Source organism: Pseudomonas ekonensis (assembly GCF_019145435.1).
Taxonomy (GTDB): domain Bacteria; phylum Pseudomonadota; class Gammaproteobacteria; order Pseudomonadales; family Pseudomonadaceae; genus Aquipseudomonas; species Aquipseudomonas ekonensis.
On sequence record NZ_JAHSTS010000001.1, the window covers coordinates 2842865 to 2933681 of the forward strand.

Sequence of the window (90817 nt, forward strand, 5' to 3'; positions counted from 1 at the left end):
TCGCTTTGGGCGAAGCGTTGTAGTAATCCAGGCGCGGGGACATGGCGCGGTCTCGGGAAACGGAAGTGACCTTCACGTTAAAGGCTGGCGCCCTGGCGAAACAGCGCCAATTGTGCGGAAAGCCAGCACACCATTGAGGCCTTGCGGTGCCTTGACTGACGCTATCGCCAGCAGGCTGGCGATGGCGGTGGCGGTGGCGGTGGGTCAGCCAACACAGGGGTCGGCGATGCCCGCGATGGCGCCAGTCAGGCCACCACCGAGAGCAGACCAATTCCGGCTATTTGCGCTGCGCAACTTCTGCCCGTCCGGCAACGGAGTTAATCTGGCGGGCACGTCTTTCGCACCACCCGCAACCGGAGCCCTGTCGGTATGGAACTTCATGTCGTGATCAACGGCCGCAAGGATCTGGCCGGTCAGTTGTACCAGCAACTGCGCGGCGCCATCGAGTCCGGGCGCCTGGCCGCCGGCACGCAGTTGCCCCCCAGCCGCCTGCTGGCCGAGCAGTTGGGGATTTCGCGCAAGACCATCTCCGACACCTATGCGCAGCTGACCTACGAAAACTTCCTCACTGGCGTGATCGGCAAAGGTACCTACGTCAACGCCCGTCCCGCCGCCGTGCAGCGCAAGCAAAGCGCTGCGGAACTGGCCGGCGCCGAGGTCGTCGAGCGTTGGCGCAGCCTGCCGGTGTTCCTGCGCCACCCGACGCTGGAAGGCTCGCTGCGCTACGACTTCATCGGCGGCGCCACCGGCAAGGGCCAGTTTCCCCAGGACGACTGGCGCCGTTGCGTCGCCCACGCCATGCGGCAGATGGCGACCTCCAAAGGCTTCTACAGCCTGCCCGAAGGCTTGCCGGCGCTGCGCAACGCGATTGCCCGGCACATTGCGTTTTCCCGCGGGGTGAACTGCCAGGACGAGGACGTGGTGGTGTGCAACGGCGCCCAGCAGGCCCTGGACCTGATCGCCCGGGTGCTGCTGCAGCCCGGCAGCGTCGTGGCGATGGAAGACCCCGGCTATCCGCCCGCCCGCCTGCTGTTCGGCACCCACGGCGCCACGGTGGTCGGCGTGCCGGTGGATGCCGAGGGCATTCAGGTCGAGCACATTCCCGACGGCACCCGGCTGATCTACGTGACGCCGTCGCACCAGTTCCCGCTGGGCATGCCGATGAGCCAGGCCCGGCGCGAGGCGCTGCTGGAGCGGGCCCACTCGCTGGGCGCCATCGTCATCGAGGACGACTACGACAGCGAATTCCGCTACGAAGGCCGGCCCACGGATTCTCTGCACAACCTCGACCGGCGCGGCCTCGTCGCCTATGTGGGCACCTTCTCCAAAACCCTGCTGCCGGAACTGCGGATCGGCTACGCGATCCTGCCGCCGGCGATCCTCGAAGCGGTGATCCGCGCCAAGCAGCTCACCGACCTGCACGCCTCCACCCTGCCGCAATGGGCCCTGGCCAAGTTCATCGCCGAGGGCTGCCTGCTCAAGCACATCCGCCGCTGCCACACCGTCTACGCCCAGCGCCGGGAGCGGATCCTGACGCGCATGGCCACCGACCTGTCGCCGTGGCTGGAGGCGGTGCCGCCCAGCGCCGGGTTCCACATGGCGGTGTTCTGCAAGGTGCCGCTGGACCTGCCGCTGATCATCGAGCTGGCGAAAAAGGTCGAGGTCGGGTTGTACGCGATCAACGGTTTCTACTATCAGCAAGCGCCCCGCGACGGCCTGTACTTCGGCTTCGGCGCCATCGAGACCCTGGACATCGACATCGCCCTGGACCGGCTGCGCGATCTCTTGCAGCAAGTGGCCTGAGGGATTGGTCTAACCGATTAACCGCCGATTGGTTATTGGTGATCCCGGGAGGCAGGCCTATCCTGCACAGGCCTTATCCCTCAATGGGCGGATGCGTCCGAACCGGTACAGGAGTGCGAGCCATGTCCAACCCCGTGATCAACACCGTCCAGGTACAGGCCGCCGCCGGCCGCTCGGAAGAGCTGGGCAGGCAGTTGCAGAAGATCGTCGAGACCCTGCGTGAAGCGCCGGGCTGCGACGCCTACATGGTCGACCGCTGCCCCGAGGACAGCCAGCGCTGGACGGTCAGCGCCCATTGGCAATCGGAAGCGGCCATGCAGGCGCACTTCAACCGCCCCGAAGCCCAGGGCTTCATCGACCTGATCGACAGCCGGCTGGCCAACAGCGTGGACTTCAACTCTTTTCCCATCGTCTAGCCCTGCAGCGCAGCCTCTGTGGCGAGGGAGCGTGCTCCCTCGCCACTGGGGCAAGTTGCGCCAACACGTTTCGGGGTCGGCGATTGGTCTCCCGATCTTCCCGAACATTGGCCGTTTGATCGGACCGCCGCGCCGACTACTGTGATCACCGACACCCACACTCCACAGGTGATGCCCATGAAAGCCCTGCACGTGTTTACCGCCCTCGCCCTGCTGGCCGCAGGTCCTGCCTTTGCCCATGGCACGGACGAACCTTCCGAGAAGGTCACCGTCCTGCAGGATCAGATGCTCAAGAACGCTCCGGGCAAGAAAGCCCTGATGATCGAGGTCGACTACAAACCCGGTCAGTCTTCCATTGCCCACCGGCACGAGGGCACCGCCATGGCCTACGTGCTGGAAGGCGAGATCGTGTCCCAGGTCAAGGGCGAACAACCGGTCACCTACAAGAAGGGCCAGTACTGGTACGAACCGGCCGGCTCCGAACACCTGGTGTCGAAAAACGCCAGCAAGTCCAAGCCGGCGAAGTTGCTGGTGTTCATGGTGTTGGCCCCGGACGAGAAAGTGCTGATCCCCCTGGAAAACTGATCGCTGTTGCGCCAGCCATAAATAAAAAGGCTCAAATCGTCGATTTGAGCCTTTTTATTTCCCGTGGCAATGACTCCGCCTTACTTAAAGCAAACAAGACTATTGGCCACCCGATAACTTCGCCGATGGGTCGTTTCAACTTTCCGATGCGGGTTTAGTCTGGTTCAACTGCCGTTCAGCGCGGCAACTTTAAACTCTTCGAACCGAAGTTGTTTCACGGGAGAACCACCATGAAACTTGCGTTTGCCGCCACTTTAACGATCTCGGTACTGGCCCTCTCCGCTTGCTCGGTGCCCACCGCACCGCCCTCGGCATCATCGCTCGACACGCTGTTCACCCACCCCGTGGGCCGCAGCGGCGCCACCCGGGTGCCCAGCGGCGCCGACGTGTCCCTCGGCATCGTCTACAGCCCGGGCACCCAGACCAACCGCCAATACCTGCGCGACTACCAGGCCAACGCCGGCACCGGCTTCGGCCAGAGCCTGCTGGTGCAGCCGATCCACGACGCCTACGTCGCCACCTCCAAACCGGACATGGCCGTGGACTGGATGACCGCTTCGCTCAAACGCCGTTTCGGCTCGGTGACGGTCTACCCGGACATGCAGAGCCTGCGGGCGGCCAGGCCGGACGTGACGGCGATCATCGAGACCCGCAGCCAACTGATCACCTCGCGCAGTTCCGACATCCGTTCCGACGCCAGTGCCGACTTCTATGATGCGAAGTTCAACTACATCGGCACGGCCAAAGGCACCGATGCCAAGGCCTTGAGTCCGTTGTGGGCCGACTACAAGCGCACCGACGATATCGTCGCGGATATCCGTGAACAGCAGGAAGTTCAAGTGCGGGCGTTGCAAAAGTTCGACCGGTCGCTCAGCAACTTGCTGGGCGGTGCGGCGGACAGTGTGTCGATGCTGGATACACGCCAGGCTCAAAAGTTGTACTGATTTCGCAGGCCTCATCGCCAGCAGGCTGGCGATGAGGCCCTATCAGGCGACACCCATCATGCAGGCATGAAAAAGCCCCGCCTCTTGCGAGAGCGGGGCTTTCTCATTCAGCTACGGCTCAGGCCGGTTCCAGCTCGGCGTTGCGGGCCGAGGCGGCCGGGGCGACCGTCTGGCCGCTCAGCGCCACGTCCAGCAGTTCGCGGTTGGCCACCGCATACATGGCGTAGTCGGTGCCGCTGGCGGCACGGATTTCCACCAGCATGGCGCGCCAGCGTTCGATCATGGCTTCGTGCTGTTCCATCCACAGCGCCAGGCGGGTTTCCACCTCCTGGGAGCCGTCGCCCTGTTGCAGGACGGAGATGGTGATCGCACGCTGCTGCCAGTCGACGTCGTCGCGGAACGCTTCGCGGGCCAGGGCCTGCCAGTTGTTCTCGACCGGCAAGGCGCTGATCTGCTGCATGTACCAGGTGATGTCCAGCGCGCTGCCCACGGCGAAGTAGGCCTTGGCCACCTCTGCCGGGTTCTGGCCGGTCACGTCGGAAGCCTCGATGATCGGCAGCAGGGTGTACAGGTGCGAGGTCCCCGCCACCATGCGCGCCAGCAGCTCCGGCACACCGGCCTGGACGTAGGCCTGGTAACGGGCCTGCCAGGTCTCGCGGATTTCGCCGCTGAGCAGTTCGTCGAGCTTGAGGCCCAGCTCCTTCAGGTGCGGACCGAAATGCGCGACGTCACGGGCAGCGTTCTGCTCGTTGCGCCGGGCACGCAGGAACCAGCGGGTGGCGCGGCGGCCCAGGCGCATCAGCTCGTCCATCAGCTCCAGCTGCACTTCGGCAGGCACCTGGTAGTCCAGCGCTTCGATCTGACGGAACCAGTGCGGGAGGTGGAAGATGTCCCGCACGATCACGTAGGCGCCGGCCACGTTCGCCGGGCTCATGCCGGTGGACTCCTTGAGCCGCTGAACGAAGGTGATGCCCATGTGGTTGACCAGGTCGTTGGCGATCTGGGTGCTGACGATCTCGCGCTTGAGGCGGTGACGGCGCATGGCTTCGGAGAACTTGCTGACCAGGGTCGGCGGGAACGCCGTTTCCATGTCGCGGGTCAGGTAGTCGTCGTCCGGCACCAGCGAGTTGAGCAGTTGCTCCTTGAGGTCGATCTTGCTGTAGGAGATCAGCACCGACAGCTCCGGACGGGTCAGGCCCTGGCCTTCGGCCACGCGCTCGGCCAGTTGCTCTTCGGTCGGCAGGAACTCGATGGCGCGGTCCAGCTTGCCGCGGCCTTCCAGGTCGCCCATCAGACGCTTGTATTCGGCGATCCGCGCGTAGGCACGGCGGGCCGCCAGGGACAGGGCCTGGGTCTGCTTGTAGTTGTTGCCCAGCACCAGGCCGCCGACTTCGTCGGTCATGCTCGCCAGCAACTGGTTGCGTTGCTTGTCGGTCATGTCGCCGGCCTGAACCACTTCGTTCAGCAGGATCTTGATGTTCACTTCGTGGTCGGAGCAGTCCACACCGCCGGCGTTGTCGATGAAGTCGGTGTTGGAGCCGCCGCCGTTGAGGCCGAACTCGACACGGCCCAGCTGGGTCATGCCCAGGTTGCCGCCCTCGCCCACCACTTTGCAGCGCAGTTCGTTGCCGTTCACGCGCAGCGCGTCGTTGGCCTTGTCGCCGACGTCGGCATGGCTTTCGGTGCTGGCCTTGACGTAGGTGCCGATGCCGCCGTTCCACAGCAGATCCACCGGCGCCTTGAGCAAGGCGTTCAGCAGTTCGGTCGGGGTCAGCTTGTCGGCCTGGATGTCGAAGCGCTCTTTCATCTGCGGCGAGATGGCGATGCTCTTCGCGCTGCGCGAGAAGATGCCGCCGCCTTCGGACATGATGCTGGTGTCGTAGTCGGACCAGGCCGAACGCGGCAGGTCGAACATGCGCTGACGCTCGACGAAGCTGGTGGCAGGGTTCGGGTTCGGATCGATGAAGATGTGCATGTGGTTGAACGCGGCAACCAGTTGCAGCTTGTCGGACATCAACAGACCGTTGCCGAACACGTCGCCGGCCATGTCGCCGATGCCGACCACGGTGACGCTGTCTTCCTGGACATTGATGCCGCGCTCACGGAAGTGGCGCTGCACGCCGACCCACGCGCCCTTGGCGGTGATGCCCATCTTCTTGTGGTCGTAGCCGGCCGAACCGCCGGAGGCGAACGCGTCGCCCAGCCAGAAGCCGTAGTCGATGGCGATGCCGTTGGCGATGTCGGAGAAGGTCGCGGTGCCTTTGTCCGCCGCCACCACCAGGTACGGGTCATCGTCGTCATGGCGCACGACGTTGGCCGGCGGCACCAGTTTGCCGTCCTTCAGGTTGTCGGTGATGTCCAACAGGCCCGAGATGAAGATGCGGTAGCAGGCGATGCCCTCGGCCGCGATCTCATCACGGCTGCCGCCCAGCGGCAGGCGACGCGGCAGGAAGCCGCCCTTGGCGCCCACCGGCACGATGACCGAGTTCTTCACTTGCTGGGCTTTCACCAAGCCCAGGACTTCGGTACGGAAGTCTTCTTCGCGGTCGGACCAGCGCAGGCCGCCGCGGGCGACGTTGCCGAAGCGCAGGTGCACGCCTTCGACGCGCGGCGAGTAGACGAAGATCTCGAACTTCGGCACCGGCTTCGGCAGTTCAGGGATCAAGTGCGGGTTGAACTTGAAGCTGAAGTACGACTTGTTCTGGCCGTTGGCGTCGGTCTGGTAGAAGTTGGTGCGCAGGGTCGCTTTGATCAGGTCCAGGTAACGACGCAGAATGCGGTCTTCGTTGAGGACTTGAACGTCGTCCAGCGCGGTCAGGATCGCTTGCTCCAGACGCAGTTGCTTGTCGTCCAGATCATCGCTGCCCAGTTTGCGCGCCAGGTAGAAGCGGGTCTTGAACAACCGGGTCAGTTCGCGGGCGATGTCGGTGTGGTTGTTCAGGGTGCTGGCGATGTAGCCCAGGTCGAAGCCCAGACGGATCTGCTTCAGGTAGCGGGCGTAGGCACGCAGCAGCGCCACATCGCGCCACGGCAGGCCGGCGGTCAGCACCAGGCGGTTGAACGCATCGTTTTCGGCGTCGCCGCGCACGATGTGGACAAACGCGTCCTGCAGGGTGTCATTGAGCTGCTGGATGTCCAGGTCCATGCCTTCGGCCGCGGTGAACGCGAAGTCGTGGATCCAGAACTCGCGGCCGTTGTTGTGGCGCAAGCGGTACGGGAACTCGCCCAGCACGCGCAGGCCGAGGTTTTCCAGGATCGGCAGCACGTCGGACAGCGCCAGCGGGGTATCGGCGTGATACAGCTTGCAGTGCAGCTCGCGCGGGCCCGAGGCCAGCGGCTGGTAGAAGCTCATGGCCAGCGGCTTCTTCTCGCTCAGGTTGAGCAGGTGCTGCATGTCGACCACGGCCGAGTGCGCCGCGAAACGCTCGCGGTAACCGGCCGGGAAGCCTTTCGGGAAGTCCGCCAGCACGTTGGTGCCGTTGGCTTCGCCGAAGGTCTCCACGGTCAGCGCGGCGTAGTCGTCCTGCCAGCTGCGGCAGGCCTGGATGACTTCGTTCTCCAGTTGCAGCGGGTCGATGTCGATGCGGTTCTTCGGGTCGACGCGCAGGATCAGCTGCACGCGGGCCAGCACGGACTCGGAGAAGAACGTCCAGAACTCGCAGTCGGTGGCCTTCAGGCGCTCCATCAGCACGTGCTGGATCTTCTGGCGCACTTCGGTGGAATAGATGTCACGCGGCACGTAGGCCAGGCAGTAGCAGAAGCGGCCGTACGGATCCTTGCGCAGGAACACGCGGATCTTGTTGCGCTCCTGGATCTGCACGATCGACATCACGGTGCTGAACAGCTCGTCGACCGGGGTCTGGAACAGGTCGTCGCGCGGCAGCACTTCCAGCACCTGCGCCAGTTCCTTGCCCAGGTGGGCCTTGGACTGGAAGCCGGAGCGGCGCTCGATCTCCTCGACCTTGCGGCGGATGTACGGGATGGTGCGCACGCTTTCGCCGTACACCGAGGAGGTGTACAGGCCCATGAAGCGGCATTCCTTGATGACCTTGCCGTCGGCGTCGATCTCGCGGATCGACACGTAGTCCGGGTAGGCCGGACGGTGCACGCGGCTCGGGTGCGCGGCCTTGGCGAAGGTCAGCAGCTTGGGTTCGCGCAGGTAGTTGACGGCGTAGTCTTCGATGCGCAGGTCGTCATAGGTCATGCCGGTGCGCAGCAGCTTGGTCAGGCCCAGGAACGAGGCCGGGTCGTACTCGATGTGGCCGCCGTCGGCCTGGTCGGTGACCACGAACTCTTCGTAGCCGAGGAAGGTGAAGTGGTTGCCCACCAGCCATTCCAGGAAACTCTTGATCTCGGTCTTCTCGTCGCCGTCGACGGCGAATGCGCTGGTATCGAGCTTGGTGAGGATCTCCTGCACCTTGGCCTTCATCGGCTCGAAATCGGCGACCGCGACGCGGACCTCACCCAGGACCTGCTCCAGTTCCTTGGTCAGCACATTCAGCTCGGCCGCGTTGGCGCAGCGGTCGATTTCCAGGTACATCAGCGACTCGTGCTGCACGCCTTCGCCGGTGGTGCCCTTGGGCAGGATTTCCAGCAGCTCGCCTTTATCACCGCGACGCACGCTCAGCACGGTGGTCTGCAGGGTGTGGATGCTGTAGCCGCGGCGGTTCAGCTCGGTGCGCACCGAGTCCACCAGGAACGGCAGGTCGTGGTGCAGCACTTCGACCGCGGTGTGGGTCGACTGCCAGCCGTGACGTTCGTAATCGGGGTTGTAGACGCGAACCTGAGGTTGCGCGTGGTCGAAGCGCTCAAGCAGGCGCCATGCGGAAAGCGTACAGCCAGCGAGGTCGGAGAGGCGACGCTGGGTCAGCTCGTCCAGGGAAATGATGCCGAAGAATTGTTCAGAGAACAGCGCCACTTGTGGCAGTGCCTGTTCACTGATGTGCTGCGCCAGTGCCGCTTGCAGTTGGTGCTGGAAGTCGGCTTTGCTGGCTGCGGTGAAGAACGCCATCTGTGGTACTCCGCTTGGGCTTGTTATTGATGGAAAGCGTCACATGCTGCATGGCCCCCTATCGGGCCGTTCCGTCGCCCTGTTCCTGATTCTCGGGCAGAGGAAACAGGGTGACAGGTGGGTGAAGCTGGACGAGACACTCAGGTCACATTCACCTTCCATGGGATGGGCATCTGCAAAAACGACTGCCCCGCGCCCTCGGGCCGTCGGCAATGCCTTTACGGGTGCCCATCCGTTGCGCAGCTTAATGGCTGCGACAATGTGCCTGCTTGCAGCGCTGCGACATATTCGGTCATCGGCACGTAAACGGCGGCCTGCGCACCGGACAACACTAGCAGGGGATGGGCGCCCCGGCCCGTTGGGCGTCGTTTTTTTGCCGCACGCCCGTGCCAAAAATGACCGCGCCGGCGCGATTCGTTCCCCTGGGCGCTTCGTCCGGTTTCGGCCCGGATTCCCAGGCCCTGCCCCGCCCTGCCGACACCTGAAATAACCGATAAGAAACAACTCGTTAGTTGCAGATTATTCAGTCGCACAAATCTCAAAGAATTGCCCTACATCATTAACAGAACACTTTCCTACAAGCCGGTTTGTTGGAAACAAAGGGCAATGTTATCAATGGAAAGCCGGCAAACCATTTGTAAACAAACACGAAGCGCGTCTTCGCGACGCACTTCGCTTGCCCGACGGATCGGGCGTTCAACGCACAAGGAACAGGCACATGCCACAACTGGAAATACCCGGAATCATCACTTACGCCGACGGAACATGGGAAATCATCAACTTGAACCCGGACAAGGTCCGTGGAGACATCCGCAAGAACTACCCGCTGGGCAATCCGATGCACGGGTTCACCCTGGCCATCCAGAACGACTATCTGGCGCGCAAGCACAACCTTGAGCCCCACCTGCAAAACGAACTGGACGCCGTCGACGGCACCCATCCGCCCTTGCGCCACCACACACCGGACGAGTGGCTGGCGCGGACCGTCAACATCGTCAACGAACTGCTCTTTCGCAAGAACACCGAATACCAACAGCAGTTGAAGGCCACGCAGACGGCCAAGCAGCTCGGCAAGCTGCAGGCCACCTACAACGCGATGATCCTCAACGACCAGATCACCAGCCTGCAGAACCGCCAGTCTTCCCTGTACGCGGAAATCGCCCGCCGCCAGGCCGAAGCCCTGGCGCAGCAACAGGCGGCAGAAGCCGCGCGCCGCGCGGAGGAAGCCCAGCGCCAGGCAGAGGAACAGGCGAGGCAGGTCGCGGCGGAGCAGGCCCGGATCGCAGCCGAAGAACAAGCCAGGCAGATCGACGACTACAAGCGCGCCGTGGCCTTCGTCGCCGAAGCGAACAAATACATCCTGGAGAAATACGGCGAGAAACTGCATCAGGTGGTGCTGGACCTGCAGAAGGACATCTCAGGCAAGAAGGTCCGCAGCTACGGCGAGGCCATGCAGACGTTCGAAAAGGTGCGCAACAACCCCCATGCCAGGCTCAGCCCGCAGGACACCCGCGCCGTTGTCGATGCGCTGAATGCGCTGGATAAAGCGACCTACGTGGACAACGTCAACCGGTTGGCCAAAGGGTTTGGCGTGACCGGCAAAATCGTGCAGGCACATTCGGTGATCGAGAAGACGGTCATTGGTTTTCGGGATGGTGATTGGAAGCCGTTGTTGCTGGAGCTGGAAAGTATTGCCGCCGGAATCGGAGCTGGCGCAATACTGGCTGGCGCTATCGCAATGCGTGCCCCCGTTTTCGCAATCAGCATCCCTGGCATATTGATAGTTGGCCTGGTGATTGCCGCCGCAGCCGCCTATCTGGATGCCAAGACGGTAGAAAAAATAAACACAATCCTCCTTGCTGAACTAAACCCCGCATCATCCACTTAATAGATACCGCAGGATTGAGTTCATTGACGAGCTCAATCCTGCAACCGAAAAACATACACATCCGGGAACTCCAAATGCCAAAAAACCATCCGGCAGTAACCCGTCTCCTTTGGGTTAACAGTGTGTTTTACATTCCGATATTCCTCATCTGTTTCATTCTCCCCGGCTATCCGCAAACCGCTCTGGACTTTGCCATCGATGACATGCTGGACAATCAGCTGTTTGGGCGGGTTGGGTTCTGGTCATCCCTATTCCCTTTCAACTCAAAAGCCGCCGCAAATTATTCAGCGGTGTTCGGCCCGCTACTCACCGCCTACTCGATTTTCACAGCATTCAAAACCGAAAAAGACCCGGAACAGATCAAAAAAATCGCACAACTCACAACAAGGCGTTATCTGGCCGTGCTTATCGGAGGGACTTTATTTTTTATTTTCCTGGCATGTACTTTTTACTTGATATCGCACGATCTTGGAACGAGCACCGGAAAATACGGAAACCTGTTTGGCAAGAATGCCTTGCTCTATTCCTTCCACCATTCACTCATGTCCTCCACGATGTTCTCCTTGGCACCCCTCTTCGTATGTTCCTTCTATTACTCCATCCCACGATTCAAAATCGAACGCTGGCTGAGCAAGAGGCAAAAAAATTGAAGATGTAGCAGCAGATTCTTCGTCGGACTGGCAGAATCACGTTTTTTCGTCGCCCCGTCGCGTCCGGCCCTTCAGGAATCCTCCCCATGCAAATGACCACCGATCTGCTCATCGTCAACCCGTGCGACGACGAAGAAGACAACATGGCCATGCTCTGCTGCCATAGCAAGAAAGGCGAAATGTTCCTGATGAGCCGCTACCCGGACGAGGACGATCTGGAGATCACCCTGAACGACGAGCCGTCGACCCTCGACGGCGTGAAGGTGACCCTGGCGCCGCCCCTGCTGAAGATCGAGATCGCGGCGGGCGATGCCGATGCGCTGAACGGTGACGACGTGCTGGAGATCACCTTCAACCCGGACATGGTGGATCTCGACGAAGTCGAGGAGACGCTGAAGAACATTCTGGACGGTACCGGCACTTACATCCGCCAGGCCTGAAGTCGCGACGGCGGGCCTCATCGCCGGATCGTCGCCCGGAGCAAGCCCGCCCCTTGATCCGACTTGCCCGCGACGGGCCGGTGACCGTCATCTCCCGTCGCCATTGTCGCCCGGTCATTTCCCGCACTTTGCGCAAAATGCCGTTAGTCGCCACCCCCCGCGATGGATTAAAGTAACGCCCCCAGCCCCGGCGTTATCCGAACGCCTGCGGCCACCCTTTCCAGGAACAGTCACCGATGGAACATCGTGAAGCGCTGCTGGCGCTGCGCACCTTTCTTTCAACGCAGATCCTCGGCCAGGAAAAACTCATCGAGCGCCTGCTCATCGCCCTGCTCGCCGACGGCCACATGCTGGTCGAGGGCGCGCCGGGCCTGGCCAAGACCAAGGCGATCAAAGAGCTGGCCGAAGGCATCGATGCCCAGTTCCATCGCATCCAGTTCACCCCCGACCTGCTGCCGGCGGACGTCACCGGCACCGAGATCTACCGTCCGGAGACGGGCAGCTTCGTGTTCCAGCAAGGCCCGATCTTCCACAACCTGGTGCTGGCGGACGAAATCAACCGCGCCCCGGCCAAGGTACAGTCGGCATTGCTCGAAGCCATGGCCGAACGCCAGGTCAGCGTCGGTCGCAGCACCTATGAACTGTCGCCGCTGTTCCTGGTGATGGCCACGCAGAACCCGATCGAGCAGGAAGGCACCTACCCGCTGCCCGAAGCCCAGCTCGACCGGTTCCTGCTGCACGTCAAGATCGGTTTCCCGGACGCCGCCGTCGAACGGCGTATCCTCCAGCAAGCCCGCGGCGAAGCCCTCAACGGCGAGACCAAGCCTGAGCGGCGGGTCAGCCAGCAGGCGATCTTCGCGGCGCGCAAGGAAATCCTCGGGCTGTACATGGCCGACGCCGTGGAGGAATACCTGGTGCAACTGGTCATGGCCACGCGCAACCCGGCCAAGTTCGACCCGGAGATGGCCGAGTGGATCGCCTACGGCGCCAGCCCCCGCGGCTCCATCGCCCTCGACCGCTGCGCCCGGGCCCACGCCTGGCTCGCCGGTCGCGATTTCGTCAGCCCGGAAGACATCCAGGCCGTGCTGTTCGACGTGCTGCGCCACCGCATCATCCTGTCGTTCGAGGCGGAAGCCGCCGGCATCGACCAGGACCGGGTGGTGCAGCGCATCCTTGACGTCGTTGCCGTCGCTTGACCGCCATGAACGCCCCCCTGCCGTCCGAACCGGGCATCCGCGTCAGCCTCGCCGAGCTGATCGAGATGCGTCACCGCGTCCGTGAAGTGCAGCTGTTCTCCACGCCGAGCCAGCGCAGCCCGCTGATCGGCCTGCACCATTCGAAGTTCCGCGGCCGCGGCGTGGACTTCGACCAGGTGCGGGTCTACCAGGCCGGCGACGACGTGCGCACCATCGACTGGCGCGTGACCGCCCGCACCCAGGAGCCGCACACCAAACTGTTCCACGAGGAGCGCGAGCGGCCGATCTTCATCATGGTCGAGCAGAGCCGGCGGCTGTTTTTCGGCTCCGGGCTGATGTTCAAATCGGTGCTCGCCGCGCAAGCGGCGGCCCTGATCGGCTGGGCGGCGCTGGGCCACAACGACCGGGTCGGCGGACTGGTGTTCGGCGACAACGAGCATTACGAGATCAAGCCGCGACGCAGCAAGCAAAGCCTGCTGCAACTGCTCAACCGGCTGGTGCGCGCCAACCAGGCGCTGCACAGCGAGCGCGAACCGGATCGCGATGCGTTCGGCGTGGCGCTGCGCCGGGCCCGTGAGGTGCTGCGGCCGGGCAGCCTGGTGATCGTGATCTGCGACGAGCGGGTGCTGTCCGACAGCGCCGAACAGCAACTGAGCCTGCTGTCGCGCCACTGCGACCTGTTGCTGCTGCCGCTGTCCGACCCGCTGGACCACGCCCTGCCCGCCGCCGGGCTGCTGCGGTTCGCCGAGCGCGGCGCGCAACTGGAGCTGGACACCCTCAACTTCGACCTGCGCCAGACCTACCGCGCCCAGGCCGAGGCGCGGATCGCCCGCTGGGAGCTGCTGGCGCAGAAGCTGCGGGTGCTGCTGATGCCCCTGAGCACCCAGAGCGAAATGGTCGAGCAGATGCGTGAGTTCCTCAACCCGCAGCGGCCGGGCAGCGCACGATGAACGGCCTCGAACAACTGCAGCCGCTGATGTCCCCGCCACCGGTCGCCTTCTGGCCGCCGGCGCCTGGCTGGTGGCTGCTGCTTCTGCTGCTGCCCCTGGCGGGTTTCGCCCTGTGGCGCCTGCGCCGGCTCATTCCGGTGAAGAAGCGCCCGATCGTGCGGGCCGAGCAACCGCTGGATCCGGTGCGCCTGGCCGCCCTCGCGGAACTGGCGCAAATGACCAAGCCCTATGACGGCGCGCCCGCCGGTGCCTGGCTGCAGCAACTCAACGGCCTGCTCAAGCGCCTGTGCCGCAACCATTACCCGAACAGCCAAAGCCACACCCTCAACGGCCGCAAATGGCTGGCGTTCCTCGACAACCGCTGCCCGGCCGCCGGCCTGACGCGCTGGATGGTGCTGGTCGAAGGCGCCTACAAGCCCGAATGCAAGCTCGACGACAAGGCCATCGCCGGCCTGACCCAAGCGGTCGACACCTGGATCCGCAAGCATGTTTGAGTTCGCCTGGCCGTGGATCTTCGCGCTGCTGCCGCTGCCGTGGCTGATGCGCCTGGTGCTGCCGGTGGCCGACAGCGGCGAGCCGGCGCTGAAGGTGAGTTTTCTCGCCGACCTCGAAGGCCTCGCCCGCCGCCGGGCCCGGGCCAACCTGCCGGCCTGGCGGCAGCAGGCGCCGTTCCTGCTGCTGTGGCTGTTTTTGCTGATCGCCGCCGCCCGCCCGCAATGGCTGGGCGAACCGTTGCCGATCGCCGCCAGCGGCCGCGACCTGCTGGTGGCGGTGGACGTGTCCGGCTCGATGGACTTCCCCGACATGCAATGGCAGGACGAGGACGTCAGCCGCCTGTCGCTGGTGCAGCACCTGCTCGGCGACTTCCTGGAAAGCCGCGACGGCGACCGGGTCGGCCTGATCCTGTTCGGCAGCCAGGCGTACCTGCAGGCGCCGTTGACCTTCGACCGCCACACGGTGCGGGTCTGGCTCGACGAGGCACGGATCGGCATCGCCGGCAAGAACACCGCCATCGGCGACGCCATCGGCCTGGCCCTCAAGCGCCTGCGCATGCGCCCGGCCCAGAGCCGCGTGCTGGTGCTGGTCACCGACGGCGCCAACAACGGCGGCGAAATCGACCCGTTGACCGCCGCCCGCCTGGCCGCCGGCGAAGGCGTGAGAATCTACCCGATCGGCATCGGCGCCGACCCCGAGTCGAGCGGCAGCACCGCCCTGCTCGGCGCGAACCCGACCCTGGACCTCGACGAGCCGGCGCTCAAGGCCATCGCCGAGACCACGGGCGGCCGCTATTTCCGCGCCCGCGACGGCCAGGAACTGCAGGCGGTCAAGGACACCCTCGACCGGCTCGAACCGGTGGCCCAGCAACCGACCCAGGCCCGCCCGGCCCAGGCGCTGTACCCATGGCCGCTGGCGCTGGCGCTGCTGCTGAGCCTGTTGCTGGTGATCCGCGAACTGTGGCCGGACAACCCGCTGCAACGCCTCTTCAGCAAGGAATTGTATTTGCAGAGTCCTTTGCCTGACTGGCGTGCCCGCCTCAAGCGTCTGCGTCTGCGGAGGCGTCGATGATCACGTTCTGGCCGCACTGGTTCCGCCCCTGGTGGCTGTTGCTGCTGCCGTTGCTGGGCTGGCTGCTCTGGCAGCTCTGGCACCGGCAGAAGCGCGCCGGGCGCTGGCAGGTGATCCTGCCGCCGGCCTTCCATTCCACCCTGCTGCGCGGGGGCCGCGGGCGCGACAGCAAACTGCCGTGGGTCGCCCTGGGCGTGGCCTGGCTGCTGACCGTCGCGGCGCTGCTCGGGCCGAGCTGGGAGCGGGTCGAGCAGACCACCCAGAAACCCGCCGACCCGCTGGTGGTGGTGCTGGAACTGACCCCGGAGATGCTGGCCACCGACTCGCCGCCGACCCGGCTGGAACAGGCCCGGCGCAAGCTGTTCGACCTGTTGCAGGCGCGCAGCGACGCGCAGACCGCCATCGTCGTGTACGCCGGCAGCGCCCACACGCTGGTGCCGCTCTCCGATGACCTGGCCACCAGCCGCAACCTGCTCGACGCGCTCAAGCCGTCGCTGATGCCGCAAAGCGGCCATCGCGCCGACCTGGCGGTGAACAAGGCCTTGACCCTGCTCGAACAGGGCGCCTTGGGCCAGGGGCGGATCCTGCTGATCGGCTCGTCGCTGTCGGAAGAGGAGCGCCTGGGCATTCGCCGGGCGCTGGGCGGGCAGTCCCCGCAGTTGCTGATGCTCGGGGTCGGCACCGCCGAGGGGGCGCCGATCGCCCAGGAGGACGGCAGTTTCCTCAAGGACGCCCAGGGCGCGATCCGCGTGCCGCAACTGGACGGCCCCGGCCTCAATGCCTTCCTCAATTCGGTGGGCGGCGAGTACCGCGGCGCCCGCCTGGACGAGTCCGACCTGCGCGCCCTCGGCCTGCTCGACGGCCCCCGCAGCCTGCGCGACGACGGCCAGACCCTGCGCCTGGACACCTGGGCCGACCAGGGCTATTGGCTGCTGCTGCCGCTGTTGCTGCTCGCCGCTTGCGCCGGGCGCCGCGGCTGGCTGTTCTGCCTGCCGCTGCTGTGGTGCCTGCCGCAGCCCGGCTACGCGTTCGATTTCGAAGACCTGTGGCTGCGTCCCGACCAACAGGGCCTGCACCTGCTCAAGCAGAAGCGTCCAGCCGAAGCGGCCAGGCACTTCGAAGATCCGCAGTGGCAAGGCGTGGCGCTGTACGAGGCCGGTGACTATAGCGGCGCCGCCCAGCGCTTCGCCGAAGGCAACGACGCCCGCGCCCACTACAATCGAGGCAATGCCCTGGCCAGGAGCGGCGAGCTGGAAGCGGCGCTGGATGCCTACGATCAGGCCCTGGAGCGTCAGCCGGACTTGCGCCCGGCGTTGACCAACAAGGCCTTGGTGGAGAACCTGCTGAAACAGAAGAACGCTCCGCCGCCCGCCGAACCGCAGAAGCCGTCGACGCCTCAGGATCTGCCGGGCGACGAGCCGCCGCCACCGTCCGCGCCCCCGCCGACGGCCAACAGCGAATCCCCAAGCGACACTGCGCCGGCGCCTGCGGCCAGCGAACCGCCACCGACCGCCCCGCCGCTGCCGGGCGCCGATGAGTTGGCCGAAAGCGAACCGCAGGACGAACAGAACGCCACACCGCCGTTGCGCCCCGCCGAAGACAACCTCGAAGGCGAGCAGCGTCAGGCGCTGGAACAATGGCTGGGCAAGATCCCGGACGATCCGGGCGAACTGCTGCGACGCAAGTTCTGGTACGAACAGCAACAACATCAGGATCAGGAAAACATTCGATGAGCCGTTTCACCGCACTCTTGCTGCCCCTGCTGATCTGCACGGCCACCGCCCAGGCGGCCGGGCTGACGGCCAGCGTGGACCGCACGCGCCTGAACTCAGGCGAGACGGTGGAACTCACCCTGGAATCCAACGATGTCACGCAGTTCGGCAAACCGGACCTGACCCCGCTGGAGCCGCTGTTCGAAGTGCGCGGCACCCGTCAGGTCAACCAGTTGAACACCCTCAACGGCGACAACCGCGCCACCACCCGCTGGATCGTCACCCTGCTGCCGAAAAACAACGGCAGCATGGTGATCCCGCCGCTGCAGCTGGGCGACGCGCAGAGCCAGCCGATCACCGTGCAGGTGGTCGAGAGCGACGACCGCGAGAGCGCCGACAACCTGGACCCGGTGTTCATCGAAGCCAGCCTCGACCAGAACAGCGTCTACGTGCAGGCCCAGGCGGTGCTGACCGTGCGCATCTACCATTCGGTGTCGCTGTATGACGACAGCAGCCTGACGCCGTTGCAGATCGCCGACGCGCGCATCGAACAGCTGGGCGACACGCGCACCTACGAGAAAGACATCAACGGCGTGCGTCACGGCGTGATCGAAATGCGTTACGCGATCTATCCCCAGCACAGCGGCCTGCTGAGCATCGCCCCGCAGACGTTCAGCGCGACGCTGGTCGATACGCGGCCGTCCGGGGACGCCGCCGCCCAAGGGCCGAAACCGGGCAAGCTGATGCGCATCAGTTCCGCCGCGACGGCGCTGACGGTCAAGCCCAAACCCATCACCTACCCGGCCGACGCGCCGTGGCTGCCGGCCCGCAGCCTGACCCTGAGCGAGAGCTGGAACCCGGAGCCGGATCACCTGCAGGTCGGCGATTCCCTGACCCGCAGCCTGACCCTCAAGGCCGACGGCCTGGCCAGTTCGCAGCTGCCCGCATTGCCGGCCACCGAGGCCAACGGCTTGCGCCGCTACCCGGACCAACCGGTGCTCAACAACCAGAGCGGCGACCGGGGCCTGACCGGCAGCCGCGAGGAACGCGAGGCGCTGGTGCCCAGCCGCAGCGGCGCCATCGAGCTGCCGACGGTGGAGGTGGTCTGGTGGAACACCTTCGAAGATCACCTGGAACACAGCAGCTTGCCGGCGCGCGCCCTGCAAGTGGCGAGCAACCCGAGCCTGCAGGTGGACACGCCGGCCGGCACGCAGGCCTCGGGCGGCGCCGACAGCGAAGCGCTGTGGTGGTGGAAGCTCAGCACGCTGGTCCTGGCGTGCACCACCGCCCTCGGCTTCGGCCTGTGGTGGCGGGCCCGCTGGCAACCGGCGATCCTGCGGGCCGCCCAGACCGGCCCGAGCCCGCGCACGCTGCTCGACGACATCAAGCGCGCCAGCCAGGCCAACGACCCCCACGCCACCCGCCAGGCCCTCGACGCCTGGGCCCGCCAGCAGCCCGAGACCCTGGCCGACATGGCCGCCCGCTTCGTGCCGCTGTCCGATGCCCTGGACGGCCTCAACGGCGCGCTCTACAGCGAAACCGGCCAGCACTGGCAAGGCGAGGACCTGTGGCGGGCCATCCGCGCCATCCCGGCGGCCGAACGGGCGAAGGATCCGGTGGGCGACAGCGGGTTGCCGCCGCTCTACCCCAAATGAGCGCGCGGCGTCGCCACCTGCGACGTCATTGCCCGTCAGGTGCCCGGTCTTCGGAGTCCTGCTGCGGCAGAAATGTCCGGGCGGCCAGCCAGCAACTGGCCATCGACGCCAGGAACGACACCGATAGCTCCAGCCAGTAATCCGAAATCTCGCCGCCGTTGATGTCGTTGTTCCGCACAACGAGCAATACGAACCAGAACATCCATCCGGCGGCGACTCCGGCGCCTGCCAGAGCGACCAGCAAACAGTTCAGCGCCGTCTTCCTGACCCTCATCAAAGCAATCGCCAGAGCAAAAAACAGAAAAGGCAGACAGAACACCAACTGCGCGAGGAAAGGCGCCAGGAAGGGCATCAGCAGCAGTTCACCCCCCCTGACTTCCCCCAGCAGTTTCGGCGTATCGATCAAGTGGGCAAACACTGTGACCGTCTTGATGACTCCGGCGATCCCCCCCACCACCATCGGGCACAGGAAAAAGGCCAGGAAGACCTTCCCGCGTGGGTATCGAGCCTTGATCATGGGGTGCAGCCCTGGGCTTTCGACAGGCCCAACAGCTTGCAGCCATAGTTCACCCTTGAGCGGTAATCCAGGATGACCACACCGCCGTCGACACCCTGCTTGTCGCCGATGAGCGGATTGAGCGACGTGTCCGTGGCGTATTTGCCGACGGTCGTGAACCATGAATGGTCACCCAGGAACTTCTCATGGATGGTCTGCAGCAGCGACTGTTCGTTCTTCAACTGTTTGATGTCCCAGGCAACCGGATCAGTGGCCGATTTGTTGTACAGGTCTTTGAAATTATCGAAGCCGCCCGTGATCAGCGCGTCCCCCGCCGCCTTGCGCCAGTCGTACACCGGGGCCAGGAACCAGCCCAGGCCAAAGCTCAGGAAGGATCCGTTCCCGTCCGCCCCCAACCCAGTCAACGGCGCTCTGGATACCGCTTCAGCGCCCCCGAACCAGTTGGCCCCGATCCCCATTTCCTGTTCATACAGGTTGCTGGCCCCGAAGAAGTTGGCCCGGTTGTCGATGGTGTTCAGGTACGTCACTAGGCGGTCTGAGGCACCTTGCGTATTGTAGAGGTAGTCGAAGGTCGTGTTCGAAGTGCGCGCCACGTCGTTGTGCATGACATTCCAGGCGTCCTGCATGGCGATGTATTTCAGCGCCGCGTTGACTGCCGTCCGGCAGCCGTCGCTCTGGGGGGCCTTGTCGCACATGCTGCGCATCTCCGAATCGAGGAACTCGCTGAGCTTCTCCGCCTTCGCGATGGCAGCGTCCTTTTCCTCTTTGGTGGAGCACGTCTTGCCGTTCAGGCAGTCTTCAACCTCCGAGAAAGCCTGGTGGGACAGATAGTTGTAGAGCGTCCCGTTGGCCGCCACCGAGGCCGCCGTGCTCGGGTCACCCCCTGACGCCGTGGCCCCCAGCACGCCTACGATCTGGGAAATGGCCAGCAGGTTGGCCTGTGCCTGAATGTATTCAGGCGTACCCGGCACATAGTTGGCCGGCAACAGTTTGTCCCCGAGCAGGCCCACCAGGAACTCGTTGGCGCCGCCGGCGATCGCCCCCGTGCGGAAATCCCCTCCCATGGCCTTGGACAGCAGCCCGCCCAGGCCAGCGTGCAGAAGAATTTTCTCGATGCTGCCTTCAGGCAGCTTCAAGTCTCCGATGGCGCCCGCCCCCATGGCCGCGCCTATGGCAGTCAGCGTTCCGGTAGCCGAGCTGACCAGGTTGTCCTTGAAGCTGCCGCCGTAGACGACCGTTTTGATCAGGGCGTCGGCCGTCACCTTGGTGGCTATGACCTTGAATCCCTCCGGGGTCAGGCTGATGTTGCCCACGTCGAACTTCAACCCCTGGGTGACCCCCGCCGTGGCCGCGGCGACAACGTAGCTTTTGATGGCATCTTCGGAGGTCATGTCTTTCAGGATTTTCCCGAGGTTGCCCCGGTTATCGATCGTGCTGACCGTCGCTTTCGTCGCGGCGGTGATGGCCACGCCCTGCAGCATCGCATTCATGCCCGCCATCATCGGCCCGATGATGGCGGCCATCGCAATGGCGATGATCAGTTGAGAGGCCGGCCCGAGCCCGGAGTTCGAGTATTTGAACGACTCGTGGATTTCCTTCACTTGCCGCCAGTCCACGTCTCCGCGGGCTTCGGCCTGCTTGAGCCACGCCATCTGCGGATCGGCCTTGACCATGGCATCGATGGATTCGCTGACCGTCTGCTGATTGATCTGCTTCACATCGATCTTGAGGCCTTCCACTGCCTTGATGGCGATTTCGCCCTTGGCGGACATCTGTGTCTGACGGAACGTCTCGTCCGTGTTGCCCTTGCCCTTGGACGATACCCAGAAAGCGCTGTCGTTGGTCTTGGTATGGCTCTCGTCGTGAAGGTCCTTGACCCCTTCGAATACGATCTTCCCGCCGCTGTCCAGGCTGATGCCGCCACCACTGTCGAGCTTCGCGACCTGGAATTTCTGGTCGCCGCCGCTGACCAGCGCCATGTTGCCTCCGGTCGTGATTTCACTGCCGACATGCGTCACCTGCGTGACTTCGTCATGGCGCAGTTTTTTCCTGCCGAAACTGCCCTTGTCCTTTTTGTCGTACAGCGAGTAGTCCGTGTCTTGCGCCGCCAATACTTCGAGCTCGTCCCTGGCCACCAGATAGGCTTCGTCGCCGGCCTTGATCCGGCTGGAGATCAACGTCAGGTCATCGCCTGCCCGAATGGCGACATCGCCGCCGGCAGTGATCGTGCTGGCGATCTGTTTGACGTGGTCTTCCTGGGCGGTCACCTTCTTGGTCTTGTAATAGGAGTGGCTTTCATCGGCCCCGGAAGCGATGGTCACATCGCCGTCCGCGATGAGCGTGAAATTGCGTTTGGCGTTCATGTCACTGGCGACCGCGGCAAAGTCACGACCCGCACTCATCGAGATATCGCGCCCTGCATCCAAGCTTGAGCCGAACTGAGTGACGGAGCTGCTCTGCCTGGCACCGCCATCGACATTGATCTGTTGAGCCGAAGCGATGGCGATGTCCCGACTGGCCTCGATCCGGACATCCCGCCCGCTGGACATCGAACCTCCCACGCTGAGCATGTCCCGGCCCGAGAAGATCGTCAGGTCATTCGCCGCCTCGATGCGCGCGGCACTGTCGACGACGTCACGCTGGAACGACTTGCCCTTGCCGTCGAAGGTATCGGCGCTCACCGAACGCTCGTTGACGATGTCCCCCGTCAAGGTCACAAGGTTGACGTCACGCCCGGCGATGATGCCGCCCGCCTTGTTGACGATGTCATGCACGGCCAGCAGGCCCAGGCGGTTCCCCGCTTCGATCAGGCCGCTGTTGGTCAGGTCCAGCCCGGCGCTCGCGGCCAGATTGTTGCTGGCGCGCAACGTGCCTGCGTTGACCAGATCCTTGCCTGCGATCAGATCGACATCGTACCCCTGGATCAACGCCCCGTTCGGCGCCAGGCGGTTGTTGGCCTGGGCCAGGTACAGCACCGGCACCAAGACCTTCTCGCCGTTCACTTCGTGCTCTTCGAGCCAGACGATGTCGTGGGTCAGCGCCGCCACTTGCTGAGCGGTCAGGGTCACGCCGACGGACAGGTTGAGCTCGTTCTTGCTCGCCACCGCGTTATTCATCAGGTACTTGAACATCGCTTCGTCGGAGGTCTGGCCGTCGATGAAGCGCTGGCCGGTGCGGGCGACCACGGCCTGCTGCACCAGGCGCTGCTCGAACAGGCCGTCGCCGAGGCGCTTGGCGCTGGTGTCGGGGTCGTAGCCGAGTTTGCCCAGCAGGTAGTCAGAACTCATGAACGACTTGAGGTCAGTCAGCGCAGGGTTGGTCTCGATCAGGTACTTGTGCGGGTTGGAACGCACGCTGGTGTCGGGCAGCCCCTGAACCCGCGGCACATCGAACGAGGCCTGACCGCGGTCGGGCGCCAGCACGCCGACCGGACCGTCGCCGGCGACCGCGTTGACGTTGATCGGCGCCGTCTGGCCATTGAGGTTCTGCGAGGGACGGGCGGCCAGGGTCAGATCGCGCTTGTTCGTCGAGACCGGATCGTTCTTGTCGAACGACAGCTCGGTGGCCGGGCGGGAAGGCATGCCGTCCGAGCGCTGGGTGGTGCCGGCGGCGACGGTGCCGATGGTCCAGTCCTTGCCGGGCGTCACCGCCTGCTCGCTGCCGCCTTTGCCGCTGTAGCGGAACAGGCCGTTTTCGCCGGTCGGCAGGGTGAAGCCCGGCAGCGCCAACGGGTTGACCTGCTGTTGGGCCAGCTCCGGCGGCAATTGTGGATTCAAGAAGATGACCGTCGGCTTGACGGCGCTCTTCACACCGGTGTCCGTCCCCTCCTTGGCCGTGCCGTCGAAGTGGGTATAGGGATTGAGGTTGCCGTTGCGGATCGTGGTTTTGGCGTTGATCTCAACCGCCTGGCCCGCCTGGACAACGGAGGAAACGCTGCCGCCGCCGTCGGTGAAGACACGGGTGTCCTTTTTCAGGTCGCCCGCCAGAATCTGGCCCGGGATGGCGACCTGGGGACCGGTGCCGAACTTCACGTTGGTCTTGCCGAGCATCTGCTTGGCGATCGCGGTGTAGTCCCAATGCGTTCCGCCCTTGTCCGGCTCATGCCAGGTTTCGATGTAGTCGTACTGGTTTTTGGAGTTGCGGTCTGCATAGGCTTGCAGGTCGGTGCTGATCCAGCTCGTCTGCTTGCTGGGCAACCCGCCGAGCTTGAAGACCCGCGAGCGGGTGAAGGTGCCCGACTGCAGGCCGAAGTTGTCGAAGGTGTCGACGTCGAGCTTGATGTTCTTGCCCGCCGATATCAGCGAGGCCGTGTTGGTGAACGCTCCGACGTTGCCGGTCAGGTTGCCCGCCACATTGAGGGACGCCTGGGGGCCTGAGATCGTCGAGGTCGACTCGAAGCTTTCGTTGACATAGAACGTGGCGGAGCCGTCGAAGGTGATGTCACCCGAGATGAACTTCTCCTCGCCGACCACGCCTTCGGTCTTGTTGTTGAAGCTGTTGGCCGACAGCGAAAAGTCGCCATCGACATTGATCGAAGCGGCCAGGTTGTTGACGGCATTGGCGCGCCCCCCGTCCTTTCCGCCGATCGTGAGATTGCCGATGCTGTAGACATCGCCGGTCTGGTTGGTGAAGTCATTGACCAGCAGGTTCATGTTGCCGCCGCTGAAGATCAGCCCACGCTCATTGAGCAGGCTGGCCGTCCTGACCGTCAGCGTCTGAGCCGCCCCCAGTGTGCCGGTGTTGGTCACGGCGCCGGCATCGATCGTCAAGTCGCCGCCGGCCGTCAAGCGTCCGCCGGCGTTGTTGAGCAACCCGCCCACGGTGACTTTGCCCTGCCCGCCTGCGCCGATGCTGGCGGCGCCGGTCAGGCCGAGTTGCGCCGCCGTCAGCGTCAGATTGCCCAGGCTGCTCAGGCGGCCATTGCCGCCGTACCCGCCGCTCAACTGGATATCCAGCTCGCCGTCGCTGGCGATCAACCCGTCGTTGTTCCAGCCCGCGCCGCGTCCGACCAGTTTGTCCGACGCCAGCAGTTGTCCGTTGGCGGTCTGAGTGAAGTGGTTGACGTTGACGGTCAGGCGGCCGGCCTGGATCACGCTGCTGTTGATCCAGCTGTCGGCGTTGAGCGTCAGGCCGCCGCGGGTGACCAGCGAGCCGCCGGCGTTCATGACGTTGGCGGTCGAGAGGCCGAATTCTCCCGTCCCCACGTGCGTCATCGTGCCGCCTGCGTTGAGCAGGCTCGGCGCGTTCAGGATGAAGTCCGTGTTGGCGGTTTCCACCAGGCCGTTACGGTTGTCGAACAGGCTGCCGATCTGGAAGTCGGTCTTGCCGCCGCTGCCCAGCGCCCGCAGCTTGCCGCCCTGGTTGTCCACGCCGGCGGCGCGGATGGCCAGCAACGCGGCGCTTTCGATCAGGCCGCCGCGGTTGCTGAGGTTGCCGTCCAGCCCCAGACCGATGCCGTTGCCGCTGACCTGGCCGGCATTGTTGTTCAACGAGCCGGCGACCATGGTCACCGCGCCTTTGGCGTAGATCCCGCCGCCGCTGTTGTCGATGGCGTTGCCGCCGGCGTTGAGCAGGATGTCGCCGGCGTTGGCGGCGATGCGTCCGCCGTCGCTGTAGATGCCGCCCAAGGCCCGCAGGTCGAGGCGTGCGCCTTCGAGCTTGCCGCCCTGGCCGTTGCGCAGCACGCCGGTCAGGCGGGTCTGCAGCAGGCCCTTGAGGCTGGACAGCACGCCGCCGCGGCTGTCGAGGCTGGCGGCGGTGAGGTTCAGGTCACCGGTCCGGGCGATGAGCTTGCCGCCCTGGTTGTCGATGGCTCCGGTGCCCGCATCCACCGTCAGTGCGGTATAGCTCTGCACCGCGCCTTTGCCGTTGCCGAAGGCGCTGGCCTTGATGTTCACGCCGGCGTCGCGGCTGAAGATCAGCCCGTCGGTGTCGTTGTGCACGGTGCCGTCGGCGGTGACCGCCAACTCGCCGTTGGCCGAGAGCGTGCCGCGCCCGCTGTTGTTCAGGTCGCCGCCGGTCAGCAGGCTCAAGGTGTCCTGGCTGATCACTTGGCCGCCCCGGTTGTCGATGCCGCTGGCGCGCAGGACCGTCAACGGGCCGGCGCTGCCGAGGGCGCCGTTGATGTTGGTCAGCGCACCGAGCAGGTCGAGGGCAACGCTGCCGTCGCCGACCAGGCTGCCGCCGCTGTTGTCCAGCCACGTGCCGGTGAAGGTCATCGCCTGGCCGGCGGTGATGCGGCCGCCGGCGTTGTTCAGGCCAGTGGCGCGGATGTCGAGGGTGCCGCTGCTTTCGATCAGGCCGCCCGAGGCGTTGGTCACCGTGCCGCCGGTGACGGTCAGCGTCTGCTTGGCGCCGCTGGTGATGATGCCGGCGGTGTTGTCGAGGCTGGCCGCCTTGACGGTCACCTCGCCCTTGCCGCCCAGGCCGCCCTTGCTGTGGTTGACCAGGGCGCCGCTGAGATCGATGGCCAGATCGCCGAACTGGCTGGAGACCGTGCCTTCCTGGCTGTTGTCGAGGCTGCCGCCGCCGACGGTCACGCCGTTCCACCCGGACGCCAGGCCGCCCTGGTTCAGGATCTCGGCTGCCGTCAGGTGCAGTCGGTCGTTGCTGATCAGGTTGCCGCCACGGTTGTCCAGGCGGTTGCCGGTCAGGCTGAAGCCGTTGACGCTGGAGATCTCGCCCTTGCGGTTGTCCAGGTCGCGCAGGTGCGCAATGGTCAGCACGCCCTTGGTGTTGATCAGGCCGTTCCGGTTGTCGAGATCCGCCGCCGTCGCGCCCAGATCGATGCCGATGCCGGTGCCGCCCAGCAGCGTGCCGCCCCGGTTGTTCAGGCCGGTGCTGCTGAGGGTCAGTTGCCTGGCGGCCTTGACCGTGCCGTTGCCGTTGTCCAGCAGGCCGTCGACGGTCACGCTCAGGTCGCCGTCGCTGAGCAGCACCCCGCCGTCGCTGTTGTCCAGGCTCGCGGCACGGATCTCAAGCGCCGCTGCGGCGATCTTGCCCTTGACCGAGGTCAGGGCCTTGTCGAGCGTCAGGGTCAGCTTCTGGTTGCTCAGCACCCGGCCGCCGCTGTTGTCCAGGGAGTCGGCGATCAGGTCGAAGGCCTGTTCGCTGGAGATCTCGCCGTTGCGGTTGTCGATCCCGACGAGGTGGGTCAACGACAGCACGCCCGGTGCGTTGATGAGTCCGTCTTCGTTGTTCAGCGCGCCGCCTTGCAGGTCCAGGCTCAGGCTGCCCTGGCTGAAGAGCTTGCCGCCCTGCTGATCCAGGCCGCGGACCTTGCCCGCCAACTCGGTGGCGGCGCCCAGGCTGCCGGCGGTGTTGGTCACCTGGCCCGCATCGAGCTCTAGCCGGCCGCCGGAGAAGAGGCTCCCCCGGCTGTTGTTCAGCGCGCCGGTGGTGAGGCTCAGGTTGCCCTTGCTGCTGATGACGCCCATGTCCTGGTTGTCCAGCGACTGGCTGTCGAGGGTGAGCGCCGCGTCGGTCAGCAGTTGGCCGCCTTTGTTGCTCACGGCCCCGTGGGTGTCGACGCTCAGGGCCTTGGCGCTGGAGACCACGCCCTTGTCGTTGCTCAGGCTCTGGGCATTGACCGACAGCGCGCCTTCGCTGACGAGACGGCCCTGATCGTTGTTCAGGGCCGACGACAGGTTGATCGACAAGTCGCGCAACGTGCTCAGCCGGCCGCTGTTCTCCAGGCTCGCCCCGGTCAGCGTCAGCCCGGTGTCGCCGGCCAGCACGCCGCCGTTGCGGTTGAACACCTCGCCCACGGTCAGCGCCAGGTTGCCGCCGGCCAGGATATAGCCGCTGTCGCTGTTGTCGAGCCAGGCGCCGGTGAGGCTCACGTCGGCCTTGCCCGACAGCTCGCCGGTGCGGTTGTCGAGGCGGCCGACAGTGAGTTTCAGCGCTTTTGCGGCGCCCACCAAGCCTTCGCGGCGGTTGTCCAGGCTGGCGGCGTCGACGGTCAGGCCGGCGTCGGCGATGACCGTCCCGGCCTGGTTGCCGAAGGTGTCGCTGACGGTGAGCCCGGCCTCCCCGCGGATGCGGATCTCGCCGTCGGCGTTGTCCAGGCTGGCGCTGCGGCTGTCGAGGCCGGCGGCGGCGATCAGGCCCTTGACGTTGCTCAGCGCCCGGTCGACGGTCAGGGTGAGCTTCTCGTTGCTCAGCAGTTTGCCGCCGTCGTTGCTCAGGCTCTGCGCCGTCAGGCTCCAGGCCTTGGCCCCGGCGATCTCGCCGGCGCCGTTGTTCACCTCGCCGAGGTTCTTCAGCAGCAACTGGCCGGGCGTGCGCAGGCTGCCGCGCCGGTTGTCCAGCAGGCCCCGGTTCAGGTCGAGCGTCAGGTCGCCGTTGCTGAACAGTTCGCCGCCGTCCTGCTCCAGCGAGGTGACCGATGCCGTCATCTGCTGCTGGCTGCCGATCTTGCCGCCGCCGTTGTCCAGGTGCGCGGCCGTCAACAGCAGCGTGCCGTCGGCGGCCAGGCTGCCGCCCCGGCGGTTGTTGAACGCGCCGGTGCTCAGGGTCGAGTCGCCCTTGGCGCTGATCAGGCCGGCGTCGCTGTTGTCGAGGCTGGCGCTGGCGATGGTCAGGCCTTTTTGCGACACGATCAGGCCGCCCTGGTTCAGCGCGGCGCCGACGCTGGTCAGCGCGATCGCCTCAAGGCCCGACAGCTTGCCCAAGCGGTTGTCGAGGCGCCCGGCATCGAGGGTCAAGCGGCCGTCGCTGCTGATCAGGCCGTTCTGGTTGTCGATGACCTCGTCGAAGGCCAGCTTCAGGTCCTTCTGGGTGACGATCCGTCCGCCCACGTTGCTCAGGCCGATGCCGCTCAGCGTCACGGCGCCCTTGCCGAAGATCAGGCCGTTGGTGGCGTTGACGATCTGCGCGACCTTCAGGCCCAGGGTCGTGTCGGACAGCACCTTGCCGTTGTCGCTGTTGTCCAGGCGCGCACCGCTGATCAGCAGGCCCTGCCCGCCGGACAGCGAACCGCCCCGGTTGTCGATCTGGTCGACGTTCACGGTCAGGGCCTTGAGCGAGCCGACCAGGCTGTCCTGGCGGTTGCCCAACTGCTTGCCGGTCAGCGTCAGGTTGCCTTCGGCGACCAGCTCGCCGCCCTGCTGGCTCAGGACGTCGATGTTCGCCTCGATGTCGCCCTTGCCGGAGATGCGCCCGGCGCCATTGTTGATCACCTCCTTGGCCTTGAGGCTCAGCGGCCCCGTCGCGGTGATCAGCCCCTTGTCGCTATTGTCCAGCCGGGTGCCGTCGAAGGTCAGCGCCGCCTTGCTTTCGAGGCGGCCCAGGCTGCGGTTGTCCAGGGTGCCGGTGCGCAGCGTCAGTGCCTTGTCGGCGCGGATCGCTCCGCCACGGTTGTCGGCTTCGGCGCTGTCGACGGTGAGGGTGTCGAGGCCGGAGACCTTGCCGGCGCGGTTGTCCAGGCGCGTGGCCTGCACATCCATCGCGCCGTTGGCCTGGATCAAGCCTTTGCGGTTGTCGAGCTGGCCGCCGATCCGGGTGGTCAGCGTGCCTTCACTGGTCAACTGGCCTTGCTGGCTGTTGTCGAGTTGCTGCGCGCGAACGATCACATTTTGCTTTGCGCCGATCTTGCCGGCGCTGTTGTTGACCGCACCCAATGCGCTCAGGTCCAGCAAGCGGCCGGCGGTCATGAGGCCGGCGACATTGTCGAGCGCGGTGACGGCCAGGACGCTGTCGGTTTGGCTGGAGAACTCGCCGCCGGAGTTGCTGAACTGCCCGACGTTGCCGTTGAAGTTGCCGCCGCTGTCGATGACGCCCTTGCCGTTCAGCACCTGGCCGGCATTCAGGCTCAGGGACTGGCCGCCCAGCACCCGCGCACCGTCGCGGTTGTCCAGCGTTCCGGCCGTGATCGCCGTGCGCTGCCCGCTGAGCGTGCCGCCCTGGTTGTTCAGGTTCTGCGCCACGTTGGCGGTCAGGTTGCGGCTGGCGATCACGCTCTTGCCGTTGTTGCTGAGGTTCTGCGCGCTCAGGCTCACATCGCCGTTGGCGTTGCGGCTGTTGTCGGCATTGACCCCGGCCTCGATGATGCCGGCGTTGCTCAGCTGACCGCCCGCCGTCAGGGCGACGCTGTCGCGGGCGGCGAGGGTCTGGCGGTTGGTCAGGTCGCCCTGGGTCTGCACGTTCAGCGCGGTGCCGGCGTAGACCGCGCCGCGCGCATCGAGGCCGGCGGCCTTGACGTTGACGGCGCCGGTGGCCGAGGCCTCGGCCAGGCTCAGTTGCCCGTTGGCGTCGAGCTGGATGTCGCCGCCGCTGGCGATCAGTTTGCCGTCGAGCTTCACGCCGACCCCGGCTTCGGTGCCCACCAGCTTGATCGCCCCGGCGTACATCCCGCCCAGCGCCGAGCTGTCGATGGCCAGCTGCGGCTTGGCGCTGCCGTCGTCGGCGCGGGCCGTGGCGTTGAGGCTGTCGGCGTTGACGTCGTTGCGTCCGGCGACGATGGCCAGGTTCTGCGCCTGGAGCCGGGCGTTGATCTTCGCGCTGCGGGTGATGATCTCGAAGCGGTCGACGTTGCTCGCGTTCAGGCCCTCGCCTTCGATGGCGACGCTGCCCTGGTCGACCTGGAAGCGGTCGAGGCGCCCGTTGTCCAGCACCGGCTTGCCGGTGGTCAGCGTGACCCGCGGTGCGTTGATGAAGCCGCAGCCGCTGCAGGTGATGCCGTAGGGGTTGGCCACGATCACCCGCGCCGACTGCCCCGCCACCTCGGTGTAGCCGCGCAGCTGGCTCGGGCTGCCGCCGACCACTTCGTTGAGGATGGTCTGGGCCGAGCCGCTGTTCTTCAGGTTCGGGTTGCCGATGATGTGGCCGCCCAGCTGGGTGGCGGCGGTCTGGGTGGCCGCGTTGTTGAGGATCACCCCCTGGGCGCCGACGTTGTAGTCGTTGAACTGGTTGTGCGACAGCCCCGTGCCGTTGGGCGTGGCGATGTTGACGATCGGCACGCCGTTGCCGGCCCGGTCCAGCCCGGTGCCGGGGTTGGCCACCACGATCCCGTCCGCCTGCGCCCACAACGGCTGCCAGAACATGACGTTCGCCAGCAGGAACGCCAGCCCGCGTTTGGGCATGCCCAGGAAGCGCTCGCGCGGATTGACGGCAGCAGCGGGTTGGCCGGCCGGGAGGGTCGGGTGGCGAACATCCATGTCGATGATCTCGAATAATTGTTTTTAGAAGAATTCAGATACAGCAGTGCGGCGCCTTGCGCCCGGTCAGCGCAGACGGCGCCAGGAAGACAGGTCAGAAGAAGTGCGCTTCAACGTGCGCAACGGCTCCGTCAAGGAAAACGGCAGGCATGGGCAGGCAGGGCAAGCCTGCGCCCCGCCTCGCCACACAGAGGAGTGAGTGCAAGTCCGATCCCTCGAAGCAAAAGTGATATCAAAACAATATCGCAATACTAAAATGCCACTATTCTGGCGTCAATTAACAGATTGCCCTCCCGATGCCTGAAAGCTCCCCGAAGCGAGGCCCCACGCGAGTTCGACCACAATCGGCGCATTTGCCAGTAGACTCTCCCCTCTTTGGCCTCCCGACTTTGCAGCGGCCATCACCTCAATCCTGATGCGGAGTCCGCCTTGCGTCTGTTTCACACCTCCGACTGGCACCTTGGGCAGAACCTGCACGGCCAGGAGCGCGATTTCGAGCACGCCTGTTTCCTCGAATGGCTGCTCAAGCAGCTGCATCTGGCGCAGCCGGACGCGCTGCTGATCGCCGGCGACATCTTCGACACGGTCAACCCGCCGGTCAAAGCCCAGGAACGCCTCTACGATTTCATCGTCAGCGCCCACGAGCAGCAGCCTGCACTGACCATCGTGATGATCGCCGGCAACCACGATTCCGGCTCGCGGATCGAACTGCCCGCGCCGCTGATGCGACGGTTGCGTACCCATGCCCTGGGCCGGGTGCTGTGGCTCGATGACGGGCAGCTCGACACCGAACGCCTGTTGCTGCCGTTGCCGGACGCCGACGGCGAGGTCGCTGCGTGGTGCCTGGCGCTGCCGTTCCTGCGGCCCGCCGAGGTGACCGGCCCTCACCTGGGCGACGACTACCTGCACGGCATCGGCCAGGTGCATGAGCGCCTGATCGACGCGGCGAACGCCAAACGCGTGCCCGGCCAGGCGCTGATCGCCGTCAGCCATGCCCACATGGCCGGCGGCTCGGTGTCGGAGGACTCCGAGCGCAGCCTGATCATCGGCAACGCCGAAGCCCTGCCGGCCAGCCTGTTCGGGCCCAGCGTCAGCTACGTCGCCCTCGGCCACCTGCACAAGCCGCAGAAGGTCAACGGCGAGGAACGGATCCGCTACAGCGGTTCGCCGATTCCGCTGTCGTTCTCGGAAATCAACTATCAGCACCAGATCCTCGACGTCACCCTCGACGGCGAAACCCTGGTCAGCGTCGAACCCAGACTGATCCCCCGCTCCGTGCACCTGCAACGCGTCGGCCCGGCGCCGCTGGCCGAGGTTCTCCTGCAACTGGCGGATCTGCCGAACATCGACCTGCTTGCCGAGGCCCGGCGCCAGCCTTGGCTGGAGGTGCGCGTGCACCTCGACGAACCGCAGCCGGACCTGCGCCAGCAAGTGGAAAGCGCCCTGCAAGGCAAAGCCGTGCGGCTGGTGCGGATCGCCGCCGAATACGCCGGCAACGGCGCACGGGGCACAACCGACGAGGGCGATGCCCTGATCGAACTGGACCAGCTCACCCCGCAAGAACTGTTCAGCCGGGCCTGGTTCGACAGCTACGGCAACGAAGCCGACGAGCAGACTCTCAAGGACTTCGCCGAACTGCTTCAGGACGTGCAGATGGAGGTCGGGCAGCCATGAAGATCCTCGCCATCCGCCTGAAGAACCTGGCCTCGCTGGCCGGCCCGTTCGAAATCGACTTCACCGCCGAACCGCTGGCCAGTGCCGGCCTGTTCGCCATCACCGGCCCGACCGGCGCCGGCAAAAGCACCCTGCTCGATGCCCTGTGCCTGGCGCTGTTCGGCGCCGTGCCGCGACTCAACAACACCGGCCGCGACGCCAAGGTGCCGGACGCCGACGGCGAGATCGCCACCGGCGACCCGCGCACCCTGCTGCGCCGCGGCACCGGCGAGGGCTTTGCGGAAGTGGACTTCGTCGGCGTCGACGGCCGCCGCTACCGCGCCCGCTGGGAAGCCAACCGTGCCCGCGAGAAAGCCGCCGGCAAATTGCAGGTCAGCCGCCAGAGCCTGCGCGACATCGACCAGGATCAACTGCTGGCCAGCCAGAAAGGCGAATACAAGACTCAACTGGAGGCGGCGCTGGGGCTGAACTTCGAACAGTTCACCCGCGCCGTGCTGCTGGCCCAGAGCGAGTTCAGCGCCTTCCTCAAGGCCGACGACAACGACCGCAGCGAACTGCTGGAAAAGCTCACCGACACCGCGCTCTACACCCGCCTGGGCCGCCGCGCCTTCGACAAAGCCAAAGAGGCCCGCGAGGCGCACAGGCTGCTGCAGGAACAAGCCGTGGGGGTCACACCCCTGGCACCGCAGGATCGTGCCGAACTGGACGAGCGCTTCAGCGCCGCGCAACAGGAACTGAAACGGCAACAGGCGCAGCTCAAGCAGCTTGACCAGCAACAGGCCTGGCTGAAGGAACTGAGCCGCTTGCAGGAAACGCAGCAGGCCGCCACCGAGCAACTGCACAGTGCGCAACAACAGCGGGAAGGCCTGGCCGCCGAGCGCCTGAGGCTGACCCGGCTGGAACAGCTCGGTCCGCAGCGGCACCAGTTCGCCCGCAAGTCCGAACTGGAGGCGCTGCTGACGCCGTTGGCCGAACAGATCGCCGCTCACACGCAGCAGCAGACCGAACTGGCCGAACGCCAAGCGCAACTTGCGCTAGGCCTCGACGCGGCGAAAGCCGCCTTGGGCGAGGCGCAACAACGGCAAGGCGACAGCGCGCCGCTGCTGCGCATCGCTTTCGAGGAGCAAAGCACCCTCGCCCGTCTGGCCAAAGAAACCGCCCTCAGCGCCGAAACCAGGCAGCACGCGGAGCAAGCCTGCGCCCAGGGCCAGGCCGGCATCCAGGCCTTGCTGGAGAGACAGGCCGAGGTCGCCGAACGCTTGCGGGACATCGCCGGCGGGCTCGGACAATGCGCCCACCTGGCGCCGTTGAGCGATGCCTGGAACGCCTACCGCGACCGCCTGCAACAGCTGATGCTGATCGGCAATCGCCTGAACAAGGGCCAGGCCGAATTGGCCAGCCTTGAACAGACCGCCACCCGCAGCGCCGAAGACCTCGCCCGGCAGAAGCAGGAACTGGACGTGCTGTTCAAGGAAGCCGGCGCCGAACCGGACGCCGTCGCCGAACAGATCGGCCTCCTCGGCAACCTGTTGCAGGACAACCGCAAGCAACTGCGCGCCGTCGAAGACCTGACGCGTCTGTGGAGCAACCATCAGGAGCTGAGCACGCGCAGCGCCGATCTGCAGCAACGCCTGCTCGAAGCCCAGCAGGAACGCGACCGCCTGACCCAGGACGGGGTGAAGACCAAGGCCGAACTGACCGTCGCCGAACAGACCCTCACGGTCACCCGCGAGCTGCTGGAACGCCAGCGTCTGGCCCGCAGCGCCAGCGTCGAGGAACTGCGCGCGCAGTTGCAGGACGGCCAGCCTTGCCCGGTCTGCGGCAGCGACGCCCACCCGTATCATCAGCCCGAGGCGCTGCTGCAAAGCCTTGGCCGCCATGACGAAAGCGAGCAGGCCAATGCGCTGCGAGCAGTGGAGCGGCTCAACGAATCGCTGATCGAACTGCGCACAGCGGTCGGCGCCGTCATCGCCCGGCAGAAAGAGCTGTTGCAGCAGCAAGAGCAACTGACCGCGCAACAGCACGCTTTGGCGCCGACGATCGAGGCGCATCCGCTGGCTGCGCAGTTGACGGTTCAGGACGCCGACAAGCGCGACGCCTGGCTCGTGCGGCAAAACGATCAGCTGAACCTGAGCATCGCCCAGGACGAACAGCGCCAGAGCGCCCTGCTCACCCTGCAACAGGACGCGGCGCGGCTGACCCAGCAGTTGCGCAAGACCGAATCGGCCCATCAGCAGGCGGCGCAGCACCTGAGCCATCAGCAGCGGGAACTGGACAGCGACCGGCAGCGCCTCGACGAAGAACTCGACGCCTTCGCCAACCTGCTCCCGGCGGACACCCTGCAAGCGCTGCGCGTAGAACCGGCGGCCACCTTCATGCAGCTCGACCGGCAGATCGCCGAGCGCCTGGCGCAGGTCGATCAGCAGAAAGAGGCGTTGGAGGAACAGCTGGAACGCCAGCAGACACTGGACAAAGAGCAGGATCGTCAGCGGATCCGCGTCGAGCAGGCGCAGACCGCCGAACGGCAATTCAATGACTTGGCCGGGCAGCAACAGGCCAGCCAGCACAAACTTGCGCAATTGCTCGGCGAACACATCAGCGCCGAGCAATGGCAACAGCAACTGGAGCGCTCCGTGGAGCAGGCCCGCAGCGCCGAGGCCGATACCGCCTACGCCCTGCAAGACCTGCGCACGCTACAGGTGCAGACGGCGGCGGAACTCAAGGCGCAGCAAGAACGCCGGCAGGCGCTGGACACCGAGGACCGGGAACTGGCCGGCAAGATCGCCGACTGGCGCGCACGCCACCCCGAGCTCGACGACGGCGGCCTCGAAGACCTGCTGCGGATCGACGACGCGCAGGTCAGTGAACTGCGTCAGCGCCTGCAGCTCAATGAAAAGGCCATCGAGCAGGCCAACGTCCTGCTGCAGGAGCGTGACCAGCGCCTGCTCGAGCATCAGGCTCAGCGCAACGGCAACCTCGAGGCCGACGCATTGGCGAGCGCCCTCGCCGATCTGCAACAACAGCTCGCCCTCAGCGAGCAGCAATGCGCCGAGCTGCGTGCCGAGCAGGCCGAAGACCAGCGCCGGCAGAACGCCAACCAGGCGCTGGCGCAGCGGATCGCCGAGGCCTACGCCGAGTACCAGCGCTGGGCCCGGCTCAATGCGTTGATCGGCTCGGCCACCGGCGACACCTTCCGCAAGATCGCCCAGGCCTACAACCTCGACCTGCTGGTGCACCACGCCAACGTGCAGTTGCGCCAGTTGGTCAAGCGCTACCGGCTCAAGCGCGGCGGCAGCATGCTCGGCCTGCTGGTGATGGACACGGAGATGGGCGACGAACTGCGCTCGGTGCATTCGCTGTCCGGCGGCGAGACGTTCCTGGTGTCGCTGGCCCTGGCGCTGGGCCTGGCGTCGATGGCGTCGAGCACGCTGAAGATCGAATCGCTGTTCATCGACGAAGGCTTCGGCAGCCTGGACCCGGAGTCCCTGCAACTGGCCATGGATGCCCTCGACGGCTTGCAGGCCCAGGGGCGCAAGGTGGCGGTGATTTCCCACGTGCAGGAAATGCACGAACGGATTCCGGTGCAGATCCACGTGCGGCGCCAGGGCAACGGCCTCAGCACACTGGAGGTGAAATGAACACGCTCTACTCGTTCCGCCGCTGCCCGTACGCCATGCGCGCGCGGATGGCGTTGCGCTATGCGGGGGTGGCGGTGGACATCGTCGAGGTCAGCCTCAAGGCCAAGCCGGCGAGGATGCTGGAGCTCTCGCCCAAAGGCACGGTGCCGGTGCTCGACGCCGGCGGCCGGGTGATCGACGAGAGCCTGGAGATCATGCGCTGGGCGCTGGCGCAGAACGATCCGCACGACTGGCTGCTCAAGGACGATTCGTTCCACGGCATGTGGATGGAGAAGCTGATCCACGGCAACGACCACGTGTTCAAGGTGCACCTGAACCGGTACAAGTACGCCGAACGCTACCCGGAGCAGCCGATGGAGGCCTATCGCGCGGAGGGGGCGCTGTTCCTGCAAAAGCTCGATGAGTTGCTCGGCAAGCGCGATTACTTGCTGGCTGACCGTCCGTGCCTGGCCGACATCGCGCTGCTGCCCTTCGTGCGCCAGTTCGCCCACGTCGACCGCGAGTGGTTCGCGCAGACGCCTTACGTGCGGTTGCAGCAATGGCTGCAGGGGTTTCTCGAGTCCGACCTGTTCACCGGGATCATGAAAAAGTAATCCCGGGTTCAGGCCAGCACTTCACACATGCCGATGGCCGAGCAATCCACTTCGAACGGCCCGAGGAAATCACGCTCGGACTTGACCGGCGGATTGCCGGCCAGCAGCCCCAGGGCGTTGGCCCGTTCGATGTTGTGGGCGATGCTGTGGTTGGCCTCTATGGCCCGGGCCAGACCGCCGACCGAGCCTTGGCCGAACCCCAGCAGCGAGGCGCCGTTGGTCATGAACGCAAGGCCGGCGATGATCCAGAGTCTGTAGCCTTTCATGCTCCGCCGACTCCCGCCAGTTCAGCCCCGTCCACCGCCCCGCCGTGGGAACGGAGTTCGGACTGGATGCCGGGATGGGCGACCTGGATCGGTGCGTCGAAGCGGTGCTGCGACTGCGAGACGAGGCTGACGGACAACACCATGGCCAGGTACAGACCGATGGCCAGGTAAGCGCCGCGTTTGGCGTAAGCGATGAGGGGACTGGCCATGATGCGGACTCCGTGGACATGTTTCGAGGCCCACAGAATCGATCAAAAAAGCCGAAGTAACCATTCAGGGTTATCCATAGTGACCATCAGCTTCGTTGATCATTAAGCCGATCTATCTCAGCCTTCAATAATACTCATGAGGCGTTCGAACGCCGCTTCCGGCTCGCCGACGACAGGCTCGGCGGCCGACAGGATGGGGGTGGAATAGAGAAACAGGAGTACCAGGGCCAGACGCATCGCCATGCTGTCGATCCTTATGCGGGAAGGAGTCAAAAAATCAGCGTCAACTTTACGTTCATGGCTATGTGATATCAAGCGCAGACATTGAAATACGCCTGATGCTGTCGCAAACGGTTATGCAGGAGCGACATCACTGTTGCGGCCAACGCTTGGAAACGTAGGGCGGCGTCAATGACTTCGCTCCTGCATAACGGGTGCAGTGCGGGAAGGGTTTCAGTGTTGGGCTTTGTGGTCCAGAGCGGCGTAGAAATTGGCGCTCTGTTGCAGGTACTTCTGGGTGTAGCTCTGGGTGTGGGATTTCTTGTCGCTGACTTCGACACTGGCGCTGGCTGGCAGGGCCACGGAAGCGGAGATGGCGGACGCGGCAATCACGGAAAAGAGATTGAAGTTCATGGCGGTAACCCTCGTGTTCGGTTGGCTTGCTTGCCCGTTCGGGCCGTGAAGCAAACTTAACGCTCGAGGGTCCGCCGCTTGAAATGCTTTATGGCATTAGCTGTTATCAGCGCGATTAATACAAAGGCGCAGGCCCCGCGAACCGGGGCCTGCGGCTCATTGACGCAGCAGGAACTTGAGGTCGCTCGGGGCATCCATCGGCAAAGTCTGCACGACTTTGCCCAGCAGACCGGTCTTGTCGTCGCGCTCGAGCACGACGATGCCGTTGCTCTTCTGGTTGGCGATCAGCAGGAACTTGCCGGTGGGGTCGAGGCTGAACTCACGCGGGTGATCGCCCTCCACCGAGCGCCGTTGCAGCTCGCTGAGCTTGCCGCTGGCCGGGTCGATGGCGAACACCAGCATCTGGTTGGCCGTGCCCCGGTTGCTGACGTACAGGAACTTGCCGTCGGCGGATGCGTGCAAGGCGGCTGCGGCCTTGTCCGAGGTCGGCTGGCCGGCCGCCAGGTCCACCAGTTGGGTCTGGGTCAGCACGCCGTCGCGGTAGTCGAACACCGCCACTTGGGCGCTCATTTCCATGGTCAGCCAGGCGTGCTTGCCGTCGGCGCTGAACAGCAGGTGACGCGGGCCGCTGCCCGGCGGCAGGTCCACCGACGCGGTTTTCGCCGGGGTCAGCGGCAGCTCGGGGTTGGCCTTCGGGTCGTAGCGGTAGATGAAGACCTTGTCCGCGCCCAGGTCATTGGAGAACACGTAGCGGCCGTCCGGCGAAGAGACCGTGGAGTGCACATGGTTCGACGCCTGGCGCTCCGGGTTCACCCGGCTGGCCGGGTGGGCGCTCATCTGCACCACCGGCTTCAGGCGGCCGTCGCTGCCCACCGGCACCACCGCCAGCGTGCCGCCCGGATCTTCGGCCACCGAGTAGTTGCTGACGAACAGGTGGCTGGCGTCACCGCTCAGGCTCGAATGGGTCGGCTCGTTGCCCAGGCTCTGCACCTGGTTGATCAGGCTCAGGGCCTGGGTCTTCGGGTTGATCGCATAGCTGCTGACGCGGCCCACCGGGTCTTTCTGGCCGGGGCCGTTTTCGTTGACCACGAACAGCTTGCGCTGATCCCTGGACAAGGTGAGCCACGACGGGTTGGCGCTCTTGACCACCTGCAGCGGGTTGGGCCCGATGCGGCCGGTGGCGCTGTCGAAGCTCATCCGGTAGATGCCCTGGCTCGCGCCCGCGGTGTAGGAGCCCACCAGCAACTGGAAGGTCTCGGCCGAGGCGCTGGAGAGGCCCATCGCGCCGACGCTGCCGGCCATCAGCAGCGGCCAGAACTTACGCATCTTCATGGGCGTCATCCTCATCGTCGCCGCCGAAGGCGTCGAGGCAGACCAGGCGGTGTTCGCCGCTGTCGCCGACGATCAGCCAGCTCTGAAGGGATTCGTCGAAGGTCGCGGCCTTGACCTGGTCCGGGGTGAATTCCCAGTGCTTGGACAAACGCCCGTCCATGCATTCGATGTGCAGGTTGTCGACTTCGTCGAGGGCGAATTCGAAGGCGTGGAGGCCGTCGATTTCGACCATGGCGCAATGTTCGAGGGCGTCGAGAAGGGAGTTGGGTACGGCAGTCATGGCAATCATGTCTTTCAGGGGGAAAGCGGCAATGATAGCTCAATGTGAGGCTGGATCCTCTGCCGGAACGTGGGTCGGCACAGAGGCCGACCGTGCCGGCCCCATCGCTTGCAGGCAAGCGTCCACAAGGTTCTGCGGTGAACGCAGTGGCTGCATCCGACCGGATCCCCTGTGGGAGCCGGCCTGCTGGCGATGGCGGCGTGTCAGTCAACGCGTTTGTCGACTGTCGGTACGCCTCGCAAGCAGGCTCGCTCCTGCGGGTTTTTCAGAGGGCCTCGCGCGAGGGCCTGCCGTCCACCAGGCGCTGGATGCGCAGCGGATTGGCGTTCTTCAGCGGCTCCGGCAGCAGGTGGTCGGGGTAGTTCTGGAAGCACACCGGGCGCAGGAAACGGTCGATGGCCAGCGTGCCGACCGAAGTGCCGCGGGCATCGGAGGTCGCCGGGTACGGCCCGCCGTGCACCATCGAATCGCACACCTCGACCCCGGTCGGATAGCCGTTGAGCAGGATCCGCCCGACCTTCTGCTCCAGCAGCGCCGTCAGTTCCGGGAACTGCGCGAAGTCTTCCGGCTCACCGATGAGCGTCGCGGTGAGTTGCCCGTGCAATCCGTTGAGCGCTTCGTTCAACTGCGCCCGGCCTTCCACTTCGACGACCACAGTGGCCGGCCCGAACACTTCCTCCTGAAGCACTTCATCGCCCTGGATCAGCAACCGCGCATCGGCCTTGAACAACTGCGGCTGCGCCTGATTGCCTTGCTGCGCGCGCCCCGCCAGGTGCGTGATGCCTGCGTGGGCCAAAAGCTTCTGCAAGCCCTTGCCGTAGCTGGCGAGGGTGCCGGCGTTGAGCATGGTCTGCGCCGGCTGGTCGGCGATCAGCCCGGCCAGTTGCGCCACGAACCCGCTGAACTGCGGCGAACGCAGGCCGATCACCAGGCCGGGATTGGTGCAGAACTGGCCGCAGCCCTGCACCACCGACGCCGTCAGGTCGCGGGCCACGGACTCCGTGCGGACGGCCAGCGCCTGCGGCAGCACGATCACCGGGTTGATGCTCGACATCTCGGCGAACACCGGGATCGGCTGCGGGCGTGCGGCCGCCATGTCGCACAGCGCCCGTCCGCCCTTGAGCGAACCGGTGAAGCCCACGGCCTGGATCGCCGGATGCTTGACCAGCCATTCGCCGACGCCGCCGCCATAGATCATGTTGAACACGCCCGCCGGCATGCCGGTCTTCTGCGCCGCACGGATCAGCGCGTCGGCCACCCACTCGGCGGTGGCCATATGGCCGCTGTGGGCCTTGAACACCACCGGGCAACCGGCGGCCAGCGCAGCGGCGGTGTCGCCGCCCGCCGTGGAGAACGCCAACGGAAAGTTGCTGGCGCCGAACACCGCCACCGGCCCGAGGCCGATGCGGTACTGGCGCAGGTCCGGACGCGGCAGCGGCTGGCGCGCCGGCAACGGCAGATCGATCCGCGCCCCATAGAAATCGCCCCGGCGCAGCACCTTGGCGAACAGGCGCATCTGGCCGCTGGTGCGGGCGCGCTCCCCTTGGATCCGCGCCGCCGGCAGCGCGGTTTCGCGGCAGACCACGGCCACGAACCCGTCGTCCAGCGCGTCGAGCTCATCGGCGATCGCATCCAGGAACTGCGCCCGGCGCTCTGCGCTGAGACTGCGGTAGGCCGGGTACGCGGCGGCGGCCGCTTGGGCAGCGGCGTCCACCTCCTCCACCGTCGCTTGGGAGAAACCGTAAGGCAGCGGTTCGCCGGAGCTGGCGTCCACGCTCTGCAACTGGAGGCCGCCGGCGGCGCTGCGACGCCCGCCGATGTAGTTGAGGCCGAGAATCTGAGTCATGTGATCTCCTTAAAGGGTGCCGATGCTGCCGGGGGCGAAAACCGCATCGATTGGCGCGATGCCGTTGACCAGCGGCGCGCCGAACTCGGCCTGGCTGATCTCGAACACGTCGCCCGGGCGGGTGCGGACACCGTCGGCGAACGACAGCGTCGCGGTGCCGAAGAAATGAATGTGCACATCGCCCGGCCGCAGGAACTGGGCGTACTTGAAGTGGTGGTATTCGAGGTTCGCCAGGCTGTGGCACATGTTGGCTTCGCCGCTGAGGAACTCGTTTTGCCACAGCGTTTCGCCGTCGCGCAGGATGCGGCTGGTGCCCGCCAGGTGCGGCGGCAGCTCACCGACCCGAAGCTCGGGGCCGAAACTGCAGCTGCGCAGTTTCGAATGGGCCAGGTACAGGTAGTTCTTGCGCTCCATGACGTGGTCGGAGAACTCGTTGCCCAGGGCAAAACCGAGGCGGTACGGTTTGCCGTCGTGTCCGATGACGTAGAGCCCGGTGAGCTCCGGCTCTTCGCCGGCGTCTTCGGCGAACGGCGGCAGCGGGAACGGTTGCCCGGGTCGCACGACGATGCTGCCGTCGCCTTTGTAGAACCACTCTGGCTGCACCCCGGCCTGTCCCGCCGCCGGTTTGCCGCCCTCCACGCCCCACTTGAAGATGCGCAGGGTGTCGGTCAGCGTCGCTTCGTCGCCGGCCTGCTGGTGCATCTTGTCCCGGGCCGAAGCGCTGCCCAGGTGCGTGAGGCCGGTGCCGCTGACCAGCAAGTGCGCCGGGTCCGGATGGTCGAGCGGCGGCAGGATGCGCAGCCGCTCCCGCAGTTCGGCGTAGTCGTGGCTGATGCCCAGACCAAAGGCCTGCACCTGCTGCGCGAGGCTGACGCCGGCCTCAATGGCCGCCAACGCCAGGTCGCGCACGGCGCGGACGTCCTGCACCTCCCGCGCCAGACCGCCCTCGACCACGCCGACGCGGCGCTCGCCGTTACTCAATTCGAATTGCACCAGATGCATGTGTTCTCTCCTGTCAACAAATGTCTGAACACCGGAAAACCTATGTCCGGCAGGTGGCGTCAGGTTCGCGTGGCGCCCCGCGCACTGGCGGCGAACTGATCCGCCGGCAACACGTGTCTGCGCTCAAGCACCCGGTAAACCACACCGGTCAGAATCAGTCCGAACACCATCACCCCGGACAGGAAGTACAAACCCGAGGCGAGGTTGCCGGTGTATTCCTTCAGCGCCCCGATCACGAACGGACCGATGTAGCCGCCCAGGTTGCCCACCGAGTTGATCAGCGCGATGCCCGCCGCCGCGCTGGCGCCGGCGAAGAACCGTCCCGGCAGGGTCCAGAACACCGCCGTGCAGGAAAACAGCGCGAACGCCACCAGGCACAGCGCCGCCAGCTGCATCGCCGGCAACGCCAGCCAGGCGCTGAAGAACAGGCCGAGCGCACCCAGCACGTAGAGCACCGCCAGGTGGCCGTAGCGGTCGTTCAGCCGGTCGGAACTGCGCGGCACGATCAGCAGGCCGACGATGCCGAAGAGGTACGGCACCGCCGACACGAAACCGGTGACCAGGTCGCTGCCGCCGAACTGCTTGATCAGGGTCGGCAGCCACAGGCCCAGGCCGTAGATGCTCAAGGTCACCGGCAGGTAGAACAGCGCCAGCAGCAAGACGCGCGTGTCCTTGAGCGCATGCAGCGGGTTGCCGTGGCGGGTCTGGCCGTATGCCTGCAGGTCCTTTTTCAGCTCGCCGCTGAGCCAGTCCTTTTCGGACCGATCCATCCAGTCCACCTGCTCCGGGCCGTCGGGCAACCAGCGCAGCACCGGCCAGGTCAGCAAGATCGCCGGGGTGCCGATGACGATGAACAGCCATTGCCAGCCGTGCAGGCCGAGGATGCCGTCCATGCCCAGCAGGCCGCCGGACACGGGGCCGGTGATCATCATGGCGATGGGCTGGGACAGGATGAACAGCCCGAGGATCTTGCCGCGGTGGCGCACCGGGAACCATTGGGTGATGTAGTACAGGACGCCGGGAAAGAACCCCGCCTCCGCCGCGCCGAGCAGAAAACGCATCACATAGAAGCTGTGCGGGCCCTGGACGAACGCCATGCCGATGGTGATGGCGCCCCAGGTGATCATGATCCGGGCGAACCAGCGCCGGGCGCCGAAGCGTTCGAGCATCAGGTTGCTGGGGATCTCCAGCAGGAAGTAGCCGATGAAGAACAGACCCGCGCCGAGCCCGTAGGCCGCGTCGCCGATGCCGATGTCGGCGCCCATGTGCAGCTTGGCGAAGCCGACGGCGGAGCGGTCCACGTAGGCGATCAGGTACAGCAGGATCAGGAAGGGAATCAGTTTCAGGGTGATGCGCCGGACAAGCCGCTGTTCCTGGCTCATGGGGTCGGTCTCCGATTGTTGTTGTTATGGAACCTCGGGGGATGCCTCGGGCGAACCTCGCCAGGGCCGATCCCCTCGTTGAAATCGACTATATAGTAATACTTATTAGGCGCCAATACTTCCATGTCAGACGCTTTTCGCTTAGCTTAAGCGAAAGCTCGCAAATAATAGTCTTACAATAAGAGAACCGATCATGTCTGATAAGAAACCCGCCCTGCGCTCGGCCCAATGGTTCGGCACCGCCGACAAGAACGGCTTCATGTACCGCAGCTGGATGAAGAATCAGGGCATCGCCGACCATCAGTTCCACGGCAAGCCGATCATCGGCATCTGCAACACCTGGTCGGAGCTGACCCCGTGCAACGCGCACTTCCGTCAGATCGCCGAACACGTGAAGCGCGGCGTGATCGAGGCCGGCGGGTTTGCGGTGGAGTTCCCGGTGTTCTCCAACGGCGAGTCGAACCTGCGCCCGACCGCCATGCTCACCCGCAACCTGGCGAGCATGGACGTGGAAGAAGCCATCCGCGGCAACCCCATCGACGGCGTGGTGCTGCTGACCGGCTGCGACAAGACCACCCCGGCGCTGCTGATGGGCGCGGCCAGTTGCGACGTACCGGCCATCGTCGTCACCGGCGGGCCGATGCTCAACGGCAAGCACAAGGGCAAGGACATCGGCTCCGGCACCGTGGTCTGGCAGCTCAGCGAACAAGTCAAGGCCGGCACCATCACGCTCGATGACTTTTTGGCGGCCGAGGGCGGCATGTCCCGCTCCGCCGGCACCTGCAACACCATGGGCACCGCGTCCACCATGGCCTGCATGGCCGAAGCGCTGGGCACCTCCCTGCCCCACAACGCGGCGATCCCGGCGGTGGACGCACGGCGCTACGTGCTGGCGCACATGTCCGGCATGCGTGCGGTGGAGATGGTGCGCGAAGACCTGCGGCTGTCGAAGATCCTGACCAGGCAGGCGTTCGAGAACGCGATCCGGGTCAACGCGGCGATCGGTGGTTCGACCAACGCGGTGATCCACCTCAAAGCCATCGCCGGGCGCATCGGCGTGGAGCTGGACCTGGACGACTGGACGCGCATCGGCCGCGGCATGCCGACCCTGGTCGACCTGCAGCCGTCCGGGCGTTTCCTGATGGAAGAGTTCTACTACGCCGGGGGCTTGCCGGCCGTGCTGCGGCGTCTGGGCGAGGCCAACCTGATTCCGAATCCGGACGCACTGACCGTCAACGGCAAAACCATCCGCGAGAACACCCAGGACGCGCCGATCTACGGTGAAGACGAAGTGATCCGCACCCTCGACAATCCGATCCGCGCCGACGGCGGCATCTGTGTATTGCGCGGCAACCTGGCGCCACTCGGCGCGGTACTCAAGCCCTCCGCCGCGACGCCGGCGCTGATGCAGCACCGTGGCCGCGCCGTGGTGTTCGAGAACTTCGACCACTACAAGGCGCGGATCAACGACCCGGCATTGGACGTCGACGCGGACTCGGTGCTGGTGATGAAGAACTGCGGGCCGAAGGGTTATCCGGGCATGGCCGAAGTCGGCAACATGGGGCTGCCGGCCAAGCTGCTGGCCCAGGGCGTGACCGACATGGTGCGCATCTCGGATGCGCGGATGAGCGGCACGGCGTACGGCACCGTGGTGCTGCATGTCGCCCCGGAAGCGGCGGCGGGCGGGCCTCTGGCGGCGGTGCAGGAAGGCGACTGGATCGAGCTGGACTGCGCCAATGGGCGCTTGCACCTGGACATCCCGGAGGCCGAACTGGCGGCTCGCATGGCCGATCGGCAACCGCCGCAACCGTTGTTGGTGGGGGGTTACCGTCAGCTGTACATCGACCATGTGCTGCAGGCGGACCAGGGCTGCGACTTCGACTTCCTGGTCGGTTGCCGGGGTGCCGAAGTGCCGCGCCACTCCCATTGACGCCACCGTCCCCTGTGGGAGCTGGCTTGCCAGCGATTACGGTCTTTCAGCTGACATTCCTGTTGACTGACACGCCGCCATCGCTGACAAGCCAGCTCCCACATTTGCTTTGTGCACCTGCCTCAAGATCGTGCCACGCCTGCTATGATGCCGGGCACCGCTCACCCCACAGGATCGCCCCGCTCCCCATGGATTACCGCAAACCCTCCGACCGCAAAAGCATGCATTCGCGCATCGTCCAGGAACTGGGCCTGCAGATCGTTTCCGGCCGCTTCCCGCCCGACGACAAACTGCCCGCCGAAGCCTTGCTGTGCGAGGAGTACGCGGTGAGCCGGCCGGTGCTGCGCGAAGCCACGCGGGTGCTGGTGGCCAAGGGGCTGGTGTATTCGAAGCCGCGGGTCGGCACCGTGGTCAAGCCGCGCCGCGAGTGGCACATGCTCGACCCGGACGTGCTGCACTGGCTGATGCAGAGCAGCCCGCAGAACGAGTTCTTCAATGTGCTGACCAGCGTGCGCAGCATCATCGAGCCCGCCGCCGCCGCCCTCGCCGCCCAGCACGCCACCGAGGCCGACATCGCCGCCATCGGCGAGGCCTACCGGCGCATGGAGGCGGCGCCGACCCCGGAGGCGTTACTGCAGCCGGACCTGGATTTCCACAGCCGCATCGCCGACGCCACCCACAACGACCTGCTCGCCAACCTGTGCAACATGCTCTCGGTGGCGATCGCCGAAGCGCTCAAGCACTCCAACCAGCGGCCGAACCTGCACGAACTGGCGCTGCCGCGGCACAAGGCGATCCTGACCGCCATCGAGAACCGCGACGCCCTCGGTGCACGGCATGCGACGCTGGTGCAGTTGGATGATGCGCGCAGTGCGCTGAGCGTGGTGCTCGGCACCGACCTCTCCTGAACGCCATAACCCTGTGGGAGCTGGCTTGCCAGCGATGAGGGCTTAACCTTCAACATTGGTGTGGCCTGTTATTCCGCTATCGCTGGCAAGCCAGCTCCCACAGGTTAATCGTGAACTTCGAGACATAAAAAAGCCGCAACCCTTGGGTTGCGGCTTTTTCGTTTCAGGCTCGCCAATCAGTGGGCGAACAGCGAATTGCCCTTCTGCCCCGCCAGCTTCTCAGGCTTGATCAGGAACTTCGCCAGCGCCGGCAGCAGCCACAGCGCGCCGAACATGTTCCACAGCAGCATGAAGGTCAGCATCAGGCCCATGTCGGCCTGGAACTTGATCGCCGAGAAGATCCAGGTGCACACGCCGATGGCCAGGCACAGGCCGGTGAACAGCACCGCCTTGCCGGTGGATTTCAGGGTCTGGTAATAGGCTTCCTGCAACGGCAGGCCGGCGCGCAGGAAACTTTCCAGGCGGCTGTAGATGTAGATGCCGTAGTCCACGCCGATCCCCACGCCCAGCGCCACCACCGGCAGGGTCGCGACCTTGACGCCGATGCCCATGAACGCCATCAGCGCGTTGCCCAGCACCGAGGTCAGCACCAGCGGCAGGACGATGCACAAGGTCGCCGCCCACGAACGGAAGGTGATCATGCACATGACCGCCACGCAGATGTACACCAGCACCAGGATGGTCAGTTCAGCCTGCTTGATGACTTCGTTGGTGGCCGCCTCGATCCCGGCGTTGCCGGCGGCCAGGATGAACTCAAGGCCTTCCTTGTTGTTGTCCGCGGCGAATGCCTGCACCGCCTTCACGGCACGGTCCAGGGTCTCGGCCTTGTGGTCGTTGAGGAACACCAGCACCGGCGCCAGCGAACAGTTGTTGTTGTACAGGCCGTCGGCCCGGGCGATGGAGTTGTTCAGCACGTCCGGGTTGCGCGACAGGGTCTCCCACTTCAGGTTGCCCTCGTTCATGCCCTTGATCATCTGCTTGGACACGGTCACCAGCGAGATCGCCGACTGCACGCCCTCGGTGTTCTGCATCTTCCACATCAGCTCGTCGATGGGCGCCATCGCCTCGTAGCGCGAGCAGCCTTCGGACTTGGTCTTGACCATCACCACCAGCACGTCGGAACTGGTGGAGTAGTTGCTGATGATGAAGTTGTTGTCCTTGTTGTAGCGCGAGTCCGGACGCAATTCCGGCGCGCCCTGGTCGAGGTCGCCGATCTTGAGGTTCTTGCTGTACCAGAGGCCGCCGCCGAAGGCGACCAGCGCGATCAGGATCGACACCGGCGCCACCTTGGAGCTGGCGAAGTTCGACAGCAGGCGCCAGAACGGATGCTCGCGGTTCGCATCCTTCTTGCTCTTGGCCACGGCGCGCTTGCTGATGCCGACATAGGAAATCGCCACCGGCAGCAGGATCAGGTTGGTGAACACGATCACCGCCACGCCGATGGACGCGCCGATGGCCAGTTCGCGGATCACGCCGATGTCGATGATCAGCAGGGTGATGAAGCCGACGGCGTCCGCCAGGATCGCGATCATCCCCGGCAAGAACAGCTGCCGGAACGTGCGCCGTGCGGCGGTCAGGGCGTTGTCCGCCTCGCTGGACTGCAAGGCGATGCCGTTGATCTTCTGCACGCCGTGGGAGATGCCGATGGCGAAGATCAGGAACGGCACCAGCATCGAGTACGGATCGAGCCCGAAGCCGAAGAAGTGCATCAGCCCCAGTTGCCAGATCACCGCCACCAGCGTGGTGCTCAGCACCGCGACGGTGCTGCGCATGCAGTGGGTGAACCAGTACAGCAGGATCAGGGTGATGACGAAGGCGACGCCGAAGAACATCACCACCATCACCAGGCCGTCGATCAGGTCGCCGACCTTCTTGGCGAAGCCGACGATGTGGATCTTGACGTTGGGGTTCTGCGCCTCGAACTTGTTGCGGATCTTGTCCTCCAGCTCATGGGAGAACTTGCGGTAGTCCAGCGCCAGCAGCTTGCCCTGGTCCTGCGGATCCGGGTAGGACTCCAGCAGCGGGATGTCGACGATGCTCGACTTGAAGTCGTTGGCCACCAGCCGTCCGACCTGGCCGGACTTGAGCACGTTGTTGCGCAACAGGTCGAGGCTGTCCTGGGAGCCGTTGTAGCTCTGCGGGATCACTTCGCCGCCGGCGAAGCCTTCCTCGGTCACCTCGGTCCAGCGCACGCTCGGGCTCCACAGCGACTTGAGGCCGGAACGGTCGACGCCGGAGATGTAGAACACCTCGTCGTTGATCTGGCGCAGGGTCTCCATGTACTCCTTGGAGAATATGTCGCCGTCGGTGGCCTCCACCGAGATCCGCACGGTGTTGCCCAGGTTCGCCAGGTCGTTGCGGTGCTCCATCATCTTCTCGATGAACGGATGCTTGAGCGGGATCATTTTCTCGAAGCTGGTGGACGGCCGGATCAGCGTGGCCTGCCAGAACAGAAAGATGCTGACCAGCACGCAGATCACGATCACTGCCGGGCGGTTGTTGAAGATCAGGCGTTCGAGGAACGTCGCCTTGTCCTGATGATGAGTGCTCAAGGAAGTCATAGCCCCGCCTTCTTATTATTGATCCGGCTCATTTGCCCAGCTCGGCGCCGTTGGGCGCCGTGATGCGTACTCCGCCCTGCCCGGTCAGGATCAGGTCGCCGTTGCCTGCGGCAGTGACCGACGACAGCGAAATGCGGTCGGGCCGGTTGAACACGCTGAAGGTCTCGCCGTTGTCGCTGCTGCTGATCACCGAGCCGCCGTTGCCGACGATCACGATGGAACCGTCGTCGAGCAGCGTGGCGCCGGACAGGCCGAACTCCAGGGAACCGCGCGCCGCCTTCAGCCCGACCTGCTCCCAGGTGCCGCCGAAGTCGGTGGAACGGTAGAGGTTGCCGCGCAGGCCGTAGGCCAGCAGGGTCTGCGGCTGCGCGGTGCCGATCACGCCGAACAGCGAACCTTCGTACGGGCCTTCGAGCTTTTCCCAGGTCTGGCCCCAGTCGGCGGAACGGAACATGCTGCCCTGCTCGCCGACGATGAACAGCCCGGCGTCCTTCACGGCGGCGATGGCGTTGAGGTGGTATTGGTCTTCGTTGTCGAGGCGGTCGCTGACGTCTTCCCAGTGCTGGCCGCCGTCGGTGGTCTCCAGCAGCGCGCCGTAGGCGCCGACGGCGATGCCCTGGCTGGCGTCCTTGAACCAGACGTCGAGCAGCGGCGCTTCGCGCTTGAGGTCTTCGAACTGCTTGGTCCAGGTCAGGCCGCCGTCTTCGCTGGCGAGGATCTGCGCGTCATGGCCGACGGCCCAGCCGTGCCGGTCGTCGACGAAGTACACGGCGGTGAGCAGTTGCCGGGTCGGCACCTTGGCCTGGGTCCAGGTCTTGCCCTGGTCGTCGGAATAGAGGATGTGTCCGCGGTCGCCGACCGCCACCAGCCGGGCGCCGGCATGGACGACATCGAGCATCAGGCTTTTGGCGGCCTTGGCCGAAGCGGTGGAATAGACCGCGTCCGCGGGCGCTTCGTCGGCCAGGGCGCAGGCCGGTACGGCTGCGAGGCCCAGCAGGGCGCAGGCGGTGGCCAGCAATGCGGTTTTGCGTAACGCCGGCGGGCGGCAACGAACCATAGACCTTCCCCTATTTATTATTGTTGGGCCATCGGGCCTTCAAGGGCGCCGCAAGGGTGCTCCGGGTGACCGGCCAGTCAGCTGCGCTGCATGCAGCATAGTCCTGAAACCCGCAGTCCAGAGCCCCTTCGGATGCTGGCTCATCCTATCGGGCTTTGGAAACGTCTGACAATCGGCGCCACGTTATCTTTTGTTAACCGCGAAACCGGTCTGTTGCCCCTTCATTGACTGACCCGCCGTCGTCGCGGGCAAGCCCGCTCCTACCTGGCTGCGGTCGCTCACGACCGCTGCGTACCACCCGAAACCCGTGGGAGCGGGTTTGCCCGCGAAAGCGTCGGTCAAGGCACCGCAGGCGTTGCTCCCGATGTGTCTGGCAGCGGCCACAGACATTGGCGATGACGGCCGAATGAACGGCCATTCGCCGGATGGATGACGCAAAACTTGCGAAGGGGACTTGCACGATAGGTATTATGGTATACCATCAGACGCACAGACACTCTCACCCCCTACGGAGCAGCCCATGAGTTTCGAAATCCGCAAGATCGTCAGCTACGTCGAAGAGACCTTCATCGAAGGCGGCAAGGCCACCGACACCCCGGTGACCATGGTCGGCCTGGCGGTCGTGATCAAGAACCCGTGGCTGGGCCGCGGCTTCGTCGAAGACCTGAAACCGGAGATCCGCGCCAACTGCTCCGACCTCGGCGCGCTGATGGTCGAGCGCCTCGTGGCCGCCATCGGCGGGGCCGAGAAGATCGAGGCCTACGGCAAGGCCGCGGTGGTCGGCGCCGACGGCGAGATCGAGCACGCCTCGGCGGTGATCCACACCCTGCGCTTCGGCAACCACTACCGCGAAGCGGTCAAGGCCAAGAGCTACCTGAGCTTCACCAACAAGCGCGGCGGTCCCGGCACCTCGATCCAGATCCCGATGATGCACAAGGACGACGAAGGCCTGCGCTCGCACTACATCACCCTGGAAATGCAGATCGAAGACGCACCGCGTGCCGACGAGATCGTCGTGGTGCTCGGTTGCGCCGACGGCGGCCGCCTGCACCCGCGCATCGGCAACCGCTACATCGACCTGGAAGAGCTGGCCGCCGAAAAGGCCCAGTGACCACAACAAGAAGGCATAGCAGGAGCGCTCCATGATTCGGCTCACCGCTGAACTCACCCCCGCCGGCACCAGTTATCTGGCGACCGGCCTCGGCCAACCCGTGGTGCTGATCCACGGCGTGGGCCTGAACAAAGAAATGTGGGGCGGCCAGATCGTCGGCCTCGCCTCGCAATACCGGGTGATCGCCTACGACATGCTCGGGCATGGCGCCAGTCCGCGACCGGCCGCCGACACCGGCCTGCTCGGTTACGCCGATCAGTTGCTGGAGCTGCTGGAGCACCTGCAACTGCCCCAGGCCACCGTGATCGGGTTCTCCATGGGCGGCCTGGTGGCGCGGGCCTTCGCCCTGCACTACCCGCAGCGCCTGCAAGGGCTGGTGGTGCTCAACAGTGTGTTCAACCGCACCGAGGAGCAGCGCGCCGGCGTCATCGCCCGCACCAGCCAGGCGGCCGAGCACGGGCCGGACGCCAACGCCGAAGCGGCCCTGTCGCGCTGGTTCAGCCGCGAATACCAGGCGGCCAACCCGGCGCAGATCGCCGCGATCCGCCAGACCCTGGCCGGCAACGACCCGCAGGGCTACCTGACCACCTACTCGCTGTTCGCCACGCAAGACATGTACCGCGCCGACGACCTGGGCAGCATCCAGGTGCCGACGCTGATCGCCACGGGCGAGCTGGATCCCGGTTCGACCCCGGAGATGGCCGAGCAACTGGCCCGGCGCATCCCCGGCGCGAAGGTCGCCGTGCTGCCCGAGCAAAGGCATATGATGCCCGTAGAGTCGCCGCGCCTGGTCAACCAGATGCTGCTGGAATTTCTCGAATCCGCAAACGCCCGACAAAGTCCAATAAAGGGGATCGTTGCATGACACTCGCACGCTTTCGCATGTGCATCGGCGCAGACTGGGTCGACGCCCTGTCCGGCAAGACGTTCCAAAGCCTCGACCCGGCCCTGGCCGAGCCCTGGGCCGAGCTGCCCGACGCCGACGAGGCCGATGTCGAGCGCGCCGTGCAAGCGGCCCAGACCGCCTTCGACAGCCCGGCCTGGCGAGGCCTGACCGCCACGGCGCGGGGCAAGCTGCTGCGTCGCCTCGGCGACCTGATCGCCGAAAACAAGGAACGACTGGCCCAGCTGGAAAGCCGCGACAACGGCAAACTGATCCGCGAGACCCGCGGCCAGGTCGGCTACCTGCCGGAGTTCTTCCACTACACCGCCGGCCTGGCCGACAAGCTCGAAGGCGGCACCCTGCCGCTCGACAAGCCCGACCTGTTCGCCTACACCGTGCATGAAGCCATGGGCGTGGTCGCCGCGATCATTCCGTGGAACAGCCCGCTGTACCTGACCGCGATCAAGCTCGCGCCGGCCCTGGCGGCAGGCAACACCATCGTGATCAAACCGTCCGAACACGCTTCGGCGACGATCCTGGAACTGGCGCGCCTGGCCCTCGAAGCCGGCATCCCGCCGGGCGTGGTCAACGTCGTCACCGGCTACGGCCCGAGCACCGGCGCCGCCCTCACCCGCCATCCGCTGGTGCGCAAGATCGCCTTCACCGGCGGCGCGGCGACCGCCCGTCATGTGGTGCGCAGCAGCGCCGAGAACTTCGCCAAGCTGTCACTGGAACTGGGCGGCAAATCGCCGAACATCATCTTCGCCGACGCCGACCTCGACAGCGCCATCAACGGCGCCATCGCCGGGATCTACGCGGCGTCCGGGCAGAGCTGCGTGTCCGGCTCGCGCTTGCTGGTGCAGGACGAGATCTACGATGAGTTCGTCGGTCGCCTGGCCGAACGCGCCCAACGCATCCGCATCGGCAACCCCCAGGACGACAGCAGCGAAATGGGCCCGATGGCCACCGCCCAGCAACTGGCCGTGGTCGAAGGCCTGGTGGCCGACGCCCTCGCCGAAGGGGCGCGCCTGCGCATCGGCGGCAAGCGCCCGGCGGGCGTGGGCGACGGCTGGTTCTATGAGCCGACGCTGTTCGAGTGCGACCGCAACTCGATGAAGATCATGCAGGAAGAAGTGTTCGGCCCGGTGGCCTCGGTGATCCGCTTCAAGGACGAGGCCGAAGCGTTGGCGATCGCCAACGACTCGCAGTTCGGCCTCGCCGCCGGCATCTGGACCCGCGACCTGGGCCGCGCCCACCGCCTGGCCCGTGACGTGCGCTCGGGGATCATCTGGGTCAACACCTACCGCGCGGTGTCGGCGATGGCGCCGATCGGCGGCTTCAAGAACAGTGGCTACGGACGCGAAAGCGGCATCGATTCGGTGCTGGCCTACACCGAACTGAAAACAGTGTGGATCAACCTTTCCCAGGCGCCGATGCCTGATCCCTTCGTGATGCGCTAGGAGTCCTGCGACATGATCGAACCCGGCATTTACAAAGACGTGATGGGCTCGTTCCCGTCCGGGGTCACGGTGGTCACCACCCTCGACGCGGACGGCGGCATCGTCGGCATCACCGCCAGCGCCTTCAGCGCGCTGTCGATCGACCCGGCGCTGGTGCTGTTCTGCCCCAACTACGCCTCCGACACCTACCCGGTGCTGCGCGACAGCCAGCGCTTCGCGATCCACCTGCTGTCCGCCGACCAGACCGGCGAAGCCTATGCCTTCGCCGGCAAAGGCAAGGACAAAGCCAAAGGCATCGCCTGGCACCTGAGCGAGCTGGGCAACCCGATCCTGGACAAGGCCACGGCGATCATCGAATGCGAACTGTGGCGCGAATACGACGGCGGCGACCACGCGATCATCGTCGGCGCGGTGAAGAACCTGATCCTGCCGGCGCAACCGGTGACGCCGATGATCTACCACAAGGGAAAATTGGGCGCGTTACCGACGCTGTCTTGAAGGATTCACCCCTGTAGGAGCGAGCCTGCTCGCGAAGGCATAGTGTCAGTCGACATCAATCTCGAATGTGATGACGCTTTCGCGAGCAGGCTCGCTCCCACAGGGGAAAGTGGCGTAAGGAGGAATGATGAGCAACGAAAAATATGAAAAAGGCCTGCAGATCCGCACCCAGGTGCTGGGCGAAGCCTACGTGCAGCGCTCGATCGAGAACGCCGACGACTTCACCCGCCCGCTGCAGGAAATGGTCACCGAATATTGCTGGGGCCATGTCTGGGGCCGCGACGGCCTGTCGCTCAAGGAGCGCAGCATGATCAACCTGGCGATGATCTCGGCGCTCAACCGCCCGCATGAACTCAAGCTGCATGTGCGCGGCGCCTTGCGTAACGGCTTGAGTCGTGAGCAAATACGCGAAATTCTGCTTCAGGTCGGCATCTACTGCGGTGTTCCCGCTGCCGTAGACAGTTTCCGGCTCGCCCGTGAAGCCTTCGCCGAAGCCGACGCCGAGGCCTCCAGACAACACTCGGCTGTCTGACCGCCCCGCAAGGACAGCCACATTTAGAGCGGACTCCATGAAACGCCTGCCACTCGACGACAGCTTCAAGGTCAATCGCAACCCCGTCACCCTGCGCGAGATCGTGCTGGACAAGCTGCGAAGCGCCATCATGAACTTCCAGCTCCTGCCGGGCGACCGCCTGGTCGAACGCGACCTGTGCGACCGCCTGGGCGTGAGCCGCACGTCGGTGCGCGAAGCCTTGCGTCACCTGGAGTCCGAAGGCCTGGTGGAATTCGCCGACGCCAAGGGCCCGCGCGTGGCGATCATCACGCTGGCCGACGCCGTCGACATCTATGAGCTGCGGTGCGTGCTCGAAGGCCTGATCGTCCAGCTGTTCACCCTGCGCGCCAAGGCCAAGGACATCAAGGCCCTGGAGAAAGCGCTGGAGGAGAACCGCAAGGCGCTCAAGGACGGCGAGCTGCAACAGGTGATCGACTCGGTGCAGGGTTTCTACGACGTGCTGCTGGAAGGCTCCGGCAACCACATCGCCGCCACCCAGCTGCGCCAGTTGCAAGCGCGCATCAGCTACCTGCGGGCGACGTCGGTGTCCCAGGAAAACCGTCGCGGCGCGAGCAACCAGGAAATGGAAAAAATGGTCGAGGCGATCAAGAGCGGCGACGCTCTGGCGGCGCATCAGGCGTGCGTCGATCACGTTCGTGCGGCGGCGGCCGTAGCCCTCGACTACCTCAAGCGCAAACAGGAAGAAACCGGCACCGATCTCAAAAGCACGCCGGCGATCACCCTACCCATCGCGCTGAAAGAACCGCGCATAGGTCACTGACATGTTCAGCCCGAGCTTTTGCCCGAAATGCGGCGGCGCCGACCTCGGTCAGCAGGTGCCGCCGGGCGATACGCACGAGCGCCTGATGTGCCGCGGCTGCGGCTACATCCACTATGTGAACCCGAAGATCATCGCCGGCTGCATCATCGAGCAGGACGGCAAATACCTCTTGTGCCAGCGGGCGATCCCGCCGCGTCCGGGCACCTGGACGCTGCCGGCGGGCTTCATGGAAAGCGGCGAAACCACCGAGCAGGCGGCCGTGCGCGAAGTCTGGGAAGAAAGCGGCGTGCGCGCCGAGATCGTCTCGCCCTACTCGATCTTCAGCGTGCCGAAGATCAGCGAGGTGTACATCATCTTCCGCGCCATCGCCCTGGAGATCACCGGCCAGTACGGCCCGGAAACCCTCGACTGCCAATTCTTCGCCCCCGAAGACATCCCGTGGGACAAGATCTACTACCCGGCGATCCGCCAGATCCTCGAACGCTACATCGAGGAACGCCAGGCCGGCGTCTACGGCATCTATGTGGGCAACGACGACAGCGGCAAGATTCACTTCATCCGCTGATCAGAAGTCACCTTCAACAGATGCAGAGCCCGCTTCCTCGGTGGCCGGAGGGCTCAGTCCGGCATCGACCGGATGATGTCAGCCAAATCATCTTTGGTGATCTCATTGGCCTTGAGAGCAGCGGAGATATCTTTTTTAGAAAGCGGGAAGCGCTTGAAAATGTCTTTCAATGTGTCCGCATCGATATTCTGTAACCAAAGAGGGTCGATGAAAGAGCCACCATACTCAGGCTTCATGGGAACCTCTTCGTGAGCGATTGAACCTTTGTGATTCAGATAGACAACATAGCGATCATGCCCTTCAGGAAAACTCTTATCGTGATAGAGCGTAGTCCCCATGGGCAGGACATAGTAATTATCATCGCCACCTTGCCCTTCGATCAGCAGAGGTTCTTTGGTTTTAACCCTCTCCAAATCACGTTCCTTCGAACTGTTCCCCACAATCAGAAACGCCAGAAAGATCGCATTTACAAATAGAACGCCCAGCAACCAATAGCCAATTCGCCTATTTGCAAACATTCTTCTTGTCATAGTGCGCCTCAATAATCCCTTCGAGCATGGCTTGTAAATCCGCAGGCAAGAAATCCCATGCTGAGCTCTGGATTGCGTACGCGCGGCCTGTCGTTCAATGAATGACAAGCCTCTCATTTCGCTGTATTTAGCGCGGCCTTGCAAGCAAGCGCTTACGGCGCCATCCCTTCCACAATAATGACTTCCGCCCTCGCCCACTCCTCCCGGTAGCTTTTCGCTTCCTGATACGCCGTCGAGCGGTAGCACGCCACCGCCTGTTCGTAACTGTCGAACTCAATCACCACGCTACGCTGGGGCGTCGCCCTGCCCTCCAGCGCTTCGCTGCGCCCGCCCCGGGCCAGGAAACGTCCGCCGTACTCGGCGAATGCCTTCGGCGCGCGTTGGGTGTATTGGCTGTAGCGGTCCGGGTCGGTGACGTCCACGTGAGCAATCCAGTAAGCCTTCATAGTGACCTCTTGGTTAAATTTGTATTATGGTATACCACAAATATCCAACAAACACCGGGAGTCCAGCATGGCCTTCAACAGCATCGAAGAAATCCTCGAAGATTACCGCCTCGGCAAAATGGTGCTGCTGGTCGATGACGAGGACCGGGAGAACGAAGGCGACCTGCTGCTGGCCGCCGACCGCTGCACACCCGAGGCGATCAGCTTCATGGCCCGTGAGGCCCGCGGGCTGATCTGCCTGACCTTGACCGACGAACATTGCCAGCGGCTGGGCCTGGAGCAAATGGTGCCGAGCAACGGCAGCGTGTTCAGCACCGCGTTCACGGTTTCCATCGAAGCGGCGGTCGGCGTGACTACCGGTATTTCCGCCGCCGACCGCGCTTGTACGGTGGCGGCGGCAGTGGCGCCCGGTGCCTGCGCCGAGGATCTGGTGCAGCCCGGCCATATCTTCCCCCTGCGCGCCCGCGAAGGCGGCGTGCTGACCCGCGCCGGGCACACCGAGGCCGGTTGCGACCTGGCGCGCCTGGCCGGTTTCTCGCCCGCATCGGTGATCGTCGAAGTGATGAACGACGACGGCACCATGGCCCGCCGGCCGGATCTGGAAGCCTTCGCGCGCAAGCACGGGATCAAGATCGGCACCATCGCCGACCTGATCCACTACCGCCTGAGCACCGAGCACACCATCGAACGCATCGGCGAACGCGAACTGCCGACGGTGCACGGCACCTTTCGCCTGATCACCTTCGAGGACCGCATCGAGGGCGGCGTGCACATGGCCATGGTGATGGGCGAACTGCGCCGCGAGCAGCCGACGCTGGTGCGCGTGCATGTGATCGACCCGCTGCGCGACCTAGTCGGCGCCGAGTACAGCGGACCGCGCAACTGGACGCTGTGGGCGGCGCTGCAGCGGGTCGCGGCCGAGGGCCATGGCGTGGTCGTGGTGCTGGCCAACCATGAATCCTCCCAGGCGCTGCTGGAGCGGGTGCCGCAACTGACCCAGCCGCCCCGCCAGTTCAGCCGCTCGCAGTCGCGGATCTATTCTGAAGTGGGCACCGGGGCGCAGATCCTGCAGAACCTGGGCGTCGGCAAGCTGCGCCACCTGGGCCCGCCGCTGAAATATGCCGGTTTGACCGGCTACGATCTGGAAGTGGTCGAGAGCATTCCCTTCACCGAATGACCCCGTTTGCCGGATAACCGGTACGGCAAAATGCTTGCACAAAGTTTGGAATACCATAATATGATATTCCATAGACCGGACGAGCCGACCCAGCCGTCCCTCTACTGCTCCCGACAGGCGGGCAACAACGCAAGCCCGCTGAAAAACACAACAATGAGGGCGTGAAAATGGTGTTGAACAAAGCTGCAACCGCAATCCTTCTTGCGGGACTGCTGAGCGTGACCGGCCACGCTGCAATGGCCGCCGAAAGCGTGAACTTTGTCAGCTGGGGCGGCAGCACCCAGGATGCGCAGAAGCAGGCCTGGGCCGACCCGTTCAGCAAGGCCAGCGGCATCACCGTGGTGCAGGACGGCCCCACCGACTACGGCAAGCTCAAGGCCATGGTCGAAAGCGGCAACGTGCAGTGGGACGTGGTCGATGTCGAAGCCGACTTCGCCCTGCGCGCCGCCGCCGAAGGCCTGCTCGAACCCCTCGACTTCAAGCAGATCCAGCGCGACAAGATCGACCCGCGTTTCGTCAGAGACCACGGCGTCGGCTCGTTCTTCTTCTCCTTCGTGCTCGGCTACAACGAAGGCAAGGTCGGCGCCAACAAGCCCCAGGACTGGAGCGCCCTGTTCGACACCAAGACCTACCCCGGCAAACGCGCCCTGTACAAATGGCCAAGCCCCGGCGTGCTGGAGCTGGCCCTTTTGGCCGACGGCGTACCGGCGGACAAGCTCTACCCGCTGGATCTGGACCGCGCCTTCAAGAAACTCGACACCATCAAGAAAGACATCGTCTGGTGGGGCGGCGGCGCGCAGTCGCAGCAATTGCTCGCCTCCGGCGAGGCCAGCCTGGGCCAGTTCTGGAACGGCCGCACCTACGCCCTGCAGCAGGACGGCGCGCCGGTGGGCGTGAGCTGGAAGCAGAACCTGGTGATGGCCGACATCCTGGTCGTACCGAAGGGCTCGAAAAACAAGGACGCGGCAATGAAGTTCCTGGCCAGCGCCAGCAGCGCCAAAGGCCAGGCCGACTTCTCAAACCTGACCGCCTACGCCCCGGTCAACGTCGACAGCGTGGCGCGTCTGGACTCGACGCTGGCCCCCAACCTGCCGACTGCCTACGCTAAGGATCAGATCACCCTTGATTTCGCGTACTGGGCCAAGAACGGTCCGGCCATCGCGACACGGTGGAACGAATGGCTGGTCAAATGAAAATGGCGGCCACCGCGTCCCGTCCCTCAACTGCCGCCGGGAGCGCCGCCAGCGCTGCCGGCCCGGCCCCGGTCAAGGCGAGTGCCATGGCGCAAGCCCCGTCCCTCAAACAACGCTGGCGCGGCGCCGGCAACCTGGCCCCGGCGCTGCTGTTCCTCGGCCTGTTCTTTCTCGCGCCGCTGATCGGCCTGCTGCTGCGCGGCGTGCTCGAGCCTGAACCGGGCCTGGGCAACTACCAGCAGTTGTTCGCCAACTCGGCCTATGCGCGGGTGCTGCTCAACACCTTTTCGGTGGCCGGGCTGGTGACCCTGTTCAGCCTGCTGCTGGGCTTTCCGCTGGCCTGGGCGATCACTCTGGTGCCGCGCGGCTGGGGCCGCTGGATGCTCAACATCGTGCTGCTGTCGATGTGGACCAGCCTGCTTGCGCGCACCTACTCCTGGCTGGTGCTGCTGCAGGCCTCGGGCGTGATCAACAAGGCGTTGATGGCGCTGGGCATCATCGACCAGCCGCTGGAGATGGTGCACAACCTCACCGGCGTGGTGATCGGCATGAGCTACATCATGATCCCGTTCATCGTGCTGCCGCTGCAGGCGACCATGCAGGCCATCGACCCGATGATCCTGCAGGCCGGTTCGATCTGCGGCGCCAGCCCGTGGACCAACTTCTTCCGGGTGTTCCTGCCGCTGTGCCGGCCGGGGCTGGCGTCCGGCGGGCTGATGGTGTTCGTGATGTCGCTCGGTTACTACGTCACCCCGGCGCTGCTGGGCGGGGCGCAGAACATGATGCTGCCGGAGTTCATCATTCAGCAGGTGCAGTCGTTCCTCAACTGGGGCCTGGCCAGCGCCGGCGCCGCGTTGCTGATCGTCATCACCCTGGTGCTGTTCTACTTCTACCTGAAGCTTCAGCCGGAATCCCCGGTTGGCGCCAGCAACGCGAGGTAAGCCGACATGCTCCTGACACCAAATGCCATGAGCCGCCGGATGCGCCTGGGCCTGTACGCGACGACCGGGCTGATCGGCCTGTTCCTGCTGCTGCCCATCGTGTTCATCGTGCTGCTGTCGTTCGGCTCGTCCCAGTGGCTGGTGTTCCCGCCGCCGGGCTGGACGCTGAAGTGGTACGTGCAGTTCTTCTCCAACGCCGACTGGATGAGCGCGGCCATGGCCAGCCTCAAGGTCGCAGTGCTGACCACCGTCTGCGCCGTGGCCTTGGGCCTGCCGACCGCCTTCGCCCTGGTGCGCGGGCGCTTTCCCGGCCGGGAAATGCTCTACGGCCTGTTCACCCTGCCGATGATCGTGCCGCTGGTGATCATCGCCGTGGCGGTGTACGCGCTGTTCCTCAAGCTCGGCTACACCGGGACGATGTTCGCCTTCGTCGTCAGCCATGTGATCGTCGCCCTGCCGTTCACCATCATCTCGATCATCAACTCGCTGAAGCTGTTCGACCAGTCGATCGAGGACGCGGCGGTGATCTGCGGCGCCTCGCGCCTGCAAGCGGTGTTCAGGGTGACGTTCCCGGCGATCCGTCCGGGCATGGTCGCCGGCGCCCTCTTCGCCTTCCTCGTCTCGTGGGACGAAGTGGTGCTGAGCGTGATGATGGCCAGCCCGACCCTGCAGACCCTTCCCGTGAAAATGTGGACCACCCTGCGTCAGGACCTGACACCCGTGATCGCCGTCGCCTCGACGCTGCTGATCGGCCTGTCGGTGCTGGTCATGGTGATCGCCGCCGCCCTGCGCCGGCGCAATGAAATCCGCGCCTGAGCGCCCAGGAGTACGACATGAGTGCCGTGATCAAAGACGCATCCCAGCAGAGCGACAAACCTCTGGTCAGCCTGCGCCACCTGAACAAGCACTACGGCGATTTCGCCGCCGTGGACAACATCTCGCTGGACATCAAGGACGGCGAATTCCTCACCTTCCTGGGCTCCAGCGGCTCGGGCAAAAGCACCACGCTGTCGATGCTCGCCGGTTTCGAGACGCCGAGCAGCGGCGAGATCCTGGTCAACGGCCAGTCGCTGGTGAACGTGCCGCCGCACAAGCGCGACATCGGCATGGTGTTCCAGCGTTACTCGCTGTTCCCGCATCTTTCGGTGCGCGACAACATCGCCTTCCCGCTGATGATCCGCAAACTCTCCGCCGCCGAGCGGGACAAGCGCGTGGAGGCGATGCTCAAGCTGGTGCAGTTGGAGCCGTTCGCCCACCGTCGCCCTTCGCAGTTGTCCGGCGGCCAGCAGCAACGGGTCGCCATCGCCCGGGCGCTGGTCTACGAGCCGCGCATCCTGCTGATGGACGAACCTCTCGGGGCGCTGGACAAGAAGCTGCGTGAAGACCTGCAAGACGAACTGCGCCAGCTGCACCGGCGCCTGGGCATCACCATCGTCTACGTGACCCACGACCAGGAAGAAGCCATGCGCCTGTCCCAGCGCATCGCGATCTTCAGCCACGGCAAGATCGTCGGCCTGGGCAGCGGCTATGACCTGTACCAGAACCCGCCGAACGCCTTTGTGGCGTCGTTCCTCGGCAACTCGAACTTCCTGCGGCTCAAGGCCCAGGGCAACGGGGCGGCGGATTTCGAAGGGCAAGCGCTGTCGATCCGCCTCACCGCCGGCCTGCACAGCGGACAGGACGTGCTGCTGATGGTGCGCCCGGAAAAGGCCCTGGCGCTGAGCGTGCAGCAAGCGGTGAACGAACCGCTGGCCGCCGGATGGAACGAGGTGTCGGCCAAGGTGGTGGAGGTGCTGTTCCTCGGCGAGAGCCAGACGTGCAGCGTGGTCACGCCGGGCGGCACCGCGATGACGGTCAAGGCCCTGTCCGCCGCCGGCATGCCGCTCAAGGCCGGCGATCCGGTGCAGGTGCGCTGGGCCACGGCGGACGCCTGCGTGTACACCGAATGGGCGGAAAGCGACCTGAACAAGGCAGCCGGCGCCCACTGAGTCCGGCATCGGCACAGCTCCCACAGGTACCCCGATTCATGCACACCGCAAAACCTGTGGGAGCTGGCTTGCCAGCGATGAGGCCGGCACAGTCAACTCTCTTTGAAATGTCACCTTCGGGCCGGCAACGCGTCGGGCGGTGCCGGCCCTTTTTTACGACCGAAGGATCGGCGCAAACCCCGCGATCTCGTCCGGCCACGCCGTCAGCACTTCGAAGCCGTCCTCGGTCACCGCCACCATGTGTTCCCACTGCGCCGAGAGCGACTGGTCCTTGGTCACCACGGTCCAGCCGTCGGCCAGGCTCTTCACATGGCGCTTGCCGGCGTTGAGCATCGGCTCGACGGTGAAGATCATCCCCGCCTTCAGCTTCAGGCCCTGGTTCGGATGCCCGTAGTGCAGCACCTGCGGCTCGTCGTGATAGACCTTGCCGATGCCGTGTCCGCAGTACTCGCGCACCACGCTGAAGCCTTCCCGCTCCGCCAGGCTCTGGATCGCGAAGCCGATGTCGCCCAGGGTCGCACCCGGCCGCACGGCGCGGATGCCGGCGCACATGGCGTCATAGGTGGTCTTGATCAGGTGCCGGGCCTCGGGCGTCGGCTCGCCGACCACGTACATGCGGCTGGTGTCGCCGAACCAGCCGTCCTTGATCACCGCGATGTCGAGGTTGACGATGTCGCCGTCCTTCAGTTTGCGGCCCGACGGAATGCCGTGGCACACGACCTCGTTGACCGACGCGCACACCGTCTTCGGAAAGCCGTGATAGCCGACGTTGGCCGGAATCGCCTTCTGCACGTTGACGATGTAGTCGTTGCACAGACGGTCGAGGTCGTCGGTGGAGACCCCGGCCTTGACGTGGGGCACCAGCATGGCCAGCACTTCGGCGGCCAACCGGCCCGCCTCCCGCGATTGGGCGATGTCGGCGGCGGAGTTGATCTTGATCGGGTTTCTCATGCTTCGGCCCCCAGTGCAGACGACGCATCCGCCAACGCACACAGACTCTGCAGATCGAGACCGCCCGCCTGCTCGGCGCGGATCAGCAAGCGGCAGATGGCGCTGTGATCCAGGTTGGGGTGCAGCTCGGCAAGCATGCCGATGCGCATCCAGTGCTCAGCCTGTGCGTTGATCGAACGGCTGAGCGCGCTGCTGGAGATGCGCAGGTTCTCGTGCATGTCCTCGGAGATTTTTACGATGCCCACGGCAATACCTGATATGAAATGCATATGGAACGTATATTAGCGGCGATCGAACGAAAACCGCAATCGAGGCTTGCCGCACCCACGCCCCAAATCATTGCCCCGGCCATCGAAAGGTTGCGGCGCAGACCATCCGGGCCTATGTTGCATGCGAGCTTGTTCCCCGCGAATGGATCGCGATCAATCACCACAAACGAGGTGAAGAGATGTCAAAGGATTCACGCCCTGCAGTGCTTGGGCTGATAGGCAACACACCGCTGGTTCGCGTCACCCGCTTCGACACCGGGCCGTGCACACTGTTTCTCAAACTCGAATCGCAGAACCCCGGTGGCTCGATCAAGGACCGCATCGGTCTGGCCATGATCGACGCCGCCGAACGCGACGGCCGCCTCCAGCCCGGCGGCACCATCGTTGAGGCCACCGCCGGCAACACCGGCCTGGGCCTGGCCCTGGTCGGCCGCGCCAAAGGCTACCGGGTGGTGCTGGTGGTGCCGGACAAGATGTCCACCGAGAAAGTCCTGCACCTCAAGGCCATGGGCGCCGAAGTGCACATCACCCGCTCCGACGTCGGCAAGGGTCACCCCGAGTACTACCAGGACGTCGCCGCACGCCTGGCCAAGGACATTCCCGGCGCCTTCTTCGCCGACCAGTTCAACAACCCCGCCAACCCGCTGGCCCACGAATGCAGCACCGCCCCGGAAATCTGGGCGCAGACCGAACATGACCTGGACGCCATCGTCGTCGGCGTCGGCTCCGCCGGCACGCTCACCGGCCTGACCCGGTTCTTCCAGCGCGTGCAGCCGAACCTGGAAATGGTGCTGGCCGACCCGGTGGGTTCGGTGATGGCCGAATACAGCCGCAGCGGCCACCTCGGCACCGCCGGCTCCTGGGCGGTGGAAGGCATCGGCGAGGACTTCATTCCGTCGATCTCCGACCTCTCCAGCGTGCGCCACGCCTATTCCATCAGCGACGAAGAAAGCTTCGACCACGCCCGCCAACTGCTGCGGGTCGAAGGCATTCTCGGCGGTTCCTCCACCGGCACCCTGTTCGCCGCCGCGCTGCGCTACTGCCGCGAGCAGACCGAACCGAAACGGGTGGTCAGCTTCGTCTGCGACACCGGCACCCGCTACCTGTCCAAGGTCTACAACGATCAGTGGATGAACGACCAGGGCCTGTTGGCGCGCAAGCGTTACGGCGATCTGCGCGACCTGGTGGCCCGGCGCTTCGAGGACGGTCGCGTGATCAGCGTCGGCCCGGAAGACACCCTGCTCACGGCCTTCCAGCGCATGCGCCTGGCCGATGTGTCGCAACTGCCCGTCCTGGTCGAAGGCCGGCAACTGGTCGGGGTGATCGACGAGTCCGACATCCTGCTCGGCGTCCATGAAGACGCTGCGCATTTTCGCAAGACCGTCGCCAGCGCGATGACCGACAAGCTGCAGACCCTGGCGCCGAACGCCGACCTGGCCGAGCTGGAGAAGGTCCTCAACCGCGGGCTGGTGGCGATCATCGCCGACGCTTCGGGCTTCCACGGCCTGATCACCCGCGTCGACATGCTCAACCAACTACGGAGATCCCTGGCATGAGCCAGCACGATGAAAACGCCCCGCCACAGGACTTCGCCACCCGCGTGATCCACGCCGGGCAAACGCCGGATCCGACCACCGGCGCGCTGATGCCGCCGATCTACGCCAACTCCACCTACCTGCAGGACAGCCCCGGCGTGCACAAGGGCTTCGACTACGGCCGCTCGCACAACCCGACCCGCTTCGCCCTCGAGCGCTGCGTGGCGGACCTGGAAGGCGGCACCCGGGCGTTCGCCTTCGCTTCGGGCCTGGCGACCATTTCCACGGTGCTCGAACTGCTCGAGGCCGGCTCGCACGTCGTGTCGGGCAACGACCTGTACGGCGGCACGTTCCGCCTGTTCGACAAAGTGCGCCAGCACAGCGCCGGGCATCGTTTCAGCTATGTCGACCTGAGCGACCTGTCGGCCTTCGAAGCGTCGTTGCAGGACGACACCCGCATGGTCATCGTCGAGACCCCGACCAACCCGTTGCTCGGCCTGGTCGACCTCGCGGCCATCGCCCGCACCTGCCGGGCGCGGGGCATTCTGTGCGTGGCCGACAACACGTTCGCCAGCCCGTACATCCAGCGTCCGCTGGAACTGGGCTTCGACATCGTGCTGCACTCGACCACCAAGTACCTCAACGGCCACTCCGACGTGATCGGCGGCATCGCCGTGGTCGGGCAGAACGCCGAGGTGGCCGAACGTTTGGGCTTCCTGCAGAACGCCATCGGCGCGATCGCAGGACCGTTCGACGCGTTCCTCACCCTGCGCGGCGTGAAGACCCTGGCGCTGCGCATGGAGCGCCATTGCAGCAACGCCCTGGAACTGGCGCAGTGGCTGGAGCGTCAGCCGCAGGTCAAGCGCGTCTATTACCCGGGCTTGCCGTCGCACCCGCAGCATGAACTGGCGAAACGGCAGATGCGCGGTTTCGGCGGGATGATCTCCCTGGACCTGGACAGTGACCTGGCCGGCGCCCGACGCTTCCTGGAGAACGTGAAGATCTTCGCCCTGGCCGAAAGCCTCGGCGGCGTGGAAAGCCTGATCGAGCACCCGGCGATCATGACCCACGCCACCATTCCGGTAGAGACCCGCGCACGGCTGGGCATCGGCGACACGCTGGTGCGCCTGTCCGTGGGCGTGGAGGATGTGGAGGATCTGCGCGCCGACCTGGCGCAGGCCCTGGCGAAAGTGTAGGCCCCCGAAACGTCAAAGCCCGCGCAAGGCGGGCTTTGGTGTTCGAGTAGGCGGCCAGTGCTGGTCTCTGGCTTACGAGGTTTATCAGGACTCCCACAGTACAGGCAATGTGCTCTGCTGCTTCACACGGCGTAAGGGCTGGATCCCAGCGCGGGGATCTTTCTAACCGTGTACCCTTCGGAACGCGCCCAACGCTTCCTCGCTATCCGCTTGCGCATCAGTCTGCGTGTTCGCCTACACCTATGAGCCTAGCAAAGGCCTTGAAATCCGAAACGCCCTTTTTAGACCGATTTCCTTCTAGCGCCCGCCCGCAAGGACGTTAACCGACTATCGCCCCGGGCCGACCGGCCTCCGTCACCCACGGTTGGCCGACTATACTTTTCAGTTCGCTAGCGAAGTTTCATGCTGTACGTCGACACCCGTGCACCTGCCGGTGCGCCCGTGCCAATCGCCAATCTGGTTAACCCCGGGCCAACGAGCCCTGCCGCCGGTGCATCCGACGGACGCCGCTCGGACGCGTTGTGGCTGATGGGTCGTGGAGAAGATCATGAAACACAAGCTTTTGACAGGCGTCGTTCTTGCGGTGGCCGCAACGGTGGTGGTGCCGGTTGCCTGGGCGGCGCAGCCGCAGGCGTTGGCGTCGGATGGCTCGGATCATGTCGGTGCGGGTGCGGTGGCTTCGGACGGTTCCGACCATGTCGGTGCGGGCGCTGTGGCTTCCGACGGATCCGACCATGTCGGTGCAGGCGCTATGGCCTCCGACGGTTCCGACCACGTCGGTGCAGGCGCTGTGGCCTCCGACGGTTCCGACCACGTCGGCGCAGGCGCTGTGGCCTCCGACGGATCCGACCATGTCGGCGCAGGCGCTGTGGCTTCCGACGGAGCCGACCACGTCGGTGCGGGCGCTGTGGCTTCCGACGGCTCCGACCACGTCGGTGCGGGCGCTGTGGCTTCCGACGGCTCCGACCACGTCGGTGCAGGCGCTGTGGCCGCCGATGGCGCAGACAAGGTCGGCGCCAACCGCCTGGCCTACTCCCGCGTCGGCATCGGCTCCGACCGGGTCGCTTCGGCACTCATGACCGGCAGTTATTCCGACCAGTTCAACAGCCCTCAATAACCCGCCCATCCAGACGAACGGGCGGCCCCGTCCGGCCGCCCGTTTGGTCTCCACTAGCACATTTGTGCTAATCGACCGGTGCACCGCCCGGCGCTATAGTCCCCGCAACCCCCGACGTTTCCCCACACGGCCTTTGCACCGTGCTCGGCACCGTTGCGCCCGGAAAAAGAACAACACCAAGGAAGACACACCATGAAACTGCACTCACGCCTCTGCAAACTCGCTGTCATCGGCGCCCTGCTGGCCGGCGCCGCCGGTTGCCAGACCGCCAAACCCACCGAAGACAGCATGAAGGAACGGGCCCAGACCGTGATCGGCCAACCCGTCACCAAGATCGCCAACGTGCGCAGCGACAGCACCCTCACCTACTACACGGCCTACACCGCCGGCGGCGAGTACAACTGCGAACTGCCCAGCGGCGCGATCGTCGCGGTGGCCAGCATGGGGATCATGTCGCCGCCGTTGACCTGCCTGCCCAAAGGCGCCTCGCCGATCCCGTACCGGTGACCGGCACCGCCTTCACCCAAGACTGTCGCTGCCGGCGCTGACCGGCTCGTCCCGCCGCTCGCGCAGCGCGCGCAAGGTCGCGCGCAGCTCGGCCGGGCGCACCGGTTTTGACAGGATGGCGATCCGGCGGTCATGCAGCGCCGCCTGGATCTTCTCGATGTCATGCCCGGTGATGATCATCGCCGGCACAGCCTGAGCGCGTTGCCGGCGAATGTCGTCGATGCACTCGATGCCGGTGCCGTGGGCACCCAGGTCGTAGTCGGCGACGATGATGTCGCAGTCCGTCACCAGCCCCTGCCCCGTCGTCTCGGCCTGCACCACGCACCCCCAGCGCTCGAGCAGCGCAGACGTGGCCAGCAGCACGTTGCGGTCATCCTCCACCAGACACACCTTCAGCCCGGTCAGCATGCCCGCCTGACGCGCTTCATCGCGCACCGCCGGCAACCCGGGCGCCGTCGCCGGCGGCAATCCGGACAACGTCACCGCCGTGCCATGCCCGAGCCGCGAACGCAGCGTCACCCCGACACCAATCAGTTGCCCCAGCCGCTTGACGATCGACAGCCCCAACCCCACGCCCTCCACGTCCTTGTCGCGCAATTGGCGGACCCGGTAGAACTCCTCGAAGACCTTCGGCAGGTGTTCGTCGGCGATGCCGTTGCCGCGGTCGCACACCACGATGGCCAGCCCGTTTGCACGCTTGCGCACACCGATCAGCACCGGCCGCTGCGCACCGTACTTGAAGCAGTTGGACAGGACGTTCTGCACCATGGTCGCCAGCAGCGCAGGATCGGTGCGCACCCAGTGCCGGCACGGGCGCAGGCGCAATTCCACGCCGGCCCAACGGGCGGCCTCGGCGTTCTGGCGGATCAGGTCGGCCAGCCATTCGCCCAGGTCAAACGTCTGGAGCTTGGGCTGGATCCGCCCGTTGTCGAGGGTGTAGAGGTCGAGGATCGAACGGAACAGCTGCGAGACGTTGAGCAGCGAACGGTCGATGTTGTCCACCAGCCGGCGCTCGTCGTCACCCAGGCGGGACTCGCGCAGGCACGCGGTGAACAGGCCGATGGAGTGGATCGGCTGGCGCAGGTCGTGGCTGGCCTGGGCCAGAAACCGCGACTTCTCCAGATTGGCCGCGACCGCTTCCTCCGACGCCTTGCGGGTGCGCTCCAGCAGCAGGTGCGCATAGAACGGAATCACCGTGCTGGTGATCATCAGCATCAGCACCATGAACGGCTGCGCCTGCCACACCGGCGTCAGGCTGTAGACCACGACCAGCGCCGCCAACGCCAGGGCCGTGGCGATCGCCAGGTAACGCGAACCGTAGCGCATGCCGTTGCCCAGGTTGACCCAGACCATCACCGCATACAGCGGCAACGCCGTGGCGCCGCCCATCACCAGCCCGAACGAAGTGCCGGTGTAGTCGTTGACCATGCCGAAGATCCGCCGCGCCGGATAATGCCCGGGCCACCGCACAATGGCCTGGCGCAGCACCGCCGACGCCAGCAGGAACACGCTGATGTAGGCGATGATCGGCAGGTAGGTCTCCACCCGCTGCCCCGGCAGAAAGCCGAGCACACTGATGTAGGCCAGGGCCACGCTCGCCAGAATGATGCGCAGGTTGGCCTGGTCGAGCTCGGTGTTCTTTTCGAACTTCATGGGAACGTCCTTGTGCGGCAGTCGTCAGATCCAGCACGAACCAACAGGCAACGCCTTTGCCCGGTGCTAAGGTGCACGCCAACGGAACGCCAGACCCAGGGAGGGTGCAGCCATGGCTTGCCGAATCATCATAGCCGACGATCACCCGCTGTTTCGCGAGGCGCTGCTGCGCACCGTCCAGCGCCTGTTGCCCGAGGCCGCCGTCGACGAGGCCGGCGATCTCGAGGCCGTGCATCGCTTGCTCCGGTCAGGCGATGAGCCGGACACGCTGATCCTCGACCTGCGCTTTCCCGGCCTGACCAGCCTCGACCAATTGGCGCAGCTGCGCCTGCACTGGCCGCGCACCACGTTGATCGTGGTGTCGATGGTGGACGACGAAGCGCTGATCGGCGAAGTGATGGCCGCCGGGATCGACGGGTTCATCGGCAAGAACATCGTCCCGGACGAGATCGGCCAGGCGATCCTGGCCATCCGCGAGGGTGAAGTGCTGGTCCGGTTTGCGCCTTCGGGCCTGTTGCCGCTGGAATCCGGCACGGCGTTGACCGCCCGTCAGCAGGAGGTGCTGCGGCTGATCGCCCAAGGCAAGACCAACAAGGAAATCGCCCGGGAACTCGATATATCTCCGTTTACCGTGCGCATTCACGTGTCTTCGTTGCTGCGCACGCTGAACGTCCCCTCCCGTGCCGCTGCGGCAGTGAAATACGCGGGAATGCTGTAGGAAACGCGGCGGAATGAGCCGTTACGGGCGGCGCAAAAAAGATAACAGGCTGTTTTCCAAGAAAATTATTTCGTCCGGGGCTTCCCAGACGGAAAAAATGTTGTTAAATTTCGCGCACTTTCCGGGAAGCCACACAGGCCAACCGAATACAGGGGCGTCGCCAAGCGGTAAGGCAGCAGGTTTTGATCCTGCCATGCGTTGGTTCGAATCCAGCCGCCCCTGCCATTTTCTTCCTCGTTTCACCCTCTCTTATTCAGCCAAATACCCTACGGATCCACCTGAGCCATCAGTTCAGGAATCGACTCCGGCCGTTTGGCATATCGCTGCGCCAGCACCGCACACACCATCAACTGAATCTGATGAAACAGCATCAGCGGCAGGATCAGTACGCCGATCGTGCTGCCGGCGAACAGCACCTGCGCCATCGGCACACCGGTCGCCAGACTCTTCTTCGAGCCGCAGAACAGAATGGTGATGCGGTCTTCCTGGCTGAAGCCGAACGCCTTGCCCAGCACCGTGGACGCCAGCAGCACCAGCGCCAGCAGGATGCAGCACACCACCACCAGCCCGAACAGGTCCAGCACCGGAATCTGATGCCAGATGCCTTCGTTCACCGCCTCGCTGAAGGCGCCGTAGACCACCAGCAGGATCGAACCCTGATCGACGAACTTGAGCCAATGCTTGTTGCGCCCGACCCAGGCGCCGATCCAGCGCCGGGCGATCTGTCCGGCGATGAACGGCAACAACAGCTGCACGCTGATCTTCACGATGGCATCGAGGGTCGAACCGCCGTCGCCGTGAACGTTCAACAGTAGCGTCACCAGCAGCGGCGTCAGGAAGATCCCGAACAGGCTGGAAGCCGCCGCGCTGCAGATCGCCGCCGGAATGTTGCCCCGGGCCAGCGAAGTGAACGCAATTGCCGATTGCACCGTGGCCGGCAGCGCACACAGATAGAGCATGCCCATGTACAGGCTGTCGCCGATCAGCGGCGACAGCAGCGGCTTGAGCGCCAGGCCCAGCAGCGGGAACAGCACGAACGTCAGGCCGAACACCAGCAAATGCAGGCGCCAGTGGCCGGCGCCGGCGATGATCGACTCACGCGAAAGCTTGGCGCCATGCAGAAAGAACAGCAGCGCGATGGCAATGTTGGTCAGCCAGCCGAAGCCGACCGCGACCTGGCCGCTGGCGGGCAGGAAACTGGCCAGCAGCACCACGCCGATCAGGGTCAGGGTGAAGTTGTCGGGTAACAAGCGTGGGCGGGTCATAAGCGGTCTTCCGGGGGTTGCCAGTACGTGAAGGCGACTCTAACGTGATCGGCAATGACCGACTAACGCCGAAGAGCCCACAGATGCCGCCTAAAGGACACGACAAAAGCGTCAGACGCAGCATTCCCGGCCTGCCCAGCCTGCCGAGACCGCTCTACGGCCGCACCGAGTCGCTGCCCAACCGCGCCCTCACCCGCCGCCACAGCCACCCGTGGGTGCAGTTGTCCTATGCGATCCAGGGTGTGCTGGAAGTGCAGACCGCCGCCGGCCGTTTCGTCGCCCCGCCGGAGCGGGCGGTGTGGATCCCGGCCGGTGTGCCGCATCGGGTGTTCAGTTCGCCGCACACGGAAATGCGCAGCCTGTACATCGATTGCAGCGTCGCAGGCTGGGCGGCGCAACGGTGTCATGTGCTGGCCGTGAACGACCTGCTGCGCGAGCTGATCCGCACCTTCAGCGGCGTCCCGGTGGAGTACGACCTGGACGGCCCTCACGGTCGGCTCGCCCAGGTGATCCTCGACCAATTGGCCGAAGCCCCACCAATCGACCTGATGCTGCCACTGCCCCAGGACAGCCGCTTGCAGCAGATCTACCGCAGCCTTGAGCAGCATCCCGATCAGTCGACCACGCTCCAGCACTGGAGCGACCGGTTCGGCGTCACCGAAAAGACCCTCAGCCGCCTGTTCCTGCGCGACACCGGCCTGACCTTCCGGGCCTGGCGCCAGCGCCTGCGCCTGCTCGGCGCGCTGACGCCGCTGGAACGGGGCGAACGGGTCACCGATGTGGCGCTGGCTTGCGGCTATGATTCAACTTCGGCCTTCATCGCGGCGTTCCGGCAACAGTTCGGGGAGACGCCCGGTGAATTTTTTCGATGATAAATGCCGATATTTATCGAATTTGAATACCCCATCCGCTTCACTTCAGGGTAGAGTCTCGCTCATCAAGGATTCTTGACACCGTGCCACGATAACCATGACGAACAACCCATCTGAGAACCTGTCGGCGGTAACAGCATGATCGAAGTCACTGAAGTTTCCATTGCCCAATTGCGCGCAGCCCTGGAGTCCGGCCAGACCACCGCGGTCGAGCTGGTGCAGGCGTACCTGGCGCGGATCGACGCCTATGACGGCCCGCAGACCGCCACCGCCCTCAACGCCGTGGTGGTGCGCAACCCCGACGCCTTGAAGGAAGCAGAGGCCTCCGACGCCCGCCGCGCCGCCGGCAAGACCCTCGGCCCGCTGGACGGCATCCCCTACACCGCCAAGGACAGCTACCTGGTCAAGGGCCTGACCGCCGCGTCCGGCAGCCCGGCCTTCGCCGACCTGGTCGCCCACCGCGATGCGTTCACCATCGAGCGCCTGCGCGCCGCCGGGGCGATCTGCCTGGGCAAGACCAACATGCCGCCGATGGCCAACGGCGGGATGCAACGCGGGGTCTACGGCCGTGCCGAGAGCCCGTACAACGCCGCTTACCTGACCGCCCCCTTCGCCTCCGGCTCGTCGAACGGCGCCGGCACCGCCACCGCCGCCAGCTACTCGGCGTTCGGCCTGGCCGAGGAAACCTGGTCGAGCGGCCGCGGCCCGGCCTCCAACAACGGCCTGTGCGCCTACACGCCGTCGCGCGGGGTGATTTCGGTGCGCGGCAACTGGCCGCTGACGCCGACCATGGACGTGGTCGTGCCCTACGCCCGCACCATGGCCGACCTGCTGGAAGTGCTCGACGTGGTGGTGGCCGAAGACACCGACACCCGCGGCGACCTGTGGCGCCTGCAGCCCTGGGTGCCGATCCCGAGCGTCGCCTCGGTGCGTCCGGCCTCCTACGCCGAACTGGCCGTCGGCACTGCTGCCCTGGCGGGCAAGCGCCTGGGCGTGCCGCGCATGTACATCAACGCCGACCCCGAGGCCGGCACCAGCGAGGCTCCCGGCATCGGCGGCCCGACCGGCCAACGCATCAACACCCGCCCTTCGGTGATCGACCTGTGGAACCAGGCGCGCCAAGCGCTGGAAGCCGCCGGCGCCGAGGTGATCGAGGTGGACTTCCCGCTAGTGTCCAATTGCGAAGGCGACCGTCCCGGCGCGCCGACCGTGTTCAACCGCGGGATCGTGTCCAAGGAATTCATGCACGACGAGCTGTGGGATCTGTCGGCCTGGGCGTTCGATGATTTCCTGCGGGCCAACGGCGACCCGAAACTCAACCGCCTGGCGGACGTCGACGGACCGAAGATTTTCCCGCACGATCCGGGCACCCTGCCCAACCGCGAAGGCGACCTGGCCGCCGGCATGGACGAATACGTGCGCATGGCCGAGCGCGGCATCAAGCCGTGGGACCAGATCCCGACCCTGCCCGACGGCCTGCGCGGCCTGGAGCAGACCCGCAAGCTCGACCTCGAAGACTGGATGGACCGCCTCGGCCTCGACGCTGTGCTGTTCCCCACCAACGCCGACGTCGGTCCGGCGGACGCGGACATCAACCCGGCGTCGGCGGACATCGCCTGGAGCAACGGCATCTGGGTCGCCAACGGCAACCTCGCCATCCGTCACCTCGGTGTGCCGACCGTGACCGTGCCGATGGGCGTCATGGCGGACATCGGCATGCCGGCGGGCCTGACCTTCGCCGGCCGCGCCTACGACGACTCGACGCTGCTGCGCCTGGCTGCGGCGTTTGAGGCAACCGGTTCGAAACGTCTGGTGCCGCCGCGTACGCCAGCCCTGGCGACCGGCAAGTAAGAAAAAAGGCGGGATCATTCGATCCCGCCTTTTTTATCGCTCTGCCAACGCCTCCAGCAGATCCGCAGAAGGCACAAAGAACAGGCTGCCGGTGACCGCCGTGCTGAAGTCCAGCAACCGATCGTAGTTGCCGGGCGGCTTGCCGACGAACATGTTTTCCAGCATCCGCTCCAACGGCTCCGGCGAACGCGCGTAGCCGATGAAATAAGTGCCGAACTCTCCTGCGCCGGGCCGACCGAACGGCATGTTGTCGCGCAGGATCTTCACTTCTTCGCCGTCCTGGGTGATCGTCGTCAGTGCGCTGTGGGAATTGCTCGGCTTGACCGAATCGTCCAGCTCGATATCGGACAGTTTGGTGCGACCGATCACCCGCTCCTGGGCCTCGACCGACAATTCGTTCCACGCCTTCATGTTGTGCAGATACTTCTGCACCAGCACATAACTGCCACCGCTGAACGCCTGGTCTTCTTCGCCCACGAGGGCGAAATGCTCGGCTTTGCGGCCGACCGGGTTTTCGGTGCCGTCGACAAACCCGATGATGCTGCGCATGTCGAAATAGCGGAACCCCTGCACCTCGTCGGTCACCGTCACGGCGCCGTCCAGCGCGGACATCAACTGCGTCGCCAGCTCGAAACACAGGTCCATCTGGTCGGCCCGAATGTGCAGCAGCAGGTCGCCAGGCGTGGAAACGGCGCGCCGCCCTTCTACCCCGAACTCGCGAAAACCGTGCAAGGACGCCGGGCGCGGACCGCCGAACAGACGATCCCAGGCGTTGGAGGAAAACCCGCAGACGCAAGACAGATTGCCCGAGGGAACGCGCTTGCCGACCGAGCGCGTCAGCCCCGCGACATCGGCGCACCAACCGCGAACGGTCTCGGCGGCCCCGGCGTCGGCGTTGAGGGTCGCCACGATGAATATGGCGGCGCTGGTGATCGGGCTGCAGACGGCTTGAGGATCTGGCGTGTCGATGATCTTGGCTCCCGGAGTGGTGGACTGGTTCGACAGCGAGGTTAGCAAAGAAGTGTCGATGAGGTATTTCCGACACTTCGCCATTTACGAACAATACCCACGGAATAAACGATTTTTCTTTGTCGGAAGGCTCCCACTAGCATGGCCCTGTCCACCCCGAAAAACATAAAGACAGGGAGAACGGCATGCAACCCATCAACATCGGCGAGCCCTGGATGTGGGGCGCCTTCATTGTCTTCGTCCTCGCCATGCTGGCCCTGGACCTGTTCGTGTTCGGCGGGCGCAAGGCCCACCGGGTGTCGGTGCGCGAAGCGTCAGGCTGGGTGATCGCCTGGTGCGCACTGGCGCTGGCCTTCGCCGGGCTGCTCTGGTGGTACCTGAACGGCGAATTCGGCCCTGAAATCGCCAAGGTCAAAACCCTGGAGTTCCTCACCGGTTACCTGATCGAGCAATCGCTGTCGATCGACAACATGTTCGTCTTCGTGATGATCTTCGGCTATTTCGCCGTGCCGCCCGAGTTGCAGCGCCGGGTGCTGCTGTACGGCGTGCTCGGGGCCATCGTGATGCGCGCGGCGATGATCTTCGCCGGCGTGTGGCTGGTGTCGCAGTTCGCTTGGCTTTTGTATGTGTTCGGCGCGTTCCTGATCGTCACCGGGATCAAGATGCTGATGTTCGCCGAGCATCAGCCGGACCTGGACAAGAACCCGCTGCTGCGCTGGGTGCGCGGGCATCTGCGCATCACCGACGGATTTCACGGCGAGCGCTTTTTCGTGGTGCAGAACGGCGTGCGCTGGGCCACGCCGATGTTCCTGGTGCTGGTGCTGATCGAGGCCAGCGACCTGATGTTCGCGGTCGACAGCATCCCGGCGATCTTCGCCGTCACCACCGACCCGTTCATCGTGTTCACCTCGAACATCTTCGCGATCATGGGCCTGCGGGCGCTGTATTTCCTGCTGGCGGACATGGCCGACCGCTTCCATCTGCTCAAGTACGGTTTGGCGCTGGTGCTGGTGTTCATCGGCGGCAAGATGACGCTCATGCCGTGGTTCCACATGCCGGTGGAATGGTCGCTGGCGGTGGTGGGCGGCGTGATTCTGCTGTCGGTGGTCTTGAGCCTGGTCTTCAGCCGGAACAAGGCCGCCGAGCCGGATGCCCGCTGACTCAAACCGCCTGTGGCGAGGGAGCTTGCTCCCTCGCCACAAGTCCCCATTCTGCAGGCGAGCTACTTGTCGGACTTGATGCTCGTCCACACCCGCGTCCGCACCCGCTCCAGCTTCTGCGGCAGCGGCTGCACCACGTAGAGCTTCGCCAACGCCGCAGGGGTCGGCGTCAGGTTGGGGTTTTCGGTGATCTCCTTGTTGATCAGGGCCATGGAGTCCTTGTTGGCGTTCGGGTAGCCGAGGAAATCGCTGATCGGCGCGATCACCTTCGGATCGAGCAGGTTGTTCAGGAACTCATGGGCCTCGGCCACGTTCTGCGCGCTCTTCGGAATGGCGAACGTGTCGAACCAGATCGGCGCGCCCTCCTTCGGCAGGCGCCAGTCGACCACCACGCCGTTGCCCGCCTCCTTCGCCCGGTTGCCGAACTGGTAGAAGCTGCCCGAATAGCCGATGGCCACGCAGATGTCGCCGTTGGCGATGTCGGTCATGTACTTCGCCGAGTTGAAGTAGGTGACGTAGGGTCGGACCTTCAGCATCAGCGCCTTGGCCTTCTCATAGTCGTCCGGGTTCTGGCTGTTCGGGTCCAGCCCCAGATAATGCAGGGCCAGCGGCAGGATCTCCGACGGCGAGTCGAGCATCGCCACGCCGCAGGACTTGAGCTTTTCCATGTTCTCGGGCTTGAACACCAGGTCCCAGCTGTCCACCGGCGCGTTCTCGCCCAGCGCCGCCTTGACCTTGGCGGGGTTGAATCCGATCAGCACCGTGCCGTACATGTAGGGCACGCCGTACTGGTTGCCCGGGTCGTTGGCGTCCAGCAGCTTGAGCAGCGCCGGATCCTGGTGTTGCCAGTTCGGCAATTTGGACTTGTCGAGCTTCTGGAACACGCCGGCCTTGATCTGGGTATCGAGGAACTGGTTCGACGGCACCACCAGGTCGTAGCCGGAGTTACCGGTCAGCAGTTTCGCCTCCAGGGATTCGTTGGTGTCGAAGGTGTCCCAGGTCACTTTGATCCCGCTGCTGGCAGCGAAATCCTTGGGCACGGACGGCAGGATGTAGTCCGCCCAGTTGTAGACCCGCAATTCGCGCTGTTCGGCCTGGACGGCGCTGGCCAGCAGCGTCAGCCCGCACACGGTGGCGCCCAGCATGCGTTTGATCGTGACCATGGTTGTTTCCCCTGAAGCGGCGTGAGTTCGATGGTTTTGTTGTTCTGTACACGGCAGCGGCTGATCGTCAGCCAAGGGCAAGGTGGTGAGGCGTCCTGTTGTTTTTGTCGGTTGCGTCCGATTCTTGCCGACGGCGCTGGCCGGGCACAGTGGCCGGTTGGCCAAAAGGGGATCGAAACGGCCAATTTGAGTGACCGCCGCAGTGCGGAAACGACAATGCCCGGCGAAGGGCCGGGCATTACGGGTGAGGCGCTGGCGGATCAGTCGGTGTAGCTGAACTGCGCCGCCCCGCTGCGCTGCGGCTGGCTGCGGGTCGCCAGGCAGTAGTACAGCGGGCAGGTCACGGCCAGGCCCACCAGCCACGACAGGTCCGCGCCCTCCACCAGATTGGCGTAAGGCCCGACGTACAGCGACGTGTTGGCGAACGGCAACTGCACCAGGATGCCGATGAAGTAGGCGACGATCGCGTGCAGGTTGAAGCGCCCGTAGAGGCCGCCGTCGGCGCGGAAGATCGACGCGATGTCGTATCGGCCGCGCTTGATCAGGTAGAAGTCGATCAGGTTGATCGACGCCCACGGCACCAGCACCAACAGCAGCGCGAGGATCAGGCCGATGAACTGGGAAATGAAGTCCGCCGACGCGCCCAGCGCCACCACGCAGCAGCCCGCCAGCACCACGCTCGACAGCGCCACCCGCACCTTGACGCTCGGCGTCCATTGGCTGGCGAAGGTCTGGATCGAGGTGATGATCGACAGCACCGCGCCATACAGATTCAAGGCGTTGTGGCTGATGATGTTGAGCAGGAACAGCACCATCAGGATCGGCCCCAGCCAACCGGTGGAGAGCTTGACCGCCGCCATCGCCTCGGTGCCTTCCGGCGCCGCCAGCACGGCCACCGCACCGAAGGCGAACGACAGGATCGTGCCCAGCGTCGCCCCCAGGTAGGTGGCGAAGAACGGCTTGGCGATGCCGATGTCCGCCGGCAAGTAGCGCGAATAGTCGGACACGTACGGCGAGAAGCTGATCTGCCAGATGATGCCCAGCGACACCGTGGCCAGCCAGCCGGACAGGTTGAAGGCGCCGCGGGTGAAGAAGTCCGCCGGCAGGTCATGGGCGAAGATGTAGAGGAACCCGGCCAGCAGCGCGCTGCCCATCACCCACGTACCGATGCGGTTGAGGGTATGGATGAAGTTGTAGCCGATCACGCCGATGGCCGTGGCGCCGAGGGCACCGATCAGGATGCTCAGCGGCGCCGGCACCGACGGCGCGATGCCGACGATGGACTTGCCGGCCAGCACGATGTTGGAAATGAAGAAACCGATGTAGATGACCGCCGCGAAGAACACAATCAGCAGCGCGCCGTAACGGCCGAACTGGCCGCGGCTCTGCACCATCTGCGGGATGCCCATGCGCGGGCCCTGGGCCGATGCCAGGGCGATCACCAGGCCGCCGATCATGTGCCCCAGCGCAATCGCCAGCAGCCCCCAGAACAGGTCCAAGTGAAACACCTGGACCACCATGGCGCCGGTGACGATGGGCAGCGGCGCGATGTTGGTGCTGAACCACAGGGTGAACAGGTCGCGGGCCTTCCCGTGGCGTTCCGCGAGTGGGACGTAGTCGACCGTGTGATTCTCGATCAACGGATCTTGCCGGGACATCTGGGACATATGCATGAACTCGAGCTTGTCTGTTTTTATCTTTGTATGAAGCCAAACCAGGAGGGATTCGCCGCCCACCCTGAGCGAACACCATATTATGGTATTCCAACATTTACACAAGACTGATCCGCTGTTCGGCGCGTCATCTGATCCGCCATCCTCCCTGATCCCAAACCCCTGCGGCTACGGAAAAGTCCCGTAAACCCTGAGTTTCCGACGAAAGCACCGCGTTTATCGTTTCATCAAAAAAGCGCTTGCAAACGATGTATTACGGTATACCATCAGACCCACAAACACATAAAAACCGCGTCACCCCATCCGAGGATCGTCCAATGATCGATGCCGCCCTCTACAAACAAGTCATGGGTTCGTTTCCGTCCGGCGTAACCGTCATCACCACCCTGGATGACGACGGCCAGATCGTCGGCCTGACCGCCAGCGCCTTCAGCTCGCTGTCGATGGATCCCGCCCTGGTGCTGTTCTGCCCCAACTACAGCTCCGACTCCTACCCTGTCCTGATCAAGAACAAGCGCTTCGCCATCCACGTGCTGTCCGGCGGCCAGCAGAGCGAGGCCTACGCGTTCGCCCGCAAAGGCAAGGACAAGGCCCAGGGCATCGAATGGACGCTGAGCGAACTGGGCAACCCGATCCTGGCCAACGCCACGGCTATCATCGAATGTGAGTTGTGGCGCGAATACGAGGGCGGCGACCACGCCATCATGGTCGGCGCGGTGAAGAACCTGATCGTGCCCGAGCAAGACGCAGGACCGCTGGTGTATTGCCACGGCAAGATGGGCGCCCTGCCCGTTTTTGCCTGACCCCAACCGGTTGCCGTTAAACAGGCCCGACAGCGACCGGCCAACAACAAGAGATCCGAGGTAGCGTCATGAAATTTTCCCTGTTCGTACACATGGAACGCTGGGACGAAAGCGTCAGCCACCGCCAACTGTTCGAAGACCTGACCGAACTGACCCTGATGGCGGAGGCCGGCGGTTTCAGCACCGTGTGGATCGGCGAACACCACGCCATGGAATACACCATCTCGCCGAGCCCGATGCCGCTGCTGGCGTACCTGGCGGCCAAGACCACCACCATCCACCTGGGCGCCGGCACCATCATCGCGCCGTTCTGGCACCCGCTGCGGGTGGCCGGCGAATGCGCCCTGCTCGACGTGATCAGCAACGGCCGGATGGAAGTCGGCCTGGCCCGCGGCGCCTATCAGGTGGAGTTCGACCGCATGGCCGGCGGCATGCCCGCATCGGCCGGCGGCCAGGCATTGCGGGAAATGGTTCCGGTGGTGCGCGCCCTGTGGCAAGGCGACTACGCCCACGACGGCGACATCTGGAAATTCCCGACCTCCACCAGCGTGCCGAAACCGGTGCAGAAGCCCAACCCGCCGATGTGGATCGCCGCCCGCGACCCGGACTCCCACAACTTCGCCGTGGCCAACGGCTGCAACGTGATGGTCACGCCGCTGATGAAGGGCGACGAAGAAGTCGTCGACCTGAAGAACAAATTCCAGACCGCCCTGGACAACAACCCCGGCGTGCCGCGCCCGCAACTCATGGTGCTGCGCCACACCCACGTGCACACCGCTGACGATCCGGACGGCTGGAAAGTCGGCGCCAAGGCCATCTCACGCTTCTACCGCACGTTCGACGCGTGGTTCGGCAACAAGGAAGTCCCGGTCAACGGCTTCCTCGCCCCCAGCCCGGAAGAGAAATTCGCCGGCCGCCCGGAATTCGAACTGGAGAGCCTGCACAAGACCGCAATGATCGGCACGCCGGAAGAAATCATTCCGCGGATCAAGTACTACCAGGAACTGGGCGTGGATGAGTTCAGCTTCTGGTGCGACAACAGCCTGTCCCATGCGGAGAAGAAGAAGTCGCTGGAGCTGTTCATCAAGCACGTGGTGCCGGCGTTCCGCTAAACACCCCGGCTATTGAACCCGACACATGAAAACGCCCCGACATCGTTCGGGGCGTTTGCGTTGGGGGCCTGAATCAGCGGCGCTGAAATCAATCGGCACCCAGGCCGGAATCGACCTCAAGACTGACCGGCTCCGGCAAAAAGAAACGTGCGGTCAGCCGTTTGCCTATGGCAACTCGACCATCACAACTTGCGCGGAACCTTTGGGTAGCTCCAAAAGATATTTCCATCCTTCGAGCACTTTACGCCACTCCTGAAGAGTAAACCTGCCCTCAGGCTGACCAACCCAGTCATCGTTGACCAGAATATCGACTTGCACAGCGCTCGCATCAATGTTCAACAGAACATCATTGCCACCATCGCTGACGGACTCCTGCTCGCCTGTCTCTACCGACTCAATGGCAGTCAGCAATCGATCGCAATCCTTTGGGATCTGAGCGATCGCACTGAGAACACTGCAGACATAGAGCTCGTAGCGCGACGCCTCTTCATCCGTTGAAACCACTTCAGCCACCGCATGGAACCTCTGCCCGACTACAGGATAGGTTCCGCCTGGCTGATGATAAAACTTGAGCTTCATGAACACTCTCGACAATCAAGGCTTATTAAGAACGTGGACACATCGATTAAATTGCTTCCCACTTCAAATAGATATGCCCCTTTCTCTACAGCCTCAACATTAATGAAAACGTCCCGACATTGTTCGGGGCGTTTGCGTTGGGATTCTGAATCAGTGGCGCTGTGATCCATCGACACCCGGACCGGAATCGACCTCAAGACTGACCGGCTCCGGCAAAAAGAAACGTGCGGTCAGCCAGCACGTGGCCGTCGAGACAGCAAACAGCACGGCCAACTCCAAGGCATATTCCAGACCATCCCCCCGTGGGTCATCCCGGAAAACGGCGACCACAAACGGAACGACCCACAACGTGGCGACACAGGCGCCCACCAAGGCGACCGTCGCACAGGCCCGCACCGTTCTCGTCACTTTCAGCCCCGCAATGGCCGAAGAGAACAGCAGAAACGGCACGATGAAAATCAACAGCGCCAGCACGGGCGCGAGGAAAGGCATCATCATCAACTCCGGCCCCACCTCGCCGATCAGCCTCGGGTTCATGGCCAGATGGGCAACCGTCGCAACGGTCTTGACGATCCCGGCGATGAAGCCAGGGACCAATGGGCACAGAAGAAAGGCCAGGAATACCTTTAGGCGGGGGTAGTTCGAATGGTGCAATGAGAGAGTTCCGTTTGCTCTGGTCAAGGTCGGCGATTCAGATCGTGGGCGCGTTAACGAATAAAGGGTGAAAAGGGTCAGATCTATTGAATTGATCATCGCATTAAATAGATTCGTCCCCTTTCTTTCGCTTTCTTTCGGGCAATCTAAACAATCAGTCCAGCAGCAAATAACCTTAAACCTCTCTCAATCCACCTCTCTCAAATAAGAGGAAAACTTCCCACCACCCTGATCAAGATGCAAACGGCCGCATTTCTGGCAAAGATAAACTGCAACAGCCCCATCATCTATAAGGTTATAAAATTCTTCCTCAGACAACCCACCATCCGCGAGCATGCTCCCAATTTCATCTATTTTCTTCTCCGTGATCAACGATAGTTCAAAATCGGAAGCGCCACGAGATAGATTAATCACATTCCCACACACACAAGAAAATTTCGGCACAGCTATTTACCCTCTTACGGTCGATTGTATCGAGTAACCACACCATTGGATCCCTGAAAGAAAATCGTCTTGATACTCTGCGAATTTGACTTACCCCACATACGACCTGCAATCGAAGACATCTCTGCATTCGAAAGATCAACCTGAACATATACCCCACTAGCTTGATTTGATTTTTTTTCGATCGCTCTAAGTATGCTGACTGGAGACGGATTCCTAGGTGTGTATACATCAACTGCGCCGACTCCTTGAATCATCAAGTCAGAGGTTCGCTCCCCAGTGATCCCCTGAGAAGACGCCGTTGCACGGTAAGTTACATCATAGCCTAGACGAGATAACTCCTCTCCTGCCCGTATTTCGTTTTCATCAGGAACTGCACCTATCTCTGTCGTAATAGAGCCGGGCGTACTGTACATATTGCCGGGAAACAGGCGTGGATCCACCTGCGGCGTAATAGTGCTCCACCCCTCCCCATTTTCGATCGTACTGCCCCCAGTACTGCTTGGAGACGTGGGCTCGATGGTGAAACCACCGGCGCTCACGGGATGGAGCACGTCTGTTTCCACAATCGGGTTGGTCATCGTGCCGAAGCGAGGATCCAGCAAGTGTATGGGCAAGCTCGTACCAAGAATCGCCCACCACAATTCAGTCGCCAGCCTTAGACGCTCTTGCATTGGCAGCCCTGAGCCACTGGTGGACTCCATCAGGCTATTCACCGCCTTACGCATTTCCTCCTGATTCTGCGGTGAATTGGCTGCCGTCAAAAGCGCGCCCCCCAAGGCAGCCAACGCCCCTCCAGCCATAACCGCCAAAGGCGCAAAGTTCAACTGCCCAGGCATTGAGGTCTGCAAGCGTTTGAACGCGAGCATCAGGCTCAGCGCCAATTCGGGATCGGTCGCGGCAATTTGAGCAATCCGCTCGACCACCGCTTGCGCTTCAGGGGACGTTGCCCCATTGGTCATGCCGTCGACAGCCTTGCCGATAGTGTCCTTGCGCGTTTTTTCGTCACGCAAACTTTTGATCAAATATCGGTGAGCAACGCGATTGCCCAATACGTAATTGGCGACGGAGACACCGTTGCCGCGGACGAAGGCATTCGTGGCAAAAACCAGATCCAGCAGTTTGTTCAGGGACTCAATGCCGTTCTCGCCGTACTTTTCCGCATCCTCCGCCCATTTATCCAGCGTCTTGTCATAGTCCAGGATCGCATTGATCGACGTGCTGCTCACGTACAGATCCGTTCGGTGCTCGTCATCCCGGGTCACTTCATAGGCTTTGTTCAGATCGCGGTTAAGCCCTGCCGTAGAGTCTTGTCCAGTTTTCTTGTCATGACGCACGACAATCTCACCCGCGCCAACCGTGGCGTTGAGTGTCTGTTCACGATCCTTGTCGTACTTGTAGCCCTCTACTGCCCAATTGTTTTTACCGTCCCCCCCCATGCCTTTGTTGGGTTTATCGGCCTGAGAGCCACCGATGCCGTAACTGCCGCCGACATTCAGGTAGTAACCATGCTCAGTGTCTTTGCCGGTGATATTGCGAAAACCGAGCGTATCGGTATCCAGCTTCAGATTGCCGTTGTCGGCAAAGATAACGGCCCCGTCCAACTGGGTATGGTCTTGGGTGCGAATGTCGACCTTGCTTTTGCCACTGATGACGGTCTGGTTCTCGACCCAATCGGTCTTGCCGTTAGTTTGTCCATAACCCAACGATCCGCTCGCGGTCATGCCGATGCTGAAAGCAAGCGTCAGGCTGGCGTCCATCTCCTTGCCTTCGACTTTCCCGGTATTGGGCACAGACGTCACAGTAAGGTTTCGACCAACGTCGCCAGTCACTTCGTCGCCGCGCAAGGTCGCACCGGCAATGGTGGTGTCACGACCACTCTCGAAGTTAAGGGTCTTGCCCGCGTACAGGTAGGCTTCTTGCTGCTCGACACCCTGGCGCTTGAGATCGCCCAGACCTGCATTGACTGAGCCGTAGAAGCCGAAACCGTCCTTCCCTGCAATCACCCCACCTTCGGCACCCCAACTGCGCCGACTGTTTTCACTGCTCGACGCATTCTGCGCAGAGAGGATGTTCAAGTCGTTTCCGGCCTTGAGCTTGATATCGCGTTCGGCGACAGCTCGGGTTCCTATCAGCGTCAGATCGTTTTTTGCATCCAGATTGATGCTGCCACCAGCATTGAGCTGAGTCGGTAGAGAAAAGCCTTGAGTGGACTCGCCCTGACTTCCTGCATTGCTGATCCCGACACCGAGTTTGAAGCCGCCAGTGGTGCCCCCCTTCAGGCCACCTTTGCTTTGACTCTGGTTGGCGTCGCTGTCTTGGGAACCATGGGCGACGTCGAGGGTGATGTCACGGCCGGTGACATTGATGTCGTGACCGGCATCCAACCGGCTGCCATGGACGTTGACGTCATTGCCGGCGTCCAGGCTGATATCGTTGGCTGCCGAAAGTGTCGAAGGACGGTGGGTTACCGATGTTCTGGTCTGGGTCTGGCTGATGCTTGAGCCACCTGCATGACCATCGAATGTCGCCCCACCGAAGAACTGACCCAATGTATCGACCGACTTCAGCACACTTGATCCCTTGCTGACCCCATCCTCTCCCTTGCCGGTGCCTTGAAGGGTATTGAGCGTGTTACCGATGTTATAGGCGATAGTGGTCGTGGTGCCGTTGCGTTTCACGCTGTCCCAGGTGGTGACCGCACTGGCTTGTTCCGCTGCATCAATGTTGATGTCTCGTTTGGCGCCGATCTTCAGATCGATGCCTGACTGCATGTCCGAACCTTGCAGGTTGACATCGCGGCCGGCGTTGACCTTAAGGTTCTGACCCGCGGATATGGAGCTGCCGGCAGCGGTATGCCCGGAGCTTTCGGTACCCTTCTTGATGGTTTCATTGCCGACGAACGTGCTGAACCCATTGCTGTCGATAGTCTGTTTGATGCCGTAGCTCTTGTTGGTTTCCCAACTGCTGCTGCGTTGCTCATCGATGCTGGCCACAACGTTTACATCGCGGCCCGCATCGAGGTTGGCGTCGTGTCCCGCATTGATGCCGCTGCCGATGACATTAATGTCTCGTGTGGCTTTCAGAATGGCGTCATGACCGGCATTGATTTCGCTGCCGACACTAGTTGAACTGACGACTTCACGGCCGCCCTTATGCGAAGCGTTCGCCGTGATATCAGCCCCGGCCCCTGGCGTGCCCGCAATCAAGCCCACCGTATCCTTGAGAGACAAGCCCAGTTTTTTCTTGAACTCTTCTGCACGGCTATAGGCTTCGTTGTCTGCGGAAGAAAGATTGATGTCACCGGCCTTGTCCAAAAGCCCGGCATGCAGTTCCGCGTTGTTGTCCGCGTTGATGACACTGGCGTTCAGGTTGATGTCACGGCCACCGATGATGACGGCGTCGTGCTTTGCGTTCAGTTCGCTGCCGACTTGAGTGACGTTGGTCTGCAGCTGGCTGCTGCCCTTGGACGACAACCCGAACAGTCCGGTTTTGGTCTTCTTGGAGTAGGATCCGCTTTCCTCGGTAGCCGAGAGCACCGAAACGTCATTCTTGGCGCCCAGAATCAGGTCATTCCCGGCACTCAACTGGCTGCCGATGATGGTGACATTGCGTCCCCCGTCGAGATTGACGCTGCCGTCTTCATCCTGGTGGGTATTGACGGTGAGACTCTGGCCGGCCTCGATCACTGAAGCGACGTTGGTGCTGTCGTAGTTCTCACTTTGCGTGGTCTTGCTGCGCCCGAAGGAGCCGTTTTTCTTCTTGTAGTAGTAAGAAGAGCTTTCGTCCTTGGCTGAGGCAACCAGAATGTCCTGTTCGGCATTCAAGCTGACATTTTCCTCTGCCTTGATCCGACTGGCGATGATCCCCAGATCATTGCCTGCATGGATCGCAATGTCTCGACCCGAGTTCAGCACCGTAGCCTGTTGGCTGATACTGTGACTCTCTTGTGCGAATTTCTTGCTGCGCGATACATAGTCGCTTTCGTTGGCCGCAGAGCTGAGAAGAATGTTGTTCCCTGCGGTCAAGTCGAGATCAAGCTTGGCGTCCAAACGACTCGCTATGGCGGTAATGTCACGTTCAGCCGAGATTGACAAATCCCGCCCGGACTTCACCTCCGCCCCCTGCTGAGTCACGGTCTGGTTGAGGAAACTGCTTCCACGGCCAGTGGTGCTGCGATCCTGCACCGAGGTGATGTTGATGTCGCGATCAGCGTCCAGCGTCATGTCCCGGCCGCTTTGCAGCACGCCGCCGATGTTGTTGATGTCGCGCCCGGAATCGATCTTCAGGTCGTTGGCCGCTTCGATTCGCGCCGCGTTGTCGAGCACGTCGCGGTGGAACAGGCTTGTGCCGCGACTGCCGTCGATGCTGTTCACGTCGCGCTGGTTGATCACGTCGCCGCGGGTCGTGGTGAGCGTGACGTCACGCCCGGAGATGATGCCGCCGGACTTGTTGACGATGTCGTTGCCGGCCTTGAGGGTCAGGCGCTCGCCGGCTTCGATCAGGCCGCTGTTGGTGAGGTTGTTGCCGGCTTCGGCCGACAGGTTGTTCGATGCCTTCAGCGTGCCGGCGTTGTTCAGGTCGCCGCCGGCGATCAGGGTCACGTCGTTGCCTTGGATCAACGCCCCGTTCGGCGCCAGGCGGTTGTTGGCCTGCGCCATGTAAAGCACAGGCACCAGCACCTTTTCGCCGTTCACTTCGTGCTCTTCGAGCCAGACGATGTCGTGGGTCAGCGCCGCCACTTGCTGGGCGGTCAGGGTCACGCCGACGGACAGGTTGAGCTCGTTCTTGCTCGCCACCGCGTTGTTCATCAGGTACTTGAACATCGCTTCGTCGGAGGTCTGGCCGTCGATGAAGCGCTGGCCCGTGCGGGCGACCACGGCCTGCTGCACCAGACGCTGTTCGAACAGGCCGTCGCCCAGGCGCTTGGCGCTGGTGTCGGGGTCGTAGCCGAGCTTGCCCAGCAGGTAGTCCGAGCTCATGAACGACTTGAGGTTGGTCAGCGCCGGGTTGGTCTCGATGAGGTACTTGTGCGGGTTGGAACTCACACTGGTGTCGGGCAGCCCTTCAACACGCTGTACGTAAAATGAGGTGGCTTTGCCGCCTGGCGACAGCACGCCCACCGGCTTGTCGGTGCCGGCATTCACGCTGACCGGAACAGTCTTGTCACCGAGGCTCAACGACGGACGTTCCGCCAGGCTCAAGTCACGCTTACCTGTCGATACCGGGCCGTTTTGGTCGAACTGCAATGGAGTGGCCGACCTGACCGGCATACCGTCAGTGCGCGAGCTAGCAGCGGCGGCAATCGTGCCGATGCTCCAGTCGTGCTCCACTGCGGGGGTCGGATCGGCGCCTTCCTTGTGACTGAAGCGGAACAAGCCATTTTCACCAGCCGGCAGGGTGAAACCCGGCAACGTCAGAGGGTTGACCTGTTGCTGGGCCAGATCGGGAGGCAACTGCGAATTGATGCGGATGACGGTCGGCGTCACCTGTCCGCCCAACTGTGTGGATCCTAGACGGGACGTACCGGCTGCCGTCGCGTTGCCGTTGCGCACGACTCCGTTGTCCAGTTTGTTCGATGCATTGATGTAGACGGTGCCGCCGGCCTGCACGACGGCGTTGGCATTGGTCGAAGGACCGCTTTCGACGGTGGTGTTTCGGAAGAATGTTGCATTTTTTACTGCATCCGGAGCCTCGACACGTACGCCATCGTTGTAATGCGGTAACTCAAAATTCAGTTTGCCGAGTTCCACATGAATTGAGCCGAACGCAATGTAGCCATCCGATTCGCCACCGGTTGCACGGGTTCTTACACGCGTCAAAGATTCAACATTTTCACCGTTCCATACATGCAAGTTGGGTCTGACAAACTTTCCCTGCCCCGCAATGTAACCGAGCTCTCCTGAGTCATACCCCGGATCATTGGCAGCGTTGTAATTCATGACTGCCTGCCAAAAGCGCAAGTCTTTCGTTTGTCCGTCAAACCAGCGGGTGACGGTGTACTCACCGACAGATGCCCCTTGGTTGGTGAAATTTTGCAGATTGAGCGTCAGGTTGCCGCCAGCGCTGACTACAGAAGCGTCATTAATGAACTCACGACCATTCCCCACGAGGTTTCGGCCGGCCGTCAATGTGCCGGAGGCCGAATCCTTGACGATGGAGGACTTGTAGTTTTCGACCCAAACCAAATGGCTTGGGGATGCATCTCCGTTACTGATATCTCCAAACGAAGAACAGCTATAACACCGTACCCCAATGGCGCCGGAAACCAGCCCGCCCCCCGCCACCTCAAACACATCCTTGCGGTTCTCGATGCGATCCGCCGCCAAGTTCAGGTCGCCGACGCTTTCGATAGTCCCTGAAAGGTTTTCGATCGATGAGCTCCAGCCACCGATGCCGTCCCGCGAGATGCTGATGTCGCCAATACCGTAGATATCGGCATAGCGATTGGTCAGTGTGCCGACACGCAGTTGCATGTCAGCACCGCTGAAAATCAGGCTGTTCTGGTTCAGCAGAGAGTTGGCGGTGATCGTCACTTTGCTGCTGCCGCCAAGCGTCCCGTTGTTGATCAGCGTGTCTGCATTGACGTTGAGGTCGCCAACGGATGTGAGCCGTCCCAGATTGGTCAGGCTGCCGCGACTGGTGACCGTGGTCTTGGAGGCTCCCGTGATGCTGGCTGCCGAAGGCAATTCGATTTGCGCAGCAGTGAGGCCCAAGTCCCCGACGCTGCTGAGTCGGCCATTGCCGTAGTAACGACCGCTCAGCTGAATGTCCAATCCGCCGCCAGCGGCAATCAACCCATCGTTGTTCCAGTTCCCGCCGCGCCCGACCAGCTTGGTCGTCGCCAGCAGTTGTCCGCTTGCCGATTGAGTGAAATTGTTGACGTTGACCGTAAGGCGCCCAGCCTGAATGACGCTGCTGTTGGTCCAACTGTCGGCGGCCAAGGTCAAGCCACCCAGGGTGACCAGCGAGCCGCCGGCATTCATGACATTCGCGGTGGAGATGCCGAATTCGCCCGTTCCGACGTGGGTGATAGTACCGCCCGCATTGAGGAAGCCCGGTGTGGTGAGAATGAGATCGGTGTTGGCGGTTTCCACCAGGCCGTTACGGTTGTCGAACAGGCTGCCGATCTGGAAATCGGTCTTGCCGGCGTTGCCCAGCGCCCGCAGCTTGCCGCCCTGGTTGTCGAGGTTGGCGGCGCGGATGGCCAGGGTGCTGGCGCTTTCGATCAGGCCGCCGCGGTTGGAAAAATTGCCGTTGCTGACAACGTCGATCTTACTGGCGCCGATTTGGCCGCCATCGTTGTTCACAGAGCCGGCGGTGGCGTTGAGCAGGCCTTTGGCGTAGATCCCGCCGCCGCTGTTGTCCAGGAGATTGCTCCCTGCATCGAGCAGGATATCGCCCGTGTTAGCAGCGATTCGCCCCGCGCCGCTGTAGATGCCGCCCCAAGCACGCAGATCGATCCGGCTGCCCTCGACCTTGCCGCCCTGACCGTTGCGCAGCACGCCGGTCAGGCGGCTTTGCATCAGCCCCTTGAGGCTCGACAGCATCCCGCCACGGTTATCGAGACTGCTGGCGCTCAGGGTCAGGTCGCCATTGCGGGCGATGAGTTTGCCACCCTGGTTGTCGATGGCCCCGGTGCCCGCGTCAACGGTCAACGCGTTGCCGGCCTGCACGGCGCCGTTGCCGTTGTTCAGCCCGCCAACGGTGAGGATCACATCGCCCTCACGGCTGTTGATCAAGCCATCGGCATCGTTGCGAAGCGTGCCGGCGGAGGCGATCTCAAGCCGGCCATCAGCCGAAATCGTCCCCTGCTGGCTGTTGTTCATCTCGCCTGCGGTCAGCAGTTTCAGCCAAGACTGGCTGATCAACTGGCCACCTTGGTTGTCGATGCCGCTGGCGCGCAGGATCTCCAGCGGACCCGCGCTGCCCAGAACGCCGTTGATGTTGGTCAGCGCACCGAGCAGGTCGAGGGCAACGCTGCCGTCGCCTACGAGACGGCCACCGGTATTGTCCAGTCGCGAACCGGTGACGGTCATGGTCTTGGCGGCGGTGATACGGCCGCCGGCGTTGTTCAGGTCGGTTGCACGAATATCGAGAGTGCCGCTGCTTTCGATCAGACCGCCTGAGGAGTTGATCAGGGTGCCGTCAGTAAAGGTGAGCGACTGCCGGTCGCCGCTGGTGATGATGCCGGCGGTGTTGTCGAGGCTGGCCGCCTTGATGGTCACCTCGCCCTTGCCGCCCAGGCCGCCTTTGCTGTGGTTGACCAGGGCGCCGCTGAGGTCGATGGCCAGATCGCCGAACTGGCTGGAAACCGTGCCTTCCTGGCTGTTGTCGAGGCTGCCGCCGTCGACGGTCACGCCGTTCCAGCCGGACACCAGGCCGCCCTGGTTCAGGGTT

68 protein-coding genes and 1 tRNA gene (1 of these 69 only partly in view) are annotated in these 90817 nt (G+C 64.2%); 41 read left to right on the top strand and 28 right to left on the bottom strand.

Translation table 11 applies throughout. The features are described from left to right. On the bottom strand, window positions 1-43 hold the 5' portion of the coding sequence (locus KVG96_RS12520) for a carboxymuconolactone decarboxylase family protein (protein WP_217892356.1). 398 nt of this gene lie to the left of the window's left edge; the window shows 43 of its 441 coding nt (coding positions 1-43); it begins with the start codon at window positions 41-43; its stop codon lies off the left edge, out of view. Between the two features lie 326 nt (window positions 44-369). On the opposite strand from KVG96_RS12520, the gene pdxR reads away from it, so the two are divergent. The 4 genes from pdxR (at window position 370) to KVG96_RS12540 (ending at window position 3748) form a co-directional block, all read left to right on the top strand. After that, a complete protein-coding gene (gene pdxR / locus KVG96_RS12525) occupies window positions 370-1803 on the top strand; it encodes a MocR-like pyridoxine biosynthesis transcription factor PdxR (protein ID WP_217892357.1) in 1434 nt (477 codons plus the stop codon). Window positions 1804-1925: 122 nt separating this feature from the next. After that, a complete protein-coding gene (locus KVG96_RS12530) occupies window positions 1926-2219 on the top strand; it encodes a putative quinol monooxygenase (RefSeq protein WP_217892358.1) in 294 nt (97 codons plus the stop codon). Window positions 2220-2396: 177 nt separating this feature from the next. Continuing rightward, complete coding sequence (locus tag KVG96_RS12535; RefSeq protein WP_085586895.1) at window positions 2397-2804, top strand: cupin domain-containing protein; 408 nt, start codon at window positions 2397-2399, stop codon at window positions 2802-2804. A 230-nt stretch (window positions 2805-3034) separates the two neighbouring features. Beyond that, window positions 3035-3748: an ATPase gene (locus KVG96_RS12540; RefSeq protein ID WP_217892359.1), complete on the top strand. Its 714-nt coding sequence runs from the start codon at window positions 3035-3037 to the stop codon at window positions 3746-3748. Between the two features lie 118 nt (window positions 3749-3866). Here the strand turns inward: KVG96_RS12540 and KVG96_RS12545 are convergent, their stop codons facing one another. Then, on the bottom strand, window positions 3867-8759 hold the full coding sequence (locus tag KVG96_RS12545) for an NAD-glutamate dehydrogenase (RefSeq protein WP_217892360.1): 4893 nt from the start codon (window positions 8757-8759) through the stop codon (window positions 3867-3869). Between the two features lie 718 nt (window positions 8760-9477). Between KVG96_RS12545 and KVG96_RS12550 the strand changes: the two genes are divergently transcribed. The 9 genes from KVG96_RS12550 to KVG96_RS12590 all read left to right on the top strand — a co-directional run bounded on the left by KVG96_RS12550 (window position 9478) and on the right by KVG96_RS12590 (window position 18816). Next, on the top strand, window positions 9478-10647 hold the full coding sequence (locus tag KVG96_RS12550) for a colicin-like pore-forming protein (protein WP_217892361.1): 1170 nt from the start codon (window positions 9478-9480) through the stop codon (window positions 10645-10647). A gap of 74 nt (window positions 10648-10721) precedes the next feature. Next, window positions 10722-11297, top strand: a complete 576-nt coding sequence (locus KVG96_RS12555; protein ID WP_217892362.1) for a hypothetical protein — start codon at window positions 10722-10724, stop codon at window positions 11295-11297. Window positions 11298-11383: 86 nt separating this feature from the next. Then, on the top strand, window positions 11384-11737 hold the full coding sequence (locus KVG96_RS12560) for a hypothetical protein (protein WP_217892363.1): 354 nt from the start codon (window positions 11384-11386) through the stop codon (window positions 11735-11737). 236 nt (window positions 11738-11973) lie between these two features. Beyond that, on the top strand, window positions 11974-12933 hold the full coding sequence (locus KVG96_RS12565) for an AAA family ATPase (protein WP_085586889.1): 960 nt from the start codon (window positions 11974-11976) through the stop codon (window positions 12931-12933). Window positions 12934-12938: 5 nt separating this feature from the next. Further along, window positions 12939-13883 (top strand): DUF58 domain-containing protein, encoded by a 945-nt coding sequence (locus tag KVG96_RS12570; RefSeq protein ID WP_085586888.1) that lies wholly within the window; start codon window positions 12939-12941, stop codon window positions 13881-13883. Continuing rightward, complete coding sequence (locus KVG96_RS12575; RefSeq protein WP_217892364.1) at window positions 13880-14377, top strand: DUF4381 domain-containing protein; 498 nt, start codon at window positions 13880-13882, stop codon at window positions 14375-14377. Before KVG96_RS12570 ends, KVG96_RS12575 begins: the two co-directional genes overlap by 4 nt. Continuing rightward, on the top strand, window positions 14370-15449 hold the full coding sequence (locus tag KVG96_RS12580) for a vWA domain-containing protein (protein ID WP_217892365.1): 1080 nt from the start codon (window positions 14370-14372) through the stop codon (window positions 15447-15449). Before KVG96_RS12575 ends, KVG96_RS12580 begins: the two co-directional genes overlap by 8 nt. Beyond that, window positions 15446-17182, top strand: a complete 1737-nt coding sequence (locus KVG96_RS12585; RefSeq protein ID WP_217892366.1) for a vWA domain-containing protein — start codon at window positions 15446-15448, stop codon at window positions 17180-17182. The genes KVG96_RS12580 and KVG96_RS12585 overlap by 4 nt, the downstream gene beginning before the upstream one ends. Continuing rightward, window positions 17179-18816 carry a BatD family protein gene (locus KVG96_RS12590; RefSeq protein WP_217892367.1) on the top strand — a complete coding sequence of 546 codons (1638 nt, stop codon included), beginning with the start codon at window positions 17179-17181 and terminating at the stop codon, window positions 18814-18816. The genes KVG96_RS12585 and KVG96_RS12590 overlap by 4 nt, the downstream gene beginning before the upstream one ends. A gap of 25 nt (window positions 18817-18841) precedes the next feature. Here the strand turns inward: KVG96_RS12590 and KVG96_RS12595 are convergent, their stop codons facing one another. Beyond that, a complete protein-coding gene (locus KVG96_RS12595; RefSeq protein WP_217892368.1) occupies window positions 18842-19333 on the bottom strand; it encodes a hypothetical protein in 492 nt (163 codons plus the stop codon). After that, the gene (locus tag KVG96_RS12600) at window positions 19330-30489 is read right to left on the bottom strand and encodes a two-partner secretion domain-containing protein (RefSeq protein WP_217892369.1); all 11160 of its coding nucleotides are present in this window, start codon (window positions 30487-30489) and stop codon (window positions 19330-19332) included. The genes KVG96_RS12595 and KVG96_RS12600 overlap by 4 nt, the downstream gene beginning before the upstream one ends. 429 nt (window positions 30490-30918) lie before the next feature. Here KVG96_RS12600 and KVG96_RS12605 point away from each other — a divergent pair, with 429 nt between their 5' ends. Genes KVG96_RS12605 through KVG96_RS12615 form a run of 3 tightly spaced genes read left to right on the top strand, consistent with a single transcriptional unit; the run spans window position 30919 to window position 36394 of the window. Beyond that, window positions 30919-32163: an exonuclease SbcCD subunit D C-terminal domain-containing protein gene (locus KVG96_RS12605; protein ID WP_217892370.1), complete on the top strand. Its 1245-nt coding sequence runs from the start codon at window positions 30919-30921 to the stop codon at window positions 32161-32163. Continuing rightward, window positions 32160-35801: an AAA family ATPase gene (locus KVG96_RS12610; protein ID WP_217892371.1), complete on the top strand. Its 3642-nt coding sequence runs from the start codon at window positions 32160-32162 to the stop codon at window positions 35799-35801. Before KVG96_RS12605 ends, KVG96_RS12610 begins: the two co-directional genes overlap by 4 nt. Continuing rightward, window positions 35798-36394, top strand: a complete 597-nt coding sequence (locus KVG96_RS12615) for a glutathione S-transferase (RefSeq protein WP_217892372.1) — start codon at window positions 35798-35800, stop codon at window positions 36392-36394. The genes KVG96_RS12610 and KVG96_RS12615 overlap by 4 nt, the downstream gene beginning before the upstream one ends. An 8-nt stretch (window positions 36395-36402) precedes the next feature. Here KVG96_RS12615 and KVG96_RS12620 read toward each other — a convergent pair whose 3' ends face one another. From KVG96_RS12620 to KVG96_RS12655, 9 genes are all read right to left on the bottom strand, one after another. Then, a complete protein-coding gene (locus KVG96_RS12620) occupies window positions 36403-36660 on the bottom strand; it encodes a hypothetical protein (RefSeq protein WP_217892373.1) in 258 nt (85 codons plus the stop codon). After that, a complete protein-coding gene (locus KVG96_RS12625; protein ID WP_217892374.1) occupies window positions 36657-36869 on the bottom strand; it encodes a hypothetical protein in 213 nt (70 codons plus the stop codon). Before KVG96_RS12625 ends, KVG96_RS12620 begins: the two co-directional genes overlap by 4 nt. Window positions 36870-36986: 117 nt before the next feature. Continuing rightward, entirely contained in the window at window positions 36987-37112 is a 126-nt protein-coding gene (locus tag KVG96_RS27625; RefSeq protein ID WP_264082371.1) for a hypothetical protein, read from the bottom strand. A gap of 210 nt (window positions 37113-37322) precedes the next feature. Further along, window positions 37323-37502, bottom strand: a complete 180-nt coding sequence (locus tag KVG96_RS12630) for a hypothetical protein (protein ID WP_085586952.1) — start codon at window positions 37500-37502, stop codon at window positions 37323-37325. A gap of 156 nt (window positions 37503-37658) precedes the next feature. Next, window positions 37659-38834, bottom strand: coding sequence for a lactonase family protein (locus tag KVG96_RS12635; protein ID WP_217892375.1), 1176 nt, complete (start codon window positions 38832-38834; stop codon window positions 37659-37661). Next, on the bottom strand, window positions 38821-39114 hold the full coding sequence (locus tag KVG96_RS12640; RefSeq protein WP_217892376.1) for a DUF5629 family protein: 294 nt from the start codon (window positions 39112-39114) through the stop codon (window positions 38821-38823). Before KVG96_RS12640 ends, KVG96_RS12635 begins: the two co-directional genes overlap by 14 nt. A 265-nt stretch (window positions 39115-39379) precedes the next feature. Further along, window positions 39380-40960 (bottom strand): aldehyde dehydrogenase (NADP(+)), encoded by a 1581-nt coding sequence (locus KVG96_RS12645; RefSeq protein WP_217892377.1) that lies wholly within the window; start codon window positions 40958-40960, stop codon window positions 39380-39382. Window positions 40961-40969: 9 nt separating this feature from the next. Next, complete coding sequence (gene araD1 / locus KVG96_RS12650) at window positions 40970-41962, bottom strand: AraD1 family protein (protein WP_217892378.1); 993 nt, start codon at window positions 41960-41962, stop codon at window positions 40970-40972. A 59-nt stretch (window positions 41963-42021) separates the two neighbouring features. Further along, the gene (locus KVG96_RS12655) at window positions 42022-43344 is read right to left on the bottom strand and encodes an MFS transporter (protein ID WP_217892379.1); all 1323 of its coding nucleotides are present in this window, start codon (window positions 43342-43344) and stop codon (window positions 42022-42024) included. A 193-nt stretch (window positions 43345-43537) separates the two neighbouring features. Between KVG96_RS12655 and KVG96_RS12660 the strand changes: the two genes are divergently transcribed. Then, on the top strand, window positions 43538-45274 hold the full coding sequence (locus tag KVG96_RS12660; protein WP_217892380.1) for an IlvD/Edd family dehydratase: 1737 nt from the start codon (window positions 43538-43540) through the stop codon (window positions 45272-45274). A 188-nt stretch (window positions 45275-45462) separates the two neighbouring features. Beyond that, window positions 45463-46182, top strand: coding sequence for a FadR/GntR family transcriptional regulator (locus KVG96_RS12665; protein WP_217892381.1), 720 nt, complete (start codon window positions 45463-45465; stop codon window positions 46180-46182). A 176-nt stretch (window positions 46183-46358) separates the two neighbouring features. Here KVG96_RS12665 and KVG96_RS12670 read toward each other — a convergent pair whose 3' ends face one another. Both KVG96_RS12670 and KVG96_RS12675 read right to left on the bottom strand, forming a co-directional pair. Beyond that, a complete protein-coding gene (locus tag KVG96_RS12670; protein ID WP_217892382.1) occupies window positions 46359-48743 on the bottom strand; it encodes an efflux RND transporter permease subunit in 2385 nt (794 codons plus the stop codon). A 28-nt stretch (window positions 48744-48771) separates the two neighbouring features. Continuing rightward, window positions 48772-49800 carry a WD40/YVTN/BNR-like repeat-containing protein gene (locus KVG96_RS12675; protein ID WP_217892383.1) on the bottom strand — a complete coding sequence of 343 codons (1029 nt, stop codon included), beginning with the start codon at window positions 49798-49800 and terminating at the stop codon, window positions 48772-48774. Window positions 49801-50320: 520 nt separating this feature from the next. Here KVG96_RS12675 and KVG96_RS12680 point away from each other — a divergent pair. From KVG96_RS12680 to KVG96_RS12710, 7 genes are all read left to right on the top strand, one after another. Then, entirely contained in the window at window positions 50321-50911 is a 591-nt protein-coding gene (locus tag KVG96_RS12680; protein WP_217892384.1) for an amino acid synthesis family protein, read from the top strand. Window positions 50912-50942: 31 nt separating this feature from the next. Beyond that, window positions 50943-51776 (top strand): alpha/beta fold hydrolase, encoded by an 834-nt coding sequence (locus tag KVG96_RS12685; protein ID WP_217892385.1) that lies wholly within the window; start codon window positions 50943-50945, stop codon window positions 51774-51776. Further along, entirely contained in the window at window positions 51773-53254 is a 1482-nt protein-coding gene (locus tag KVG96_RS12690) for an aldehyde dehydrogenase (protein WP_217892386.1), read from the top strand. Before KVG96_RS12685 ends, KVG96_RS12690 begins: the two co-directional genes overlap by 4 nt. Before the next feature lie 12 nt (window positions 53255-53266). After that, entirely contained in the window at window positions 53267-53752 is a 486-nt protein-coding gene (locus tag KVG96_RS12695) for a flavin reductase family protein (protein WP_217892387.1), read from the top strand. A 127-nt stretch (window positions 53753-53879) separates the two neighbouring features. Continuing rightward, complete coding sequence (locus tag KVG96_RS12700; protein ID WP_217892388.1) at window positions 53880-54284, top strand: carboxymuconolactone decarboxylase family protein; 405 nt, start codon at window positions 53880-53882, stop codon at window positions 54282-54284. 37 nt (window positions 54285-54321) lie between these two features. Beyond that, window positions 54322-55086: a GntR family transcriptional regulator gene (locus tag KVG96_RS12705; protein ID WP_217892389.1), complete on the top strand. Its 765-nt coding sequence runs from the start codon at window positions 54322-54324 to the stop codon at window positions 55084-55086. 1 nt (window position 55087) lies between these two features. After that, complete coding sequence (locus KVG96_RS12710) at window positions 55088-55651, top strand: NUDIX hydrolase (RefSeq protein WP_085586815.1); 564 nt, start codon at window positions 55088-55090, stop codon at window positions 55649-55651. A gap of 53 nt (window positions 55652-55704) precedes the next feature. Here KVG96_RS12710 and KVG96_RS12715 read toward each other — a convergent pair whose 3' ends face one another. Together KVG96_RS12715 and KVG96_RS12720 are read right to left on the bottom strand one after the other, a co-directional pair. Then, window positions 55705-56181, bottom strand: coding sequence for a hypothetical protein (locus KVG96_RS12715; RefSeq protein WP_217892390.1), 477 nt, complete (start codon window positions 56179-56181; stop codon window positions 55705-55707). A gap of 152 nt (window positions 56182-56333) precedes the next feature. Continuing rightward, window positions 56334-56627: a DUF1330 domain-containing protein gene (locus KVG96_RS12720; protein ID WP_217892391.1), complete on the bottom strand. Its 294-nt coding sequence runs from the start codon at window positions 56625-56627 to the stop codon at window positions 56334-56336. A 67-nt stretch (window positions 56628-56694) separates the two neighbouring features. Between KVG96_RS12720 and ribBA the strand changes: the two genes are divergently transcribed. The 5 genes from ribBA (at window position 56695) to KVG96_RS12745 (ending at window position 61926) form a co-directional block, all read left to right on the top strand. Next, complete coding sequence (gene ribBA, locus KVG96_RS12725) at window positions 56695-57804, top strand: bifunctional 3,4-dihydroxy-2-butanone-4-phosphate synthase/GTP cyclohydrolase II (protein ID WP_217892392.1); 1110 nt, start codon at window positions 56695-56697, stop codon at window positions 57802-57804. Window positions 57805-57971: 167 nt separating this feature from the next. Beyond that, window positions 57972-58997 (top strand): ABC transporter substrate-binding protein, encoded by a 1026-nt coding sequence (locus KVG96_RS12730; protein WP_217892393.1) that lies wholly within the window; start codon window positions 57972-57974, stop codon window positions 58995-58997. Next, complete coding sequence (locus KVG96_RS12735) at window positions 58994-59938, top strand: ABC transporter permease (RefSeq protein ID WP_217892479.1); 945 nt, start codon at window positions 58994-58996, stop codon at window positions 59936-59938. The genes KVG96_RS12730 and KVG96_RS12735 overlap by 4 nt, the downstream gene beginning before the upstream one ends. 6 nt (window positions 59939-59944) lie before the next feature. Then, a complete protein-coding gene (locus tag KVG96_RS12740; RefSeq protein WP_217892394.1) occupies window positions 59945-60754 on the top strand; it encodes an ABC transporter permease in 810 nt (269 codons plus the stop codon). Between the two features lie 17 nt (window positions 60755-60771). Beyond that, a complete protein-coding gene (locus tag KVG96_RS12745; protein ID WP_217892395.1) occupies window positions 60772-61926 on the top strand; it encodes an ABC transporter ATP-binding protein in 1155 nt (384 codons plus the stop codon). A 153-nt stretch (window positions 61927-62079) separates the two neighbouring features. Here KVG96_RS12745 and map read toward each other — a convergent pair whose 3' ends face one another. Together map and KVG96_RS12755 are read right to left on the bottom strand one after the other, a co-directional pair. Next, entirely contained in the window at window positions 62080-62877 is a 798-nt protein-coding gene (map, locus tag KVG96_RS12750; RefSeq protein ID WP_217892396.1) for a type I methionyl aminopeptidase, read from the bottom strand. Then, on the bottom strand, window positions 62874-63122 hold the full coding sequence (locus tag KVG96_RS12755; protein ID WP_217892397.1) for a ParD-like family protein: 249 nt from the start codon (window positions 63120-63122) through the stop codon (window positions 62874-62876). Before KVG96_RS12755 ends, map begins: the two co-directional genes overlap by 4 nt. Before the next feature lie 203 nt (window positions 63123-63325). Here KVG96_RS12755 and KVG96_RS12760 point away from each other — a divergent pair, with 203 nt between their 5' ends. From KVG96_RS12760 to KVG96_RS12775, 4 genes are all read left to right on the top strand, one after another. Then, on the top strand, window positions 63326-64702 hold the full coding sequence (locus tag KVG96_RS12760) for a pyridoxal-phosphate dependent enzyme (RefSeq protein WP_217892398.1): 1377 nt from the start codon (window positions 63326-63328) through the stop codon (window positions 64700-64702). Continuing rightward, window positions 64699-65877, top strand: coding sequence for a trans-sulfuration enzyme family protein (locus KVG96_RS12765; protein ID WP_217892399.1), 1179 nt, complete (start codon window positions 64699-64701; stop codon window positions 65875-65877). The genes KVG96_RS12760 and KVG96_RS12765 overlap by 4 nt, the downstream gene beginning before the upstream one ends. Before the next feature lie 547 nt (window positions 65878-66424). Beyond that, window positions 66425-66994: a phage infection protein gene (locus tag KVG96_RS27630; protein WP_217892400.1), complete on the top strand. Its 570-nt coding sequence runs from the start codon at window positions 66425-66427 to the stop codon at window positions 66992-66994. Between the two features lie 192 nt (window positions 66995-67186). Further along, complete coding sequence (locus tag KVG96_RS12775) at window positions 67187-67501, top strand: hypothetical protein (RefSeq protein WP_085586826.1); 315 nt, start codon at window positions 67187-67189, stop codon at window positions 67499-67501. Between the two features lie 12 nt (window positions 67502-67513). Here the strand turns inward: KVG96_RS12775 and KVG96_RS12780 are convergent, their stop codons facing one another. Then, window positions 67514-69154, bottom strand: coding sequence for an ATP-binding response regulator (locus KVG96_RS12780; RefSeq protein ID WP_217892401.1), 1641 nt, complete (start codon window positions 69152-69154; stop codon window positions 67514-67516). A 112-nt stretch (window positions 69155-69266) separates the two neighbouring features. Here KVG96_RS12780 and KVG96_RS12785 point away from each other — a divergent pair, with 112 nt between their 5' ends. Beyond that, a complete protein-coding gene (locus KVG96_RS12785) occupies window positions 69267-69872 on the top strand; it encodes a LuxR C-terminal-related transcriptional regulator (RefSeq protein WP_217892402.1) in 606 nt (201 codons plus the stop codon). 150 nt (window positions 69873-70022) lie between these two features. Continuing rightward, window positions 70023-70097: transfer RNA gene (locus tag KVG96_RS12790), tRNA-Gln, on the top strand. A 41-nt stretch (window positions 70098-70138) separates the two neighbouring features. On the opposite strand, the gene KVG96_RS12795 is transcribed toward KVG96_RS12790, so the two are convergent. Beyond that, a complete protein-coding gene (locus tag KVG96_RS12795) occupies window positions 70139-71137 on the bottom strand; it encodes a bile acid:sodium symporter family protein (RefSeq protein ID WP_217892403.1) in 999 nt (332 codons plus the stop codon). An 83-nt stretch (window positions 71138-71220) separates the two neighbouring features. Between KVG96_RS12795 and KVG96_RS12800 the strand changes: the two genes are divergently transcribed. Continuing rightward, window positions 71221-72009 carry an AraC family transcriptional regulator gene (locus KVG96_RS12800; protein ID WP_217892404.1) on the top strand — a complete coding sequence of 263 codons (789 nt, stop codon included), beginning with the start codon at window positions 71221-71223 and terminating at the stop codon, window positions 72007-72009. A gap of 138 nt (window positions 72010-72147) precedes the next feature. After that, window positions 72148-73860: an amidase gene (locus tag KVG96_RS12805; protein ID WP_217892405.1), complete on the top strand. Its 1713-nt coding sequence runs from the start codon at window positions 72148-72150 to the stop codon at window positions 73858-73860. Window positions 73861-73893: 33 nt separating this feature from the next. Here the strand turns inward: KVG96_RS12805 and KVG96_RS12810 are convergent, their stop codons facing one another. Next, on the bottom strand, window positions 73894-74877 hold the full coding sequence (locus tag KVG96_RS12810; RefSeq protein WP_225927251.1) for a Dyp-type peroxidase: 984 nt from the start codon (window positions 74875-74877) through the stop codon (window positions 73894-73896). Window positions 74878-75014: 137 nt separating this feature from the next. Between KVG96_RS12810 and KVG96_RS12815 the strand changes: the two genes are divergently transcribed. Further along, entirely contained in the window at window positions 75015-75989 is a 975-nt protein-coding gene (locus KVG96_RS12815) for a TerC family protein (protein WP_217892406.1), read from the top strand. A 62-nt stretch (window positions 75990-76051) separates the two neighbouring features. On the opposite strand, the gene KVG96_RS12820 is transcribed toward KVG96_RS12815, so the two are convergent. Both KVG96_RS12820 and KVG96_RS12825 read right to left on the bottom strand, forming a co-directional pair. Further along, entirely contained in the window at window positions 76052-77152 is a 1101-nt protein-coding gene (locus KVG96_RS12820; protein ID WP_217892407.1) for a polyamine ABC transporter substrate-binding protein, read from the bottom strand. A gap of 260 nt (window positions 77153-77412) precedes the next feature. Next, on the bottom strand, window positions 77413-78819 hold the full coding sequence (locus KVG96_RS12825; protein WP_217892408.1) for a purine-cytosine permease family protein: 1407 nt from the start codon (window positions 78817-78819) through the stop codon (window positions 77413-77415). 323 nt (window positions 78820-79142) lie between these two features. Here KVG96_RS12825 and KVG96_RS12830 point away from each other — a divergent pair, with 323 nt between their 5' ends. Together KVG96_RS12830 and KVG96_RS12835 are read left to right on the top strand one after the other, a co-directional pair. Continuing rightward, window positions 79143-79628: a flavin reductase family protein gene (locus KVG96_RS12830; RefSeq protein WP_085707304.1), complete on the top strand. Its 486-nt coding sequence runs from the start codon at window positions 79143-79145 to the stop codon at window positions 79626-79628. Window positions 79629-79696: 68 nt separating this feature from the next. Further along, window positions 79697-80740 carry an LLM class flavin-dependent oxidoreductase gene (locus tag KVG96_RS12835; RefSeq protein WP_217892409.1) on the top strand — a complete coding sequence of 348 codons (1044 nt, stop codon included), beginning with the start codon at window positions 79697-79699 and terminating at the stop codon, window positions 80738-80740. Between the two features lie 165 nt (window positions 80741-80905). Here the strand turns inward: KVG96_RS12835 and KVG96_RS12840 are convergent, their stop codons facing one another. The 4 genes from KVG96_RS12840 to KVG96_RS12850 all read right to left on the bottom strand — a co-directional run bounded on the left by KVG96_RS12840 (window position 80906) and on the right by KVG96_RS12850 (window position 90795). After that, entirely contained in the window at window positions 80906-81319 is a 414-nt protein-coding gene (locus tag KVG96_RS12840) for a hypothetical protein (protein ID WP_217892410.1), read from the bottom strand. A gap of 150 nt (window positions 81320-81469) precedes the next feature. Continuing rightward, a complete protein-coding gene (locus KVG96_RS12845) occupies window positions 81470-81973 on the bottom strand; it encodes a hypothetical protein (RefSeq protein ID WP_217892411.1) in 504 nt (167 codons plus the stop codon). A 186-nt stretch (window positions 81974-82159) separates the two neighbouring features. Beyond that, complete coding sequence (locus KVG96_RS27925) at window positions 82160-82417, bottom strand: DUF8617 domain-containing protein (protein ID WP_496197697.1); 258 nt, start codon at window positions 82415-82417, stop codon at window positions 82160-82162. 14 nt (window positions 82418-82431) lie between these two features. Further along, on the bottom strand, window positions 82432-90795 hold the full coding sequence (locus KVG96_RS12850) for a hemagglutinin repeat-containing protein (RefSeq protein WP_367617484.1): 8364 nt from the start codon (window positions 90793-90795) through the stop codon (window positions 82432-82434). Window positions 90796-90817 lie beyond the last annotated feature (22 nt).

Excerpts from the sequence above, each read along its gene's own strand:
- pdxR (WP_217892357.1), top strand. The coding sequence starts at position 370 with ATGGAACTTCATGTCGTGATCAACGGCCGCAAGGATCTGGCCGGTCAG.
- KVG96_RS12530 (WP_217892358.1), top strand. The coding sequence starts at position 1,926 with ATGTCCAACCCCGTGATCAACACCGTCCAGGTACAGGCCGCCGCCGGC.
- KVG96_RS12535 (WP_085586895.1), top strand. The coding sequence starts at position 2,397 with ATGAAAGCCCTGCACGTGTTTACCGCCCTCGCCCTGCTGGCCGCAGGT.
- KVG96_RS12540 (WP_217892359.1), top strand. The coding sequence starts at position 3,035 with ATGAAACTTGCGTTTGCCGCCACTTTAACGATCTCGGTACTGGCCCTC.
- KVG96_RS12545 (WP_217892360.1), bottom strand. The coding sequence starts at position 8,759 with ATGGCGTTCTTCACCGCAGCCAGCAAAGCCGACTTCCAGCACCAACTG.
- KVG96_RS12550 (WP_217892361.1), top strand. The coding sequence starts at position 9,478 with ATGCCACAACTGGAAATACCCGGAATCATCACTTACGCCGACGGAACA.
- KVG96_RS12555 (WP_217892362.1), top strand. The coding sequence starts at position 10,722 with ATGCCAAAAAACCATCCGGCAGTAACCCGTCTCCTTTGGGTTAACAGT.
- KVG96_RS12560 (WP_217892363.1), top strand. The coding sequence starts at position 11,384 with ATGCAAATGACCACCGATCTGCTCATCGTCAACCCGTGCGACGACGAA.
- KVG96_RS12565 (WP_085586889.1), top strand. The coding sequence starts at position 11,974 with ATGGAACATCGTGAAGCGCTGCTGGCGCTGCGCACCTTTCTTTCAACG.
- KVG96_RS12570 (WP_085586888.1), top strand. The coding sequence starts at position 12,939 with ATGAACGCCCCCCTGCCGTCCGAACCGGGCATCCGCGTCAGCCTCGCC.
- KVG96_RS12575 (WP_217892364.1), top strand. The coding sequence starts at position 13,880 with ATGAACGGCCTCGAACAACTGCAGCCGCTGATGTCCCCGCCACCGGTC.
- KVG96_RS12580 (WP_217892365.1), top strand. The coding sequence starts at position 14,370 with ATGTTTGAGTTCGCCTGGCCGTGGATCTTCGCGCTGCTGCCGCTGCCG.
- KVG96_RS12585 (WP_217892366.1), top strand. The coding sequence starts at position 15,446 with ATGATCACGTTCTGGCCGCACTGGTTCCGCCCCTGGTGGCTGTTGCTG.
- KVG96_RS12590 (WP_217892367.1), top strand. The coding sequence starts at position 17,179 with ATGAGCCGTTTCACCGCACTCTTGCTGCCCCTGCTGATCTGCACGGCC.
- KVG96_RS12595 (WP_217892368.1), bottom strand. The coding sequence starts at position 19,333 with ATGATCAAGGCTCGATACCCACGCGGGAAGGTCTTCCTGGCCTTTTTC.
- KVG96_RS12600 (WP_217892369.1), bottom strand. The coding sequence starts at position 30,489 with ATGGATGTTCGCCACCCGACCCTCCCGGCCGGCCAACCCGCTGCTGCC.
- KVG96_RS12610 (WP_217892371.1), top strand. The coding sequence starts at position 32,160 with ATGAAGATCCTCGCCATCCGCCTGAAGAACCTGGCCTCGCTGGCCGGC.
- KVG96_RS12615 (WP_217892372.1), top strand. The coding sequence starts at position 35,798 with ATGAACACGCTCTACTCGTTCCGCCGCTGCCCGTACGCCATGCGCGCG.
- KVG96_RS12620 (WP_217892373.1), bottom strand. The coding sequence starts at position 36,660 with ATGAAAGGCTACAGACTCTGGATCATCGCCGGCCTTGCGTTCATGACC.
- KVG96_RS12625 (WP_217892374.1), bottom strand. The coding sequence starts at position 36,869 with ATGGCCAGTCCCCTCATCGCTTACGCCAAACGCGGCGCTTACCTGGCC.
- KVG96_RS27625 (WP_264082371.1), bottom strand. The coding sequence starts at position 37,112 with ATGGCGATGCGTCTGGCCCTGGTACTCCTGTTTCTCTATTCCACCCCC.
- KVG96_RS12630 (WP_085586952.1), bottom strand. The coding sequence starts at position 37,502 with ATGAACTTCAATCTCTTTTCCGTGATTGCCGCGTCCGCCATCTCCGCT.
- KVG96_RS12635 (WP_217892375.1), bottom strand. The coding sequence starts at position 38,834 with ATGAAGATGCGTAAGTTCTGGCCGCTGCTGATGGCCGGCAGCGTCGGC.
- KVG96_RS12640 (WP_217892376.1), bottom strand. The coding sequence starts at position 39,114 with ATGACTGCCGTACCCAACTCCCTTCTCGACGCCCTCGAACATTGCGCC.
- KVG96_RS12645 (WP_217892377.1), bottom strand. The coding sequence starts at position 40,960 with ATGACTCAGATTCTCGGCCTCAACTACATCGGCGGGCGTCGCAGCGCC.
- araD1 (WP_217892378.1), bottom strand. The coding sequence starts at position 41,962 with ATGCATCTGGTGCAATTCGAATTGAGTAACGGCGAGCGCCGCGTCGGC.
- KVG96_RS12655 (WP_217892379.1), bottom strand. The coding sequence starts at position 43,344 with ATGAGCCAGGAACAGCGGCTTGTCCGGCGCATCACCCTGAAACTGATT.
- KVG96_RS12660 (WP_217892380.1), top strand. The coding sequence starts at position 43,538 with ATGTCTGATAAGAAACCCGCCCTGCGCTCGGCCCAATGGTTCGGCACC.
- KVG96_RS12665 (WP_217892381.1), top strand. The coding sequence starts at position 45,463 with ATGGATTACCGCAAACCCTCCGACCGCAAAAGCATGCATTCGCGCATC.
- KVG96_RS12670 (WP_217892382.1), bottom strand. The coding sequence starts at position 48,743 with ATGACTTCCTTGAGCACTCATCATCAGGACAAGGCGACGTTCCTCGAA.
- KVG96_RS12675 (WP_217892383.1), bottom strand. The coding sequence starts at position 49,800 with ATGGTTCGTTGCCGCCCGCCGGCGTTACGCAAAACCGCATTGCTGGCC.
- KVG96_RS12680 (WP_217892384.1), top strand. The coding sequence starts at position 50,321 with ATGAGTTTCGAAATCCGCAAGATCGTCAGCTACGTCGAAGAGACCTTC.
- KVG96_RS12685 (WP_217892385.1), top strand. The coding sequence starts at position 50,943 with ATGATTCGGCTCACCGCTGAACTCACCCCCGCCGGCACCAGTTATCTG.
- KVG96_RS12690 (WP_217892386.1), top strand. The coding sequence starts at position 51,773 with ATGACACTCGCACGCTTTCGCATGTGCATCGGCGCAGACTGGGTCGAC.
- KVG96_RS12695 (WP_217892387.1), top strand. The coding sequence starts at position 53,267 with ATGATCGAACCCGGCATTTACAAAGACGTGATGGGCTCGTTCCCGTCC.
- KVG96_RS12700 (WP_217892388.1), top strand. The coding sequence starts at position 53,880 with ATGAGCAACGAAAAATATGAAAAAGGCCTGCAGATCCGCACCCAGGTG.
- KVG96_RS12705 (WP_217892389.1), top strand. The coding sequence starts at position 54,322 with ATGAAACGCCTGCCACTCGACGACAGCTTCAAGGTCAATCGCAACCCC.
- KVG96_RS12710 (WP_085586815.1), top strand. The coding sequence starts at position 55,088 with ATGTTCAGCCCGAGCTTTTGCCCGAAATGCGGCGGCGCCGACCTCGGT.
- KVG96_RS12715 (WP_217892390.1), bottom strand. The coding sequence starts at position 56,181 with ATGACAAGAAGAATGTTTGCAAATAGGCGAATTGGCTATTGGTTGCTG.
- KVG96_RS12720 (WP_217892391.1), bottom strand. The coding sequence starts at position 56,627 with ATGAAGGCTTACTGGATTGCTCACGTGGACGTCACCGACCCGGACCGC.
- ribBA (WP_217892392.1), top strand. The coding sequence starts at position 56,695 with ATGGCCTTCAACAGCATCGAAGAAATCCTCGAAGATTACCGCCTCGGC.
- KVG96_RS12730 (WP_217892393.1), top strand. The coding sequence starts at position 57,972 with ATGGTGTTGAACAAAGCTGCAACCGCAATCCTTCTTGCGGGACTGCTG.
- KVG96_RS12735 (WP_217892479.1), top strand. The coding sequence starts at position 58,994 with ATGAAAATGGCGGCCACCGCGTCCCGTCCCTCAACTGCCGCCGGGAGC.
- KVG96_RS12740 (WP_217892394.1), top strand. The coding sequence starts at position 59,945 with ATGCTCCTGACACCAAATGCCATGAGCCGCCGGATGCGCCTGGGCCTG.
- KVG96_RS12745 (WP_217892395.1), top strand. The coding sequence starts at position 60,772 with ATGAGTGCCGTGATCAAAGACGCATCCCAGCAGAGCGACAAACCTCTG.
- map (WP_217892396.1), bottom strand. The coding sequence starts at position 62,877 with ATGAGAAACCCGATCAAGATCAACTCCGCCGCCGACATCGCCCAATCG.
- KVG96_RS12760 (WP_217892398.1), top strand. The coding sequence starts at position 63,326 with ATGTCAAAGGATTCACGCCCTGCAGTGCTTGGGCTGATAGGCAACACA.
- KVG96_RS12765 (WP_217892399.1), top strand. The coding sequence starts at position 64,699 with ATGAGCCAGCACGATGAAAACGCCCCGCCACAGGACTTCGCCACCCGC.
- KVG96_RS27630 (WP_217892400.1), top strand. The coding sequence starts at position 66,425 with ATGAAACACAAGCTTTTGACAGGCGTCGTTCTTGCGGTGGCCGCAACG.
- KVG96_RS12775 (WP_085586826.1), top strand. The coding sequence starts at position 67,187 with ATGAAACTGCACTCACGCCTCTGCAAACTCGCTGTCATCGGCGCCCTG.
- KVG96_RS12780 (WP_217892401.1), bottom strand. The coding sequence starts at position 69,154 with ATGAAGTTCGAAAAGAACACCGAGCTCGACCAGGCCAACCTGCGCATC.
- KVG96_RS12785 (WP_217892402.1), top strand. The coding sequence starts at position 69,267 with ATGGCTTGCCGAATCATCATAGCCGACGATCACCCGCTGTTTCGCGAG.
- KVG96_RS12795 (WP_217892403.1), bottom strand. The coding sequence starts at position 71,137 with ATGACCCGCCCACGCTTGTTACCCGACAACTTCACCCTGACCCTGATC.
- KVG96_RS12800 (WP_217892404.1), top strand. The coding sequence starts at position 71,221 with ATGCCGCCTAAAGGACACGACAAAAGCGTCAGACGCAGCATTCCCGGC.
- KVG96_RS12805 (WP_217892405.1), top strand. The coding sequence starts at position 72,148 with ATGATCGAAGTCACTGAAGTTTCCATTGCCCAATTGCGCGCAGCCCTG.
- KVG96_RS12815 (WP_217892406.1), top strand. The coding sequence starts at position 75,015 with ATGCAACCCATCAACATCGGCGAGCCCTGGATGTGGGGCGCCTTCATT.
- KVG96_RS12820 (WP_217892407.1), bottom strand. The coding sequence starts at position 77,152 with ATGGTCACGATCAAACGCATGCTGGGCGCCACCGTGTGCGGGCTGACG.
- KVG96_RS12825 (WP_217892408.1), bottom strand. The coding sequence starts at position 78,819 with ATGTCCCAGATGTCCCGGCAAGATCCGTTGATCGAGAATCACACGGTC.
- KVG96_RS12830 (WP_085707304.1), top strand. The coding sequence starts at position 79,143 with ATGATCGATGCCGCCCTCTACAAACAAGTCATGGGTTCGTTTCCGTCC.
- KVG96_RS12835 (WP_217892409.1), top strand. The coding sequence starts at position 79,697 with ATGAAATTTTCCCTGTTCGTACACATGGAACGCTGGGACGAAAGCGTC.
- KVG96_RS12840 (WP_217892410.1), bottom strand. The coding sequence starts at position 81,319 with ATGAAGCTCAAGTTTTATCATCAGCCAGGCGGAACCTATCCTGTAGTC.